This is a genomic window from Blautia sp. HCP3S3_C4 (assembly GCF_052064095.1).
Classification (GTDB): Bacteria; Bacillota; Clostridia; order Lachnospirales; family Lachnospiraceae; genus Blautia_A.
The window spans coordinates 1-115,343 of sequence record NZ_JBQHWF010000006.1 but is presented as its reverse complement, the minus strand read 5'-3'; the positions used below and the strand labels follow the sequence as shown (position 1 = coordinate 115,343).

General features: G+C 42.7%; 96 protein-coding genes, 1 tRNA gene, 1 other RNA gene, 3 pseudogenes and 2 other annotated features (1 of these 103 running past the window's edge). Of the genes and pseudogenes, 13 read left to right on the top strand and 88 right to left on the bottom strand.

Annotated elements, in window-relative coordinates:
- On the top strand, positions 1–447 hold the 3' portion of the coding sequence (locus ACTNC6_RS07570; protein ID WP_441043743.1) for an IS200/IS605 family accessory protein TnpB-related protein. The gene continues 882 nt to the left of window position 1, outside the view; the window shows 447 of its 1,329 coding nt (coding positions 883–1,329); its start codon lies off the left edge, out of view; it ends in the stop codon at positions 445–447.
- 170 nt (positions 448–617) lie between these two features.
- Here ACTNC6_RS07570 and ACTNC6_RS07565 read toward each other — a convergent pair whose 3' ends face one another.
- Entirely contained in the window at positions 618–743 is a 126-nt protein-coding gene (locus tag ACTNC6_RS07565; protein WP_441043741.1) for a hypothetical protein, read from the bottom strand.
- Positions 744–1,091: 348 nt separating this feature from the next.
- On the opposite strand from ACTNC6_RS07565, the gene ACTNC6_RS07560 reads away from it, so the two are divergent.
- Positions 1,092–1,265, top strand: coding sequence for a hypothetical protein (locus tag ACTNC6_RS07560; RefSeq protein WP_441043739.1), 174 nt, complete (start codon positions 1,092–1,094; stop codon positions 1,263–1,265).
- Between the two features lie 25 nt (positions 1,266–1,290).
- Here the strand turns inward: ACTNC6_RS07560 and ACTNC6_RS07555 are convergent, their stop codons facing one another.
- A complete protein-coding gene (locus ACTNC6_RS07555; RefSeq protein WP_441043737.1) occupies positions 1,291–3,774 on the bottom strand; it encodes a leucine-rich repeat protein in 2,484 nt (827 codons plus the stop codon).
- Positions 3,775–4,088: 314 nt separating this feature from the next.
- Here ACTNC6_RS07555 and ACTNC6_RS07550 point away from each other — a divergent pair, with 314 nt between their 5' ends.
- On the top strand, positions 4,089–5,462 hold the full coding sequence (locus tag ACTNC6_RS07550; RefSeq protein ID WP_441043735.1) for an IS4 family transposase: 1,374 nt from the start codon (positions 4,089–4,091) through the stop codon (positions 5,460–5,462).
- A gap of 858 nt (positions 5,463–6,320) precedes the next feature.
- Here ACTNC6_RS07550 and rhaD read toward each other — a convergent pair.
- The 4 genes from rhaD to ACTNC6_RS07530 form a co-directional block, all read right to left on the bottom strand.
- The gene (gene rhaD, locus ACTNC6_RS07545; RefSeq protein ID WP_441043733.1) at positions 6,321–7,169 is read right to left on the bottom strand and encodes a rhamnulose-1-phosphate aldolase; all 849 of its coding nucleotides are present in this window, start codon (positions 7,167–7,169) and stop codon (positions 6,321–6,323) included.
- Positions 7,170–7,380: 211 nt separating this feature from the next.
- Positions 7,381–8,181, bottom strand: coding sequence for a bifunctional hydroxymethylpyrimidine kinase/phosphomethylpyrimidine kinase (gene thiD, locus ACTNC6_RS07540; protein ID WP_441035655.1), 801 nt, complete (start codon positions 8,179–8,181; stop codon positions 7,381–7,383).
- Positions 8,182–8,198: 17 nt separating this feature from the next.
- Positions 8,199–8,876, bottom strand: a complete 678-nt coding sequence (thiE, locus tag ACTNC6_RS07535; RefSeq protein ID WP_173742385.1) for a thiamine phosphate synthase — start codon at positions 8,874–8,876, stop codon at positions 8,199–8,201.
- Positions 8,877–8,889: 13 nt separating this feature from the next.
- Positions 8,890–9,585, bottom strand: coding sequence for a DNA alkylation repair protein (locus ACTNC6_RS07530; protein WP_441043731.1), 696 nt, complete (start codon positions 9,583–9,585; stop codon positions 8,890–8,892).
- A gap of 206 nt (positions 9,586–9,791) precedes the next feature.
- On the opposite strand from ACTNC6_RS07530, the gene ACTNC6_RS07525 reads away from it, so the two are divergent.
- Complete coding sequence (locus ACTNC6_RS07525) at positions 9,792–10,379, top strand: AAA family ATPase (protein ID WP_441043729.1); 588 nt, start codon at positions 9,792–9,794, stop codon at positions 10,377–10,379.
- Positions 10,380–10,518: 139 nt separating this feature from the next.
- On the opposite strand, the gene ACTNC6_RS07520 is transcribed toward ACTNC6_RS07525, so the two are convergent.
- From ACTNC6_RS07520 to ACTNC6_RS07455, 14 genes are all read right to left on the bottom strand, one after another.
- Positions 10,519–11,274, bottom strand: a complete 756-nt coding sequence (locus tag ACTNC6_RS07520; protein ID WP_441043727.1) for a glucosaminidase domain-containing protein — start codon at positions 11,272–11,274, stop codon at positions 10,519–10,521.
- Position 11,275: 1 nt separating this feature from the next.
- A complete protein-coding gene (locus ACTNC6_RS07515) occupies positions 11,276–12,130 on the bottom strand; it encodes a bifunctional 5,10-methylenetetrahydrofolate dehydrogenase/5,10-methenyltetrahydrofolate cyclohydrolase (protein WP_008703871.1) in 855 nt (284 codons plus the stop codon).
- Positions 12,131–12,171: 41 nt separating this feature from the next.
- Positions 12,172–12,801, bottom strand: coding sequence for a cyclodeaminase/cyclohydrolase family protein (locus ACTNC6_RS07510; protein ID WP_019161830.1), 630 nt, complete (start codon positions 12,799–12,801; stop codon positions 12,172–12,174).
- Between the two features lie 76 nt (positions 12,802–12,877).
- Positions 12,878–13,543, bottom strand: coding sequence for a DUF3786 domain-containing protein (locus ACTNC6_RS07505; protein ID WP_441035651.1), 666 nt, complete (start codon positions 13,541–13,543; stop codon positions 12,878–12,880).
- 161 nt (positions 13,544–13,704) lie between these two features.
- Complete coding sequence (acsV, locus tag ACTNC6_RS07500) at positions 13,705–15,645, bottom strand: corrinoid activation/regeneration protein AcsV (protein ID WP_441035649.1); 1,941 nt, start codon at positions 15,643–15,645, stop codon at positions 13,705–13,707.
- A gap of 118 nt (positions 15,646–15,763) precedes the next feature.
- Complete coding sequence (gene acsE / locus ACTNC6_RS07495) at positions 15,764–16,549, bottom strand: carbon monoxide dehydrogenase/acetyl-CoA synthase methytransferase subunit (RefSeq protein ID WP_118331018.1); 786 nt, start codon at positions 16,547–16,549, stop codon at positions 15,764–15,766.
- Between the two features lie 100 nt (positions 16,550–16,649).
- Positions 16,650–18,008 carry an acetyl-CoA decarbonylase/synthase complex subunit gamma gene (gene acsC, locus ACTNC6_RS07490; protein ID WP_441035646.1) on the bottom strand — a complete coding sequence of 453 codons (1,359 nt, stop codon included), beginning with the start codon at positions 18,006–18,008 and terminating at the stop codon, positions 16,650–16,652.
- Positions 18,009–18,030: 22 nt separating this feature from the next.
- The gene (gene acsD / locus ACTNC6_RS07485; RefSeq protein WP_303242445.1) at positions 18,031–18,975 is read right to left on the bottom strand and encodes an acetyl-CoA decarbonylase/synthase complex subunit delta; all 945 of its coding nucleotides are present in this window, start codon (positions 18,973–18,975) and stop codon (positions 18,031–18,033) included.
- Positions 18,976–19,383: 408 nt separating this feature from the next.
- A complete protein-coding gene (gene acsB, locus ACTNC6_RS07480) occupies positions 19,384–21,510 on the bottom strand; it encodes an acetyl-CoA decarbonylase/synthase complex subunit alpha/beta (protein ID WP_441035644.1) in 2,127 nt (708 codons plus the stop codon).
- A 26-nt stretch (positions 21,511–21,536) separates the two neighbouring features.
- Positions 21,537–22,301, bottom strand: a complete 765-nt coding sequence (locus ACTNC6_RS07475; protein ID WP_441035642.1) for a nucleotide-binding protein — start codon at positions 22,299–22,301, stop codon at positions 21,537–21,539.
- A gap of 44 nt (positions 22,302–22,345) precedes the next feature.
- Positions 22,346–24,238: an anaerobic carbon-monoxide dehydrogenase catalytic subunit gene (gene cooS / locus ACTNC6_RS07470; protein ID WP_441035640.1), complete on the bottom strand. Its 1,893-nt coding sequence runs from the start codon at positions 24,236–24,238 to the stop codon at positions 22,346–22,348.
- A 176-nt stretch (positions 24,239–24,414) separates the two neighbouring features.
- Positions 24,415–25,185, bottom strand: a complete 771-nt coding sequence (locus ACTNC6_RS07465) for a nucleotide-binding protein (RefSeq protein WP_441035638.1) — start codon at positions 25,183–25,185, stop codon at positions 24,415–24,417.
- A gap of 117 nt (positions 25,186–25,302) precedes the next feature.
- Positions 25,303–25,485, bottom strand: a complete 183-nt coding sequence (locus tag ACTNC6_RS07460; RefSeq protein ID WP_441043724.1) for a CooT family nickel-binding protein — start codon at positions 25,483–25,485, stop codon at positions 25,303–25,305.
- 13 nt (positions 25,486–25,498) lie between these two features.
- Positions 25,499–25,894, bottom strand: a complete 396-nt coding sequence (locus ACTNC6_RS07455) for a hypothetical protein (protein ID WP_019161842.1) — start codon at positions 25,892–25,894, stop codon at positions 25,499–25,501.
- 337 nt (positions 25,895–26,231) lie between these two features.
- Between ACTNC6_RS07455 and ACTNC6_RS07450 the strand changes: the two genes are divergently transcribed.
- Positions 26,232–27,059 carry an aldo/keto reductase gene (locus ACTNC6_RS07450; protein ID WP_279589607.1) on the top strand — a complete coding sequence of 276 codons (828 nt, stop codon included), beginning with the start codon at positions 26,232–26,234 and terminating at the stop codon, positions 27,057–27,059.
- Positions 27,060–27,132: 73 nt separating this feature from the next.
- Here ACTNC6_RS07450 and ACTNC6_RS07445 read toward each other — a convergent pair whose 3' ends face one another.
- The 4 genes from ACTNC6_RS07445 to ACTNC6_RS07430 are packed head-to-tail and all read right to left on the bottom strand — an operon-like array spanning position 27,133 to position 31,513.
- Positions 27,133–28,155, bottom strand: coding sequence for an NAD(P)H-dependent glycerol-3-phosphate dehydrogenase (locus ACTNC6_RS07445; protein WP_441035633.1), 1,023 nt, complete (start codon positions 28,153–28,155; stop codon positions 27,133–27,135).
- 34 nt (positions 28,156–28,189) lie between these two features.
- Positions 28,190–28,840, bottom strand: a complete 651-nt coding sequence (gene plsY / locus ACTNC6_RS07440; RefSeq protein WP_441035630.1) for a glycerol-3-phosphate 1-O-acyltransferase PlsY — start codon at positions 28,838–28,840, stop codon at positions 28,190–28,192.
- 2 nt (positions 28,841–28,842) lie between these two features.
- The gene (gene der / locus ACTNC6_RS07435) at positions 28,843–30,168 is read right to left on the bottom strand and encodes a ribosome biogenesis GTPase Der (protein WP_441035627.1); all 1,326 of its coding nucleotides are present in this window, start codon (positions 30,166–30,168) and stop codon (positions 28,843–28,845) included.
- A complete protein-coding gene (locus tag ACTNC6_RS07430) occupies positions 30,131–31,513 on the bottom strand; it encodes a DUF512 domain-containing protein (protein WP_303242451.1) in 1,383 nt (460 codons plus the stop codon). Before ACTNC6_RS07430 ends, der begins: the two co-directional genes overlap by 38 nt.
- 176 nt (positions 31,514–31,689) lie before the next feature.
- Here ACTNC6_RS07430 and ACTNC6_RS07425 point away from each other — a divergent pair, with 176 nt between their 5' ends.
- Entirely contained in the window at positions 31,690–32,859 is a 1,170-nt protein-coding gene (locus ACTNC6_RS07425) for a ribose-phosphate pyrophosphokinase (protein ID WP_019161848.1), read from the top strand.
- 43 nt (positions 32,860–32,902) lie between these two features.
- On the opposite strand, the gene pgeF is transcribed toward ACTNC6_RS07425, so the two are convergent.
- From pgeF to ACTNC6_RS07310, 23 genes are all read right to left on the bottom strand, one after another.
- Positions 32,903–33,766, bottom strand: a complete 864-nt coding sequence (pgeF, locus tag ACTNC6_RS07420; RefSeq protein ID WP_441035622.1) for a peptidoglycan editing factor PgeF — start codon at positions 33,764–33,766, stop codon at positions 32,903–32,905.
- Positions 33,767–33,816: 50 nt separating this feature from the next.
- Positions 33,817–34,173, bottom strand: coding sequence for a YraN family protein (locus ACTNC6_RS07415; RefSeq protein ID WP_441043722.1), 357 nt, complete (start codon positions 34,171–34,173; stop codon positions 33,817–33,819).
- A 50-nt stretch (positions 34,174–34,223) separates the two neighbouring features.
- Positions 34,224–34,979, bottom strand: coding sequence for a ribonuclease HII (locus ACTNC6_RS07410; protein WP_441043720.1), 756 nt, complete (start codon positions 34,977–34,979; stop codon positions 34,224–34,226).
- The gene (ylqF, locus tag ACTNC6_RS07405; protein ID WP_019161852.1) at positions 34,963–35,820 is read right to left on the bottom strand and encodes a ribosome biogenesis GTPase YlqF; all 858 of its coding nucleotides are present in this window, start codon (positions 35,818–35,820) and stop codon (positions 34,963–34,965) included. The genes ACTNC6_RS07410 and ylqF overlap by 17 nt, the downstream gene beginning before the upstream one ends.
- 7 nt (positions 35,821–35,827) lie before the next feature.
- The gene (lepB, locus tag ACTNC6_RS07400) at positions 35,828–36,430 is read right to left on the bottom strand and encodes a signal peptidase I (protein ID WP_441035616.1); all 603 of its coding nucleotides are present in this window, start codon (positions 36,428–36,430) and stop codon (positions 35,828–35,830) included.
- A gap of 132 nt (positions 36,431–36,562) precedes the next feature.
- Positions 36,563–36,910, bottom strand: a complete 348-nt coding sequence (rplS, locus tag ACTNC6_RS07395; RefSeq protein ID WP_019161854.1) for a 50S ribosomal protein L19 — start codon at positions 36,908–36,910, stop codon at positions 36,563–36,565.
- A 334-nt stretch (positions 36,911–37,244) separates the two neighbouring features.
- Complete coding sequence (locus tag ACTNC6_RS07390) at positions 37,245–38,120, bottom strand: methionyl aminopeptidase (protein ID WP_019161855.1); 876 nt, start codon at positions 38,118–38,120, stop codon at positions 37,245–37,247.
- 22 nt (positions 38,121–38,142) lie between these two features.
- Positions 38,143–39,135 carry an OmpA family protein gene (locus tag ACTNC6_RS07385; protein ID WP_441035614.1) on the bottom strand — a complete coding sequence of 331 codons (993 nt, stop codon included), beginning with the start codon at positions 39,133–39,135 and terminating at the stop codon, positions 38,143–38,145.
- Between the two features lie 15 nt (positions 39,136–39,150).
- On the bottom strand, positions 39,151–40,803 hold the full coding sequence (locus ACTNC6_RS07380) for a MotA/TolQ/ExbB proton channel family protein (RefSeq protein ID WP_441043718.1): 1,653 nt from the start codon (positions 40,801–40,803) through the stop codon (positions 39,151–39,153).
- Between the two features lie 208 nt (positions 40,804–41,011).
- A complete protein-coding gene (locus tag ACTNC6_RS07375; RefSeq protein WP_441043716.1) occupies positions 41,012–41,620 on the bottom strand; it encodes a histidine phosphatase family protein in 609 nt (202 codons plus the stop codon).
- Positions 41,620–44,037, bottom strand: a complete 2,418-nt coding sequence (pheT, locus tag ACTNC6_RS07370; RefSeq protein ID WP_303242460.1) for a phenylalanine--tRNA ligase subunit beta — start codon at positions 44,035–44,037, stop codon at positions 41,620–41,622. Before pheT ends, ACTNC6_RS07375 begins: the two co-directional genes overlap by 1 nt.
- Before the next feature lie 99 nt (positions 44,038–44,136).
- Complete coding sequence (gene pheS, locus ACTNC6_RS07365) at positions 44,137–45,156, bottom strand: phenylalanine--tRNA ligase subunit alpha (RefSeq protein WP_441043788.1); 1,020 nt, start codon at positions 45,154–45,156, stop codon at positions 44,137–44,139.
- A 91-nt stretch (positions 45,157–45,247) separates the two neighbouring features.
- Positions 45,248–45,500: a binding site (T-box leader), on the bottom strand.
- A gap of 42 nt (positions 45,501–45,542) precedes the next feature.
- Entirely contained in the window at positions 45,543–46,484 is a 942-nt protein-coding gene (locus ACTNC6_RS07360) for a YihY/virulence factor BrkB family protein (protein WP_303242461.1), read from the bottom strand.
- Positions 46,485–46,550: 66 nt separating this feature from the next.
- Complete coding sequence (locus ACTNC6_RS07355) at positions 46,551–47,612, bottom strand: aldose epimerase family protein (RefSeq protein ID WP_441043714.1); 1,062 nt, start codon at positions 47,610–47,612, stop codon at positions 46,551–46,553.
- A 97-nt stretch (positions 47,613–47,709) separates the two neighbouring features.
- Positions 47,710–47,891, bottom strand: a non-coding RNA gene (gene ssrS / locus ACTNC6_RS07350) — 6S RNA.
- A 55-nt stretch (positions 47,892–47,946) separates the two neighbouring features.
- Positions 47,947–49,437 (bottom strand): threonine synthase, encoded by a 1,491-nt coding sequence (gene thrC / locus ACTNC6_RS07345; RefSeq protein ID WP_173742410.1) that lies wholly within the window; start codon positions 49,435–49,437, stop codon positions 47,947–47,949.
- Between the two features lie 182 nt (positions 49,438–49,619).
- Positions 49,620–50,528, bottom strand: a complete 909-nt coding sequence (locus ACTNC6_RS07340) for a cell wall hydrolase (protein ID WP_441035604.1) — start codon at positions 50,526–50,528, stop codon at positions 49,620–49,622.
- Positions 50,529–50,831: 303 nt separating this feature from the next.
- Entirely contained in the window at positions 50,832–53,282 is a 2,451-nt protein-coding gene (locus tag ACTNC6_RS07335; protein WP_441043712.1) for a methyltransferase domain-containing protein, read from the bottom strand.
- Between the two features lie 177 nt (positions 53,283–53,459).
- Complete coding sequence (locus tag ACTNC6_RS07330; RefSeq protein ID WP_441035601.1) at positions 53,460–54,623, bottom strand: RNA-guided endonuclease InsQ/TnpB family protein; 1,164 nt, start codon at positions 54,621–54,623, stop codon at positions 53,460–53,462.
- Positions 54,586–55,230 (bottom strand): IS607 family transposase, encoded by a 645-nt coding sequence (locus ACTNC6_RS07325; RefSeq protein WP_441043787.1) that lies wholly within the window; start codon positions 55,228–55,230, stop codon positions 54,586–54,588. Before ACTNC6_RS07325 ends, ACTNC6_RS07330 begins: the two co-directional genes overlap by 38 nt.
- Positions 55,231–55,464: 234 nt before the next feature.
- Positions 55,465–56,190 (bottom strand): pyruvate formate-lyase-activating protein, encoded by a 726-nt coding sequence (pflA, locus tag ACTNC6_RS07320; protein WP_173742413.1) that lies wholly within the window; start codon positions 56,188–56,190, stop codon positions 55,465–55,467.
- 5 nt (positions 56,191–56,195) lie between these two features.
- Positions 56,196–58,451 (bottom strand): formate C-acetyltransferase, encoded by a 2,256-nt coding sequence (gene pflB / locus ACTNC6_RS07315; RefSeq protein ID WP_441043710.1) that lies wholly within the window; start codon positions 58,449–58,451, stop codon positions 56,196–56,198.
- Positions 58,452–58,713: 262 nt separating this feature from the next.
- A complete protein-coding gene (locus tag ACTNC6_RS07310; RefSeq protein ID WP_441043708.1) occupies positions 58,714–60,369 on the bottom strand; it encodes a 2-isopropylmalate synthase in 1,656 nt (551 codons plus the stop codon).
- Positions 60,370–60,459: 90 nt separating this feature from the next.
- Positions 60,460–60,718 (bottom strand) — a binding site (T-box leader).
- Between the two features lie 146 nt (positions 60,719–60,864).
- On the opposite strand from ACTNC6_RS07310, the gene ACTNC6_RS07305 reads away from it, so the two are divergent.
- A tRNA-Pro gene (locus ACTNC6_RS07305) sits at positions 60,865–60,938 on the top strand.
- Positions 60,939–61,054: 116 nt separating this feature from the next.
- Here the strand turns inward: ACTNC6_RS07305 and ACTNC6_RS07300 are convergent.
- The 14 genes from ACTNC6_RS07300 to ACTNC6_RS07235 all read right to left on the bottom strand — a co-directional run bounded on the left by ACTNC6_RS07300 (position 61,055) and on the right by ACTNC6_RS07235 (position 76,512).
- Positions 61,055–62,299 (bottom strand): DUF1015 domain-containing protein, encoded by a 1,245-nt coding sequence (locus ACTNC6_RS07300; protein ID WP_441043706.1) that lies wholly within the window; start codon positions 62,297–62,299, stop codon positions 61,055–61,057.
- Between the two features lie 77 nt (positions 62,300–62,376).
- The gene (locus tag ACTNC6_RS07295; RefSeq protein WP_441035596.1) at positions 62,377–62,964 is read right to left on the bottom strand and encodes a nucleotidyltransferase family protein; all 588 of its coding nucleotides are present in this window, start codon (positions 62,962–62,964) and stop codon (positions 62,377–62,379) included.
- Positions 62,961–63,731: a selenium cofactor biosynthesis protein YqeC gene (gene yqeC, locus ACTNC6_RS07290; RefSeq protein ID WP_441043704.1), complete on the bottom strand. Its 771-nt coding sequence runs from the start codon at positions 63,729–63,731 to the stop codon at positions 62,961–62,963. Before yqeC ends, ACTNC6_RS07295 begins: the two co-directional genes overlap by 4 nt.
- Entirely contained in the window at positions 63,721–64,524 is an 804-nt protein-coding gene (gene yqeB, locus ACTNC6_RS07285; RefSeq protein WP_441043702.1) for a selenium-dependent molybdenum cofactor biosynthesis protein YqeB, read from the bottom strand. The genes yqeC and yqeB overlap by 11 nt, the downstream gene beginning before the upstream one ends.
- Position 64,525: 1 nt before the next feature.
- Entirely contained in the window at positions 64,526–65,125 is a 600-nt protein-coding gene (locus tag ACTNC6_RS07280; RefSeq protein ID WP_173742419.1) for a histidine phosphatase family protein, read from the bottom strand.
- Positions 65,118–65,498, bottom strand: coding sequence for a bifunctional adenosylcobinamide kinase/adenosylcobinamide-phosphate guanylyltransferase (locus ACTNC6_RS07275; RefSeq protein ID WP_303242473.1), 381 nt, complete (start codon positions 65,496–65,498; stop codon positions 65,118–65,120). The genes ACTNC6_RS07280 and ACTNC6_RS07275 overlap by 8 nt, the downstream gene beginning before the upstream one ends.
- A gap of 23 nt (positions 65,499–65,521) precedes the next feature.
- Entirely contained in the window at positions 65,522–66,295 is a 774-nt protein-coding gene (gene cobS / locus ACTNC6_RS07270) for an adenosylcobinamide-GDP ribazoletransferase (protein ID WP_441043699.1), read from the bottom strand.
- 21 nt (positions 66,296–66,316) lie between these two features.
- Complete coding sequence (locus ACTNC6_RS07265) at positions 66,317–66,847, bottom strand: bifunctional adenosylcobinamide kinase/adenosylcobinamide-phosphate guanylyltransferase (protein ID WP_441035587.1); 531 nt, start codon at positions 66,845–66,847, stop codon at positions 66,317–66,319.
- Entirely contained in the window at positions 66,847–67,911 is a 1,065-nt protein-coding gene (gene cobT, locus ACTNC6_RS07260; RefSeq protein ID WP_441043697.1) for a nicotinate-nucleotide--dimethylbenzimidazole phosphoribosyltransferase, read from the bottom strand. Before cobT ends, ACTNC6_RS07265 begins: the two co-directional genes overlap by 1 nt.
- A 4-nt stretch (positions 67,912–67,915) precedes the next feature.
- Positions 67,916–68,344, bottom strand: a complete 429-nt coding sequence (locus tag ACTNC6_RS07255) for a GtrA family protein (protein ID WP_441043695.1) — start codon at positions 68,342–68,344, stop codon at positions 67,916–67,918.
- The gene (locus ACTNC6_RS07250; protein ID WP_441043693.1) at positions 68,345–69,292 is read right to left on the bottom strand and encodes a glycosyltransferase family 2 protein; all 948 of its coding nucleotides are present in this window, start codon (positions 69,290–69,292) and stop codon (positions 68,345–68,347) included.
- Positions 69,293–69,352: 60 nt separating this feature from the next.
- A complete protein-coding gene (locus ACTNC6_RS07245) occupies positions 69,353–72,103 on the bottom strand; it encodes a YfhO family protein (protein ID WP_441043691.1) in 2,751 nt (916 codons plus the stop codon).
- Between the two features lie 264 nt (positions 72,104–72,367).
- Positions 72,368–75,904, bottom strand: a complete 3,537-nt coding sequence (gene nifJ, locus ACTNC6_RS07240) for a pyruvate:ferredoxin (flavodoxin) oxidoreductase (RefSeq protein WP_441043688.1) — start codon at positions 75,902–75,904, stop codon at positions 72,368–72,370.
- A gap of 200 nt (positions 75,905–76,104) precedes the next feature.
- Positions 76,105–76,512, bottom strand: coding sequence for an RrF2 family transcriptional regulator (locus ACTNC6_RS07235; RefSeq protein ID WP_173742428.1), 408 nt, complete (start codon positions 76,510–76,512; stop codon positions 76,105–76,107).
- A gap of 222 nt (positions 76,513–76,734) precedes the next feature.
- Here ACTNC6_RS07235 and ACTNC6_RS07230 point away from each other — a divergent pair, with 222 nt between their 5' ends.
- Positions 76,735–78,375, top strand: a complete 1,641-nt coding sequence (locus ACTNC6_RS07230; protein ID WP_441043686.1) for an ABC-F family ATP-binding cassette domain-containing protein — start codon at positions 76,735–76,737, stop codon at positions 78,373–78,375.
- A gap of 132 nt (positions 78,376–78,507) precedes the next feature.
- Here the strand turns inward: ACTNC6_RS07230 and ybaK are convergent, their stop codons facing one another.
- The 5 genes from ybaK to ACTNC6_RS07205 all read right to left on the bottom strand — a co-directional run bounded on the left by ybaK (position 78,508) and on the right by ACTNC6_RS07205 (position 85,728).
- Positions 78,508–78,996: a Cys-tRNA(Pro) deacylase gene (ybaK, locus tag ACTNC6_RS07225; protein ID WP_173742429.1), complete on the bottom strand. Its 489-nt coding sequence runs from the start codon at positions 78,994–78,996 to the stop codon at positions 78,508–78,510.
- 78 nt (positions 78,997–79,074) lie between these two features.
- Positions 79,075–82,116, bottom strand: coding sequence for a putative bifunctional diguanylate cyclase/phosphodiesterase (locus ACTNC6_RS07220; protein WP_441043684.1), 3,042 nt, complete (start codon positions 82,114–82,116; stop codon positions 79,075–79,077).
- 81 nt (positions 82,117–82,197) lie between these two features.
- Positions 82,198–82,932 carry a TM7S3/TM198-like domain-containing protein gene (locus ACTNC6_RS07215; RefSeq protein ID WP_441043682.1) on the bottom strand — a complete coding sequence of 245 codons (735 nt, stop codon included), beginning with the start codon at positions 82,930–82,932 and terminating at the stop codon, positions 82,198–82,200.
- Positions 82,933–83,015: 83 nt separating this feature from the next.
- Positions 83,016–84,194, bottom strand: coding sequence for a transglutaminase domain-containing protein (locus tag ACTNC6_RS07210; RefSeq protein WP_441043680.1), 1,179 nt, complete (start codon positions 84,192–84,194; stop codon positions 83,016–83,018).
- Positions 84,195–84,576: 382 nt separating this feature from the next.
- Positions 84,577–85,728: an AI-2E family transporter gene (locus ACTNC6_RS07205; protein WP_441043678.1), complete on the bottom strand. Its 1,152-nt coding sequence runs from the start codon at positions 85,726–85,728 to the stop codon at positions 84,577–84,579.
- Between the two features lie 484 nt (positions 85,729–86,212).
- On the opposite strand from ACTNC6_RS07205, the gene ACTNC6_RS07200 reads away from it, so the two are divergent.
- On the top strand, positions 86,213–87,112 hold the full coding sequence (locus ACTNC6_RS07200) for a type II secretion system protein (protein WP_441043676.1): 900 nt from the start codon (positions 86,213–86,215) through the stop codon (positions 87,110–87,112).
- A gap of 63 nt (positions 87,113–87,175) precedes the next feature.
- Here the strand turns inward: ACTNC6_RS07200 and ACTNC6_RS07195 are convergent, their stop codons facing one another.
- The 7 genes and pseudogenes from ACTNC6_RS07195 to ACTNC6_RS07165 all read right to left on the bottom strand — a co-directional run.
- Positions 87,176–88,600, bottom strand: a complete 1,425-nt coding sequence (locus ACTNC6_RS07195) for a GGDEF domain-containing protein (protein ID WP_441043674.1) — start codon at positions 88,598–88,600, stop codon at positions 87,176–87,178.
- Positions 88,601–88,754: 154 nt separating this feature from the next.
- Positions 88,755–89,810 carry a hypothetical protein gene (locus tag ACTNC6_RS07190; protein ID WP_441043672.1) on the bottom strand — a complete coding sequence of 352 codons (1,056 nt, stop codon included), beginning with the start codon at positions 89,808–89,810 and terminating at the stop codon, positions 88,755–88,757.
- A 198-nt stretch (positions 89,811–90,008) separates the two neighbouring features.
- Positions 90,009–91,022, bottom strand: coding sequence for a hypothetical protein (locus ACTNC6_RS07185; protein WP_441035555.1), 1,014 nt, complete (start codon positions 91,020–91,022; stop codon positions 90,009–90,011).
- A gap of 373 nt (positions 91,023–91,395) precedes the next feature.
- On the bottom strand, positions 91,396–91,518 hold the full coding sequence (locus ACTNC6_RS07180) for a hypothetical protein (protein WP_441035553.1): 123 nt from the start codon (positions 91,516–91,518) through the stop codon (positions 91,396–91,398).
- A 63-nt stretch (positions 91,519–91,581) separates the two neighbouring features.
- Positions 91,582–91,962: a type II toxin-antitoxin system death-on-curing family toxin gene (locus ACTNC6_RS07175; RefSeq protein ID WP_441035551.1), complete on the bottom strand. Its 381-nt coding sequence runs from the start codon at positions 91,960–91,962 to the stop codon at positions 91,582–91,584.
- The gene (locus ACTNC6_RS07170; protein WP_441035549.1) at positions 91,959–92,201 is read right to left on the bottom strand and encodes a type II toxin-antitoxin system Phd/YefM family antitoxin; all 243 of its coding nucleotides are present in this window, start codon (positions 92,199–92,201) and stop codon (positions 91,959–91,961) included. Before ACTNC6_RS07170 ends, ACTNC6_RS07175 begins: the two co-directional genes overlap by 4 nt.
- A gap of 181 nt (positions 92,202–92,382) precedes the next feature.
- Positions 92,383–92,803 (bottom strand): annotated as a pseudogene (locus tag ACTNC6_RS07165) (MATE family efflux transporter); the annotation flags it as partial.
- A gap of 339 nt (positions 92,804–93,142) precedes the next feature.
- Between ACTNC6_RS07165 and ACTNC6_RS07160 the strand changes: the two are divergent.
- Both ACTNC6_RS07160 and ACTNC6_RS07155 read left to right on the top strand, forming a co-directional pair.
- The gene (locus tag ACTNC6_RS07160) at positions 93,143–94,813 is read left to right on the top strand and encodes a flavodoxin family protein (protein ID WP_441043670.1); all 1,671 of its coding nucleotides are present in this window, start codon (positions 93,143–93,145) and stop codon (positions 94,811–94,813) included.
- Between the two features lie 328 nt (positions 94,814–95,141).
- Positions 95,142–95,807, top strand: a complete 666-nt coding sequence (locus ACTNC6_RS07155; protein ID WP_186994288.1) for an energy-coupled thiamine transporter ThiT — start codon at positions 95,142–95,144, stop codon at positions 95,805–95,807.
- A gap of 316 nt (positions 95,808–96,123) precedes the next feature.
- Here the strand turns inward: ACTNC6_RS07155 and ACTNC6_RS07150 are convergent.
- Together ACTNC6_RS07150 and ACTNC6_RS07145 are read right to left on the bottom strand one after the other, a co-directional pair.
- Positions 96,124–96,389: pseudogene (locus ACTNC6_RS07150) on the bottom strand (Txe/YoeB family addiction module toxin).
- Entirely contained in the window at positions 96,382–96,654 is a 273-nt protein-coding gene (locus ACTNC6_RS07145) for a type II toxin-antitoxin system RelB/DinJ family antitoxin (RefSeq protein ID WP_441035531.1), read from the bottom strand. Before ACTNC6_RS07145 ends, ACTNC6_RS07150 begins: the two are co-directional and overlap by 8 nt.
- A 617-nt stretch (positions 96,655–97,271) precedes the next feature.
- Between ACTNC6_RS07145 and ACTNC6_RS07140 the strand changes: the two genes are divergently transcribed.
- Positions 97,272–98,171, top strand: a complete 900-nt coding sequence (locus ACTNC6_RS07140) for a hypothetical protein (protein ID WP_441043668.1) — start codon at positions 97,272–97,274, stop codon at positions 98,169–98,171.
- A 200-nt stretch (positions 98,172–98,371) separates the two neighbouring features.
- Here ACTNC6_RS07140 and ACTNC6_RS07135 read toward each other — a convergent pair whose 3' ends face one another.
- Complete coding sequence (locus tag ACTNC6_RS07135; protein ID WP_441043666.1) at positions 98,372–99,316, bottom strand: Rpn family recombination-promoting nuclease/putative transposase; 945 nt, start codon at positions 99,314–99,316, stop codon at positions 98,372–98,374.
- A gap of 451 nt (positions 99,317–99,767) precedes the next feature.
- On the opposite strand from ACTNC6_RS07135, the pseudogene ACTNC6_RS07130 reads away from it, so the two are divergent.
- Positions 99,768–100,292 (top strand): annotated as a pseudogene (locus tag ACTNC6_RS07130) (IS66 family transposase); the annotation flags it as partial.
- Between the two features lie 307 nt (positions 100,293–100,599).
- Here ACTNC6_RS07130 and ACTNC6_RS07125 read toward each other — a convergent pair.
- The 12 genes from ACTNC6_RS07125 to ACTNC6_RS07070 form a co-directional block, all read right to left on the bottom strand.
- A complete protein-coding gene (locus ACTNC6_RS07125; RefSeq protein WP_441043665.1) occupies positions 100,600–101,502 on the bottom strand; it encodes an Rpn family recombination-promoting nuclease/putative transposase in 903 nt (300 codons plus the stop codon).
- 250 nt (positions 101,503–101,752) lie between these two features.
- A complete protein-coding gene (locus tag ACTNC6_RS07120; RefSeq protein ID WP_441043663.1) occupies positions 101,753–102,049 on the bottom strand; it encodes a hypothetical protein in 297 nt (98 codons plus the stop codon).
- 224 nt (positions 102,050–102,273) lie between these two features.
- The gene (locus ACTNC6_RS07115) at positions 102,274–102,474 is read right to left on the bottom strand and encodes a hypothetical protein (protein WP_441043661.1); all 201 of its coding nucleotides are present in this window, start codon (positions 102,472–102,474) and stop codon (positions 102,274–102,276) included.
- A gap of 292 nt (positions 102,475–102,766) precedes the next feature.
- The gene (locus ACTNC6_RS07110; protein ID WP_441043659.1) at positions 102,767–105,160 is read right to left on the bottom strand and encodes a pilus assembly FimT family protein; all 2,394 of its coding nucleotides are present in this window, start codon (positions 105,158–105,160) and stop codon (positions 102,767–102,769) included.
- 28 nt (positions 105,161–105,188) lie between these two features.
- Complete coding sequence (locus tag ACTNC6_RS07105) at positions 105,189–105,788, bottom strand: pilus assembly FimT family protein (RefSeq protein ID WP_441043657.1); 600 nt, start codon at positions 105,786–105,788, stop codon at positions 105,189–105,191.
- Positions 105,789–105,828: 40 nt separating this feature from the next.
- Positions 105,829–108,309 carry a type IV pilus modification PilV family protein gene (locus tag ACTNC6_RS07100; RefSeq protein ID WP_441043655.1) on the bottom strand — a complete coding sequence of 827 codons (2,481 nt, stop codon included), beginning with the start codon at positions 108,307–108,309 and terminating at the stop codon, positions 105,829–105,831.
- A 17-nt stretch (positions 108,310–108,326) separates the two neighbouring features.
- The gene (locus tag ACTNC6_RS07095; RefSeq protein ID WP_441043653.1) at positions 108,327–109,991 is read right to left on the bottom strand and encodes a type IV pilus modification PilV family protein; all 1,665 of its coding nucleotides are present in this window, start codon (positions 109,989–109,991) and stop codon (positions 108,327–108,329) included.
- Positions 109,992–110,083: 92 nt separating this feature from the next.
- Positions 110,084–111,034: a hypothetical protein gene (locus tag ACTNC6_RS07090; protein WP_441043651.1), complete on the bottom strand. Its 951-nt coding sequence runs from the start codon at positions 111,032–111,034 to the stop codon at positions 110,084–110,086.
- A 12-nt stretch (positions 111,035–111,046) separates the two neighbouring features.
- Entirely contained in the window at positions 111,047–112,675 is a 1,629-nt protein-coding gene (pilM, locus tag ACTNC6_RS07085; protein ID WP_441043649.1) for a pilus assembly protein PilM, read from the bottom strand.
- A 401-nt stretch (positions 112,676–113,076) separates the two neighbouring features.
- Positions 113,077–113,814, bottom strand: coding sequence for a prepilin peptidase (locus ACTNC6_RS07080; RefSeq protein ID WP_441043786.1), 738 nt, complete (start codon positions 113,812–113,814; stop codon positions 113,077–113,079).
- 72 nt (positions 113,815–113,886) lie between these two features.
- Positions 113,887–114,423: a type IV pilin protein gene (locus ACTNC6_RS07075; RefSeq protein ID WP_441043647.1), complete on the bottom strand. Its 537-nt coding sequence runs from the start codon at positions 114,421–114,423 to the stop codon at positions 113,887–113,889.
- Between the two features lie 94 nt (positions 114,424–114,517).
- The gene (locus ACTNC6_RS07070; RefSeq protein ID WP_441043646.1) at positions 114,518–115,024 is read right to left on the bottom strand and encodes a type IV pilin protein; all 507 of its coding nucleotides are present in this window, start codon (positions 115,022–115,024) and stop codon (positions 114,518–114,520) included.
- Positions 115,025–115,343: the final 319 nt, after the last annotated feature.

The following is a 115,343-nucleotide window of genomic DNA, read 5'->3' as shown; positions in this document are numbered from 1 at the left end:
GAGAACCATGCAGATGTGATCGTATTCGAGTATCTGGAAATGCAGGGAAAGATATCCGGAAAGAAAAAACAGAAACTGCATCTGTGGAGAAAACGGGATATCCAGAAACGCTGTGAGCATCAGGCACACAGAAAAGGAATGCGGGTATCCAGAGTCTGCGCATGGAATACGAGCAGGCTTGCATACGATGGCTCCGGAAGTGTGTCCCGTGACCCGAAAAATCACAGTCTTTGTGTATTCCAGACAGGAAAAAGATATAACTGTGACCTGTCGGCATCGTATAATATCGGAGCAAGATATTTTATCAGAGAACTTTTAAAACCCCTTCCGGTAACGGAAAGGTCTTTGCTGGAGGCAAAAGTCCCTTCGGTAAAGCGTAGAACCTCATGTGTTTATGCAGATCTGAAAGAACTTCATTTACAAATGGAAATCTTAAAGGCAGCATAAATGCAGGCAGATATACAGCGGACTACCTGCAATGTGGGAACCTGCCATATCTGGCATGGAAAAATGCGCATAACTGCGCTGGCCTAAGTTACAGGCGTATCCGCCGATATTTAGTCTGACGCCTAAAGCGTCTGGAAGCACGCGACTTCAGTCGTGTGAGGATAAAGTTTTTAATTCACATCCGCGGAAGTTAATCTATGTATTTCCCTTACCTCGTTTTCTATCCATGGAAGTTCGTGCTTCCCGACAGGCTGGATCAGAACAATGTCCGATTTTCCATATTCATAAGTTTTCATCCATGCCTCCATCATACTTTAATTGATATCTGTAGTATAGCATTTTGCAATACTGCAATCAATGTAGGAATCTCGTGCTTCCGTAAGTATTTTTTGTAAGTACTGTACAACGTTTACTTTGACGCGCAATCTGCAAAGTTTTTTTTCAAAATAACATATTGAATGCTATCCTACCGCCGATTCTGTTCCACTTTGGACGGCAATGTGAGGTATGCACCTATGTATATCCTAAGTTTCCGACTGATCGCCCCTCGCAAGTTACTGGAAGCACAGTTGTTCAATTAGCAGTATCAACATTACGAAGATATTCCGAATGTATCAGACAGGCTCCGCTGGTGCCGCCATCACATGGGACTGATGCAGAAGGAAGTTGCAGAACGAGGACTTGATGAACAGCCTACCATTCACGAAGGTGTAGTTGCCCTTGCATTCGGCTATATTCTTCCCACTACCGGGCGAATTCCGAACATGCACCGATTAGAAATGTGTGCTGCCAGGTACGCAATGCAACAGGCACAGTGATAACACTGTGCCTGAAATACATTCTCTATTTAACAATCACCTTAACTACATTGGAATAAGCTCCCGTCGTGGCATAATTTCCATTCTCGTCACGGACGATTCCACGCATTTTAAAATAATAGGTATTACCTTTCTTTAAAGCCTTTGTGATGAAGTTCTTCTCCCCGTCTGTAAACTTCATCAGACGCTGATAACCTTTATCTTTTGCATTACGATAATAAATCACATAACTGCATTCCCCATCCTTATATGCTGCAAAAGCGCCACTCCAGTCAAGTCTTACCTTATGGCCGGAAACAGCCTTTCCTTTCAAAGACGGTGTTCCAGGCGCAGTAAAGCAGATTACCTGACTTTCACTATAATCCGAATAATAATTCTTTCCGTTTACACGATTGTAAGCACGAACAATGATCTTATAACCCTGTCCTGCAGCCAGACCTTTCACTGTCATAGAAGTTAATGAATTCTTAACGTTTACACGTTTGATAATTTTTCCGGTTCTACTGTCCTGCACATAAACCACATAACCATCCGGACGAATTTTTTCTGACATCCATTTACAGGTAATGGATGAATCCGTTCTTCCTGTCACCTGTACTCCACTCACCATTGCAGGGAGAAAAACATTTACCTTTTTAATCTTTGATGGAATACTGTAATACTTCTTATTTCCATCTTTTGAATATCCCCGCACACTCAAATAGTAAGTACCCTTCTTTACATTTTTAAAAGTAACATTTATGGTACTCTTGTCTTTCAGTTCGTATTTTTTTATACTCGGAACAAACTGAGAAACCTTCAATCCATTCCTACCATAATCATCATAATAAAGAAATTCTTCTTCCGGTTTGATTCCAAGTATATAATCGTATGCATATGCGTGTTTATCCAGTTTTTTCAAAGTCACCGTTACTGTTGAACCCTTTACAATAACGTTGGTGATTTCCGGCAGCGCAGGTGTATTTACTTTAACCGTTGCTTTTTTCGGAGGACTCCATATTGTCCATGTTTTATCTTTTTTTAAGCCCCGGACTCTGATATAATAATCTCCTGCTTCCGAAAGATATGGAATTTCTACGACAGCATCCTTCATTTCAAAAGTTCGTATACTTTCTTCCCAAGTAGCAATCAAAGTACCAGGTATCAGTAACTCCACATCCTCTCCTTCATATGGCTCACCTTCTGCAACCTGATCCACTCTGTATTCATACTTCATAATATCAGTATTTTTTCCGGCGACAGATACATTGATTACATTTCCTGCCACAACTGGTTTATTCAATTTAAGCACGGAAGTTTCTGCTGTCTTCCCGTTACTTCTGAACTTAATTCCCATGGAAGAAGCATAAGCCTCTGCATAAGAACTCATCTCTCCAATAATCGTTATACTGTCTTCAATTCCCCAAAAAGCGGTTGCAGATATCTCCTTCACATTGGAAGGAATATAAAGTTCTTTCAAGCTGTAACAATTCTTAAATGCACCGTCATCAATTGCTTCAACACCTGTTCCTATTTCCACTTTCTTCAGATTCGGACAATCACTGTAATCACTGGCTTCTATGCGGCGATAGCCATTCCCTGTATGCACATATTCCAGATTTTTACAATCACTTGCTATAAACTCCCCATCAATCTTTGTAATATGATCCGGAATAATAAGTTCACGAAGCATGGTACAGCGGAACATGCACAGATCGAAGCTTCCTATTATCTGTATTGTATCCGGAAATTCTACTCTCTCAATATCTTTTTTTGCCGCTATAAACTCAGTTACCGGTGTACCGTACAGCCCTCTTTTTACAGAAACAGCCCCTCTTAGTCCTTCAGCAAAATAATAAGGTTTGGGCCACTTAAAACCAGCCCAATACGAAACATTATCGACCTCTACTTCCTCATCACCATCTTCATTTACGGGACGTTCTCTTACTACCAGATTTATTTTTTCATTATCCTTAAGGTCATTGTAAATATAGGTGTAGCGATAGCACTCAACGGTAAGCCCCTTACAGCCATCGAAGATATTTTTTCCCACCTCAAAGAAGGCTGATTCTACAGATACTTTTTTTAATTTCGTACAATTCTGAAAAGCTTTGTCTGCTACAGAGTATACAAACAAGTCTTTCGTTCCGTCACTGACGTATTCTTTCAGCGTAAGATCCTCAGGCACTTCCTCTGTGTAGCCTACAATTCCACAGGTATCCCTTCCGGTATCTTTGCGGTATATTACTCCTTCGTAAACAAACTGATTCGAAGACAACTCTGTTTCCGCTGAAACAACAGGCTCTGAAGTCATATCCGGCACTTCCGATACGGATTCTGTTCCTACTCCGTCATCAAAAACATTCTCCAGCAAATCTTCTTCCACAAACGAATCTGCACTCCCGTCTGCCTGTCCAACTTCACCGCCATCTGTAAATGCTTCACTTCCGAATGCAGAAACAGGTGTCAAAGACATTGTCATTGCAAGTACCGTTACAAGAAAGGTTCTTTCCCACTTTTTTCTCAACATACTTTTGCTCCTTTCTGAAAATTATTCAGGGATTTTCTAATTACCCACCTCTTAATATCAAATAGTTACAGATTACATCTTTTCCCTCCTCTACTCCTTTATCAATTCATATGTGTTATATAGATATTATATATATATATATCACCTTATGAGTATCATGTCAACATAGTATTTGTTTATTTATAATTATCTCAAACTTCGCACTTGAATAAGTGCTTGAAAATTCAATAAATACTGGCAATAAAATAGCATGAAACCATCTGGTTTGGTATAATTGAGTTGTCCAAAAACAATTAAAACCGGAGGCTCATGCTATGAATAAAAGTATAACACAAGCAAACCAAAATGATAAGCAGATTTCTAAATCTATCAAAAGATTTTTTATAAGATTCCATATTTCTTCAGCATTAAAAGCATCCAATGCATATAAGAAAAAAGGAATTCCTGTTGTCGAAGTTTTTCAGTATCTTTTTTTGCTGATTTTCTCTAACAGAAGTATGTACATGAGCCTGATTACCGGACGAAATACTCCTGGTTTTGCAAAGGATACTGTGTACCGCTTCATGAAGATGATCAAAATTAATTGGATTCGCTTTACGACTCTGTTAGCTTCCCGAATCATTAAGGATGCTATTTTACCTTTGGATTCTAAGGAACATACAAATGTACTGATTATTGATGATTCCATGTTCGAACGCAATCGTTCCAAGAAAGTAGAACTTCTTGCCAAGGCTTATGACCACGCAAATCACAGATACCGTTTCGGATTCCGTATGCTTACGCTTGGATGGTCAGACGGAAGCACATTTCTCCCCGTCAACAGCGTTCTTCTCTCATCTGAAAACAAAAAGAACAGAGTCAATGAAGCGGCAGATGTTGACAAACGGACCGTCGGATACAAACGAAGAATGCTTTCCATGCAAAAAGGAACACAGGCGATGCTTGAACTCTTAAAAATCGCTAAAAAAGTTGCTATTCCAGCCAAATACGTTCTTTTTGACAGTTGGTTTTCTTCTCCAAGTACGCTCCATGCTGTGAAATCAATCGGTTATGATGTCATTGGCATGGTAAAAAAGACACCCAAAATGTTCTTTCGGTACAATGGTAAAGATATGTCTCTTACCACAATCTACAACCAGAATAAAAAGAGGCGCGGTCGTTCCCGATACCTGCTTTCTGTGTTGGTTGATGTTGTAAAGGATGGGAAAGTCATTCCGGCTAAAGTTGTGTACGTCCGTAACAGGAATAAGCGAAAGGAATATTTATGCCTTATCTCTACAGATACAACCCTGGATGAAAATGAAATCATCCGTATTTATGGTAAGCGCTGGGATATCGAAGTTTTCTTCAAGATATGCAAAAGCTATCTGAACCTCAGCAGGGAATGTAACTCCTTATCTTACGATGCAATGACTGCTCACACAGCAGTTGTTTTTACTCGATATATGATACTTTCTCTGGAAAGCCGGGAATCCAACGACAACCGTTCATTGGGTGAACTTTTTTTATACTTTTCTGACGAAATGTCTGACATTACATGGATACAGGCATTTCAAATGCTGCTTCAAATGTTCCGAACCATGCTTAGCGACAACACTGAACTGTCTGAAGAAAAAATCAATGATCTGGTTGATACATTTATGAACACATTACCTGCATTATTGAAATCACAGCTTCAAGCAGCATAGCAGCGGAACTTTGACAACTGAATAACTGCCAGGTATTGAATTTTCAAGGTGCATAGGCAAAAAACATGTGCGAAGTTTGAGTAATTATTTTATAATTGTTTCGTAACATTTTATTTTTGCTTAATTAATATTATTCAATCAGAAGTAAGACAAATTCGCCAAAAACAAATTCTTCCTTTATCCGGCGGGTTTCCTATGATTCCTTTGCCCTTGTAGCTGACCCATCGTTGGAAGTCGGTTATCTGGTTGCCCTTCCGCGGATGCAGTATTATGAGAAGCTGTCTCGCCAGATCTATCAGGTACTTCTAAATATTTCTATAATGTATTTTTATGAAGAATTATAGAATAAATCCAAAGAGACCATTTGTCTCTTTTGGTCTCTTTTCTGTCTCTTTTTTAAACCTAGTACATCGTTTCGTAAATAACTATACCAATCTCGTAGGATGCGGATTCGAGTGTGCTGGTATAAAAACGCAGGCGCCGCGGGCTACGCTGAGGCTTTTAGACCTGTGCAATCGGATTCGCAGACAAGTGAGTGGTATAGTTATTTCGAAAACGATGTATTAGTATTTTCAGGGTTTCTGTACTATAATGAAGATCAGAAAAAGATTATTATATCAAAATACTATTATAGTTTTCTCCCGGAAAATCAAATCATCTTCCATGAACTGGGAAATTCAGGCAGGGACGTTCTGATAATATTATGAAAAAGATGATCGAAGCCCAGGAAAGACAGATGTCCAGTGGTTCTCAGGGTGGACAGTACTAATCAGATAAGAACCTCATAGTTGAGGAACTGACGAAAGAAAACCGATGGTGATGATTGAAAAACAACAGTCAAAGCCATCGGTTTTATTTTTAGGCATTTATTTTGTTTGTGTCTTTTTCATACAGAAATTCTTCCGGTAATGTAACCTTAAAGTCCCTGGCCAGTGCACGGAAATTATCAGGTGTGATAGTCTGGAGCTTTGTCGGTGACATGGACAGGATCTTTACCAGGATCTCCGCAGATTTCTCTACTGTATGAAGCAGACCGAAGGTAAGGTCAAAATCCTCGCCGGAACAGAACATTCCATGATGTGCCCAGATAACAACATCATATTTTTTCATTAACTCAGCCGTTTTTACTGCAATCTCCCGTCCGCCCGGAACCATCCATCCTACTACACCAACACCATCCGGAAATACTACCGGACACTCTGTGGCAGATTCCCATAGTTCTCTGGTAAATACTTTATCATCCAGAGGCAGCACAAAAGTCAGGGCAATGGTATTCGTTGTATGGGCATGATAAATAACACGATGCTTGCCATTTGTCAGTTTCTTTTTTACCTCATGATTCATCAGATGGGTAGGTAACTCACTGGTAGGTCTGCCGCCTTCTACCAGTCCCCAGCGTACTCTGTAATTAACACCCTTATCATCCAGTTCAATAATAGCCAGGCATACCTCCGGATCCTCAATAATATTTCGGAAATATTTACCACTTCCCGTTACCAGGAAAAACTCTCCTGCCAGTCCCGGTACTTCTGTTCCAATAGGTTTCCATTCTCCGTTCTCATTCAGACGGGGACGAATCATCTCAACTTCCTCAGGTTTCAGACGATAGCTCAGATTACCACCATTTCTCTCATGCCAGCCTTGCAGGTAGCCATCGTTTGCCATTTTGATAAATCCCCGTACAAATTTTGAATCCAAAATTTTCATGATCCTTTCCTCCGCTCTTCATCCATCATATAATAATTTACTTGTTTTGATGCTGTTGTTTTATACCGTTGTTCAAATGTGGGTTTATTTGGCTTTATTAAGTATAAATTGTTTTTTCTTGCTTACAAGCTTATTATATATGGTTTTATGTGGTTTGTAAAGCGTTTATTTTAAAAATACCTCATGATTCCACATTTATCACGGAAATTCATCACTGTACGTATTTACCTGTAATTGCAAAGCCATGATCCATAGGTCCGCTTCCGGCACCCAGATCCAGCATGGCAGACAGAGCACCTGAAATGTAGTCCTTTGCCCGTTCTACAGAGGTTGGCAGATCATAACCCTTAGCCAGATTAGCTGCAATAGCGGAGGAAAGGGTACATCCGGTTCCATGTGTATTGGGATTATCAATACGTTTTCCCTCAAACCAACGATAGCCGTCTTTAAAGTACAGCAGATCATTGGCATCATTTAGCTGATGCCCACCTTTACATAAAACAGCACACTGATACTGCTGTGCAATCTGCCTGGCTGCTTCAATCATATCTTCCCCAGTACAGATTTTCATGCCGGTAAGCACTTCTGCCTCCGGGATATTAGGAGTCAGAACAGCTGCCAGGGGAAATAGCTCCTGTTTCAGAGTATCAACCGCATCCTCACTGATCAGTCTTGCACCGCTGGTTGCTACCATAACAGGGTCTACTACAATATTCCGGGCCTGATACTCTTTCAGCTTCCGGGCTATTACAGAAATCAGTTCACGATCTGATACCATTCCGATTTTCACTGCATCAGGAAAGATATCTGTAAACACACTGTCCAGCTCCTGTGCCAGAAACTCCGGTGTTGCATTGAAAATAGCGGATACACCTGTGGTATTCTGAGCTGTCAGTGCAGTGATCGCACTCATGGCATAAACACCGTTTGCCATCATGGTCTTAATATCTGCCTGGATACCGGCACCTCCGCTGGAATCACTTCCTGCAATTGTTAAAGCTGTTTTTCTCATTTTCATCTTTCCTGCCTTTAATTATTCTTCTCTTCTGTTATCTCTGCTGCAAGCATCCTGCAGGTTTCATTTTTCAGGCTTTCTGCTGCCTTCTTTATATCACTCTGGGCGTAAATAGCACTGATCACTGCAATTCCGCAGATGCCGCTTCCAGCCAGTTCTCTTACATTTTCCTCAGTGATGCCGCCAATGGCAATAACCGGAATGGAAACTGCCCTGCAGATATCCTTCAATGTATCAAAAGATATTTCCTTGGCATCCGCCTTGGAATCTGTGTGAAATACAGCTCCTACTCCCAGGTAATCTGCGCCTCGCTCCTGGGCAAGAACTGCCTGCTCTACTGTCTTGGCTGTAACCCCGATAATTTTATCCGGCCCCAGCTTGGCCCGTACATCACCTGCCTCCATATCGCTCTGTCCCACGTGAACACCATCTGCGTTGATGGCAGCAGCAATATCCACATTATCATTTATTACAAAGGGAACCTGATATTCCCTGCAAAGCTTCTGCAGTTCTCTGGCTTCTTCCAGAAAATGTTCTTCATCCAGTTCTTTTTCCCGAAGCTGTAAAAAGGTTACACCGCCTTCCAGACTTTCTTTTACTACGGAATACAGGGTGCGTCCATTTAACCAGTGGCTGTCTGTAATAGCATACAGCTGCAGATTTTTTCTGTCTGCGTTTGTTTTTCTTTCCAAAATAATGATCTCCTTATGGTTTTATTTTCAGATTTCTCAGATACTCTTTTTTTTCAAGCGAAATTCTCCTGCTCTCCAGTGCTTTCTGGATTGCTTTATTATGGGTCCATGGCTCCAGGATCTGCTTTTGTATGTAAGGAAGCGTTACTTCATACTGCTTCACCAACGCAATGCTGAAATACCATGCAACTGCCATTTTCACATAAAATTTTTCAGACTCTGTGTTTGCAACAAGTGAAAGCATTTCCGGGTCAAAGGCATCATCCAGATAGAAGCCAAGTAAAGTTACGATTCCAAATCGGACGGTATATTCATGATCACTTTGAAGCCATTTTTTTATCCTTTCATATATATAAGGCAAATGTTTTCTGAAGATTTTAGGGGACAGCATATCACAGGTTGCCCAGTTATCTACATAGGGCAAAAAACGCTCCAACTCTGCCAAAAAAGTCTCTATATCTTCAGGATAAAGCAAAGACAACAAAGCACCATGAAGGTTATTTTCTTCATAATAATCATGAGGCAGTTTTTGTATAAATTCTTTTGCTTCCGGCATTTGAAATATTTTTTTGGCATAACTTCGCAGATCTGGGGTGCGTACGCCGATGATCCTGTCACAGGAAATATTGGGCATTAATTTTGCCTGGAATACCCGATAGCCCTCATCCTGTAATTCAAATAATCCACTGGTAATCATACTGTCATTCATATTTATTCCTGCCTTCACAAACATTTATTTCATATTACCTGATACATTATACCTTACTGTCATAAAAATAGCCAGTCCCATTTTTTGTGTATTATATACAAATATCCCGAAACAATTATTTGATATTTATATATTATACTGGAAATTTTCAGATAGTAGTGTTATAATATTCACATGCAAAAAACTTCACAAAGGAGGGGTTGACTATGAGTAAACGTGTGATTACCATCAACAGAATGCTTGGCAGTAACGGACGACTGATCGGCAGGGCTTTAGCAGATGAGCTGGGATTTGCTTTTTATGATAGAGAGCTGATCGATATTGCTGCAAAAAAAGAAAATATCCCCCATGACCTGCTTGAAAAGGTGGATGAAAAAAGAGGCAGCCAATGGCGTTTTCCTATTGACCATGAACTGCAGCTGGACAGTGAATTTCATTTTGTTCCCATGAATGATATACTCTTTGATCTGCAGCGTAAGATCATCCTGGAGGCAGCCCAGAAGGAGGATTGTGTCATTGTAGGCAGATGTGCCAATCATATCCTGCAGGATAATTGTCTCAGTGTATTTATTTATGCTCCTTATGATTACCGTGTCCAGACCGTAATAGAACGTACAGGCCGTGAAGAAAAAAGTGTTCAGAAGCTGGTCAAGAAAGTAGACAAGGAACGTCGCACCTACTATGAATATTTTACTGACAGAAAATGGACAGATTTGTCCCAGTATCATCTTTCCATTGACAGCAGTAAATTTGATCAGGATACTATTGTAAAAATGATCAAGCTTGGTCTGTAAATGCCAGCTGACAGCATTTTACATTCCATAGCCAAAATAAAACAGGCAGAAGGAATTTCCTTACCGGAAATTCTTTCTGCCTGTTTTTATACTTATAATCATTCTTCTGTTGTTTCTATTTATCATAGCATTATGCTTATCACATTTCACTTACAGAAGACAGTATTTTTCTTAATTTGCTGCCATAATCCTTTCCAGCTGCCCAGCCGCCGCCATAGGGATTTTCCTGGATACCCAGCCACTCCACATAAGGAGCAGTTTCTCTGGTTACATAGTCAAAGCGCTCATCTACGCATTCCTGATTCAAAGCTTCGGAGGATGCATAAGCCTTCAGATGCTGTACCTGTGCCCGCAGTCCTGTACGGACGTCAGGGAAAGAATTTCCCTTCACTCTGTTTCCGGTTGTTCCCAGTCCTGCAAAATTAAACTGGGTAATCTCAGAATCGCCACCATAAGACAGCCATCCGGTTTCCAGCATGGATTGTGCGAATACCACCTCTCCACGGACATTTTCAGCATTAGCTTCCTCAATGATAATATTACAGAAAGTCTCAATATCCGGTGCCCCACCTGCCCCCAGTGCCTCCTCAGGATAAGGAATACCCTGCTCATTATACAGAGAACACATGGCATCTGCTGTTACAGTGGTTCCACCCATAATCGTATAATACCCATAGGTGTTATCTGTGGGATCCTCATTGGAAATCACTGTATCTGAGGATTCCTCCAGATATTCAGGCTTTGATATCTGTCCTTCCCCTGAATGATCCGGTTCCTGACTGTTATCCGATAGTGTCTGATCCTGCCCGGCACTTACGAAAGCAGGTGCCCCGAACATCAGGGCACCTGTCATTGTCATAAGCAGCCAGAAATATTTTCCCAGCACTTTTTTCATCTTATGCGTTTACCTTTCTCATTGCAGCTTCTACTACATGACCAACCAGTACAGAAGTTGTAACACTTCCAACACCGCCAGGTACAGGTGTAATAGCATCTACAATAGGCTCTACTGCTGCGTAGTCAACATCACCACAGAGTTTGCCTTCTGCATTTACGTTAATACCTACATCGATAATTGTCTGGCCTTCTTTTACATATTCAGCACCAACAACACCTGCACGGCCTGCTGCTACAATAATGATATCTGCTTCACGTGCTACAGACGGCATATCTACAGTTCTTGTATGGCAGATTGTAACAGTTGCGTTTTTCTTAACCAGCATCATTGCTGCAGGTTTACCAACAACAAGGCTTCTTCCGATCACTACTGCCTTTTTGCCTGTGCAGTCAATTCCGTAGTGGTCAAGGATTTCCATACAAGCCTGTGGTGTACATGGCGGAAAACCGATCTTTTTGCCTGTGAATACACCGGACATGGAAAGGTCTGTCATACAGTCAACGTCTTTTTCAGGAGCAAGTGCATTCTCGATCACTGCCTGATCCAGATGTTTTGGAAGCGGACGAAATAATAATACGCCGTGAATGCTGTCATCTTTGTTTACTTTATCGATTGTTGCAAGAAGTTCTTCCTGGGAAACATCTTCCGGAAGTAAGATTTTCTCACATGCAACGCCTAAAGTTTCGCAGCGTTTTGTTGCTCCTCTTTCATAGGAGATATCGCTTGGGTTTTCACCAACACGGATGATGCAGAGGGTAGGATTTACTCCTTTTCCCTGAAGCTCTGCTACGTTTGCTTTGATTTTCTCGTTTAATGCTGCTGTTACTTCTTTACCTAATAACTGCTTAGCCATTGATTATTTCCTCCCAAATTGCACTCATTTTTCAAAAACTATTATTTCAGTCTGCCAAGTACGCTGTTAAATGTGTCATCTGCGATCTTTGTATATTTTTCAAGCATGGCATCTGCTTTTCTGTTTAATTCTTCTGCATACTCTCTGTCAGCCATGGATTTTGTGTTGATGTATACGTTCAGGCTGGCACCCTGTAATGCTGCCTTACAGAAAGCTGCACCAACACCTGCATCACTGATAGCAAGCTTGGAGCCCTTTGCGCCGAATTCTACGATCAGCTCGATTGCTTCACAGCATTTCTCCATGATTTCCATAGGAACGGAGCAGGCATCTTTTAATACGATCTCCATGACTCTTGCTTTCTCAGCTTTTTCTTCCTCTGTCTCTTTTGGCATTCCATATGCTTTGGATAATGGTTCGAATACTTCAGCATCACGTTCGATCAGACGAAGGAAATCCTTCTGAAGCTGATCACATTTTGCTTTTAATTCGTACATTTCTTCTTCAACATCCGCATATTTCTTTTTTCCTACAGTAAGGCTTCCTACCATATTGCCAAGAGCTGTTCCTACAGCACCAACCAGTGCAGATGCACCGCCGCCGCCCGGAACCGGAGCTTTGGAAGCTAATACTTCAACGAATTCTGTACATGTACTTGTTGAAAATCCCATCTTTTTTCTCCTGTTTCATATAAATTTTGGCTTTAAAAATTCTTGTTCTCCTGTATCATAATGCTGATACCACAGCTTATTTTAATACACCCAGATAAGCCTTGAGAGAACCGATGATCACATCTCCCATTACCGCCATATCCTCAGCCTGGAAGGATACAGGGAAATTATCTGAAAAAAGGATCTGTGAAGAAGGTGGAAATTCCTCATCCCCTTCCCAGAGGATCATCTGTATTTTATAATCCGGGAAAATTTCTACTTCATAGGCAATATCTCCATGTTTCACTGAAACAGCTTTGATATGCTCCATGATCGCCTTGAAATCTCCCAGACGATTTCCATAGGAAAATGCCAGACGTTTGATGCATCTGCCGTCAAACTGTCTTAAATATACTTCTCCCCATGGCATCTCACGGTATGTCTTAAATTTTCCGGAGCTCTCAGATTTCACACCGTTTAAAAGAAAACGGATAGTCAGGATTCTGGCATAGATCATGTTCTCCAGGGGATAAAAGCCCTTATCATCCGGAGTATGTGTTACTTCAAAATCCGGCCATGTAATCTGATACTGTGTTCCAAGAAAAGTTAAAGTAAGTTTTTTTGTTTCTTCATCGTAAGGAATAGACAGTCTGGAAGCAATTTCCTTCGGATCTGCAGCTGCAAACTCCTGAGTATAATGCTCCCATGGCATTCTTTCCTTACTGTCTTTTTCATAATTTAAGTCATTTAAGCTAAATGCCATATAAATCTCCATAAGCAGGGCAGATCAAAGGAATCTAAAGATCTGTCCTGTTATTTTTATTTCTCTAGATATTCATAATTTCTCATAGTCAAGCGGATATTCGCAATCCGCTTCGCTACTTGCTCATAACCGAATAACTGCTCCGCAGTTTATCAGAATCATCAGCGGTTCTGGATCTCTTCCATTACAGTTGGGAACATACCTGTATCTGTATGAGGAATGAAACATGCACCAACAAATTCATCCATATAGATCGGCACTGTAGAAAGTTCCATATATGTCATATTGGAAGCAAGTTCATAAGTCTTCTTCTCTGCCGGTGTTGACAGAAGCATCAGATAGGCACCTGTCAGAGAGGAGTTACCAATGTAGTGGAATTTCTCAATGGGGATATCCGGGAACATACCGATGTTGACTGCATTCTGCATGTTGATACCGCTTCCGATACCGCCTGCAACATACACATCATCGATCATGCTCACATCGAAGTCCAGAGAAGTAAGCATTGTACGGATTGCTGAGAAGATGGCACCTTTGGCACGGATGAAGTTATCAATATCAACTTCTGTGATCTCAACATCTTTTACAGAACCTGCCTCTTCCTCAAATGCCAGGACATAGCTGCCCATTCCGTATTTGTCATGTTTGATTCTCTTTCCTTCACGGATAAATTTACCTTTGGGGTTGATGATTCCGCAGATATAAAGTTCACTGATCACATCGATGATACCGGATCCGCATAAACCTACAGGTTTGGTTCCCGGATCACCTACGATCTTGTAGGTGGGCTCCATAGTCTCTTTGTCAATGGTACATGCTTCGATGGCTCCATCTGTGGCACGCATACCACAGCTAATGTCACCACCTTCAAAGGCAGGACCTGCAGAACATGCACAGCTCATCATAAAGTCTGAGTTTCCAAATACAAGCTCTCCGTTTGTACCAAGGTCGATAAACAGTGAAAACTCCGGCCTGTTCCAGATCTGGCTGACCAGGGTTCCGGCTGTAATATCGCCGCCTACATAGCTTCCGATATTCGGCGCCATAATAATATGAGCGTCTTTATTAATATCAATTCCCACATCAGAAGCAAAGAGAGAATTGGTCTTAAAGAATGCAGGGATATATGGTTCTGTACGTAATGGATCAGAATTAATTCCTGCAAACAGATGATTCATAGTTGTATTAGATGCCACGCACATTCTGTATATGCGGTTTTTAGGGAATTTGGCACTTTTGCACATCTCGTTGATCATCGGATTGATGGTTTCTTTGATCACAGCATCCTGCAGCTTTTGCTGGCCGCCCGGTTTCTGTGATTCTACAATTCGGTTAATAACGTCTGCACCAAAACGAATCTGCCCGTTTCCGGCAGAACTCTTTGCCAGAATTTCACCGTTTTCCATATTGATCAGTACAGCGGAAACAGTTGTTGTACCAATATCAATTGCCAGACCACCGATTACTACATCTTCGTCTTTACCGAAGATATCATACACAAACATATCGTCAGAAGTAGCGCGGATCACACATTTTACTGAAAAATTACTCTCTCTCAATACATCCGGAAGCTTTTTCAGAACTGCATAAGGGATTCTGACTCTGCTGATATTCAGATACTTCCGCAGTGCTCTTGTAAGTCTCTCGTTATCCGGCATTGTGTCGTCCAGAGACGGAGGATCCATTGTGACATCCACAACCTCCAGACTGTTTTTCAATTCGATGCCTGCAAGTTCTACATCTCTTTTGGCATTTTCAAAAATGGCTATTTCCTCTTTAGAGCTTAAATCAGCTACTTTCATTCTGCTCTTATAGGCAGATGCAATATCAGGTACCAGCACATCTACATCAGCACTGATTTTACTGCAGCAGGCAAGGCGCCATCCTTCCTGATATTCCTCATCAGAAATATGTAATGTCTTTTTGCTTTCCAGTTCTCCGCTCTTTAACTGGACACGGCATTTTCCACAGGCTCCGTTTCCGGAACAGGGTGCATCGATGGCCACATTGGCTCCACGAGCTACCTCAAGTAAATTATCCCCCGCATTGGCAAACGATTCTACCACACTGCCATTTTCGAATGAAAATGTTACCTTAAACATTCGGCAACCACCTTTCTCATAGTCGTTAATAGCCTGTAATAAAACAAGGGCTGAAGACCGAAGCCTTCAGCCCCCATAATTATGTATTCAATTAAATACGCTTTTCGGATAATACTGATTAGATTTCCAGATAGGAATCTGCATACAGTGTATTGCCTTTGAATACATCACAGGATTTAATAGTTTCCATCAGACGAAGGTCGTTAGGGTTAACGATCGCAGATGTAAGACCGTTCATCATAGCCATTGCTACAAGAGCAGAGTCCATGATCGGACGGATATGTTTTGGCATACCGTTACTGTTGTTAGAAAGACCACCTGTGGAGTTCAGTCCCATTTCAGAGAACATTTTGATTGCTTCAAGAACTTCCATCTGTTTGTCCTGCATTCCTTTTACAACCAGGAATAACGGGTCAAACCAGAGATCTTCAGCTTCCATACCAAGAGACATACCTCTTTCAAGCATGTTCTGGCAGTGCATCATACGTTCATCATTGTCTGCTGCTACCATACCGGAAGAGCAAAGTGCGATACAGATGGCATCGTTTGCTGCTGCAAGGTCGATATTTGTGATTCTGTCACCAGCATCAGCAGAGTTAACGATCGGTTTTCCTTTTGCTCTGTTATATACAGAGATACCAGCTTCAATAGCTTTCTTGTTTGTTGTATCCAGTGCAAGCGGAACATTGTCAAACTCTGACTGAAGGAGCTGTACTGCCCATTTCATCAGATCTTCTCCGTCGTTCTCAGCAGGTCCGATGTTTACATCAAGGTAAGTAGCACCAGCGTCAAGCTGCTGTTTTGCTCTTTTGATGATCGGCTCTGGATCTCTTTCTGTAAATGCTTTGTTTACTGCAGGTGCAGTAGTGGAAAGTCTTTCTCCGATTGTTACAAATTTTGCCATAACCGTGTTCTCCTTTTTATTTATTTACACAGGATATAACCTGTATGCTTCTTATTAAATGCCAGACCGGTTCCATGACCGGTCCGGCATCTCACACCGATTAGATCTGACCGTCTGCCTGCATATCCTTTAAGAATTTAACAAGCTGTACAGCTTCTCTTGGTCCAACGATGATTTCCCATCCAGGAAGTTTTGCTTCAAGATCACCCTTAAGAACTGCTACCTTACCTGGGATAATAAGCTTTCTGGATTTTACCTTAGGCTCAACATTTTCTTTGATGTAAGCGGAAATGCTGTTGCCGGAGAATTTACCAGCTGCCCAGGATGTCAGTACGGAAAGTCCGCCTGCATCATTGATTACCAGGTTAAGCGGAACACCGGAACGCTCCAGCTCGCCGGATACAACGAAATATGTAAGAGCAAAGTCTACAGTAGTAACTACTACAGAATTCTCATCAGCACCATTTAATGGATAGATGCCTGGCTCAACTTTCATTGGCTTCTGTGGGTCAGTATAAACGTTCTGACGCAGACCATATAACGGAAGAGCTTCTGCATATGTCATCTGCTCCATAACGATGATAGAACCATATTTCATTGTAAACATAGATGCTAAAGCTGCCTGTAAGTGAAGGTCACCTTTTGCAATCTTAACAAGGTTTACGATAGATGGATAACCAAATGTTCTGTCCTGATCTTTCAGAGCTGCACGACGAACCTGTACAGTGTTTGCAAAGGTTTCTTTGATGTCAGCACCTGTTGTATCAAGAACAAGGTTCTTGTTTCCAAGTTTTTCAAGAGCTGCTGTTGTATCATATAATTCATTTAAGTCTTTACCGGATACACCGAGAACAACACCTGCTTCTGTAGCAACTGCGTTCATTGCTTCATAGTTGGAAGCATCAGCACCGTTTAAGACCGGTTTGCTGTCTTTGCATACTGCAAGAGCTGCTTTTGCGATTTCAGGATCTTTACATCCAAGAACTAAAGTTCTTCCAAGACCTGCTGCTTTTTCTACAAGTGCAGTATATTTAGCTGCATCTGCGCCTTCGCCACAGTTTACATATACAAGTTCAGCGTACATTCTTTCACCGATACGGTCATAATCTACCTTCGGGATTTCTGCAAGCTTTGCCTCTACTGCAGCATCATCCATATCTGTGCACAGAGCTACTGCATATCTTGGCTTGCTTACAAATGTTTTTTCATGTCTGAATAATACTGTTTCTCCACCCAGAGTGTGCTCTTCTGCACCAGTACCAATTTTGATTGTCTTCATTGGCGGAGCAGTTGCCTCGGAAAGAGATGCTAAAGCTTCCTCAGACATATGCGGACATTGTTCGATTTTCATAGCGCCCTGAGCAACTTTCATAGAGAAAGCCATACATGTTGGGCATCCGCATTCCTTACAGTTTTTCTTTGGTGTTAATTTAAAGATCTGAATACCATTCAGTGCCATTTTATTTGTTCCTCCTATTCAATTACGCAAGTGCTTTGATCATTCTGGAAATAGTTGCAACAGCTTCAGGATGTCTTAAGATGACTGCATCAGATCCGGCTGCAAGGTCAGCAGCAGCTGTCATAACTTCCATATCGATTCCACGCTCTTCTTCCGGTCCCCATTCAGGCATGTCAGCTTCAGAAGCTGTAGCTTCTTTTACGCCCCATGTCTCAGCGGATACCGGTGTAATGATAGGCATCTGCAGCATGTTATCATTCTGAGATAAAGCTGCACCTTTGATACGGTCCATTGTAGATACAACGTACTCATATCCATATCCGGCAGCAGCACTGCCGATATTCATAACGATCTTCTGTGCGTTAACGCCTAACTGAGTAGTTACAACGTTAAGCTGTTTAGCAAGGTTGATATCTACGGCAGATTCTGCACCTACGATCTGATCGTAAGCAAGTCCTGCTGCAGCACCGATTGCTTTGTAGTTTTCTTCTTTTTCAGAAAGGATCAATACATTTCTTCCCTGAAGAGCTTCAGCTACTTTTGGAAGAAGTTCAGCGTCTTTTTCTACGTTCTTGCATCCTTCTACTACTAATGGTGTATCAATGGAATCTGCAACGTCTTTTACAACTGCAATAAGTTCATCAACAGATTTGTTTACACCGTTCGGATCTCCGCCTTCAAGGATAAGCGCTACAAAATCAGCACCTTCCATAGCTGCTGCTTTTTTAGCCATTTCTCCAATTGTGGAAGCTCCGTCATAGTATGCTTTGATACCTTCGGATACAACATTCTCAAGACCCATATCAGAAATTTCCACACCGATCTTAGGTGCGTTTTCTGATGGTGCATCAAAAGAATAAAATGGATAAGTAGAGTCTCCGCCGATTGTTACAGTCTTATCTCCGCTGCCAATGGTGACTGTATTAATCTTTGCATTGAATTTCTGAAGTTTCTGATTAAACGGCATTTTTTTGGCCTCCTTAAAAAAATTACTGTGTGTATGTATCTTTTCGCAGACTTACACATTCTGTCGAATGTAGTATACAACATTATCATACTTATTGACAAGAGCAGGATGTTATGTTTTGTTAAAAATGCGACAATCTTTATACTGTATCTATGAATATAGCAACTGATCCTACATTTATCGCTGACCGGCCATACACTCCGCACATATTACCGGGCAGCATATATTACATCCATACCTTATCTTTACGAAATATAAGTGCTGTACTTTCACACGATCACAATATTGTCCGTCTTTGAACATAATATACTATGGTTTTTATATATACGCTGTTTAGCGTTTAAACCCGGAGGCTTTCAATAAGCCTCCGCATGACTCACATAATACCTCCGGGAAAACCACCATGCTTTACATCATCGGATCAAGACCTAATGCCGGATGTCCTTTCTCTGTAAGGAAACCAACCAGTGTTTCTGGATCAGTTGCAATTGTCTCATCACCGATCATATCTGTAAAGTTTTCAATTCCGTAGAGTTCTTTTGCTGTGTTGTTAAGACGCTCAGCAACAAACTCTTTCAGTTCTTTTGGCATCCATACGATACGTTCGATACCGCCTTCTGCCTTCATGAACTTCTTGGAGCTGATGAAATGTTTACCATGTCCCATGAAACCAGGTGTCTGAACACCACCACCTGTCATGGATGCCATTTCTGAGAATGTCATTCCAAGAGGTGTCATGCCTGCATACTCACGGTTAGCGATAACAACACCATTGGAGAATGGCTCGATACCGCAGATACACTCGAAGCATCCGCATGATGTCATAGGATCCTGCATGATAGAGTACAGTGTAACGTGCTCTAATGCACCCTGTGAGAATTTCTTAACAGCTTCATCTACGTCTTCATAAGAACCAAGGTTCTCATCAATAGGTCTTTCTTTTGTAATTACCTGGCAAGGTCCGTTTGGATCCAGCTCGTTGGTAGCTTTTGCATCCAGCCATGAAACGGCACCGCAAAGTCCAAGTCTCTCAGGTGTAACAACACATACGTGAGACGGGGAGAATGCCTGGCAGAGGATACAGCTGTAATATACATCTACAGATTCGTCTGTCAGAGTATTCAGACGGTCATCACGTTTCTCGAAGATCGGGATAGCAACCTCATGACGGATTCTTGTACACTCAGCAGGATCTGTATAAATAGTAACTTCACATTTATCAACAACTGCGTCAAATTCGTTCTTAACCTGTGTATAGAGAACTTCACCGATATGTTTGATCTTGAAGCCTGCAGCAAATGCATCTTTGCTGATACGGATTCTCTGCATATCTCTCTGTCCTGTGTGGTATACACCTTCGATACAGTTGATGTAGTTATGGAACTTACGCTCGATAACAGGTTCAAAGTCAGGCTGCATGTTCTTGCCGGCAACTTTAACAACATATGCAATGCTGTTCTTGCTTCCTAATTCCATGTCGTCTACTTCAGGACCAACAACTGTGATCTTATGGTCTTCTACTTCGCTTGATTCGCATGTATGTACAAGCTCTGCACAGTCTACACGGGAACCGTCAAATTCAACCTGCATGTCTTTACGACGGATGATCTCACCTTCGAATGCAGATGCGAAAGCAACCGGGATATCAATGTTTGTAATTTTAATCTTGATGTCACGTGCTTCCAGAGAAGTTGCATTCCATTTGGAGATGTCTTTCTGGCAGATCAGGCTCTTCGGTACTCTTGCAACATCTTCCTGGTTTGTGATAACCGGGAATCCAAGAGCGATAGCGCCTGCACCACAAGCTACGATCACATCATTTAACGGTGCAAATGCATTAACAAATGCAGGTACACGTTTCATTGTGTAATCCATCAGAGTTGCAGCATCACCTGGTTTTACGTTACCGAAGATAAGAGCTGCACGAAGTGCTACAGATACTACATGGATAACTGCTGTAACGTCTTTTCCAAGCGGGATAACACGTACATTAGCACCTGTCTTGTATCCAACTTCCTCTAACTGGTCAATAACGTCACCAACCAGAGTGATCAGGATACCCTGAGACTGATAGGATTTAACAAGGTCTGCTGCTTCCTGAGCGGAAGGAGCTTTTCCAAGGATAACTGCTACACCTGGGATATCGCCTGTTACAAGCGGTACACCAAGTTCACGGATCACTGCATCTGCAAGATGTCCGTAGCAAGGAGCTTCATAAGGAACTGCTCCGTCAATATATTTCAGAACTTCGATAAATTCTGCGCAGAGAGCTGTAGCAACACCTGACATAAATACGTCATTTGTTCTTTTTTCTCTTGTCATAAGAGTTTTTACTACTGCAAGAGCATCTTTTAACTCTGCAAGAGTTCCAACCTTTGTTCCTGTTACTGCATAGTAGCATGGTAAGGAATATGCTGTATCAGGGAAGCTGACTGCTTTGTCAGCGCCGTATTTTTCAATTGCCTGGTTGATGGCACCTTCTGTAAGTCCATAAACCGCGTCATTTCCCGCAAAAACACTTTCAAATAAAGTCACTTTGTTTACCTCCTAAATATATGAGATTATTGACGATCTATCTTTTCTTTTATCTTAATGATCTCATCAGTAACTGTTTTGCTGAAGTCATAAGGGGACTTGCCCTGTCTGTCTGCATCAATTACTTCTGTGTTGTAATGGATCATTCCTAAAAGATCTTCCTGTGGAATCCGTTCTCTGATAAAGTTTTCGTCATCCTCGTTGCGTACTTTGTTTGCAACAACCTTTACCTGAGCTACTCCCAGATCCTTTGCCAGACGTTTTACATTCTTGTATGTCTGAACACTTCTTGCACCCGGTTCGATCACTACGATAAATGCGTCCATTCCTTCTGTGGTTCCTCTGCCGAGATGTTCCAGGCCGGCTTCCATATCAAGAATTACCACATCTTCTCTTCTCAGTACCAGATTATTAATAATACGTTTCAGCATTACATGCTCCGGACATACACATCCGCCGCCGCCTGTCTCGACAGTTCCCAGGACAAGGAGACGCACGCCATTGCAGACCTTACCATATTTCTCCGGGATATCGTCTACCTTCGGATTCAGATGATAGAACTGATTTCCCGCAGTGGCACCTGTACGTTCTTCCACAAGCTTACGCATTTTGGAAATTGGTACAATAGAATCCAGTGTTTCTTCATCAAAGCCTAATGCAAGACCAAGATTCGCATCCGGATCCACATCTGCTGCAAGTACCGGTCTTCCCTCTGCTGCATACAACCTGGCCAGCGTTGCTGCAAAAGTAGTTTTGCCTACGCCGCCTTTTCCTGTAACTGCTATTTTCATTTTACGTCATCCACCTTTTATTACATTTTTAAGATCACAGCAGATTAGATTCCTAATGCTGTTCTCTTCTCTTCGATTCTTTCGATCATCAGATCAACTAATTTCTCAATATCTGTTTCTACTGTATAAGCAGCTCCTGTCCATTTTCTTGTTCCCTCTGTAAGAAGCTCTCCCATTTCTGAAGAACCGGAAACATATGGATCAACACCAAGGAATGTATCAATACCGGTACCTACTACATAGTTACCGATGGATACAGCTTTTTCAGACATCCACTCAGGAGCACATCCAACTACAGGAAGCTGATTAATCTGAAGACCTGCATCTTTTGCAAGCTCAGCAGCAAGGATCATCATACGGGAAATATCTACGCATGATCCCATGTGGAGTACCGGTGGGATATCAGCCAGTTCACAGACACGTTTCAGACCTGCACCGCAGAGATCTTTTGCAGATTTGTCCATAAGACCTGCTTTTGCAGCTGCCTGTGCTGAACATCCGGAAGCAATGACAATGATATCATTGGCGATACATTTCTTCATCAGCTCGATATGTGCATAGTCAGGACGGATCTTAGGATTGTTACATCCAACCATAGCAACAGCACCACGGATAACACCAGAAGTAATGCACTCAAGTAATGGTTTTGTTGTTCCTGTCTCATCAACCTGAGAGTTTGTAACACCGTCAAGAACCTTAACGATTGCTTCTACGGAATAACCAACTGTAGCTTTCTGTTTCAGCTGTGGGATATGTACAAGTTCAGGTTTTCTGTTCTTGAAGTTGTCAATAGCCATCTTTACGATTGCTTTTGCATTCTCTCCTGCTGTCTCAGCATTGAATCTGATAAATTCAGCATCAGGCATCTGAGCGATCGGAGAAGTTGTGATAAATTTAGTATGGAAGCATTTGCTTAAAGGTCCTAATGCAGGGAAGATACACTGAACATCTACTACGATCGCTTCGCAGGCACCTGTCAGTACTACATTCTCCTGCTGCAGGAAGTTACCGGCCATCGGAACACCGCGACGCATAGCTACTTCGTTTGAAGTACAGCATACACCGGAAACAGTGATTCCTTTTGCTCCTACAGATTTTGCATAATCGATCATTTCTTTGCTGTCTGCATATTCACAGATCATCTCGGAAAGACTCGGATCATGTCCGTGTACAACGATGTTTACATTCTCTTCAACCATTACACCAAGGTTAGCTTCAGTGTCAATTGGCTTCGGAGTTCCGAATAATACGTCAGAGAACTCTGTTCCCATCATGGAACCGCCCCATCCATCGGCAAGACCGCAGCGGATAGACTGTTTTACAAGAGCTTCCGGAAGAGAAGAGCATCCCATATGAGCCATATGTAAAGAAGTGGAAACTTCACGGTCGATCGCACGTGGTGCAATTTCATTTTCAATCAGTTTCTCTTTCTGTCCTGCAGGCATTCTGTCAAGGAATCTCTGATATCCAAATGGTTTACCATATTCCATCAATCCTGTCTCAGCCATTTCATGAGCCAGATCATAGATATCTTTTCCTTCTGTCTCTACGCCCCATTCTTTTGCGATACGGATCAGTTTCTCAGGATCTTTTACCTGATAGTTTCCGCCGTCTTTTGCACAATATAATGTGTGGCAGATTTCACGACCGTGATCAGAGTGAGTAGCTGCACCACCTGCTGTAAATTTCAGGAAGTTTCTTCCTACGATACCATGGACGTCACATCCACAGATACCTCTTGGTGCTTTAGGGGTAATACGACATGGTCCCATAGCACAGATACGACAGCAGACACCCTGCTCACCGAATTTACAATGTGGAGTCTGGTTTTTTACACGAAGCTGCCATGCGTCAGCTCCAACCTTTGCACCTGTCTCCAAAAGTCTGGCAGTAGCCTCTTCAAACTCTTCCACTGTAGTTAATTTGAATTCACTCATTATAGACCTCCTTTAATTCTGGTTTGTGCATTTTATATGCACTTAATATATTTATAATAATCCCATTGGCAAGAACCCATCCCTACCCATGGGTTATTTTAACATAAAAAAACTCAAAGCAGTAATACGCTGACAGCCCCTGACTGTGCGGAAATGTACAGTCAGGAACATATTTCCTATAAATCCAGTTTGTCAACTATGGCTCTCAGTGCCTTCTTCACAGGATTATCTTCCGGAAGCCTGCTTGTAGGACGGCCTTCACAGTCATATTCATATACTGCTTCATCCTGAGGAACTACTCCAAGGAGTGTAAGTCCCTGTTTCTGGATTTCCTCTTTGATTCCCTCATTCAGTTCTCCCTTGGGAGCTCTGTTGATGATCAATCCTACAGTCTCCGGATGCATATCACATTCTTTGATCAGTTCTGCAATTCTGCCAACTGCCTGTACACCTCTCCGTGAACAGTCACTGACAAGGATTGCTGTCTGCATGCTGGGAAGGACACCTCTACTGATATGTTCCATTCCCGCCTCATTATCTACTACAAAGTAAGGATAATTATTCTGATATTTGGCCAGCTGGGTCTGTAAAAGGCCATTTACATAGCAATAGCAACCCTTTCCCTGAGTCCTGCCCATTACCAGAAGATCAAAATCATCATCCTCCACCAGGGCATCCTCGAAACGCATCTCCGCATAATCTGCCTTAGACATTCCCTTTGGGATCGGACTTTCCTTTGCAAGTTCTGCACGAGCGATTTCCTCACGTACATCGCCTAAAGTAGTTTCAACCTCTACTCCCAGAACCTCATTCAGATTTGAATTTGCATCAGCGTCCACTGCCAGAATCGGTCCCTTACCCATTTCACACAGATATTGGATCAGCATTCCGCATAATGTTGTTTTTCCTACGCCGCCTTTTCCTGCGACGGCAATAACATGTGCCATAAAACCAGGTGCCTCCTAAATTTTTCTTTCAAGCGGATAAAATCATCCGCTTCGCTACTTGCACATAACCGAATAACTGCTCCGCAGTTTATCAGATTCTATACTGTTCTCAAAAGCCTAGTCACATTTCAGCTTTACAATACTGTTTGCAAGATCAACCATAAGGATGCTTCCATCTACAACTCTCTCATCCCCCATAATATCACGGAGAATCAGTTTGTTTCCATCCACATCGATTCTTGCTACGTTTTTGAAAATAACAGAATCATCGCTTTCCTTAAATACTGTTGCCAAACACATGTGCTGTCGCCTCCTATTTCATCTCATCTTTAACAAGTGTCAGAGCAAGTCCAAGACGCATATTGCCTTTCTGGAAATCAGACACCGCTTCCTTGATTGTCTTACATGCAGCGTCCATTCCCATTTTTGCCAGATTATCAGCCATCTGATCCAGTTCCTGAGCATGATGCTCATTATGCTGAAGCATGTAAGTCAGCAGTGCAAGCGTTTCATTCTTGCAGTCTCCCTCCTGACAGCTTCCGCAATGTCCTGTCTCACAGCCATGATCTGTATGTGTATGTCCATGGTCATGTCCCTCTCCATGCGAATGCTCATGAGTATGGGTAGTTCCATCTGCATGAGTATGCTCATGGGTATGTCCGTGTCCATGCTGGACAAGATTACCATTCTCATCTTTGATTAAATGCATATAAATGCCCCTTTCTATACTGAAAACTCTCCTGTTCCTCTATTTACGGGCACTTCAGGGCAGTCTTCATGACAATAAATTATCAATTTAATGTCATTATACATCTTTCCGGTCGTTTTAGCAAGGTATTTGACGTAAATAATTACTAAAAAATTCTGAATTCAATGCCTATATATGGTCTATTTTACAAAGTGTGTTAACGCTTTAACCAATATGTTATCTTGTTAACAATGTAAAACATGAAAATATCATAAAAACAATGTACATATTCTATAAGTATATGGTATAATTAATCAGATTATTGTGTTAAGTATATAGAAGAATTGGAGGAATCATTTTGGAAAATACAGTTTTTCTGAATACCAACAGAGAAATGCCTTTATTAGGGCTTGGCGTATATAAGGCAACAGGAGAAAACGAAGCAGAAAATTCGATTATTTCTGCAGTAGAAAGCGGTTATCGATTGATTGATACTGCTTCGGCATACAAAAACGAAGAAAATGTAGGCCGCGGCATTGCCAGATGCGGAGTTTCCAGAGGAGAGCTTTTTGTAACCACCAAGGTCTGGAATACTGCCCAGCGCATCGGAGATATCCAGGGAGCCTTTGACAGAAGTCTGGAGCGGCTGAAGTTGGATTATGTTGATCTTTATCTGATACACTGGCCGGTTCCGGGCTGTTACCTGAGTACCTGGAAAGAGCTGGAGAAAATTCAGCAGTCCGGCAGGGCACTTTCCATCGGCGTCAGCAATTTTGAGATCCGTCACCTGGAGGAGCTGGCAAAAATTTCCAATGTTGTTCCTGCAGTAAACCAGATTGAATGTCACCCCTTATGCTATCCCAAAGAGCTGATTGATTACTGCCAGAGCAGAGGCATTCAGATTCAGGCATATGCTCCCCTTGCAAGAGGAGCTTATCTGGATAACGATGTCATGTGTGTATTGGGTACCAAGTACGGCAGAACTCCTGCGCAGATCGGACTTCGCTGGGCTGTACAGAAAGGTATCTCTGTTATCCCCAAATCCAGTCACCCTGACAGGATCCAAAGTAACAGCCAGATTTTTGATTTTACTATTGAACAGGAAGATATGGATATTCTTGACACTCTCAACCAGGATTTTCACAGCTCCCATATCCCGGAAGACCTTAGAGATGTAATCTTTTAATCTGAACAATTCTATTAAAAAAGTTCCTGAAATCTGTTTTGGATTTCAGGAACTCTTTTTAAACTCTTTTTAGTTATTCTGTTTCATTATTCCAGGGAAGCATAGGAGTCTCAACCTTTTTATCGCGGACCATCAGATCGATCACTGCCTCAGATGCGGATTTTCCTTCAAACAGTACTTTGTTCACCTCTGCAATAATAGGCATTTCCACTTCATATTTCTCTGCCAGTTCTTTACCGGCTTTTGCGGAATAAACACCCTCTACGATCATCTGTACCTCAGCCATGGCCGCTTCCATAGAATATCCCTTTCCCATCAGATACCCGGCTTTGCGGTTACGGCTGTGAACACTTGCACAGGTAACAATCAAATCACCGATTCCGGACAGACCATAGAAGGTCTCCATTCTGGCGCCCATTTTTACTCCAAGTCTTGCAATCTCTGCAATCCCTCTTGTGATCAGGGCTGCCTTCGTGTTATCTCCATATCCAAGTCCGTCTGCAGTACCTGCAGCAAGGGCAATTACATTTTTCAAGGCTGCTCCAAGCTCTACCCCAAGCATATCCGGTGTTGTATATACACGGAAGACCGGACTCATGAAAATACCCTGGAGATATTCAGCTGTCTCTCTTCTGCGAGAACTTACCACACAGGTAGTAGGAAGTCCTTTGCCCACTTCCTCCGCATGGCTGGGCCCGGAAAGCACAGATACCTCTGCACCGGGAAGCTCCTGTTCAATGATCTCGCTGAGAGTCATCAGTGTTTTCTCTTCCACACCCTTTGCAACATTTACAATTCTCTGGCCCTTTTTCATATAAGGAGCCATCCGTTTACAGGTGCTCCGGATATAAGGAGAGGGAACTGCAAGAACCGCTACATCTGCATCTCGCAGACTCCGTTCCAGATCTGTGGTAATATCAATTGCCTCTGGTATCTTTACTCCCGGAAGTTTGCTTACATTCTCCCGCTTTTCTCTCAGAACATCAATTTCCTCTCCCAGGGCAGACCATAAAATTACCTCATGCCCATTATTATGAAGAAGTAACGCCAGTGCTGTTCCCCAGCTTCCCGCACCTAATACACTGATCCTAGCCATAAATACACCTCTTTTTCCTTCCCTTACTCAGGAATTATTGATTCTTTTTCTTTTTTCCCAGATAAATCTGACTTTCTGTTCCGTCCAGAAGCCGTTGGATATTCTTTTTATGACGGAAAAGCGCCAGAACTGTCAAAAACGCCATTACCACATAAAGCTCCAGCATGTGGCTCTGATCCATGTGATAATCTCCTCTCTGCCCGAATACTACCATCAAAATAAAGGCAGTCACATAAGCACTGATAGAGCAGAGAGAAACATAATGTGTGGCAAAAAACAATGCAAAAAACACAACGGCACAAATCAGCAGAAGCCGCCAGTCAAAGGCAGCCAGCAGACCTACAGAGGCTGCAATTCCTTTTCCTCCTTTAAAATTAAGGTAAAAGGGAAAATTATGCCCCAGGATACATCCGGCTGCTGCATACAGGCTCAACAGAGGCAGAATATCAGCATATCTGTCCTCGAACAGTGCCCGGACAATAAGGATCGCAACCACACATTTCAGACAGTCACAAAGCAGATTCAGGGCTCCCGCCTTTTTGCCCAGAGTACGCATTACATTGGTAGATCCCAGATTACCGCTTCCCTGCTTGCGGATATCTGTATGATAGATTTTTCCCATAATATACGCTGTTTGAAAAAGTCCGCACGCATATCCAATCAGTAAACAGATTATACGTTCCATAACTATTCCTTTTCACCCCGTTCGCGGACAATAAATTTCAGCGATGTTCCTGCAAAACCAAAAGCGTCACGGATTTTATTCTCCAGATATCTTGTATATGAAAAATGCATCAGTTCTTTGTCATTGACAAAAATCACAAAGGTAGGCGGTTTGACAGCCACCTGGGTCATGTAGTAGATCTTCAGACGTTTCCCCTTGTCTGAAGGCGGCTGCTGCATAGCCACTGCCTCAGAAAGAATCTCATTGAGAACACCGGTCTGAATACGCAGGGTCTGATTTTCAATAACCGCATCAATGGTCTCAAACATTCTGGAAATTCTGAGCCCTGTTTTTGCAGAAATAAATACAAGCTCTGCATAAGGCATGTATGCCAGAACCTCCCGGATACGGTTGGTATGTTTATAAATGGTCTTGTCATTTTTCTCAATAGCATCCCACTTGTTTACTGCAATGATCACACCCTTGCCCCGCTCATGGGCAATTCCGGCGATTTTGGCATCCTGCTCGGTAACTCCCTCAGAAGCATCGATCATAACAATGACCACATCTGCCCGCTCCACTGCAGTAACTGTACGGATCACACTGTAACGTTCAATCTCCTCTTTTACCTTACCCTTACGGCGAAGTCCGGCAGTATCAATAAAGATATAATCCTTTCCCTGCCACTTCACTCTGGTATCTACCGCATCTCTGGTAGTACCGGCAATATCTGAAACGATTACCCTGTCCTCGCCCAACAGCTTGTTCACCAGCGATGATTTTCCTACATTTGGTTTTCCCACAATGGCAATTTTCGGAATATCCTCATCCTGCTCTGTATCCGCATCCTCCGGGAAATCCTTGATTACTTCATCCAGCATATCACCCAGGCCCATACGGTTTGCTGCAGAGATAGGGATGGGCTCTCCGATTCCCAGATTATAAAACTCGTATACATCCATCATAAATTTCTGTACACTGTCTACCTTATTTACCACAAGGACTACAGGCTTTCCGCTTCTGCGGAGCATATCCGCTACCTTGGCATCTGAATCCACCAGTCCCTGGTGCACATCTGTGATAAAAATAATTACATCTGCTGTATCAATGGCAATCTGTGCCTGCTCCCTCATCTGGGAGAGGATAATGTCACTGCTGTCCGGCTCAATACCACCTGTATCGATCATGGTAAAGGTTTTGTCCAGCCAGGTTACATCTGCATAAATCCTGTCTCTGGTTACACCCGGTGTATCCTTTACAATGGAAATCTTCTCACCTGCCAGTGCATTAAACAGGGTGGATTTACCTACATTAGGCCTTCCCACTATTGCTACTACTGGTTTGCTCATATATTTGTCTCCTTTTTATTTTTTTATGGTCGGGGGGATTGATCACGCAATCCACAAGATCTGCTCCCGGTTCATCTACTACCACCAGCTCTGTTCCCAAGGCTTCCCTTATGTCATCCACTGTCAGGTCATCCAGAAAAACATCCTCGCCGCTTCTGAGCATATTACAGGGGATCAGGATTTTCTCTCCCAGTTCTCTGTCCTTCAGCTGTTCTCTCAGATCTGCACCGGTGATCAACCCGGAAACTGTAATTCTTTCACCAAAAAAATCATTTCTGATAGTGTAAACATTTACTTTTATATTAGGAAATTTTTCCTGTATCAGTTTCATATATTGTTGAATAAAGGGAGCCGCAAGCTTTCCTGTTGCCACAGAAGCTGTAAACTCTCTGTTATCCCCCTCCAGTCCGGCCAGTCTCTCCTTCACTTCCGTTTCCAGGAGACGCATCATACCCACACCGTTTTCCAACTGCAGATATCCGTCATAGCGGGTCTCCTCAGGAAGTTTTTTCCCTGCCAGGATATACCACTCATCTGAAGCGTGGATAAAATGGATTCCATGGCGCTCCATCATGATCTTCTGCCAACGCTCTACCTGTTCGATCAGGTACTCTGCATCTTCTCTGTCAAAGGGCTCCAGCGGATAAAGGCCATCCCTGTATTTTGAAAGTCCCACAGGCACTACCGATACGCTCTGAAGAACCGGTGCATATTCAGAAAGCTTCTCCAGGCTGTATTCCAGTTCATCCCTGTCATTGACCCCCTTGCACAACACGATCTGTCCATTCATGATCACACCGCCCTGGTACAGCTTGTCTACCTTTTTCAGTGCATCTCCGGCAAAACGATTGTGGAGCATCTTACATCTCAGCTCCGGATTCATGGTCTGAAAAGACACATTGATAGGGGAAAGATGAAACTTTATAATACGATCCAGGTCATATTCGCTCATATTAGTAAGGGTCACATAATTCCCCTGCAAAAAAGAAAGTCTGGAATCATCATCCTTGAAATATAAAGTTTCCCGCATATTGGGCGGCATCTGATCGATAAAGCAGAAAATACAATGGTTGGAACAGGAGCGATAATCATCCATAAGACTGTTTTCAAATTCTACTCCCAGATCATCCTCATAATCCTTCTCAACCTCAAGCTCCCATTCCTCACCGTTTTTTTTGCGGATCAGAAGCTCTACTACCTCATCATTCATCAGATATCTATAATCAAAAACATCCTCCACCGGCTGGCCGTTAATGGATACCAGTACATCCCCTGGTTCCAGTTCCAGTTCCTCCCCGATACTTCCGGGCAGCACTCTGGAAATCACATGCATATTTTTTTTCATTAATATTACTCCAATACTACTTCATAAATATCAAAAATGATATATACGATTATACCGCTATCTTATCATAACAATTTTATAAGAAAAAATCAATAAATTCCTTGACTGGATTTAGGTCAAATGTTATAAACTATATTGGAATCAAATATTTTTTCAAACTACTTAGGAGGAATATTATGCCAAACATAGAATTATTGGAAAAATCCATGCCTGTAGCTCCTATTCGTATTGCTGCCCTTGGCTGCCCGGAGCTTGCCCAGGAGGTAGACAGAAAACTGGTGAAATTCCGTAAGGAACTGATTGCAAAAAAACAGCTCAGTATTATTCCCCAGGGCTACAGCGAGGAATCTTTCATGGTTGAATGTGAATGCCCACGTTTCGGAACCGGCGAGGGCAAAGGCTATATTAAGGAATCCGTTCGTGGTACCGACCTTTTTATTATGGTGGATGTTACCAATTACAGTGAAACCTATACTGTATGTGGCCATGAGAATCATATGTCACCGGATAATCATTTCCAGGACCTGAAGAGAATCATCTCTGCAGCCACAGGTAAAGCACACCGTATTAATGTTATTATGCCATTTCTCTATGAGGGACGCCAGCACAGACGTACCAAGAGAGAATCTCTGGATTGTGCGCTTGCACTGAAGGAATTAAGCGATATGGGTGTATCCAACATCATCACCTTTGATGCCCACGATCCCCGTGTACAGAACTCCATCCCTTTGAATGGATTTGATAATTTCTTCCCTACCTATCAGTTTCTGAAGGCTCTGATCAAAGGCGTGCCGGATCTGAAGGTAGACAATGATCATCTGATGATCATCAGCCCGGATGAGGGCGCTATGTCCCGTGCCGTATATTTTTCAAATATCCTGGGTGTGGATATGGGTATGTTCTACAAGAGAAGAGATTACTCCGTTATTGTTAACGGCAAGAACCCTATTGTTGCTCACGAATTCCTTGGTGACTCTGTTGAGGGCAAGGATGTGGTAGTCATCGATGATATGATTTCTTCCGGCGGAAGTATGCTGGATGTGGCCAAACAGTTAAAAGAGCGCCATGCAAAACGTGTTTTTGTGTGCACCACCTACGGTCTTTTTACTGACGGACTTGCAAAATTCGATGAATATTACGAAAAAGGCTGGATGGACCGTGTGATCACCACCAACCTGAATTACCGTATTCCGGAACTTCTGGATAGGCCTTACTACATTGAAGCAAATATGAGTAAATATCTGGCAAGTATTATGGATATCATCAATCATGATGTATCTGTAGAAAAAGTACGTTCCAGCAATGAGAAAATAATGTCTCTTATGGAAAAAATAAACGCAAAATAAAAATAACGGCAGCAAACATTTTTACGGTTTACTGCCGTTACTTTTATTTCTTCAGCCCCAAAAAGGCTCCCAGATTTCCTCTTTTTCCATGAGAGGCTCTGTGGGAAAAAAGCAGTTCCGGATTGCAGCAGGTACAAAGATTCGGCATGGATATATGCGCCGGCTGAATCCCGGACTCCAGAAAGACAATACGATTAGCCTCCCAGAGATTTAACTGGTATTTCCCATCTGTCTTTCCATAGAACAATATATCCCAGTATTTTCTGTCAAAAGCATCCTTCACATGTTCGATTACATCTTCACTTACCTCATAACACTCCTGACAGATGGAAGGCCCCACTGCCGCCAGGATGTCCCCGGGATCGCATCCATACTCCTCTGTCATTTTCCTGATTGTCACATTTCCGATTTTCTGGACAGTTCCTCTCCATCCGGAATGGGAAAGCCCCACTACTCTCCGTTTGGGATCCACAAAATATAAGGGAACACAGTCTGCATAAAAGGTGGCCAGTATCAATCCCGGCACATCTGTGATCATACCGTCCACATCTGTATAATCTCTGGGTCCGGTAATTCCCTTTCCTCTGTCTTCAGCTGTAACCTTTCGCACATTGGCTGTATGGGTCTGATCGGAAGTTACAACATCTTCTGCGCAAAAGCCTATGGCAGCAGCCAGTCTGTCATAATTTTCTCTGACTGCCTTTTCCTCATCTCCCCGGGTAAAGCTTAAATTCATGGAGGTGTAAATTCCCTGGCTTACCCCTCCCAATCTGGTACTGAATCCATGAATGATTTCCTCCTGAGAATCAAGAGCCGGATAGGTCAGATATACTACACCATTCTTATCATGTACCGTCATTTTCTGTGCATTTTTATCATGCCATTTTATCTCAACCATTTTATCCATCTGTTTTTCTCCTAAATTCCCGCCACAGCCGGAAACCAACAGTATTTCCTTCAACTCCAGCAGTCAAAAGCATTTTTGATCCAGGTAAGCTGGTCTCCGTCAATTCCTATCACATCAAAACGGCAGAGCAAATCCACGTTATGATATTCCACTGTAAGAAAGTACTCTGCCACCCTGCTGATCACCCGCTGTTTGGCAGGAGTCACAGCAGTCAGTGCGCTTCCCGAAACTGCGGTATTCCGATATTTTACCTCTATAAACACAAGATAACTGCCATCCCTGGCGATCAGATCAATTTCACCTGATCTGCAGCGATAATTCTTGCGCAGGATCACAAGTCCCTGCTTCTCCAGATAAGCAGCGGCTGCTGCCTCATAGCAGCCACCTGTCCTTCTCTTATTCTGCATGTAAAACTCCTGGTCTCTTTCTTTGTAGGCATCTTTTGTATCAGGCAATATTATACAAAATGAGTAATAAAGGTTCTTCTGTGGATGGGACAGGGACCATATTTTTTCAGAGCCTCAATGTGTATCTGCGCCCCATAGCCTTTGTTGGATGCAAATCCATACTCCGGAAAAGTTTTATCATATTCTTCCATCATCCGGTCCCTGGTCACCTTGGCCACAATGCTGGCCGCAGCGATAGACACACTTTTTGCATCCCCTTTAATAATCGACACCTGGGGAATCTGAATCTCCGGAATCGTAACGGCATCATTCAGCAACAGCTGAGGCATTACCGAAAGCTTTCCCACAGCTTCCCGCATAGCTTCATAGGTTGCCTGAAGGATGTTGATCTGGTCAATCCTTTCCGGATCAGCCATTCCAAGGCCTACTGCAACAGCCTCCCTCATGATCACCTCATACAGCTCCTCTCTTTTGGCTGCTGTAAGTTTTTTGGAATCATTCAGATAGAGAATCTGACTATCTGTGGGCAGGATCACCGCAGCAGCCACCACCGGACCTGCCAGAGGTCCTCTGCCCACTTCATCAATCCCGCAAAGCCAGCCCAGATGCTCATATTTATGCTCATAATACTTCATGGCTTCTGTCCGCTGTTTCTCAGCTTCCAAGGCTGCCTCTTTTTTATGGCACTGCTCTATCAGTTTTTTTACGCCGCTTCTGGAATCCTCTTCATACCTTTGGTATAAAGATGGATATTCGCTGATATCTGCCGCAGCAAACTCAGACTTTATTTCACTGATCGTTTTCATTTTTCACCCACTCCAAGGTAATCCGTCCCAGCTTACCGGAACGGAAATCGTCAAACAGAAGAAGTGCTGCTTTTGCATAATCCAGTTCTTCCTGCTTTTTCAGGCATCCTCTGGCTTTTGCAATCTGCTCCAGGACTTCCACAGAAGTTCCCTGCTCTGTGATCTGATATCTTTCTGTGAGAGTTCCCTGATAGTTTTCTCTCAGATGATCGATCAGCCAAAGGGAAAGTTCCTCCATATTCAAAATATCATCCTTGATAGAACCCACACAGGCAAGGCGCATTCCCACCTGCTGGTCTTCAAATTTTGGCCAAAGAATTCCCGGAGTATCCAGAAGCTCCACCCCCTTATTCAGGCGGATCCACTGTTTTCCTTTGGTAACTCCTGGTTTGTTTCCCGTTTTTGCACAGGCTTTTCCTGCAAAAGTATTAATAAAGGTAGATTTGCCTACATTTGGAATTCCTACCACCATGGCACGGATCGGACGGTTTTTAATCCCGCGTCTCCGGTCTCTCTCTGTTTTCTCTTTACACGCCTCCAGAATCACGTTCTGAATTGCCTTCATGCCGGAACCCTTTCTGGAGTCTATCTTTACCACAAAAAAGCCTTTGCTCTGAAAATAAGCCTTCCAGGCCTCATTCTGCCTTTCATCTGCCAGATCCGCTTTATTCAGCAAAATAAGTCGGGCTTTGTTTTTTCCAAGTTCATCAATATCCGGGTTTCTGCTGGAAAGAGGCACACGGGCATCAACCAGCTCAATGATCAGATCGATCAGCTTGATATCTTCCTGCATCTGCCTTTTAGCTTTGGTCATATGACCAGGATACCACTGTACGTTCATAACTTACCTAACCTTTCAAAAATCCAATTTTACTTCTGGGAGAAATGGTAAACCATAACTTTCCCACAATATATTTTTTCTTTACATTTCCGATATCAGCATACCGGCTGTCTTCACTGTTATTCCTGTTGTCACCCAGCACAAAATATTCACCGCTTTCCAGCGAAACCGCACTGGAAGCAAGTCCCCCATTGCTGATCTCAGGAAAATCACCGTCATTTTCATAGACAGCACCATTGATCAGGATTTTTCCTCCTGAAATATGTACTGTCTCGCCGGGAAGCCCGATCACACGGCTGATATGAAGAGCTGCATCGTCACTTCCATTGGTTTTAAAAACAATAATATCACCTCTTTGGGGAGAAGATATTTTATAAATCCCTTTATTAACTAAAAAACGTTCTCCTACAGACAGAGTTGGTTCCATGGCACTTTCCTGCATGGTCACAGACTGAAACATCATGATTCCCACTACAATGGCAAAAAACAAAGTTACCAGAATCTCAAATATCCATGTAACAATCCTGCGGGTTTTGGCATTTTCCAGCCTGACCTCCAGCTTATCCTCTGCCTTATCCTTAAATCTGGATTCTTTTTTCCAATTCTTCATATTTATTGAAATCTCCTGACCGTTCCCTTGTATTCACAACGATGCCACTCTCAGAGGGGCATATATGTTCAGCATCGAAAAAGAGGGACAATACACAAGTTATTGTCCCTTCTTTCAAATTAATTCATGAAATTATTTAACAAGCTCTTTAACCTTAGCAGCTTTACCTACACGGTCTCTTAAGTAGTTCAGTTTCGCACGACGTACTTTACCACGACGGATAACTTCTACTTTAACAACATGTGGGGAATGCAGTGGCCATGTTTTTTCAACGCCTACACCGTTAGAATTCTTTCTTACAGTGAAAGTAGCTCTGTTGCTTCCGCCCTGTTTCTTAAGAACTGTTCCTTCAAAAATCTGAACACGCTCACGGTTACCCTCTTTGATCAGCGCGTGTACTCTTACAGTATCACCAGTTTTGAATTCCGGTACTTCAGCCTTCAGCTGAGCAGCTTCAATGTTTTTGATAATTTCGTTCATTTTATTTTCTCCTATTCTTATATGGATGTTCTTAATACAATTTTTGTAACAGAGGACCATCTTTTTTCACAACATTTGTGATTATACTATAGGGCAATGCAGTTTGCAAGCCTTTTTTGCAATCTTTTGATAACCAGGGCCAAAAATTCAAAAAGTCGTTCGTGCTTGCACGATAAGACTTTTGAATTTGGGGCCCGCCAAACATGAGAAAGTAGCGATTTACGCAGTAAATCAGCGGATTTCGAATGTTTGAGAATTGCGGGAGCTGCTTCGCAGCGGAGCAATTCGTGGATATCAAGTTAGGGGCAAAATATTTTTTGCCCCTAACTTCCTTTTACCAGCAGATCACTTCGCAACCGGTTTCTGTGACCAGAACAGTAACCTCCCACTGTGCGGAGGGAAGTCCATCCTCTGTACGCACAGTCCATTCATCCAGCTCATCTGTCCAGATCTCATCGCTTCCCATATTAACCATAGGTTCGATTGTAAACATCATACCCGGCACCATGAGAACGCCGGTATTTTCTTCTGATACATAGCTTACCCATGGATCCTCATGGAACTCCACACCTACTCCATGGCCACCAATCTCCCGTACCACAGAAAAACCATTTTCTACTGCATGCTTATGTACTGCGCTTCCCATATTTCCGATAGGGGTCCATGGCTTTACCATGGAGATACCGATCTCCACGCATTCCTTTGTCACCTTTACCAGCTTTTCCTTTTCAGGGCTTACCTTGCCAATGCAGAACATTCTGGAGGAATCAGAATAATATCCGTTATAGATTGTGGACACATCCACATTGATAATATCCCCCTCTTTAAGGATCTCCTCCTCATTGGGAATTCCGTGGCACACTACATCATCAACAGAGGTACACACGCTTTTGGGGAAGCCTTCGTAATCAAGGGGTGCCGGGATTCCTCCATGGCGGACAGTCTCCTCATGAACCCATCTGTTAATCTCCGCCGTAGAAATTCCGGGACGGATATGCTCCTCAACATAATCAAGTACAGCAATGTTGATCTTACAGCTCTCTTTAATCTTTTCAATCTGCTCAGGGGTTTTGATCAGGCTGTGGTCGATCACTGCATACCCCTCCCGCTTCATTGCCTCCATTTTCTCATCAAACGCCTCATGGCATTTCTTGTATTTTTTCCCGCTTCCGCACCAGCACGGATCATTTCTGCCGATTTTTACAGACATATATTTTAACGCTCCTTAGTTTCTATTCATCCGCGGATTTCTTGTCTTTAGATGTTTCTTCTTTTGTTGTATTGCCCTCATCTGTTGTATTACTTTCATCTGAAGACATGATCTGATTCAGTTCATCGATCATCTCTTCATCTTTTAAGCGGAATTTTACCTCCACTCGTCTGGACGCATCCTTATTTACATTTCCCTGGGCATCCAGAACGGGATTTGCACTGGAATGTCCGTTTACAGTCAGATAGGTCTGAAGATCTGAAATCTGATTCTCATTCAGGAAATTCTCACGGATCTCAGTAAGGTACTCTGCCACTGCCAGGGAACGTCTCTGGGACAGCTCCAGGTTATAGGTATAGTCACCGTCTGTATCTGTATAGCCGTCAATAATAATCTCTGCCAGATATTTCTTGTACTCATCCTGCAAAAGAACTTTACAGTAAATGGGAAGAATATTGGAAAGCTCTGCCTTACCTTCGTCTGTCAGCTCTGCCTGGTCATAGTCAAACAGTACGCTGGCATTTAAAGTCAGGGCTCCTGTCTGGGAATCAATATTTACACTAACATTGTTTTTTTCAAATTCTTTCTGTAAAGCTTCGATAACGTCTGCTTTTACACCAATAATATTATCAATCTTCTGCTGCTGTTCGGACAGAAGGGTGGTCTTTTCATCCAGGGCGCTTTTTTGTTTCTTCAAAGTAGCCTGCTGCTTTTTCAGCTTGGCCGCAAGCTCTTCCAGCTGCTTTTTCTGTTTATCCAGCTGTTCATCCTGAGAACTTAGCTTGCTGTCTTTTTCATCCAGCTCATTCTGCTGAGCAAGGATTTCCGCAGTATACTGCTCCTGTAGGGCAATTTTGTCATCTCTTTCCTTGATGCTCTCATTATAGCTTTTCTGTGCCTGAAAAAGAGTGACGCACATAATCAGGACGAAAAGGAGCAATACACCGGCCATCATATCAGAATAGGAACGCCAGACATTAAATCCGCCTTCCTCTGATTTCTTTTTTTTGCGCATAGTCTTCTCCTTTTCTTATCTGAATAAACCGAATTTCCCTTTCTGAGGAGTTTTGGAAAGTTCCCCCAGGTTTCTGTTGATTTCTTCCAGGAGAGCTTCCTGTTTTTCTCCCTGCTCCTTCATAAGAGCATATAACCGATCCACAGACTGCCTGTCAGCCATTCTGGAAGCGTTCAGGTTCTGCTGTCCTCCTGTAAGAGAAATATTACCATTTTCCTTTGTAACTGAAATATCAGTCAGAAGTCTGCGCACCTCTTCCATGGTCTGTAAAGTCTTATCCTGGCAGGACGCAAAATCTGCCAGTCTTTTTTCCAGCTCTTCCATTACCTGCCGGTTTGCATTGAGCACATCTGTACCTGTCTGACTGGCAGCAGAAACCTTTTCCATTCCCTGGGAAGCTGTCTCCACATATCTCTGCATGGTCTGGTTGCAGGCTACCCAGAATTTAGCAGAGGTTTTCTCAGCCTCTTTGAGATAATCTGCCACTCTCTGATAATCCTGCTGCTGCATTTTCTGAATCTCCTGGTTCTCCTGGGCAATCCTGGAGGCAGTAGAAATATAACGTCCCTGGGCATTTCCAAGCTCATTGACCATGTCTTTCATAGTCTCACTCTGTTTCTCATAGGAAGAATTCAGCTGATCGCTCATAGTATGATACAGACTGGTGGTATAGTCTGTATTTTCCTTCTGAGCTTTCTTTAATTGTGCCAGAGCATCGTTAAAATCCTTAAACTGCAGCTTAAAGGAGCCGTTCATCTCCCGCAGGAAGGAACGGAGGATTTCCTGCATCACATCCTGCTGGCAGCTGGTTACAGATTCTGTCAGCACATCCAGGGATTCATTCATCTTCTGGAAAGTAGGATTAATGGCCTTTTCAAAGCTCTGTGCCATTTCTGCAGAAAGCTGCTCTGCCATCTGTTTCATAGCCTTTACCTGAAGCTTCTGACTGGCAACCATAAGATTTCTGGATTCATTCTCAGCTGTAGGCAGGACATAAATATGGAATTTCTCCAGAAATGCCTGAAGCTTCTCATTCATATCAGAGAAAACACTCTTCATCCCTGAGGTATAAATAATAGCAAAAGCAATTCCATAGATAGAGGTCAGGAAGGCAACCTTAATACCTGCCACCAGTGAAGACACAGAATTGGTCATTGTCTCGTAGCTGGAGGGTTCAAAGTTCTTAAGTCCCCATACCAGACCGATAAAGGTTCCCAGAATACCCAAACTTGTAAAAATATCCGGGATCATTTCCAGAATACGCTTATGTACATGAAGATCAATATCATCCTCATTGATATAGTCCTCAATCTCACCGATCCCTTCTTTTGCCTGATTCATTCCATCCACAAAGTCATCCAGTCTTCCGTCCAGATATTTGTGATCAAAAATTCCTTTCAGGTAGACAAGGCTTTCATTTTTTACCTTGCCGGGCGTTTTGAAAATGCCTGTCAGTTCCTCTTTTCCTCTGTGAAGGGCCTGTCCGATCCCTTCAACCCTGAACATTCCGCCCAACATTCCGGCCAGATAAAGCACTGTCATGATTGCCAGAAACGCAAAGTTATAGATCATGGTACTGACAGAACCCTTACCTGTAAAAACTGTCATTGCAATGCATCCTGCCAGCACCGCCAAAAATGCCAGCAGATTTAAAATCTTTTTACTCATGGTACACCTCCTGTAATCCTCAGTATTTTTTACCAGTAACTGTTCCGCATATACACAGTTACATTTATCATACACAACCGGCATGAAAAATCTGTAATCATCATATCACAACATCATATCAAGAACAAGTAAGACTGCGCAAAAAAGTCCTGGACAGCACCTGCCCAGAACTTCTTTTTCACCCAAAATCCCTCTGTAAATTTTCTGTTTATGCGTATACCTTATCTTCTTCCAGAAGGCAGGCTTTGCCGTCCTTTACTTCCACAAGATTAATACTGCAATTGGGCGGTACACAGCCATGCCAGAAATGTGCCTCATCCTGATAAACATTCTGAAGCAGAGCTCTCACAGCACAGCCATGGGAGGAAACCAGAATGGTTTTGTCCTGTAACGCCGGATCTGTTGTTTTTTCCATCCAGAAATCCCGGGTACGCTTCAGGATATCAGCAATATTCTCACCGTTTTCCGGCCTCTCAAAAGCCAGCGGCTTATTAAAAAAAATATCCATATCCGGACTGATAATATTTCCTCCGGCATCCTTAAACTGTGTTCCCTCCAGAATACCAAAATCAATCTCCTGAATTCTCTTATCAGGAATTACAGGGATTTTTCTGTCTCCCAGCACATAATGTGCGGTTTCTCTGGCTCTGGTCAGAGGACTGGTAAAACAGACATCAAAGGGAACATCCTTCAATGCCTCCCCGGTACGTTTTGCCAGTTCAATTCCTTCCGGTGCCAGGGGAATATCTACAGCCCCCTGCACCTTCTTTAATTTGTTCCACCGGGTAATTCCGTGTCTTAATACATAAATCAGCATTAGCTTCTCAACTCGATTCCAAGATCTGTCAGTCCATTCAGGATTTTCTTCATTGCTGCTGTGATCTCGCTCTCCTCCAGAGTTTTGTCATGATGACGGAATACCAGAGAATATGCCATGGATTTATATCCTTCTTTGATCTGATTACCTTCATAAATATCGAAGAGCTGGAAGCTTTCCAGGATCTTACCGCCTCTCTGTGTCAGTACATGCTCGATCTGGCCTGCCAGTACAGCCTTCGGAACAACCATACTTAAGTCACGGGTTACAGCAGGATATTTGGCAATTCCTGTATATTTGTGATTAAAGCTTGCAAATTCCAGAACTGTAAGGATGTCGATCACTGCCACATAGGCCTTGTCGCCGATTCCGTAAGCATCTGCAACCAGCGGATGAACCTCTCCCAGATAACCTACAACCTTACCACCATAAATCATATTTGCCTGTCTGCCCGGATGGAGATAGGATTTTTTGCTGTCAGGATCATAATCCACTCTTTCACGCATACCTACCTTTTCAAAGAATTCCTCGCAGACACCCTTCATGTCAAAGAAGTCACCGTTTCCATACATTCCCAGGGTAAAATGCATTCTTTCCTCCGGAAGCTCAGTAAGAGGCAATGCCTTTGGACGATATACATTTCCCAGTTCATAGAGACGTACATCTTTATTTCTTCTGTTATAGTTTGTTGCCAGAGAACTGAGCATACCATTTAAGGTAGTTGTTCTCATAACACTGTAGTCCTCACCCAGTGGATTGCTGATCACAATTCCTCTGCGGAGTTCACTGTCAGCCGGAAGTCTTAATTTATCAAATACCTTTGGGCTTTCAAAGGAATAAGTCATGCCTTCAGAAAAACCACAGTATTCTGCGATATCTCTTGCAACAGCTTCAATACGAAGCTTAAATGGCAGTTTACCTGTTGTAGCTTCTCCATTTGGCAATGTGGTAGGAATTTTGTCATATCCGAAGAATCTGGCAATCTCTTCCGCTACGTCAGCTACATAGTGAATATCCTGACGGAAGGTAGGTGCTACGATCTCATTGGTCTTCTCATCATAGGTAAGCTCAACCTTTGCCAGGAATCCAAGCATTTCTTCCGGAGTAAGGCTGGTTCCCAGAAGTGCATTGATCTTCTCCGGTTTAAAAGGTACTCTGGACGGCTCGCTGACTTTATTGCAGACATCCACCATTCCGCCGACAACCTCTCCTGCACCCAGTTCCTCCATGAGCTGGCAGGCTCTGTCAATGGCAGCCTGTGCATTGTTTGGATCCAGACCCTTCTCAAATTTACCGGAAGCATCTGTACGGAGGCCAATCCTTTTGGAAGAAAGACGGATATTAGTGCCGTCAAAGCAAGCAGCCTCAAAGAGAACTGTTTTCACCTGATCTGTGATCATAGAATTCTCTCCGCCCATGATTCCGGCAATTCCTACAGGCTTTTTGCCGTCACAGATCATTAACACCTGATCATCCATGGTACGTTCCTGACCATCCAGGGTAACAAATTTTTCATCTTTTTCTGCACAGCGTACAACGATCTCTCTGCCTTCAATAGTATCCAGATCATAGGCATGCATTGGCTGTCCAAATTCTTCCATAACATAATTGGTGATATCAACCAGATTATTGATAGGGCGGATTCCGTTGGAAGCCAGACATCTCTGCATCCATTTTGGGGACGGTCCGATCTTTACATTTTTTACAACTCTTGCACAGTAACGTGGGCAAAGCTCCGGATTCTTCACTGTAACCTTTACATAATCAGATGCCTTTTCTTCATTGCCCTTACAATCTACAACAGGAGGACAGAATTTTTTATCAAAGGTAGCCGCTGCCTCTCTGGCAATTCCAAGAACTCCATAGCAGTCCACACGGTTAGATGTGATCTCATATTCAAAGACAACATCATCCAGTCCAAGTGCCTTTACCGCACTTTCTCCTACTACTGCATCCTCCGGGAAAATATAAATTCCGTACTCCGGTGCATCCGGGTACATCTCTCTGGTACTTCCCAGTTCTTCAATAGAACACATCATACCATAAGAATCCACACCGCGGAGCTTGCCCTTTTTGATCTGGACTCCTCCCGGAGTTTTCTTGCCGTCATGTCCGCCTGCTACCCGTCCGCCGTCCAGAACAACGGGAACCTTATCTCCTTCTTTTACATTGGGTGCACCGGTTACGATCTGAACTGTCTCTGTTCCTACATCTACCTGGCAGATGATCAGCTTATCTGCATCCGGATGTTTTTCAATTTTTTTAATCTGTCCAATGACGATTTTGTCCAGGTCTGCATCCAGCTTCTCAAAGCCCTCTACCTTTGTACCTGTCAGGGTCATGGCATCTGTATATTCCTGTGCTGTCACATCAAGATCCGGCACATACATTTTAATCCAAGATAATGAAGTATTCATTTTTCCTAATCCTCTTTCCTATATAATAATAGCCGTTCGCTTCGCTCATACTTAAGGAGTTTCCACGACGCTTGTCGTGGAAGCCGTTCGCTTCGCTCACTAAAACTGTTTTATGAAGCGAATGTCGTTTTCGTAGAGCAGGCGCATGTCGTCGATTTCGTATTTAAGAAGAGCAATTCGCTCCAGGCCTACACCGAAGGCAAAGCCTGTATATTCCTCAGAATCAATTCCGCACATGCTTAATACATTTGGATGTACCATACCACAGCCGAGGATTTCAATCCATCCGGAGCCTTTACAGAAACGGCAGCCTTTACCGCCACACTTGAAGCAGGATACGTCTACCTCAGCACTTGGCTCAGTGAATGGGAAATGATGGGGCCTGAATTTGGTTTTTGTCTCAGGTCCGAAGAGCTCCTGGGCAAATTCCTGAAGAGTTCCCTTCAGATCCGCAAATGTAATATTCTTATCAATAACCAAACCTTCGATCTGATGGAAGGACGGAGAATGTGTAGCATCTACTTCATCAGAACGGAATACACGTCCCGGTGCGATCATACGGATAGGAAGCTTGCCTTTTTCCATAGTACGTGCCTGTACCGGGGAGGTCTGGGAACGAAGCAGGATGGAATCTGTGATAAAGAAAGTATCCTGTTCGTCACGTGCCGGATGGTTTTCCGGAATGTTAAGCTTTGTAAAGTTATAATCAGCATATTCAACTTCCGGACCTTCAACAACCTCATAGCCCATACCTACGAAAATACGCTCAACCTCTTCCAGTGCGATGGTATTGGGATGACGATGTCCGATTTTCGCTTTCTTTGCAGGAAGTGTTACGTCAATAACTTCCTGTTTCATTTTTTCCTCACGGACAGCTTCCTCCAGCTTTGCCTTTGACTCATCCAGGAGAGCTTCTATCTTTGTTCTGGTCTCATTTACCAGCTGTCCAACTTTTGGGCGTTCCTCCGGAGCAACATCCTTCATGCTTTTTAAAATAGCAGTCAATTCTCCTTTTTTGCCAAGGTATGCAACACGTACCTCGTTTAACTTATCCAGGCCCTCGGATTCATCAATCCGTTTTTTGGCAGCTTCAGCCAGTTCCTGAAGTTTTTCTTTCATATCCATGATTCTTTTCTCCTTTATAAAAATATTCGTAATTTCCTGATTAAGGGTCGCAGATCCGTAAATACAAAAAAGCCCCATCCCTCATATGAGGGACGGAGCATATCCGCGGTACCACCCTGTTTCCTGTTTTACACAGGCTCTCGGTCTGCTTAACGCGCAGCAACGTCATTCCCTACTAAACAATCATATCTGATCACATCATCAATCCTAACAGAACATTCAGGAATGCAGCTCCGGTGGGAAATTCAGGAAATATCTGAACCTGTGGAAGCTTTCAGCCGATGACCTCCACTCTCTGATGGAAAATAAATCCCTAAAAACACCTTCTGTGCCTTTTCATTTATTAACAGTATTTACTATGCCACAGTCCGAAAAATATGTCAAGAGTCATTTTCTACTTTCTCAGTTGATGCTTTCTCATCTGCCGCCTCTTTTGCCTGCTGTCTCCGCTCTCTCTCATGATCGATCATTCCTTTGACAGACCGATGGGCTTTACGGAAATCCTTTTCAAAATATGCATTGATCTCTGCTCCGTACAAAAACAGATTCATGCAGAAATATAGCCAGATCATTACCATGATAATCGTGGTCAAATTTCCGTACATATTGGAAAATCCCGGGAAAATTTCAAAATAAAGGGAAAATCCATAGGAAAATATAGACCAGGCCACCGCAATGATCAGAGCTCCGGGAACCTGACTTTTCAAGGTTGCCTTCCGGTTCGGAAGCACCTTATAAAGCAAAAGAAATACCAGAAAAAGCACTGCAAAAACCAGCTCTGTCCTAGCACCTAATATCCTGCCCAGAACCTTTCCCACAAAAGGAACATACATGGCCGCAAGCTCCTGGATCCGGTTACCAAGCACAAGCATAAGCAGACAGATGATCAGTGCCACCACCAGTGAAAAGGTATAAAAAACCGCATAAATCCTGGTAATCAGCCAGTTACGGGTTTCCTTTACATGATAAATGGTGTTCAGTCCATTGATCAGGGACTGCATACCTTTTCCCGCAGACCACAGTGCTACAAGGGCAGAAATAGGTACAATGGCCGTACTTCTCTTATAAACATCCACTACGATTCCAAGAACAAAGCTCTGGATATTCTCAGGAACAAATGCAACAATGGCATCACGCACCATATTATAAGTAATCGGTGTATATCTGACCAGTGTTGTCAGAAAAAGGATACAGGGAATAAAGGAAAGAATCAAAAAATAGGCAGCCTGTGTGGCATATGCTCCTACGTGATCCCCTGACACACGATCCATAAATCCAAGCAGAAGTGAAACCACTGATTTCTTCTCTTTCTCCTTCTTCATATATCTCTCCATTCTATTTATATTCAGGGAGATCCTTCTTGCCGTTTACCGGCAAATCACTTCTTATTATTCTTTTATGTAAAACCTGTAAGAAGTTTCAGAGTTGTAATGCTCTCCGGCTGCAAGAACAGGAGAATGGAAATCCTCTACATTTACAGCATTTGGCTCTACCTGTGTTTCCAGACAGAAGGCATCTCTCTGATTGTAAACATGTCCGTTTTTACCCGTTTCGTTCTCTACAAAATTAGCTGCATAGAACTGCACACAAGGACAGTCAGAAGTTACATCCATAGCAATTCCGGTTTCCTTGCTGTATGCAGTGGCAATGAGTCTGCGATTGCCCTTGGAATAATTGTCGGTTACATAATTATGGTCATATCCGCCGGTAAATTTCAGCTGTTCAAAATCTGCATTAATCCTCTCTCCCATCTGTCTGGAAGTTCTGAAATCCATAGGAGTACCCTCCACCGGTGCGTATTCTCCCGTAGGAATGGAATGGCTGTCAGCTACAGGTGTATAGTAATTTGCATGAATGGTCAGATACTGATCCATGGCTGAACCGCTTCCCTCTCCACTGAGATTAAAATAAGAATGGTTGGTCATATTTCCTACTGTAGGTTCATCACATACGCCCTGATAATGGATTTTCAATTCATTTTCTTCTGTAAATTCATACTTTACAGAAACATCAAATTCTCCTGGAAAACCATTTTCTCCGTCAGGGCTGATACGGTTAAATACAATGCTGTTTTTATCCTGGGAAATCTCAGTCACTTTCCACAGCTTCTTCTCAAACCCATCCGGACCGCTGTGAAGATTATTGTCATTTTCATTCTGTGCAAGTCTTACCTCTCTGTCTCCAAGCATAAATCTTGCACCGGCAATACGGTTGCCACTTCTGCCGATCACTGCTCCGAAAAAGCATCCGTTCACCTCATAAGATTCCAGATCATCATATCCCAGAACTACATCTGTCAGTTTTCCTTCTCTGTCCGGCACGCACAGCTTCACCAAAAGAGCCCCAAACTCTGTTACTTCCACAAATGCTCCGGATTCATTCTCCAGATGATAGATCTTAACTGTTTCTCCTGTGGGCAATACACCAAATTTTCTCTCGTTTACACTCATTGCCTGTAACCTCCCATTATAATATATAATCACGAAAAGCCTTTTCATTTGCTTTTTTACTGAAAAAAAGAGCCCGGTCACGGCTCTGTCTTTTCTTGAAACTCCCGAAATGTCGTTCCCTTCCCATTGACGCCTAGCCGTAGCTAGGTGGGTATCCTCAATAACATTTCTGTCTTCCGCTGCATAATGACGGCCTGACATCCATGGTACAATGTTGGATTCCCGTTAAAGTCGATGTAGGTTCAAAAAAAGAAGGGGCCTCGAACATTTCAGGATATTTAGATGGTTTTATTATACTCTAGTATATAGTTTTTTTCAACATAAAATGCACAAATTATAAGATTCCAAGAATTTCCTTTACAGCCTTTGGCATATCAGGAGCATCCACCACTTTGTCATGAAGAACAGGAGCTGTACGGATGGTCTCAACTGCCTGGGGAACTTTCACACCGGACAGGATACAAAGTTCATCAGCCAAGGCAAAATCATCCTTGCCCTCTGTATCAACTCCAAGAGCATCCATAACACTTCTGGTAAATTTATAAGGGCTGGCTGTGGAAGCGATCACTGCCGGAAGCTTATCTCCTGTTTCCTTTACATATTTGTCATATACACCGGCAGCAACTGCAGTATGGGTATCAATCACATAATGACTGTTTTTAAAAACTCCGGCGATGGTTGCAGCTGTTTCCTCTTCTGTGCAGAAATTTCCGTAGAAATCTCCCAGCTGGGATTTCATTTCCTCTGTGATCGTGTACTCTCCGCCTGCAGATAATGCCTGCATCAGCTCAGCACATTTCTTTGCGTCTGCACCTGCAATACGGTAAATAAGGCGCTCCAGATTGCTGGAGATCAGGATATCCATGGAAGGAGAGGTTGTCAGGATAAAGTCACGTTTTCTGTCATAGGTACCTGTACGGAAGAAATCATACAGTACTTTATTGTCATTGGATGCACAGATCAGCTTATGTACAGGAAGACCCATCTGCTTTGCATAATATGCAGCAAGGATATTTCCAAAGTTTCCTGTAGGAACTGTGATATTGATCTCCTGTCCATCCTTGATCTTTCCCTGGCGGACCAGGGATGCATATGCATATACATAATATACGATCTGCGGAACCAGACGTCCGATATTGATAGAGTTTGCCGAAGAGAACTGATAACCTGCCTGATCAAGCTCTGCTTCCAGCTTCTGGTCATTAAACATTTTCTTTACAGCAGTCTGAGCATCATCAAAATTGCCGGTAATTCCCACTACGTAGGTATTATTTCCCTTCTGGGTAACCATTTGCTTCTCCTGAATAGGGCTTACACCGTTCTTCGGATAAAAGACAATGATCTTTGTGCCCGGTACATCTGCAAAGCCTGCCATGGCAGCCTTTCCTGTATCCCCTGATGTTGCAGTGAGGATCACGATCTCATTTTTTACATTATTTTTCTTTGCTGCTGTAGTCATAAGATGTGGAAGAATTGATAAAGCCATATCCTTGAATGCAATGGTAGCTCCATGATACAGCTCCAGGAAATATACTCCGTCTGCCTCATGAAGTGGTGCAATTGTCTTTGTATCAAATTTATCGTCATAGGCTCTGCTGATGCAGTTTTTCAATTCCTCTTCTGTGAAATCTGTGAGGAAACGCTTCATTACCTCATATGCGGTCTCCTGATAACTCATCTGTGCCAGCTTATCCATAGGGACATCCAGCTTCGGAATCTCTGTAGGCACAAATAAACCGCCATCCTCAGAAAGTCCCTTTAAAATAGCCATGGAAGCTGTTACAGCCTCTTCTTTTCCTCGTGTGCTTTTGTATAATACCTGCATTGTATATCCTGCCTTTCCAAAGTTTTTCGTTTGTCAATTGAACCCATTATAGCATATGCTTTAACAAAATACCATCCTAAATTATATCTCATTTATATGCCATCCATTTCTGTACAGATAGTGATTTTTCACAGAAAAAAAGAAAGACAGCTCTCTCAACGGAAAGTCTGTCTTTTATATCATCAGTTTGTTTTTGCCATCTGGACAATATTGGAAGCTCCCGCCTGATCAACAAGCTTGGACTTGTCCCCTTCATCCGGATATGTATAAAATTCATGTACGCCATATTTGAAAAGCTTTTTCAGATCCTTTTCAAACCAGGTAACATTGTGGGATTCTGCCTCGGATTTCTGAATAAAGAAAAGTGCACCTTCAGAATAATCCTTACCCTCCAGTGCCTCACGCACTGCTTCTCTGGTATCATCCGTAACCTCAACCTCATTGATCCTGCCATCATAGGTAGGAGAAAACTGCGGAACACCATTTGTGGATTCCCACACTACTTCTGTAACATTATCAGGAAATTCTTCATTCTGCACACGATTCATGATCACATTTGCCACAAGCACCCGTCCCTTGATGTCCTCAGTTCCCGCTTCTGCCTCCACAATACGGAGCAGTGTATCGTAATCCTCATCGGACATAATTGCGGATTTCTGAGCAGAACTGATATATTTCTCATTAAGAGCATTGATCTTGCTCTCCATGGAAGCACTCACATCAAACTCTGCCACACTGTCATCAATTTTCTTTACACGCTGTCCTACCATAACCTGCTCACAGGAAGTACCAATCCGCTCTACAGACTTCTGTCTGGTAACTGTACTGTTTACCCCGGACATTACGCCTGCGATCCCTGTAGGAAGTATGTCTGATCCTGATTCAACTGACTGGGAGGAAAAAGTCTCATTTTCATTCCCGGAAGCTGCATATACCTGTTTCTTACTGTTATCTCCAATTCTTCCGCCGGCAGCCAGAACAACTGCAGCGCAGGTACACGCCGTAACCAGTATAAAGCTTTTAGCAGGATCTCCGGATTTTCTTCTTGTCACTGATCGTCCGGGCTGACCTTGTCTTTTTTGAACTTTCATACCTTTTCATTCCTCTTTTTTCTTAATTCCAAAGCGCAACATATGGTTGTAACATTTTTGTAATTTATAAGAAAATTATATTTAATAAAGGCATTTTTGTCAAGCTTTTTTTACATTTCTGTAATATTTGTGGCCTTTACACAAATGATTATAGCGCCCCTACATCTGTACAGTCAATCTTAATTGCCCTTGATTTTTCGCGTTTTTTCAAGATTTTCCATACTTTGTTCGAAAAAAAAGGAATCCTTTTTACAGAATTCCTTATAAAATATTCGAAATATTTTCGTAACTTTTTCCGGCAGTTCAACTGCGTTTTTCCCCGCACACCAGAAACATAGGAGTAGGATTATAAAATTCATCTTTCTTCTGATAAATCCTGCTGCTGATTCCAAGATCAATGGAGAATTTTTCCATTTCAAGCCTTCCCAGAGTCTCCAGATCCCAGGCCGGCCGGATATAAGAGCTGATAGGCAGCTGACGCTTGATTTCCTCACATTCCTGCATCATGGCATCTCCCACTGCATGATGGGCATGATCGGCAGGAAGTCCCGAGGTATCCGTAAAATTATCAGCGCCATAATTGGCATCTGCATTGAGAAGGATTCCACCCGGTCTCAATACCCGGATCCATTCCCTGTATGCACCTGCTGCATCCGGCAAAGTCCATGTGAGATTTCTGGAAATAACCACATCAAAACTACCACTTTTAAAGTCCAGTTTCTCCCCGTCCATAATCTTAAAGGTACAGGAAACCTTTTCCTCCTCAGCCAGCTCCCGGGAATGGCGGATCATATCAGGAGTCAGATCTATTCCTGTGACCTCATGTCCCAGTTTAGACAGAAGAATGGTAAAAAATCCGGCACCGCATCCCACATCCAGGATTCTGAGTTTCCCTTCCGGCAGATACTTAAGGATCTCTCTCATCCATTTATCTGCCATATCGCTGTGAAGCTCAGCCCTTCTCTGTTCCTTAAAGCTGTCACTGCGTTTGGTCCAGTAAGCCGTAATTTTCTCCTTGCGACTGTCCTCTTCCCTGCTAAAGGATCCATAAGTGATCATAGGCCCATCCTTGATCACCTGAAGGCTTCCGATCTGATAAAGGATCACGCCGTTCAGATCGGAATAGCTTTTCTCCAGGATCTTTCCTTCATAATCTTTGGTACAGCCCAGATATTCCCCGGTTTTCACCAGATCTCCCGGCTTTTTGGCAGGATACCACAGACCGGACACAGTTGCAGACTGATACCGTACATTTTCAATTTCCATAGGATAATAGGTACTGTAGCTTCTCAGTCCCTGATAGACTCCCAGGAAACAAAGAATATTCTGCACATCCTTTCCTGTAGATTTCACTTCCTCTGCAGTCCAGCCGCCCATCTGTCCCCGTTCGATCAGAACACTGGGAATCCCACAGGAAGCCGCATAATTATAAGCTCCTCCTGCGCCCACATTAGATTTGACCATATAAGGAACATCTGCCTGCTGTGCCATTTTCTGAGATATTTCCCTTACCTGCTGCACAGACTTTCCTGCATAATAAATATAAGGGGTCAGCTCTTCAAAGGAATCTCCGCTGTGCAGATCTATGTAATAATCCGCCACACTCTGCAGCTTTTCTACAACTGCATAAGCCAGACGGTCCATACGGGTCCCTTCCGGATTTCCCGGAAAAACACGGTTAAGATTTTTGTCATCCTCCGGACAGATACTGCCGCTTCGTTCTTCAAATTCCTTTCTGCAGACAGTTTTTACAAGGATCACCCTTCCATTCATTTTCTCTGGCTTCAGCTGATCCGCAAGCTCTATTGCTGCCTGGATTCCCACATACTCTCCGGCATGGACAGAGGCAGTGATCAGAACTGTTTTTCCGGGATTACTGCCGCAGATCACTGTATAGGGAAGGGCAAACTCTCCGCCTGCCAGCCTCAGAAAACCGCTCTTCTTTGTTCCAGGTTCTGTCCAAAGAGGGTCCTTTGCTTTCTCCAAATCTTCCTGTTGTTTTTCTGCGCAGATCATAAACATAGGAGTTGAATGATAATTCAGCTTCTCTTCCTGGCTCCATACTCTCTCCCAGATATTCAAATCTATGGAAACGGATTCAAATCCCATTTCTTTTAAAATATTTCTGTCCCAGACAGGCCGTTCAATGGCAGACAGAGGCATTTGCAGGGCAATTTTCTCCATTCTGTCAATATCCGTACAGAGATAATGATCGTCCAGATTTTCATTCTCTACAAGCTTTCTGTCCTCTTCATAGGACCGACGCTTCTCCTCGTCATAGAGATAGCCATACCAGTTTGCATCAAAATTCAGAAGCTTTCCACCGGGTTTTAATACCCGGTGCCACTCCCTGTATGCACCTTTTGGATCCTTCAAATTCCAGGTAAGATTTCTGGAAATAACCACATCAAAGGTATTATCTTCAAACTTCAGGTCCTGGGCATCCATTTTATGAAAAACAATCTTTTCGCAGAGCTTACCTGCATTCTTTTTTGCAGTGTCCAGCATTTCCTGTGTATAGTCTACAGCTGTAACCTTGTATCCCGCCTCTGCAAGAATTACGGGAAAGAATCCCGGACCTGTACCGATATCCAGGATTTTCAGCTCTTCTTTCTTTTTCTCAGGAAACTGTCTTTTCAGGGTTTTCAGCCACGCTTCCTTCTGTATTCCATTTAATTCTTTATGATTCACCTCAGAGTATCCCTCTGCACGGGTACTCCAGTAGCTTTCAATTTCTGACAGAAGCTTATCCAATTTCTGTATCCGTTACTGAAAACTTATAAAAAGTTATAAACTTCTATGTTTCATTCCTACTTCAACGAGTATGCTTTTGATGATATAAATATCTATCTACTCACAAGTTCTTGTACTCTCCATAGGCGTAAATTCCGGACTAACGTATCCGTACATATTTGCATTAACGTTTCAGTGTCAACCTGCAAATTTTTCTCCATAAGTCTTGAGATTTATAGATGCCTGGAAATCTCTGTCAATCATATTCCCACACGCACATCTATAAACTCTGTCAGATAACTTCAGATCTTTTTTGATGTTTCCACAACAGCTGCAAAGCTTTGATGATGGATAAAACCGATCAGCCACAATAAGCTGAATCCCTTTATCGCTGCACTTATATTCAAGCTGTTTTCTAAACCAAAAAAATCCCTGTTCCTGGACTGCTTTGGATAAATGTCTGTTTTTCATCATTCCGCTGACATTCAGATCTTCAATACATATAAATCTTGGTTTTCGATTTATGATCTCAGATATGGTCTGATTCAAATAGTTTTTACGGATATTTGTTAATCTGTGATCTCGTTTTAATAAAAGTTTTTCCTTTTTGATTACATTATTTGTTTTACAGTAACTTTCTCCTTTTTTATTTTTCTCGTAAGAACGAGAGATACTACGCTGTAATCTGCGTTTCTGTTTTTCTAATTTCTTTATTTTCTGACTCTTATTGATGTTCTTATACTTAGTCCCATCAGAGCAGACAGCCAGTTCTTTGATTCCCAAGTCTATACCGACTCCGTCATCATTAAGTATTTCCCTACAGTCAGGAAATTCTACACATACACTGATCCACCAGTTCAATCCGTCAAAGGATATTCGCGGATTCATATATTTAGCATTTGTCGGAATTCGTCCATGTTCTGCAAGTCTTACCCAATTCATTGTTTGTTTGTTGGTTTTCCTGCTGGAGGAAAATCCTTCAAATTTAACGTGTGTATTACTGAAGCGTATCTTAACGTTGTCCTGATAGAACTTCGGCATTGATCTCTTTTTTGACTTGAATCTCGGGAATTTCTGCAAACCCTTAAAAAAGTTCTTATACGCAGTACAGGCATCTTTGATTGCCTGTTTGGTTACATTATTTGAAATACTCAATAACCATGCATATCCATCAGAATGTCTAAGCTTTGTAAATTCTTTTCTGAGTTCTGCATCTGAAAGGAATTTTCCGCCTTTTTCATAGTTTTCTATTTCCCTTGCCAAAGCCCAGTTATAGGCAAATCTTGAAGCACCGGCGTACTGAAACAACTTAGTTTTCTGCACGTTATTTGGTATCAACATTACTTTTATGGCTTTTACCATCTGCTTCCTCCTGTATCAATTCCCGGATAAGTTTCTTAGCTTTGTTTGCTCGTTTTCCTTGTAATTTGCAACTGAATACAGTGATTATCTGAACCAGATCTTCAACAAGTTCCTGCTGTTCGGACTTTTCGGTATTATCAATAATCTCAATCTCACAATTATAAAATGAAGCGATGTATTCTATCAACTCAAAACCAAATCGCAGTAACCGATCTTTATACAAAACAACAACCTTTTCAACCTGATTTTGAGATATTCGCCTGATCAATTCCTGGAGCCCTTTTTTCTTATAATTAATTCCGGAACCGATATCACTTATTATCTCAAACGGCTGTCCTTTTGCCAGAAGATATGTTTTAACATTATCAATCTGTCGTTCCAGATCATCTTTTTGTTTATGACTGGAAACACGACAATATCCAATTGTAATGCGGTTTTTAAGCTTTACATTTATTACCTGGTTGAGTTGCTCATCAGAATAATATCTATAGCCACTTACTGTAGTATGATGCGGATGAAGTTTTCCATTGGCATCCCAATTTCGTAATGTCTGGGCAGATACGCCTATAATTTTTGAAAATTCATGTATAGAATAATATTTACTCAAAGCATCAACTCCTTTCAATGATATTCTACTCTAATATCTTATAAAACTCAACATGCGCTTATATAATTTTATAATTTATATTTAACTGCTAATAACCTCCGTTTGTAATGATGTCAGGCTGATATGTGTCAAAATTCCCACAACATAATATTCTAACAAATACAATCCTCCTCAACAAGCCCCCCGGGGGGACAAAAAAGGCTGTCCGAAGACAGCCTTTTGCATTATTATGCTTTATATTGCCCCTAAAATTTTGCGGGCATTATCGATTCTTTCCTGTGTGGGCGGTTTTACACCTTCAAGGGGATACGGAATTCCCAGTTTTTCCCACTTAAACGTTCCGAGAGTGTGATAAGGAAGTACCTCCACACGCTCTACATTTTTAAGTGTATGGATAAAATCTGCCAGTCTGTGGAGATATTCATCCTTGTCGCTTCCGCCCGGCACAAGCACATGTCTGATCCATACAGGTTTCCCCATATCAGATAATTCCTGTGCCATGGCAAGGATATTCCGGTTGGTATGTCCTGTAAGCTTTATGTGTTCCTTTTCATCGATCTGCTTGATGTCCAGAAGCACCAGATCTGTATATTTCATCAGCTCCAGCCATTTGGTATGCCAGGGCTCCTTTTCTGTGTAGGGATTGGCACTGGTATCCAGAGTTGTATGGATTCCTGCCTGCTTCGCTTTACGGAAAAGCTCTGTGAGAAAATCCATCTGCAGCAGTGGTTCTCCTCCGCTGACTGTGATCCCGCCTTTGTTTCCCCAATAGCCTTTGTAACGCAGTGCCTTATTCAGCAGTTCATCTGCTGTAGTGACCTGTCCCTCTTTCATATTCCAGGTATCCGGATTATGGCAAAACTGACAGCGCATGGCACAGCCGCTGAGAAAGATCACATACCGTACTCCAGGGCCGTCCACAGAACCAAAACTTTCCAGGGAATGTACATATCCTTCCATAAGTTTTACATCCTGTCGTGGCAGGTTCTTGCGATTACGTCAAGCTGCTGTTCTCTGGTCAGGTCAATAAACTTAACTGCATAACCGGAAACACGGATCGTGAAGTTTGCATACTCTTCTTTTTCCGGATGTTCCATAGCATCGATAAGCTTTTCTTTTCCAAATACGTTTACATTGAGGTGATGTGCACCCTGGTCAAAATATCCGTCCAGTACGTGTACAAGATTCTCTGCACGCTCTTCCTCAGTATGTCCCAGTGCATCAGGATTGATAGTCTGAGTATTGGAGATTCCGTCCAGTGCATCCTCATAGTCAAGCTTTGCAACAGAGTTCAGGGATGCCAGAAGGCCATTCTGCTCTGCACCGTAGGATGGGTTTGCGCCAGGTGCCAGAGGCTCTCCTGCTTTTCTTCCATCCGGAAGGGAACCTGTAGCTTTACCATAAACAACGTTAGAAGTAATGGTAAGGATAGAGGTGGTTGGTTTGGAATCACGATAGGTATGGATGTGTTTCAGCTTCTCAAGGAAGGTAGAAAGCAGAGTAGTAGCAATCTCATCTGCTCTGTCATCATCATTACCATAGCGTGGGAAGTCACCCTCTACCTGGAAGTCTGTGGTGATTCCGTCTTCATCACGGATCGCTTTTACCTTTGCATATTTGATAGCAGAAAGGGAATCAACCACATGAGAGAAGCCTGCAATACCGGTTGCAAAGGAACGGTCAACCTTTGTATCGATCAGAGCCATCTCTGCTGCCTCATAATAATATTTATCATGCATGTAATGGATCATATTCAGTGTTCCAACATACAGATGAGCCAGCCAGTCCATCATCTTATCATATTTTGCAACTACTTCGTCATAGTCAAGGTATTCGGAAGTAATAGGCTGATAGTTTGGTCCAACCTGCTGTTTAGTCTTCTCATCCACACCACCGTTGATCGCATAAAGAAGGCATTTTGCAAGGTTTGCACGAGCACCGAAGAACTGCATTTCTTTACCGGTCTCAGTGGCAGATACACAGCAGCAGATGCTGTAGTCATCTCCCCATACAGGGCGCATAACATCATCATTTTCATACTGGATAGAGCTTGTGAGAACAGAAATATCAGCTGCATATTTCTTGAAGTTCTCAGGCAGTCTTGAGGAATAAAGTACAGTAAGGTTTGGTTCCGGAGCAGGCCCCATATCCTCCAGTGTATGCAGGAAACGGAAGTCATTCTTTGTTACCATAGTACGTCCGTCCTGTCCCATACCTGCTACTTCCAGAGTTGCCCATACAGGGTCACCGGAGAATAACTGGTTGTAAGATGGGATACGTGCAAATTTAACCATACGGAATTTCATTACCATATGGTCTACAAGCTCCTGAGCTTCTTTTTCAGTAAGTGTACCGTTCTCCAGATCTCTCTCAATATAGATATCAAGGAAGGTAGAAATACGTCCAACACTCATTGCTGCACCGTTCTGAGTTTTGATTGCTGCCAGATATCCGAAATACAGCCACTGGAAAGCTTCTCTTGCATCCTTTGCAGGCTGGGAAATATCATAGCCGTAAGCTTCTGCCATAACCTTCATACCCTTCAGTGCACGGATCTGGTCTGCAATTTCTTCACGAAGCTGGAAATCATAGCGTCTCATACCCTGACGGTCGCAGGCTGCAAAATCTTTTTCCTTGCCTTCGATCAGAGCATCGATTCCATACAGAGCCACACGTCTGTAATCGCCTACAATACGTCCACGTCCGTAAGTATCCGGAAGACCTGTCAGGATCTTGTTATGACGTGCAAGCTTCATCTCTGGTGTGTAGATATCAAATACTCCCTGATTGTGAGTCTTGAATTCATAGTTATAGAAAACATCTTTGATCTTGTCACTTACGTGATAGCCATAGGTTTCGCATGCCTGTTCTGCCATTTTAATTCCGCCGTATGGCATAAAAGCACGTTTCAGAGGTTTGTCTGTCTGAAGACCAACAACCTTCTCCAGATCCTTTGTCTCCTCATCAATATATCCAGGTCCGTAAGCAGTCAGAGAAGTAACAACTTCTGTCTCCATATCCAGGACACCGCCCTTTGCACGCTCCTCTTTCTGAAGTGCCTGCAGCTTATCCCAGAGCTTATTGGTAGCTTCTGTAGGCTCTTCAAGGAAGGAAGCATCTCCTTCATATGGAGTATAGTTCATACTGATAAAGTTACGAACATCAATTTTCTCCTTCCAACGATTGCCCTTAAAGCCATTCCACTGTTCAAAGTTTCTCATCATCTTGCCTCTTTCTTTTAATATTTCCGCGCAATTCTCACGTCAAGTGAGATAATAAGATTTATTTTGTTTTGTGTTATCCACGCCGATAGTATACGTGACATTCTGGTCTTATGTCAATTGATTTGGCCTATGATTTTATTTTTATACAATTTACTGCAAAAAGCGGGAATGACTGTACTTTTATCTGTACAGTCATTCCCGTTTTTTAACTTTTCTATTATTGTGATATCCGCAAATTGCTCCGCAGTGAAGCAACTCCTTAGCGATTGTTGATAGCAGTTACCAGGGCGTCAATGGATGCACGGATGATATCAGGGTCCACTCCTGCTCCCCATGCCAGGGTTCCGTCCGGTTTCTTAATTCCCACATAGGCGATAGCCTTGGAACTGGAACTGCGCTCCAGTGCATGCTCCTGATAGGTTTCCAGAGAATACTCCAGATCATAGGCTTTCTTCAGGGCATTGCTTACTGCGTCCAGACGTCCGTTTCCGCAGGCTTCTGTAACAATGGTCTCACCCTGGAAGGTTGAGGTTACCTGTGTGGTAATTCCTCCATCCTTCTGCTGGAAATGTACCTCATTGATACTGTATGGCTCAACCACATTCTCAAAGGTTGACTTAAACAGACCAAAGATCTCATCAGGATGAAGCTCTTTGTGCTTATGATCAGATACTGCCTTGGTGGCATAGCCCATGGCCTCACGCATTTTCGGAGGAAGGTTCAGGCCATATTTGGTCTCCAGAATATAACCAACACCGCCCTTTCCGGACTGGCTGTTAATACGGATTACATCTGCATCGTAGTTTCTGCCTACATCTGTAGGATCAATCGGCAGATACGGTACATTCCAGTGATCTGGATCTTTATCATCTCTCCAGTGCATACCTTTGGCAATGGCATCCTGATGGGAACCTGAAAATGCTGCAAATACCAGGGCACCACTGTACGGGCTTCTCTCTGTAACCTTCATGCCGGTGCACTCCTCATATACTTCGCAGATATGAGGCATGTCAGAGAAATCAAGCTTAGGATTCACTCCCTGGGAATACATATTCATGCCAAGTGTTACAATATCCACGTTACCGGTACGCTCACCGTTTCCAAATAAAGTTCCCTCTATCCTGTCTGCGCCTGCCAGCAGTCCCATCTCAGAATCTGCTACGCCACATCCTCTGTCATTGTGCGGATGGAGAGATACGATCACGTTTTCACGATATTTCAGATTATCACACATATATTCCACCTGGCTGGCATATACATGGGGCATGGAATGCTCTACTGTAACAGGCAGGTTGATAATACATTTATTATCTGCTGTAGGCTGCCATACATCCAGAACTGCGTTACATACCTCCAGTGCATATTCCGGCTCTGTTCCGGTAAAGCTCTCCGGGCTGTATTCGAACTGGAAATTGCCTTCTGTCTCATCTGCCAGTTTTTTCAGAAGTGCAGCGCCATCCACTGCAATCTTTAAAATCTCTTCCTTTGTTTTCTTAAATACCTGTTCTCTCTGGGCAACAGAGGTGGAATTGTACACATGTACGATTGCTTTCGGAGCACCTTTGACTGCCTCGAAGGTTTTACGGATAATATGCTCTCTGGCCTGGGTCAATACCTGGATGGTCACATCCTCAGGAATGAGATTCTGCTCGATCAGAGTACGCAGAAATTCATATTCTGTCTCAGAGGCTGCCGGAAAACCAACCTCGATCTCTTTAAAACCAATTTTCACAAGAAGCTTAAAAAACTCTATTTTCTGTTCCAGGCTCATGGGAATGACCAGTGCCTGGTTACCATCACGCAGATCAACGGAACACCAGATAGGAGCTTTCTCCACATATTCCTTCTCTGCCCATTTCATGGATTTCACCGGGGGCATAAAATACTGTCTCTGATACTTGCTTGCTTTCATCATTTTCTTTATCCTCCACTTTCTTATGTACTTAAAAATAGCTACGCGGTCTGTTTCGCAGGAACTAAAAAAGCCTCCCGCCCTGCATGATCTGCAAGAGACGGAAGACATCAAAATCTTACGCGGTACCACTCTTTATTTATGAACTACGTCATCACTCACCGGATACAGAATCTGAGATCCTTATATCCTCTCCCTTTAACGGTGGACACCGTCTGCGCCTACTCTCCTGTATAAAGATTTCAGGCAGCTGCTCAAAGGCGAGTTCCACAATTTCCATCCGCTGCTTCTCACCGGCCAGCAGCTCTCTGGGCTCAGGTTACTGTGTACTATTCCTCATCTATGCATTTCGCTTATTTTTGCTGAGTAATACGTTAACATCAAAAAGAGTTTTTGTCAAGACCTCTTCCTGAATTTACCCGAATTTGCCAAAATTTTGCTCAAATTAAAAAAAGCACTTGCAATTTGTTTATACTTTTGTTACAATAGCAAATGTTGCGGGGTATGGCGTAGCTTGGTAGCGCGCACGGCTGGGGGCCGTGAGGTCGCAGGTTCAAATCCTGTTGCCCCGACTAAATACAGTAAGAAAAAGAGTTTCCAAAACCTGGAAGCTCTTTTTCTTTTGTCCTTATCAGACGTATTATTATTTCTTTTCTTACTGATATTCTGGTATATGCCAATCAGGAAATCAATATAACTTATGTATAAACAATCCGCTGCGAAGTTTTGGCTCGAACCAGGTGCTTTTTGGGGGCATAAGTCTGCTCTCGTCTGCAATCTTCATCAGATCCTCCATGGAGGTTGGATACATGACAAAGGCAACACCTCCGGTCTTATCTGCCATCTGTGCCAGCTCTACAGCCTTGTGGCTTCCGCCTACAAAGGAAATGCGCTGGTCTGTGCGCGGATCCTGAATGCCCAAAACCGGATTCAGTACTTTGTCCTGAAGTATAGAGACATCCAGCTGGGTCACTACATCCTTACCCTCATATACATCCGGCCATGCTTTCAGATGATACCACTGGCCATCCACATACATACCCATGCAGTGCTTTTCCACAGGCTTACATGGAAATCCCGGCATAAGCATTAATTCAAAATTAAATTTCAGGGCTGCCAGAAAAGCCTTAACTGTCAGTCCATTCAGGTCATGGACAACTCTGTTGTAAGGAAGGATACAAAGCTGGTCATAAGGAAATACTACTGACAGGAAATAATTAAATTCCTCTTCCCCTGTATATCCGGGATTCTGTTCTCTTCTCTTCAGTCCAACCTTCACTGCTGATGCAGCTCTGTGATGTCCGTCCGCAATGTACAGAGAATCAATCCCTGCAAATTCCTCATGGATTTTCCCGATCATCTCTGCATCATCAATTACCCATACTCTGTGGGTGATCTCATCCTCTTCTGTGAAATCACAGGCAGCCGGATGGCTCTTTTTCCAGTCTTCCATAAGCTCCAGCAGAGACTGGGGATATCTGCAAGCCAGAAAAATAGGACCTGTGTTGGCATTGCAGCTGTCTACGTGGTGGATTCTGTCCTGTTCCTTGTCCTCTCTGGTCAGCTCATGCTTTTTGACCACTCCGTTCATGTAATCGTCAATAGAACTGCAGCCTACAATTCCTGTCTGGGTTCTGCCTTTTCTTACCTGCTCATAAATATAATAGCAGGGATTCTCATCCTGGATCAGAATCCCTTCCTTCTCCAGGTTGTCCAGATTCTCTCTGGCTTTTGCATAAACCCTTTCATCATACAGATCAATGGATGGCTCCAGATCCATCTCCGGTCTGTCCACATGGAGAAAAGAAAGGGGATTTTTCTCCCCGATTGCCCTGGCTTCTTCTCTGTTTACCACATCGTATGGCAGGGCTGCCACTGCCCTGGCTTTGTCAGCTGCAGGGCGAAGGGCCTTAAATGATCGAAATACTGCCATAATACCTAACTCCTCTCTTGTACTTTCCTGAATCTTTGATTCATTCTCAGAAAGTTTTCTCTTTGTCCGTTATTTTATCATACTTTATAATCAATATCCAGTAATTCCTGGTCTGCTGCCACCTGATATATTTCCACATCATCCGAATGGGACAATACAACCTTTTTTCCGCCTTTGTCACCGTTCAGCAGTCCAAGCTCTCCAAAATATTTTTTCCTGAAAATGCAGGGATTGCCCATATGAGTTCCGTCAGAAACACAGACAATCCCTTTTTCTCCTCTTATACAGGCATGAATAAGCCCGCCTATAGTCCGTCCGGACAGCCAGGGCTGATCTGCCACACAAAACAGAGCTGCATCTGCCTCCTGATTTGCCTCCAGACCGATTCTTACCGAGGAAGAAATTCCCCTTTCAGGAGCCGGGTTATTATAAACTCTAAATCCATATTTTTCTGCCTGTTCAGCAACAAAATCATATTGGGTCACTACAGAGACTTCCAGACAGGATTCCGTTTCCCCGGGCAGCTGTTCCCAGTTTTTCTGCACATCATATAAAGTATCCAGAATATAGCAGAACATAGGCTTTCCCTGAATTTCATACAGCAGCTTATTAGAGCCGAAACGGCGGCTGTTTCCAGCCGCCAGCATAATGATCCCGATCTTCATATCTGCACTGTCCCTCCAAAGCTTCTCAGGCTTCCGGCTGAAGCAATCATCTTTTGTTCCCTGAATTTTCTCAGGAGATTTTCCGGGTTCCTGCCAGACTTCAGAGTGTCAGTTTTATTCAGATACACCCGGTACTCCCTGTTTCCCACATTTTTCTTCAGACCCTCAGCAGAAGACCCTATTCTTACAATGTCCTCTTCTGTAATCTCATCTGTCTCAGATTTTCCCAAAAAACCTGCAGTCAGTTCCTGGCGGAAAGCACACTGTTCTATACTTTTTCCCAGACAATCCAGACCAATGACACCGATTACCAGATCTGCACATTCCGGGATCACAGGTTCCCATTCTGCAGGAATCTTAACAGGTCTGTGTTTGGAACCGTCTGCCTCAACAAGTATCACATCACAAAAACGAGCCAGCTGCCTTATGGCAGCTTCCGATATGGCAGAATATTTTCCGGTTTCAGACTCATAACCTGCTGCGATCACATAATGATGGTTTGCCAGAAGCTCCCGGCATTTACTCTGCACCTTTGGATCCAAAGCTTCACCTCCTTTGCCTACCCTGACAAAGGGGCTGTCCGGTTCATATGCCATGTGTGTGGTGGTGGTGATCATAACCTTTTTCCCGGCTGTCACCAGTTCCTCTCTCAGACAATGGATCAGACTGGTCTTGCCGCCTCCGCCAACCACAGCAATCACAGAATGGTCTCTTAGATCAATCATAAGTAAATCCAGGAGTCCACCCTGAAGCTCTTTATTTTCCATAAGGAAGCACTCCCTCTGACAACAGGATTTCCAGCACACTGCCGGCAATACACCTTGCCTTGTCAGAAATGGTATAGCAGTTTTTCTTCTGCTCCTTACGGGGATCAATATCTGCGATCTTCATTCCTTCCGAAATCCTGGCACCATCCCGGATGATTCCTCTCAACACTCCGGTAAGGCTGGCTTTTACAGGTACCTCTCCGATCCATCCCAGGATCTGATCCTTTTCCACAATATCTGCAATCCGGGACTGACAGCGGATCACTCCCCCTGCAGGAGCATGGATCACTCTTTCCTTTCCATAACCTGCGATCACTCCCGGAATCCCGGTATTTGGCAGGGCACTTCCTTCCCGGATGATCCTGCCAAGATTATGGCCGCGCATGGTTTCTACCACATAGTCTACATCCTCTCCTGCAGAAAATCCCGGTCCCAGGGCAATGGTAAGGTCAGCCATGGATCTGTCCGTTCCCAGATTCTGTTTTGCAAGGATACCATCGATCAGAGCTGCAGGTCTGTATTCCCTGAGGATTTTTCCCTGGGGGTCGACCATAAGAGGGATTTCCCCTGCACTCCAGATCTCCTGGCATTCCCGGAAGGAATCCACCCTTCTGGCTGTCACACCTTCTACAGCAGCAGCTCCATCATACGCTGCCTCGCAGAAAGCCACCTCTCTCCGGATTGCCGTAGGTCTGTCACATTCCAGCACCAGAACTCTGTATCCGCTGGCAAAAAGCCTGTGAATTGTACCGCTGGCAAGGTCACCCCCACCTCTTACTGCCAGAAAATCCATATTAACCCTCCATAACCGATGATTTCAGTATCAGTTCTTTTCTGTTCTTCTGCCACAGATTCTCGTCCAGTTCTACCTCATATCCGCCGCCATTTTTCACATGCCACTCATAAAAGGATCTGGGAATCTGAGCATATTCCTCCATAATATTCATGATAGTACCGCCATGAATCACCAGCGCGGCCTGAGAAATTCCCCTGCGGATACATCTGGTAACAGCCTTATCAAAGCCTGTCAGATTTCTCCTTTTGGCTTCCTCTCTGCTCTCCCCTCCGGGAAAGGGCAGCATTCCCTTACTGTCCACCCATGCCTGATAATCAGCATTTCCGTCCAGTTCCTTATAATTTTTATTCTCAAATTCCCCGAAATCGCATTCGGACAGCTCTTCAATAATATGTACCGGCTCTCCCGGAAAAAGAATCGCCGCAGTCTGCACACAGCGTTTCAGAGGGCTGACGTAAACGGCGTCCGGCCCTGGATAATCCATTTTGCGGAGAACCTCTATTCCCTCCGGACAAAGAGGTTCATCTGTTACACCAATATATCTGGCTTTCTTATTTCCCTCTGTCATTCCATGACGGATCAGCCATAATTTAATCATTCTTAATCACCATTCCAATCCCGCAGGCCACCCGCGTAACCTTGTGGCTGTAGGCAGCCAGCCTGGTACAGACCCGGCCTACTGCTTCTCTGTATTTTCTGTCAAAGGCATCTATGGGAACGACTCCATATCCTACCTCCTGAGAAACCAGAACCACCTTCGGATTTTCACGGATCAGGACTTCTGCCAGATCAGACACTTCCCTGCCTGCTTTTATCTCTCTGCGGATAAACTCATGAAAATTCAGGACGCCTTCTGCAGCAAACAATTCCTCTCTGGACAGACTGCTGCCCTCTTCCCAGATCAAATCCGGATATTCTTTTTTGGCATATTCTGTTTTTCCCTGATATGCACCACCTATAATCATTTCCATACTCTATGTACCCCACGTCCTCTTTAGAAATTAGAAATCACAGCCAGTACCACAGCCATTCCCACCTCACAGAGGCAAAGGAAAAAGCCTGACAGATCTCCTGTAGTTCCTCCGAAATATTTCATTGCCATATGATGATAATACCAGAATACCAGCAAAGCTGCCACAAAGGCTGCCAGTCCCCATACAGGGTGGATCCACATCATCCCTGCCAGAAGAAGTACCAGATAAAAGATCAATACATTTCTGGATACCACATCCGAAGAATTTCTGGAAAACTGCGCTACTGTGCCATCTGCCTTTGCCTTGGGAAAGGTGATCACACCAATTCCTGACAGACACCTGGAAACCATAAATCCAAGACTGAGGATTCCTATGGCATGAAGATTTCCCCTTCCATAGAGCTGACTGAAAGCACCCAGCCAGGTAAGAAAATACACGGCTGCAGTGATCACTGCAAAAGCCCCTGCATGAGAGTCCTTCAGGATCTCCAGTCTCCGGCTCCGTTCCTGCCAGGAGCTGAGGGCATCAGAGGTATCCAGAAGTCCATCTACATGGATCCCACCGGTCACCAGTACCGGTATCAGCACCAGCACTACAGTTACAAATCCCGGTTCATATCCAAACCGCAGTCCCAGCAAGGCCACCGCCATTGTCAATATACCGATCACAGTACCGATAAAAGGGAAGAAACAAAACATATATTTCATATTTTCCTTTGTCCAGTCAGCTCTGGGCATGGGAATTTTGGAAAACATGGCAAATGCCACCTTAAAATTATTCCACAGGGATTTCATATATAAAAAACTCCTCAATTATTATTTATTATTATCCGTCTTCTTCAGGTATATCGGAATCCCGTATACCACTTCTACTGCCTCATCTGCCATTTTTGCCACAGCCTGATTGATCTCACCCAGATATCTCAGATAAGTATTCATCTCTTCATCAAATGTAACCCCATCCGAAAAAATCTCATTGGTCACGATCACCATATGCCTGACCCTCTCCTTCAGCTTCTGTACACCAGCCAGAATCTCTTCTACCGTATTCTGATGAGCACCATTTTCCTCAAACATTTCATTTGCCGTAAGGTTGGACATACATTCCAGCAATACCACACTGTCCCCGGAAATCGGTACATCCTTCAGCCCTGTATAGCATTCTATTGTATCAAAGCCCTTGCCTGCCCGCATTTTCCGATGGCGTTCAATCCTTTTAAAGCTCTCCTGGTCAAAAGGGTGCATGGTAGCAATATAGATCCGCTTTGCCTCCCCCAGAGAAAGCACACGGTCTTCTGCAAAGGCAGACTTCCCACTGCCGCTGCCCCCTGTAACAAGAATCAACATTATTTTAACTCCTCATACTGCTCCACATGAATATCCTCAAAGGTACTCATTGAGTGATAAACTGCTGCAGCCATATCCAATACCGGGAACAGGGTTACTGCACCGGTTCCCTCTCCCAGGCACATATCTGCGTGGAGGATTGCTTCCTTTCCCATATGCTCCAGAATCAGATGGGCTGCCGGCTCCTTTGATACATGGGAAGCCAGAATATAATCTCCTGCTGTAGGGCAAAGCTTCATAGCAATCAGAGCTGCCACACAGGAAATAAATCCATCCATCAGCACCGGCATATGAAGGGCAGCACCACCCAGGAACACACCTGCCATTCCTGCAATATCCAGTCCACCTACCTTGGCCAGTACATCCACAGGATCTGCAGGATCCGGGCGGTTCAGCTCAATGGCTTTTTTAATGGCGGCTACCTTTCGGTTCAGACCTTCACTGGTAAGACCTGCCCCTCTGCCTGTCATGGTTTCTACAGGCTGATCCAGGAGCACAGAAGCCACAGCACTGCTGGTAGTGGTATTTCCGATTCCCATTTCACCGGTAGCCAGGATCTGATATCCCTCAGCTTTCAGTTCTGTCGCTGCCGTTACACCGGCCATGATCCCCCGGATTGCTTCCTCTCTGGTCATAGCCGGACCCTTGGTCATATTATGGGTTCCCTTCATAACCTTCAGGTCTGTACGGACCTTTGTATCTGTCACCATTCCTGTATCCACAGGATAAACCAGAACATTACACTGCCTGCACATGGCACAGACACTGGTATCACCCTTAAGAAAGTTTTCAGCCACAATCGCCGTAACCTCCTGGCCTGTCTGGGTCACTCCCTCTTCCACAACTCCATTATCCGCACACATGGCAACCAGTGCCCTTCTGGAAAAATCAATATCCGGATTTCCTGTAATTCCTGCGATCTGGATGAGAAGTGTCTCCAGCTTTCCCAGAGAATGGAGGGGTTTTGCAATACTGTCCCAGCGTTTCTGGGCAGTCTCCATTGCCTTCTTATCAAGAGGTGTGATCGCTGCAAGCGTTTCCTCCAGTGTACTATATTTTTTCATATCCTTAATTCTCCTTAGAATTCTTTTTTCCTGTGGTAAAAACAAAGAATTTGCTGAACACATAATTCAGGATCAGAACAATAAACTGTGTGGCAAATTTGCCCACCATATCATTCATTCCCAGCTTTGCCACCAGCAGCCAGACACCTCCTACCTCGATGACCATGGTCATAAGACGGGCACTGATAAACTTGCAGAAGGGCCGGATGTGGTCTGCCAGAGTTTGGCATTTATCCTGGAAAACAAACCTGGAATTTACCACATAGGCAAAAAGGATGGCCAGTATAATGGAAATCACATTGGCCATGTTCAGCCCAACCCTTAGCTTTCTCAAAACATAAAAACTGATCAGATTTACCAGTGTGGTGCATCCGCCAAAAAACACATAGCGCACCACAGAGCTTGCATATAATTTTTTTATCAGCTGTTTCATTTATTTTCTACGCTCCAAATCTTCTTCACTTCCGTGGATGATCTTTGACACAATATAGCGGGGACGATGCTTCACTTCCTCATAAATCTTGGCAATATAGTATCCGATGATTCCAAGACTGATCATGATAGCACTTCCTATAAGCAAAAGCACCAGAAGCAGGGTGGTATATCCCTCTACTGCCCGTCCTCCAAAATATTGAATCAGAGAATAGATCATCAAAGCCAGGGAACACAGAAAGCAGATCAGTCCGCCTACTGTGACAAACTGCAGGGGAACTGTAGTAAATGCCACAATATTGGTAAATGCATATTTCACCAAAGACCAGGGAGACCATTTGGAGACTCCTGCCTCTCTCTCCTGTACCTCAAACCTGACACTGGTAGTCTTAAATCCTACCCAGGAGGAGGTAGCCCTGAAAAACATATTTCTCTCAGGCATAGACAAAATGCTGTCCACCGCCTTTCGATCCATCATCTTAAAATCCGAGGCATCCTTCATATTCACCTTTGTTGCCTTAGTCATAATGCCATAGAAAAATTCTGCACACTTTTTGTGGACAGCGCCCTCTTTTCCTCTGTCTGATTTGACGCCCTCGATCACTTCATATCCATCCTGCCACAGGCGGTACATTTGTACCAGCGTTGCCGGGGGATGCTGTAAATCACAGTCCATCACAGCGATCACATCACCGGAGGCCTGGGCCAGTCCTGCAAAAACAGCTGCCTCTTTGCCAAAGTTCCTGGAGAAATGAACTCCTGTTACATTTGGATCCTTTTTCCCTGCCTTTTCAATCTCCGCCCAGGTACCATCTGCAGAACCGTCATTTACTACCACCAGCTCGTAAGGGATCTCTGCCTCTGTGAGAACCTCCCTCAATACCCGGCAGGTCTTTCCCACCATCAGTTCCTCATTATATGCCGGAAGTACTACTGATAATCTTTTCATCTTATCTCCTCGTCTGTCTTTCAAAAATTATTATACACCAAATCTGTTAGCTGTCTATTCTTACCTACAGGTTTTCTTTCTGCGGCTTCTATATACCAATATAAAATATAAAAGGAGCCCCGCCAGAGTAAGTACTGCTCCGGTTTTTATGTAGGGAGTGCAATAAATAAGCTGTATTGTATGATGTCCCTCTTCCAGTTCCACTGCCATATACATGGTATTGGCCTTCTTAAGCTCTGTCTTTTCCCCGTCCACATAAGCAGTAAAGCCTTTGCTGTAAGGAATTGCCAGAACCAATGCCCTTTTGCCTGAAACCGTAATCTCTCCAGTAATCTGGTTCTCTTCCTGGTTTATATTCTGAAGAGTTTCTGCCTCAAGCTCCTGTGTCTTTTCCTGGATTCCCTGTACAGGCTGGCATACAACACGAAGCTTATCATAAGTATAAACGCCTGTATTTTCAAAGGTAATTGTGATCACCTTTCTGCAGGTTCTGGAATATCCCAGATTGCACAGGAAATTATGGCGTCCACTGTATGCATTGTATTTATCCGTAAAAATCTTAATACTTTTCTGTACATCACCGGAGGCCACTGACATTGCCGCCTCCTTTGTCTCTTTCCAGTAACGCCACATACTGTCCTTATTCCAGACTTTATTTTTCTCATAATCAGACAGGCTGTTCCACTGTTTTTTGCCGATCAGCTGTCTGGGAGAAAGGCTGTCATAATCCAGGTCATCTGCAATAAGATAAGTCTCACATTCCGCCAGTCCGTTAAAGGCCAGCTTCAGGCTGGCACCCTCACGGGTTACATAAATTTTGCCGTCAGATACCGTACATCCCTCTCCCGGTTCTATTCTGTAATCCATAGATTCATCGTCAAAATAAGTAGAAGCTTTTGGCAGGGAACTATCCTCCAGCACAACTCCGTCCAGAAGAGCCTGCTGCTTTTTCACAACGTCCATTTTTTCATATTCAGACCTGGGAATGTAACTGTCATAGGTATACCCCAGAGGCAGTGTGCTGTCTCCTGTATATGCCCTGCATTCCTTGTTTCCCTTACCTGCTGAACCTTTTTCCCGGTTATATCCATAGGGCAGATATTTGTAATTATTGCCGCTGATCACAAAATATTTCACTGCAGCCAGACGGTCAAGGATGGTCCTGCTGTCCAGATTCTCATAATGCTGCTCCCAGGGCGTATTCAGATACATTTCATTAAAAAACTGACTGATACTTCCGTTAGCCAGGCTGAAATAATAGGCTGTACTGTTGGTACCCATATACATGGACGTATTATCATAAGGAAGAGCACCATACTGATCGTATCTGTACACCCCTTGGTCTCCGGTATTCAATACTGCCTTATCTGTATTAGATTCCAGCTTGTCTATTACATCCTCTGCTTCTGCAAACTCAGACAGATAATCCTTTTCATAGGAATACTGATAGGATACGTTCAGTAAAATACTGACCACCAAAAGTCCGGAAAGCATGCCGCACATATATTTTCCCTGAAGGAAAATATTGCCAAAGGAGGTAACTGTAAACACAGCCAGGACCAAGACGATCACTGCTGCCATATTTCTCTGCGTCCGGGCTGACTGCGCAAATAAAGCCAGCACACAGTACGCCACCGTCATGACAAAAATCTTCTTCTTTTCCCTCACAGTCAGAGTAAACAGCTCAGGATATGCCTTCACGAAAATATACGCAATCATCATCCCATAAGCCCAGATCCACCTGTTGGACACATAAGAGAAACCATTGAGCGCATGCCCTGCGAAAGGCACCAGCAAGAACAGATTCAACAACCCAAATCCCAATTTCAGATCCAGGTACTTCTTCTTTCTGGAAAAAAGCACAAACACACCTGCCATAGCAACAGCAGAATACCCGGCAACCCCCCACTGGATCATATTCTCCCCGATCAGATCGCCCAGATACTTCTCATAATAAATCTTATCATATAAAAGAGGCACATAATTCTCAGCCTGAAACCTGTCCGTACCAAAAAGCGTCATGATCACCGGCAGAAAAATAACCGCCGCAATCATCAAAGCCACCGCATAATACCCGATAAACTTCACCAGCCATCCCAGAACATCCTTCACACTTCTCTCACTGAAAATCCCAAAATACCGGAAAGCCGCATAAATAAACATAAAAATACAGATCATATAAAAGAAATAGAAATTCGACATAGCTGAAACCGCAGTCGCCCAGATAAACAGCCATGGCTTCTCCCTTTTATAAATCTTATCAATCCCCATCAGCACCAGGGGCAGATAAATCATAGGATTGGAAAAGTAAGGGTGCTTCATGGCTGCATAAATGGTCCATCCTGCAAATATATAGATCAAAGTCCCCATAAACGTCGCCTGCTTTGGGTTCTTATGATAAAAGCAGTAAATACTGAAGGAAATCCCGGCCAGATAAATTCTCAGAAAGATCAGCACCTCATACAGAATCTCCGTCTTATCCGCAGGTACAAACACAGACAGCAGGGTCAGCGGATCGCCGATCACATAATAATGTAAAGTAGTAAGAATATCCGAGCCATAACCGATATTCATATCCCACATAGGGACAGACAGCTTATGCTCTATAAAAATCCTGTGCAGGATTTCCCTCAGATACCTGCCATAATAGGCCAGGGAATTCAGATGCTGAGGAATCCCGTCATGACTCCACACCAGAGATTTCCCATTGTGGGAAAACTGATAAAAAATAAACCCGGAAATCAGCGCAAAAGCAAGGGTGTATAAAATATAAAAATCCTTCTTACTGTCCTTCGTGACAAACCTTCTCATAACAGCTCCTCTAATTTTATTTTCTCTGTATCAATTATAATCATCTGTAACTTTACAGCTATAAACCAAAATCATAATAAAACCGTTACTGATTATAGACAAATATACAGCAGTTGTCAAATTGTCGTCAACAGGCAGACAAAAATAAGCAAAAAAGAGCCGCGATACAAAAGTACCGCGGCCCATATATCGTCTGGACACTATAAATAGCTCTATCTATTTATTTTATATTATTGTTTATCAATCGTTCAAAAAGCGGAAAGATTATTCAGCGCTGTGAAGAGCGATCAGCTTCTGCAGATATTCAAATCTAGCCTTAGCCTCAGCCTCATTCTTAGCAAACAGTCTTGCAGCCTTCTCAGGATTCTGACGTTTCAGAGAGTTGTAACGAACCTCACCGTCAAGGAATGCCTGATATTCTTCCATACTTGGAGCCTTGGAATCAAGTGAGAACTTGTTTCCTTCTGCTGCAGGATTGAATCTGAAGTTGTGCCAGTATCCAACCTTAACTGCTAATTCTTCCTCTGTCTGAGCTTTTGACATACCTTTCTTAATACCATGGTTGATACATGGAGCATAAGCGATGATCAGAGATGGTCCCGGATAAGCCTCAGCCTCTGCAATTGCTTTTACAGTCTGGTTGAAGTCAGCACCCATGGAAATCTGAGCAACATATACATAGCCATAGCTCATAGCGATGGAAGCCATATCTTTCTTCTTAGTCTCTTTACCGCCTGCAGCGAACTGAGCGATAGCACCTGTAGGTGTAGACTTAGAAGACTGTCCGCCTGTGTTAGAATAAACCTCTGTATCGAATACCATAACGTTGATGTCACGTCCACTTGCGAGAACATGGTCAACACCACCGAATCCGATATCGTAAGCCCATCCGTCACCACCGAAGATCCACTGGGATTTCTTAGCCAGGAAGTCTTTCTGAGCAAGGATTTCTTTCGCTTTGTCACATCCGCAAGCTTCAAGAGCTGCAACAAGTTTGTCTGTAGCAGCGCCGTTTGTAGCACCTACAGAGAATGTATCCAGCCATTCCTGACCAGCTGCCTTAACGTCTTCGTTTGTTCCGTTAGCAACAACATCTTCTACTTTTGCTTTTAAGCCATCACGGATAGCTCTCTGAGCAAGAAGCATACCATAACCAAACTCAGCGTTATCTTCGAACAGAGAGTTAGACCATGCAGGACCCTGTCCTTTAGCGTTTACTGTGTATGGTGTAGATGGTGAGGAGTTACCCCAGATAGAGGAGCATCCTGTTGCGTTTGCGATATACATTCTGTCACCGAACAGCTGAGTGATCAGTTTAGCGTATGGTGTTTCACCACATCCTGCACAAGCTCCTGAGAACTCAAGCAGAGGCTGTTTGAACTGGCTGCCTTTAACAGTTGCTTCTTTAAATTTAGCGATAACATCTTCTTTGACCGGCAGTTTCACTGTGTAGTCAAAGTATTTCTGCTCGTCTGCGCATGCTTCAAGGTTTTCCATAGCAAGTGCTTTCGCACCCTTCTTACCTGGGCAAACGTTTACACAAGAACCACATCCTGTACAGTCAAGTGCGGATACGGACATTGTGAATTTGTATTCTTTCATACCTGTCAGAGGTAATGTCTTCATTCCTTCTGGAGCGTTAGCAGCTTCTTCTTCTGTAAGAGCTACCGGACGGATAACTGCATGTGGGCAGACATAAGAACATCTGTTACACTGGATACAGTTCTCTGGGTTCCATACTGGAACGTTTACAGCGATACCACGTTTCTCATATGCAGCTGCACCTGATGGTGTAGTACCGTCTACATAATCCTTGAATGCAGATACAGGTAAGGAGTTACCTTCCTGAGCATTAACTTTAGCCTGAATATTGTTAACAAAATCAACAACGTCCTGACGTCCTTCTGTTGCATGAGTCATATGAAGACCTTCGTCTTCAGCATCTTTCCAGCTTTCCGGAACCTGGATCTCAACAACCTGTTTAGCACCAGCATCGATAGCTGCCCAGTTCTTCTGTACCACATCATCACCCTTACGTCCGTATGTTGCCTTAGCAGCAGCTTTCATAAGGTCGATTGCCTGATCTTCAGGAATGATTCCTGTAAGTTTGAAGAATGCAGACTGAAGGATTGTGTTGATACGTGTTGGTCCCATGCCAGTTTCAATACCGATCTTAACACCGTCGATTGTGTAGAATTTGATATTGTGGTTAGCGATAAATGCTTTAACCTGTCCTGGTAAATGTTTCTCAAGACCTTCCATATCCCATGCACAGTTAAGAAGGAATGTACCGCCATCAACAAGTTCCTGAACCATGTTGTATTTGTTTACGTAGGATGGATTGTGGCATGCTACGAAGTTTGCCTTGTGGATCAGGTATGTGGATTTAATCGGTTTTTTACCGAAACGTAAGTGGGACATTGTAACACCACCGGACTTCTTGGAGTCATAATCAAAGTAAGCCTGTGCGTACATGTCTGTGTTATCACCGATGATCTTGATGGAGTTCTTGTTGGCACCTACAGTACCATCAGCTCCCAGACCCCAGAATTTACAGTTTGTTGTTCCTTCAGGAGTTGTTACGATCGGAGCACCTGTCTCAAGGGAAAGGTTAGTAACATCATCAACGATACCGATTGTGAATTTCTCTTTAGCAGTGTTTTCATAAACAGCTACGATCTGTGCAGGTGTAGTATCCTTGGAACCTAAACCATAACGTCCGGAGAATACTTTTACACCGTCGAATTTGCTGCCTTTTAATGCTGCTACAACGTCAAGGTACAGAGGCTCGCCAAGTGCACCTGGCTCTTTAGTTCTGTCAAGAACTGTGATCTGTTTTACAGAATCCGGAATTGCATCGATAAGTGCCTGTGCACAGAATGGTCTGTAAAGACGAACTTTAACAACACCGACTTTCTTTCCTGCTGCTGCAAGGTAGTCGATTGTTTCTTCGATTGTATCGTTTACAGATCCCATAGCAACGATTACGTGATCTGCATCAGCAGCTCCGTAGTAGTTGAATAATTTGTAATCTGTACCGATCTTAGCGTTAACTTTGTCCATGTATTCCTGTACTACTGCCGGAAGAGCATCGTAGTATGGGTTACATGCTTCTCTTGCCTGGAAGAAGATGTCAGGGTTCTGAGCAGAACCTCTCTGACATGGGTGATTTGGATTAAGAGCATGGTTACGGAATGCAGCGATTGCATCCATATCTGCCATATCCTTCAGATCTTCATAATCCCATGTCTCGATCTTCTGGATCTCGTGAGATGTACGGAATCCATCGAAGAAGTTGATGAACGGAACTTTACCTTTGATTGCTGCAAGGTGAGCAACAGGTGTTAAGTCCATAACTTCCTGTACAGAAGATTCGCAGAGCATTGCGCATCCGGTCTGACGACAGGCCATAACGTCGGAGTGATCACCGAAGATTGAAAGTGCGTGGGAAGCAAGTGCACGTGCAGATACGTTGAATACTGCAGGTAACTGCTCACCAGCGATTTTGTAAAGGTTCGGGATCATAAGTAACAGACCCTGAGATGCTGTATAAGTTGTTGTTAAAGCACCTGCTGCCAGAGATCCGTGTACAGCACCTGCTGCACCAGCCTCAGACTGCATTTCAGTTACCTGAACTTCCTGTCCGAAAATGTTCTTTCTTCCCTGGGTTGCCCATTCATCTGTTGCTTCCGCCATAACAGATGAAGGAGTGATCGGGTAAATAGCGGCTACATCTGAGAATGCATATGAAGCATGAGCAGCTGCATGGTTACCATCCATGGTTTTCATCTTTCTTGCCATAGTTTGTTTTTCCTCCTTAAAGGTATGATGAAAATTGTATTATTTTTAAGGCAATATAATTTATGCCCTAAATTTCACTGTAAATTATAACATAATCTTTACGAAATGTGCAATTGGTTTTGGAAGTTTTTGTATCTTATGAGATACAATTGTGTTACTGTTCACACAACACTATCCCATAAAACAAAAAAAGAAGAGGCTTACGCCTCCTCCAGAATCTGCAGTAAGGTTTTTCTCTTAAGCATGGCAAACAGCTGAGACTGGATGTCTGCCAGCTCTCTGTGCACCAGACAGGGAATTCCGTCCTGTCCGTCACGCACGCAGCCAAACTGAGGATCCAGGCATTCAATAATAAACATTCCCGGATCTATGGCCTCATATACATCATATAAGGTCAGTTCATCTGCACCTCTGTCCAGGGAATAGCCTCCATGAACACCGCGGTAGCCTTTCACAATCTTCGCTTTCTGTAATTTCTTAAGTATTTTATAAGCAAAGGGGGCTGTAATTGCTTCCTTCTCACAGATCTCAGGCACACTGAGCCTGCTCTCCCCCTGCAGTGCACGGATCACACGTACTGCATAATCACATTCTCTGGTAATAAACATTCCTTATATATCCTCTCTGCTCACAGCATTTCATTATTTTCAAACCTTATTATACCAATGCAGATTTTTTTTGTAAATAAAAGAAAACAAAAAATCAAAAAACTGTTGCAAATTTCCTATTTTAATGTAAAATGGTAAGCGGCTGTGCTGGTAAAACAGGTGCAGGCATTTTTATTATATAAAAGAACACAATCACAGTATTTCATGAAAAAGAGGTAAACTATGATTTCAGCAAACAATATTACTTTACGTGTGGGCAAGAAAGCCCTTTTTGAAGACGTAAATATCAAATTTACAGAAGGAAACTGCTACGGTCTCATCGGAGCCAACGGAGCAGGTAAATCTACTTTCCTTAAAATCCTCTCCGGACAGCTGGAGCCTACCAAGGGTGATATCGTAATCACACCGGGACAGCGTCTCTCCTTCCTGCAGCAGGACCACTTCAAATATGATTCTTATACAGTACTGGACACCGTTATCATGGGTAACCAGAGACTTTATGAGATCATGAAGGAAAAGGATGCCATCTATGCAAAAGAAGACTTTACAGACGAGGACGGTATCCGTGCCAGTGAGCTGGAAGGCGAATTCGCAGAGATGAACGGATGGGAAGCAGAATCCGATGCAGCTACTCTCCTGAATGGTCTTGGTATTGAGACAGAATTTCATTATTCACAGATGGCTGACCTGACAGGAAGCCAGAAGGTAAAGGTACTTCTTGCCCAGGCACTTTTCGGTAACCCGGATATCCTGCTTCTGGATGAGCCTACCAACCACCTGGATCTGCCTGCTATTGAATGGCTTGAGGAATTCCTGATCAACTTTGACAATACAGTCATCGTAGTTTCCCATGACCGCTATTTCCTGAATAAAGTCTGTACCCATACTGCTGACATTGACTATGGCAAGATCCAGCTCTATGCAGGTAACTATGACTTCTGGTTTGAGTCCAGCCAGCTGCTGGTAAAACAGATGAAGGAAGCCAACAAGAAAAAGGAAGAAAAGATCAAGGAGCTCCAGGAGTTCATCTCCCGTTTCAGCGCCAACGCTTCCAAATCCAAACAGGCTACCTCCCGTAAGCGTGCGCTGGAGAAAATCCAGCTGGATGATATGCGTCCGTCCAACCGTAAATATCCATATATCGACTTCCGTCCAAACCGCGAGATCGGTAACGAAGTACTTATGGTAGAGGGACTTTCCAAAACCATCGACGGAGTAAAAGTTCTGGACAATATCTCCTTCACACTGGGCCGTGAGGATAAGGTTGCTTTTGTAGGTGCCAACGAACAGGCTATCACAACCTTCTTCAAGATCATTACCGGCGAAATGGAACCGGATGAAGGTAATTATAAATGGGGTGTAACCACAACACAGGCTTATTTCCCCAAAGACAACACTGCAGAGTTTGATAACGACCTGACTATCACAGACTGGCTGACTCAGTACTCCGAGATCAAGGATGCCACCTATGTACGAGGCTTCCTAGGACGTATGCTTTTCCCGGGCGAGGACGGCGTGAAACGTGTCCGCGTACTTTCCGGTGGCGAGAAGGTTCGCTGCCTCCTCTCCAAAATGATGATCTCCGGTGCTAACATCCTGATTCTGGATGAGCCAACCAACCATCTGGATATGGAGAGCATTACCGCACTGAACAACGGACTGATCAAATTCCCGGGCGTGATCCTTTTCACCTCCCATGACCACCAGTTTGTACAGACCACAGCCAACCGTATTATGGAGATCCTTCCAAACGGAACCATGATCGACAAGATCACAACCTACGATGAATATCTGGCAAGTGATGAGATGGCTAAGAAACGTCACGTATTCGAAATCAATGAGGAAGATGCTTCCGATAACTAAAAGTACTAACATCACAAAAAAGGTTCGCACCGGAGTTATGAGCTCTTCTGCGAACCTTTTCTTATATTATATATATATCTTCTGTTTTCACCGTTTCCGTCAGAAACCCGCTCTGCTGTCAGCCTCCGGCACTCAGTCCTCCTGCTTCATGGTAATATCTGCCAGTTTTCCTCCTGTAACCTTCAGAAGATCCTCCAGAGGCACCTTCAGGGTAAGTCCGATCCGGCCGCCGCTGACATAAATCTCACTGAAATTACCTGCTGATGCATCAAATACCACAGGATATGGCTTCTTCATTCCCAGAGGGCTGCAGCCTCCTCTTACATAGCCTGTAATCTTGGTGATGTCCTTTACATGGATCATGTCCACTGTCTTCTCACCTACAGCTCTGGCAGCAGCCTTTCTGTCCACTTCTTTCTCAATGGGGACTACGAACACAAAATAACCGCCGCTTTTGCCCTCCATCACCAGGGTTTTAAAAGACTGGTCATAAGGTGCCCCAATCTTATCTGCACTGTGAAGTCCATCTATAAATTCATCACATTCATAAGTAAAGGTCTCATACCTCACCTTCTGTCTGTCCAGCATTCTCATTGCATTTGTCTTAGCTTCCTTTGCCATTCTCTGTCATTCCTTTCTGTTGTCATACGTGCTCTGCCGCTTACCTATATGGCAAAACGCATCCGGTGCTTCCCTGTCTTATTGAGTTGTGTACCCGGAATCCGGCACAGCCTTCATCTGCTGCAAGTCATCGATCAGACGATGATACCCCTCAATGGTAATAATCCTATCTGTCTCAGAGGTTTTAACTCCCACACATCGTACATTTACCCAGCCTCTCTCCGAATGCCTCCATGGATAGGAAGCCTCCACAGTTTGGCCTGTGGTAATAATCGTATCCATTACATTATGAATATAATGGATATAATCCGGATGAATATTCTCAAACCAGTTCCTGTAGCACTGTGCAGGTGATGCATCCTTGTCTGCCTCAATAAGGAGGTGCATATTGTCATCTGCCAGCATAACAACCTGGCCGGAATCCTTATTGATCTTGATGCTCCACAAGCCTATAAGGGTAGCGGAAAGAATATTATGATCCAGCGTTTTCTCTACATACCTGTGAAGTCTCTCTGTCATATCTGTTTTTTCATTCTGGCAGAATAAAACATTCTCCAAAAGCCTTCCTGCTTTTTTCAGCAGAAACAGATCATCCCGGCAGTAATCTGCATTATCCACAGAGACCAGCCCTACAACCTTATGATTCTGATCACAGATACTGCAGAGCATACAATTATAAATATCCTGAAGCATAAATCCATTCCAGAGGATCTGATCCTTTTCCTTCAGTTCCTCTGCACTTCTGATAAACACAGCATGCTTTTCCTCCAGAAGCTTCGCCCAGGGACGCATACTATCCCCTGCTGTCAGCTTAAGAAAACGCTTTTTGTCCATTACACCCTTTTCAAGATAAGAATAAACATCCTGCCAGATATCCATTCTGGAATCATATAAAAACAGACAAACCCGGCTGCTCTGATAATAATGTCCCGTAAAGTCCAGAATTTCCTGGATCAGTTCCGGCTGGTGTTTCTTTCTGAAAGCCAGCTCATAAAGCTCCAAAGTCTGGTTCAGGCCGTACAGCTCATCCCTCACTCTGCGGTCCTGCTGCCGGCTTTCCCCTTCTACAGGCCAGGCAACTACCATAACTGCCGGTCTGCCGTTATAAGTCATCGCCCTTTCACGCACACGGAGGAGACGGCCGTATTTCTCATACAGCATTTTCTCGGTCAGATAACTGCCGTTTTCCTCTTTCTCCATACTGTTGCCTGAAATTTCCCTTACATCTCCTGCAAATATCTGACTGTATTTACTTCCAAAATAATTATAAACGCCGGTCAGCTTCTTTGCTGCAGAATTCATGAAATATATTTCCTGACTTTCCGTATCCACCAGATACACAATTTCCTCCAGCTGATCCAGGATTTTGCGGTACTCAAACTGTTCTGAAATTGCAGTCTGGCCTGTACACTCTTTATGCAGTCTTTCCTTTTCATTATACTCTGTCAGGCGTCGGATCAGCTGCATATAAGCATCGTTGGGAACCAGACAGGTATATTCAAACTCCTGTGCGGGCATAGGTCTGCCAAAAAGGAAGCCCTGGATCAGTTCCGGAAAGAGCGTATCCAGACAATGAAGCTCCTCCTCGTCCTCTACACCTTCACAGCAGACCCGGATCCGGGCACTGTGGGTCAGCTCCAGCATATTGCTGAGAAGCCGGTAATTATAAGCGCTCTTCTGGATCTGGCGGATAAAGCAGCGGTCAATCTTGACCTCATCCACCTCCAGACCCTTGAGATAGCTCAGGGAAGAATAGCCGGTTCCAAAATCATCAATAGAAACATGAATTTCCTTATTACGCCAATTAGAGAATATATTATTAAAATAATTATAATCCTGCAGCTGCATGCTCTCCGTAACTTCCACTGTAATATTTCTGCCCGGAAGCCCTGCCTCTCTGGCAGCTTCCACCACATCATTTACAATAGAAGCCTCTCTCAGCTGCACATAGGAAGCATTGATACTGATGCTGAAATCCTCCTGCAGCTTCCTCCATCTGGCACACTGGGCAAATGCCTGCTGCATTACCCACTTCCCTACAGGAACGATCATGCCGCTCTTCTCCAGAATGGGGATAAACACAACCGGAGACATAAATCCAAACTTTCTGGAATGATAGCGCAACAATGCCTCCGCACCATGAAGCTTATATTCATTGGAGGTTACCTGGGGCTGATAATAAAGCTCAAAGCCCTCAAAATTGTTTCGGATGCTCTCCTTCATCTCCTGCTGAAGCTCAATCCTGGACAAGGTCTTGTTATAATTCTCCGAAGAAAAATACTCCATACGGTTCCTGCCAGCCTCTTTGGCACGACCCAGAGCATTTTCCGCATAGCTGATCAATATATTTACATCTTTTTCCTTTTCAAAAGGATAGCTGACAATTCCTGCTGAAAAGCTGCACAGCGCCGCTGTCTTCTCCTTCACCAGAGCATAGAAATCCTCTGCATCCTTCTTGTTGTAGCCCACAAGATCCACTGCAAAATGATCCCCGTCCAGTCTGTAAACTGTGTTTTTCTCACCCTTCAGGCCTTCCAGAATCTCCGCACTCCGGATCAGAACATGATTACCATACTCACGACCCATCCGCTGATTCACATCCCTGAATCCGTCAATCCCCAAAACTATCAGATGTCCACGGTGTCCCCGGGCAATCTTGCTGTTCAGATTATCCAGCATTTTATTGTAATTCAGCAGTCCGGTAAGCATGTCAACCTTTTCGGCCAGGACACGTCTGGACAGACAGCCCATCACTACAAAGGGCTGATGCTTATGGTTCTTCAGCACCTTACCTCTGGCATTGATCCAATTCTTTTTGCCATAGCTGTCCAGATAGCGGAAATCAAAATCCATAGTCTCTTCATTGCCATCTGCAACATTTCCCAGCTGGCGCAGGATCATCTTGCAGTCATCGGGATAAGCCACAGCCTGCAGATCATCCATGGTATATGTACAAACATCATCTCCAGTGCTCTCACGGGCAATGTTCAGTTCCCGTGCAAAATGAAATTTCTTCTCCCTGATATCCCACAGAAAGAAAAAATCACTTGTAGACTCATTCAGGAACAACAGCATTTTATAATAATCCTGTATCTGTTTCCTGTCGTTTGCATTTGTCATCTAAAATAACGTACGGATTATGCCCCCCAATAATCCGCATCCTCCTTCTTCAAAACTCATCTCTACGATAGTGGGCTGTGACTATCTGTCACTCGTACTTTTTCTTTTGCGTCTCTGACTGTACACTTTTTCTCCTTCATTTTCCACAGAATCTCCGGTTTCTTCCGGATATTCTGATTCCACCCTGTTCTCTGGTTCTGCATCCTCTTCCTCGTTATGTGGTTTATTGATGGCAAACTGAATCAGCATTCCCAGAAGAGCAAAGCCTGCACTGAGTCCGATCCCATATGGAAACTCAGCCAGACCTCCCAGCCTGCTCAGGGAGACCCCTGCGATCAGACCACCGATCAGACTTGTGGCAACGATCAGCACCTCCCTGCAGTACTTCACTGCCAGGGTGCCAAGTGCGATCCCGATGAGAATACAGGCAAAAAACGCTGCCGAGCTGGTAGGATGAATAAAATAAATACTCAGTGCCCAGCCAATACCGGCTGCCAGCAGGAATACACCTGCTTTATAAATCAAAAATGCAATGACTGCAAATATGATTCCTGTTATCAAAACTGCCACTCCCCAGACAGTCTTATCCTGAATTTCCATAGACCGGACACAGATAAAGGCCAGTACAGCTCCCACAAAGAAGCCTCCCACCATCATCCAGAACCGGATCAGGCGGTAGCCAAACACACAGTTCAGAATTCCCAATACCAGAAGTACTCCGAAAATTATGGTATAAAACTGTGTAAACATATCAGAACCCATCAGCCCTTCGCCAAGCTGGGGCATATTGCCGAAAATATCTGTAAAATAACTCATATTCTGTCACTCCTTTTCAGTCATCTCCGGAAACTGCCAATAAACTTTTGATCTGCATGTCCCGGGCTTTCTCAAAACATCTGTCAGAACATATAATACATGGTATACATTCCGTCTATGACACCGTAATGATAGGAAACCTCCTGCAGACCATGTACTGTCATATAATACCTGGCAATCTCCTGTATCTTCTCCTCTGTGATCAGATCCTCATAAGCTGCTTCATAGGCATCTGCATTGCTGAACTTAAATCTGACCACAGCTGCATTGTTGTCTATCCTGAGACTGCACAAAGCATATACAGATTCTCTGTCATAGCTGTCAAAGCAGGCACCGTTCATCACATAGAAATTTTTGTCCCAGGCTGTACAGGCCGGAACCTGAAATTCCTCCGATGGTGTATAATTCTTCTCATATTCCTGAGGAAAAGGACAGAGATAATCATAAATCGTAGTCTTGTGCTCAGCCAGTGAAACCGCATCCCCTTCCAGAAATTCCGGCTGGTCTCCATTGGTGGCATCCACATAATAGTACTGACCGTCCAGCTCTACAATATTCCAGGCATGTCCCTGGGTGCTGCCTGCTGCATCCCCCTCCACATAGATACAGGGGATATCCAGACGCTCCAGCAGATACTGGACTGCACCTGCATAACCGGCACACACTGCCTTTTTCTTCCAGAAAACTCCGGCAATGCTCTGGTCATCATCAGAAATCTCATAAGCTGTATGATCAATAATATAAGTATAAGCTGTCATTACCTTCTGGTAATCATCCGCCCCCTCCGGGATCTGGGCAGCCATTTCCTGATAAGCAGCCTCCATTGCCTGGGCGATCTCCCGGCACTGCTCCTCTGTATAAGTATAGCCCGGGGAAAATCTGCAGTAATCCCTGCCATCGTAAGTGGTCTTGAATACCTTTTCCCTGTTATGTATCCAGAAAATCTCCGGATGATCCTTCAGCACTGCGTGATAAACTCTGTCGATCTGGCCATCTCCGCCCAGAGACAGGTAGAAATTCTCCTCATGGGCCCGGACCCCCTTCAGGATCTCACGATAGCCCCGCTTCTCATCATCGTCCAGCAGATTAAAATAATATTCCTGGTGTCCCTGGTCTGTGGTCTCCACCTCCTGCTTCTTCAGCGTACGCACCTCCACAGGATCACGCACAGCCCTCTCCCAGGTCATTACAGCACCGACGGCAAAAACCGCCACAATTACCGCCAGAAACAGACGAAACACCGGAAAATGACGTTTCTTCATTTCGTTTATCCCTTCTCACAGCTTTCCTAAAGCTTAACACAGAATCCATTAATTTACAATAAAATATCTTCATTCGAAATTATCTACGGAACCTGGAGCTGATTTTTGGTGAAATCAGCCATTCTTTAATTGTTTTTTCCGTTTCACCAAGGATTCTGCACTGCTCCATCAATTTCCTGTTGCAGTCCCTGTTGATATTGATCGTAACTACCTTTAACTCCAGATTAGGCTCTCCCTATTGGTTTTCATAGGATTCTGACAGGCAGTTCGTCCATCTGTCCGGCATTTTCCGCTTTCCATTATAGAATACAATAAAATTCGGTGCCGGTAATTTCAGCAATATGGATGAATACAGGGACTTCCTATCCACTAATTGTAAACGTTATAAGGTTACCATATGCTTCTTGTCCAGGCGGGCATACACCCACTCCCTGAAAAGGGTATAGATCACGGACACTGTCGGGATAAAGATCAGCATACCCACAAGTCCCATCAGGCTGCCGCCCAGGGTAACAGCCACCAGCACCCATATGGACGGAAGTCCCACAGAGCCTCCCACCACATGAGGATAGATCAGATTTCCCTCAATCTGCTGAAGGATCAGGAAAAGTCCCAGGAACAGCACCGCCTGCATGGGGCTTACCATAAGGATCAGGAAAAAGGAAATCCAGCATCCGATAATTCCTCCAAACAATGGGATCAAGGCTGTGAAACCGATCAGCACTCCCACCAGCATGGCATAAGGGAACCGGAGAATGGACATAGAAACAAAAAACATGCTTCCCAGGATCACAGCCTCAATACACTGTCCTGTAATAAAGCTGGAGAAAATCCGGTTGGACAGATTCCATACATGTGCCAGGTAGCGCACCGGCTTTTCAGGCAAAAGAGCATACAGAGCCTTTTTCACCTGACCAAGAAGCTTTTCCTTGGAAAGAAGTACATAGCAGGCAAACACAAAGCCAATGGATATATTCATAGCTGTGCTCAGCAGTCCTATAGTAATGGATACTGTAGAGGAAACAAAATTATCGACACCGCTTTTCAGTACTCCAAGCATAGAATTAATAATCTTACCCGGCTCAATATCCAGCGACTGGGTCCACTTTATGATTTCCGGATTGTTTCCAAAGGTAGTATCGATCCACTTCTGGACCACCGGTATATTCTCCTCTATCTTTTTGGCAACATTCACCAGAGTTGCACCCAGCTCCGGCACTACCACCAGCATAACAATGATAAGCACACAGACCAGGAAACAGATGGAAAGCACCAGACTTACCGGTCTGGCAAGCTTCATGGCTGCCTTTTTCTGCTGCTTTACAGCCTTGCCAAAGAGATGCTTTTCAATAAATTTCATAGGCACATTCAGAATAAAGGCGATTCCGCATCCCAGAATAAACGGAAAGAGGAAGCCCAGAAGCACCTTAGCTGTGCCGATCACAATATCCAGATGCTGGACACCCAGATACAAAAGTACGGCAAAGGCAATGAGATAACGTATTTTTTTCATGTTTTCCTTGTCTAACTGCATTTTATGTTTTTCCCTCTCTATTACGCAATGATATGTTTTTCTTTCTTATGATCCGTGCCTCTCTGAGTTCTCATACAGCTCCCATAACTTCCTTATAAAAAAAGTACAGGAGCTTCTGTCTTTTAGAAAACTCCTGCTTAAAATGAATAATGAAAATAAAAGCATGACTTTTCCGAAAGAACAGATCTTGAATCTGTATAGAAAATAAAGGATTGGATTTGAAGAAATAAGAAAATATGCTTTTGCTTATATTAACACGGTTTGTCAGGCGTTACAAGGAATTTTTTCGGAAATATTGGTCAAGTAGATCTTCGCAAGCAGGGGACTTACTTGAGTCGGTTAAAAAAATTTCAATTGCACAGGGATTTATTCTGTGTTATCATTTCAACATAATTGCAAAAAATGTTTGCAGCTAACTTGATATTCACGAATTACTCCGCTGCGAGACAGTTTCGGTAATTCTCAAAATTAATAAGGTGAATTTATGCATAATAAAAATAAAGGCTTTACCCTGGTAGAGCTGATTGTAGTGATTTCGGTTCTGGCAGTTCTCGTTGGAATCCTGGCACCGGCTTATACGAAATATGTGGAACGAAGCCGTGAGTCTGTGGATCTGACCAATGTTCGCACAGCATATGATGAAATGATGGCTGAAGTTACTCTGGAGGGAAAAAGTACCACTACAATAACGAAATCCGTACCACTGAAACAGAAAATCGAAGACTGGCAGTCCTCCAAAACTGTCTCTATCGCAGGATATTCCCAGACTGTAAACAATCCGGACACAGTAAACTGGAAAGGCGTTCCCAAAGCGGGCGGAACCTGTGGAATCTACTTTGATGAGAATGGAAATGTTGTGTTTAACTGGGATTGGAAGAAGTATCCCTTTAACACTGGCGTAACAGATTTAATGGGACCACTCAACGCTTCTGGACTTTTAAAAACTACGTTAGATAAGAATACGAACTTTGAAATTGATTCCAGTTGCACTACTTCAACGATGGTTCCTGTAATCAGAAATTACATAGGAAATGACAGCTTGCTGAACAATGGTACCTGGGCTTATTATGGTGACGCAACTAATCCAGAACATCAATACCTTTTCTGGACTTCTGTAAAAACCACTGCAATTGGTAACGGCAAAAAAATTCCAGTTATAGTCAGCACAAATGATGGAAAATTTTATATTTCCGAAACAACAACCGCAAAAAGGACAGCCACCTCAAATTATGTGGTAATTGCCCCAAGGGAACTAAAGGGACGTAATTATGCTAAATATCTTTCTGCCGATAAAAAATACGACTCTTTAGAAGCCGCCTACGATGCATACGAAAAGGTAATTGCCGATAATTTTCCAACCTACCAAGACACACTCCCCAAATAGCAACTCAACTACAAAAGCCACAGACCGGTTTTGACACCAGTCTGTGACTTTTTTGTTCTCTGCCTATCTTCTGTCTACACCGCTTTCCGTATAGTAGCGTTCCTTACTCTGATACATTCTTGCATCTGCAGCTTTTGAAATTTCATATGCACTATCCCAGTTTCTCTCTGTGCTGAAAACCCATCCGTATGACACAGTCATTGAATCAACAAACTTTCCATGCCAGTTTGCCACATTGGAATCGAAGTTATGTATCAGCGCTTCCACCTGGCTTGGATTCTCTGTAATGATCACTGCAAATTCATCTCCACCGATTCTGTATACCTTTCCATACTCATGAAAGCTGTCTCTCATGCAATCTGCCGCTGCGCATATAAGCTCATCTCCTGCCATATGGCCATAAGTATCATTTGCCCCTTTTAATCCGTTCAGATCTACAGAAATGTATACCCATTCCTCACTAAGATTAAGCTTTTTCATATCATTTTCATATGCATGCCTGTTTAAACATCTGGTAAGCTCATCCGTATTTGAGGTGTATATCAGTTTTTCTTTTTCCAGTCTTTCTTTCATCACTTTGGAAAACATATAGGTTATACAGCAGGATGCCAGTACCAAATATGCGCCTACTATAAAAATAGCAATCATGCCGCCCTGCTGGTAAAACGAATCCTCTACAGTTACAATAACAATATAGTTATCATTCTGGCGCACCATGCATCTGCAGCGCTTTCCATCCATTCTGATCTGTATTACAGTCGCATCGTCATCACTGACATAATCCGATGATATCCCCACATCTTCCAGTTTTTTTCCTAATTTGCTACTGTCCGTAGCTCCTTCTATTATCTGTCTATCCCCATCTGCAACTATAATTTCAATGCCTTTATATACCGGCATTCCGGCAACTACATTGGAAATGTTATTCTGCTTTATTTCATTGAGAAGTCTCTTTGGCTCAATTCCCACCTGGATCATCTTGGTTCCGTCTTCATTCCAGGTGATGGCATACATCATTTTCATTCCCCCTGCAGTGTTTGGAGTAACATCCTGGCACATGGTCAGCGATTTATTCTTAAGTATGGGCTTAAAATACTCCATCTGCGCACCGGAATCAAAATTATAGCCAAAATACTTGGGTGCAGAACCACTGTAAATGGTTCCCTGATCATCAAACAGATGTATCTCATCAACAGCCATTAGTTTTGCTATTTTCTGCAGCTCATCCACATCATATTCTACCGCCGGATAGGCATCAATCATATATGACACTGCTTTAGCCCTTACAATATAATCGTCCTTTAACGATTCGATCAGCTCATTCCTGCTCTCATCATTTTTATCAAGCACGGTAATCACACGATCAAGAAGCACCTTTGAGGTTCTCTGGGCATTTCTGTCATTAACATATTTCAGAATACTCGCTTCAAGGAGTAAGGCAACCACAATTATCATAATAGATAAAATTATAATTTTTTTCTTCTTCATACTTCCCATTCCTTTGTCAGATATGTGGTTTTAGTGTAGCAAACGACAGACGGGATGTCAACCTGAGAAGATGAAGAAGCCACAGACTGGTGATTTCCAGTCTGTGGCCTGATTAGATTTATCAAACGGATATTCTCAAAATGCTTTAAGATCTTTAATAGTTTTCAAAGGCTTCTACAATTTTCTGCATATCGTCCGTGTTAAAACGCTCATCACAGCTGACAGACATGATATGGGAATAAATATATTGGGCTCCCGGATAGTCTTCAACCTTTACAAAAGGTGGTACAGGCCAGTAAACCTTAGGCGGAATGTGCCTGTCTGCCAGATGCCTGATCAGGTTGTCCCGGTTTTCCACAAAGAAAGGGAAAAACATAGGACAGATATCATCTGAGAGATAAGGAAATACCGGTCGGATATCGGAGCGTTCCGGCAGGTGTTCCAGAAGGTAACGGTAATTTTCCTGGCGTTTACGGATGGCATCCCGGAATGGATAATGAAGAATCGTTTTAAGGGAAGCTTCATCCCCCTCCTGGATATCGAAAATTTCACGAAGCATAAATTCCGCTTTCCAGAAAACATCATTGCCTTCTTTATTATAGTCCTCATTTCCCGTATGCTCGTAGGTCTCTCGGGATTGAAGAGCCTGATCTCTAAGGGAAAACTGTTCTTTATTGATTGGAATAGGCTTTATGCCAAAGGTGCCCTTTCGCTTGATGGCAAGACCACCGGAGGCAACACCCATCCATTTTCGGAGACTGACGGCAATATAGTCAGCATCCGGACAGGCCGGCAGCGGAGAAAATGCTGTATGGGTGGTATCCACTATTACAGAAACGCCACTGGCTTTACATTTTTTGACAAAATCCTCATTATAGGTAGGATAGCCATAGTATCCACAGACAAGGAGAACACTGATCTGAGGAATCATCTCTTCCTCAAATACAGGGGAAAGATTTTTGTCAAAATCATAATAATGAATTTCATATCCTGCTTTTACAAAGCAGCCCAGAACTGTTTCGCAGTCATAGGAAGGCAGATATGCTACACGCTTTTGATCTGTTAACATCAGATCCCTCAGACAGTAATAAATGGCACAACGGCCGGACATTAGATGAGCGGTGTCCCCGGGATCAGGGCAGGTATGCTCCACATAGTTGTTTGGCTCAGAGCCAACAGGTTGATAGGGGAAAAAACCTCCAATTTCCATAGTAAAAACCTCCTTTAATTAAATTTATATATTATACTTAATATTTCGAAATATTTAACAAAAATGGAAGTAATAACTTTACAAATCTATTATAACATGAATATTATAAAATATAAAGTAAAGTATATACTTTACTTTATGATATTTTTACTGAGGAACAAAAAAAGAGGCTGCCTATTCAGACAGCCCCTTTGGGGATTATGAAACCCAGCCGGTAGCTTTTACAATATAATCATAGATCTTGCGGTAAGTAGCCGTATTATAGTGTTGTCCGTCAGCAGCATAATAGCCTACTTTCTGTAAATGGCTAAAGCAGTCCAGATAATTATCCGGAAAATTATTTCTCAGTGCATCATTAAAGGGACGGATCGTAGCATTACTTACGTTGTAAGCACCCACACCGATTACCGGATTGATGGACATAAGATAAATATTTGCTCTGGGATGGCTGGCAATAAAGGAACGATAGTATGTCAGATAGTTTGCCTGCTGATACAGATAATCGTTCAGTCCGAAGCCAAATACAACCGTTGATTCCGGGTAAGAGGCCAGATAAGATTCCAGCATTGGTCCGGCAGTGGATCTGAGCCAGTTGTATCCCATGGATACTTTTCCGATATAAATAGCATTTCCGATTCTGCAGTCACGCATAGAAGCTACACGACAGTCCCCCAGGATGATCAGGCGGGATTTCGAAGTCTGTTTTACCTTGGTGACAGAGCCGTCAGCAGATACATAGCGGCTTCCAATCCATTTCTTCTTACTCATAGCTCCGGTTTTCTTTCCGAAGTAGTAACGTTTTCCATTAATCATCTGCCAGCCGTGCAATAGCTGTCCACTGGTTTTGGAAAGGTAGTAGGTTTTACCTTTAACCTTCTGTAAGCCTGTGAGAAGCTGACCTTCTTTTCCCTTCACTTCGGAAAGATAATATCTTTCGCCTTTGTAGTCTTTCCAGCCTGTTTCTACATAGCCATGGGCGTCAAAGCTGTAACATTTGCCTTTTACTTTTAACCAGCGGGATTTTGGATGGCGGCCGTCAGTATAGACATATTTGCGTCCTTGGGTATCCCTCTTCCAGGTTCCTTCTTTTGCCTGTTTTACAGAGGTCAGCAGATTGGTGGCAGCAGATACTGTCACACTGGCAGACATGATGAAAAGGCACAGGAGTAAAAGTGCGAACAGACCTTTTTTTCTGAATTTTTTCTTTTTCATTAGTTTGTCCTCCTTTTGATACAAGCAAGTTACCGCCCACTGCTTATTGCTTTTCACAACGGAAGTGAGGACTTACTTGATTCGCTTAAATACAAGTTTACTTTATCACAAACAAAAGGTCACAGCAACCCAAATAAAAAAGCAAAAGTGATTCATTCCGCTTCGCTACTTGCTCATAACCGAATAACTACTCCGCAGTTTATTCGGTTAAAATTCTTTACAGATAAGTTTCCGCAGCGCTCATCTTTGTTATTATTCTAACAATGTAAATTTAAAAAGAAAGTTACACTTTCGCTCAAATGTAACTTTCTCACTAATTTTGTGCAATAAATACGAAAATAATCAGATAAAATTGTGCACTAATCTGTTATGTTTATGACAATATTTCCAGTTTTTCAAACAACTGAGAGAGTTTCCCAGGCATCCCCTCAACTAAAATTTTTGCCAGTCCCTCCGGTGCACATTCCAACTCTCCCAGCACCCATTTTATAGTCATATAAATAGAACTCTGGCAGTACATTTCCAGAATACAATGTATGGTCTCATCCGGAATATTTCATCATTCTTTCTGATGTAAGATAATCCATTGTAAAATATCATCCACATTCTTCTTACCTGCTGCCAATTCTAAAATAATATCAACCAATTCTTCCTGAATATAAATTAGCTCATATCCATTCAGCATCAAAAATACAAGCATTACATGCGCACCTAATCTCTTGTTTCCGTCAATCATTGCATGATTTTTCACTAATCCAAAGCATAATTGTGCCGCCTTAGCCTGAATACTTGGATAAAGTTCTTCTCCTCCAAATGACTGAAAAGGATTCAGCAATGCAGAATCCAGCATTCCTTCATCTCTAATTCCATCACTTCCACCAGTCACAGATATTAGCTGTCTATGCATCATTAGTACTTGTTCTTTGCTGAGAATTATCATTTAGCCAGCTCCTTATATGCTTCCATATTCTGTTTTATTAATCGTTCCGAAATTGTTGCCACATCTTCTACATCTGCTATTTTCTGTGCTTCTGCTTTACTAAAATCAATTACAAGATATCTGGGAACATTGTTCTTTAGGATTACTGCTGTTCCATGTTTATCAACAACTCTTGTGACCTTTGAAAAATTCTGGTTAGCTTCTGTAATTGATACCATTGTATTTGTATCTATTGTCATAATCTACACCTCTTTCTAAACATTATATGATTTTATCTAAAGCTTCTATCTATAGAATACTCTTATTCTAGCTAGAATACAACCTATTTTATTAAAATTTTCCGTCTGTCCTGTTGACGATCTGTTTCATTATACTGTTCAAAACGGCCCTCAATTTCTACCAGCATATTGGCATATTCTCTCAATTCATCACGAAGCTGTTCTTTATCCCGACACCTACTGCTACTGCTGTTATATATTCACAGATCCAGAACGCATTCCACACAGCACCTGCCCCGGCAAAATAGCACAGCAGATAAGCTACCGGAAGAATCACGATAATATATCTTAACAGTGAAATCACCAGGGACTGAGTACCTTTGCCCAGTCCTTCTAATGCACCTGAAGCTGTAACAGAGATGGCAGATGGGATGAATCCAATACTGATAACCTGCAATGCAGCAGTGCCAAGTCTTATAGTTTCCGGGTTCTCAGTAAACATTCCCATCAATGTCTCTGATGCTGTAAAGCAGATATAAAAAAGTCTGAAGCTTATAATAGATTCCCAGAACCACTACATAGCTTCCGGAGAAAACAGCCAATATCTGATTCAGGAAAGAAATTTTATTTCCTGCTGTCAAGGCTTTTATCCATTTTACTGTAAAAAGCCACAGGCTGGGTGGGTTCCAGTCTGTGACTCCAATGTGCACGACCCCAATGTGCAAACCGTGCTATTTTCCAACTATATAAATATATATTATTATACCACTTACTCATCATACAGTACAATAATAATATTTGTTGCTGTGACCTTCGTTCGCAAAAAACACCTCGCGGGATATTACCAGTGAACAGTAACTAATATTTTTTCTTTATTTCATACCCCCTCTGGTTTTGTTGACAATCCACATATGAAAGGGTACACTTTCATTATCAGAAATAAAGGAATGGAGGACGTAGCGATGAAGATACTTCTGATCAACGGAAGCCCAAAAGGCAAAAGAAGTAATTCATTAAAGCTTGCATACAGCTTTATTAAGGGATTAGAAAACGGATGTACGAGTAATAAAGAAGAGTTATCTGTTGATGAACTGCATATAACTTCAATGAATATAGGTGCGTGTAAGGGATGCTTTGCATGCTGGCAGAAAACACCCGGGAGATGCTGTATAAATGATGATATGCAAACAGTCATTAAAAAACTGATCAGTGCTGATCTAATTTTATGGTCTTTTCCACTGTACTATTTTAATGTTCCCGGTATGTTAAAGAATTTGATCGATCGTCAGCTTCCTATGAGTCTTCCTTTTATGAGTTCAAGGCAGGACGGATACGGAAGCGGCAGTCATGATGCCAGATATGATATGGAAGGCAAGAGGCACGTATTAATCTCTACCTGTGGATTTTATTCTGCCGACGAAAATTATGACAGTGTATTGCGGATGTTTGACCATTTCCTTGGCAAGGGAAATTATACGACCATTTTTTGCGGTCAGGGAGAATTGTTTCGTGTAAAGGAATTGTCAGTGAGAACAAATGAATATCTTGCTGCAGTAAAATGTGCAGGCACTGAATATGCAATGACAGGAGCAATATCGAAAGAAACAGATGCTGTGCTCCATACACTTTTATATCCCAGGGATGTATTTGAAAAAATGGCAGATGCCAGCTGGGGTATTAACAAAACGACCGGCGAGAAAGAACCTGAGGATCTTGTATTTACCCGGCAAATGGCTGCCCTTTACAATAAAGATGCCTATGACGGAAAAGAACGCGTACTTGAGATACATTTTACCGATTTGGATCATACGTATCAGATTCGACTTAACCAGACTGGAAGCCAGATTTTTACAGATGGAAGCCTTTCTCCAACTACTCGCATCGATACACCTTTTTCTGTATGGTCAGCTATTTCTCGTGGAGAAATTGGTGGCGCAGAAGCATTGGGAAAACAGATGTATGCGGTATCCGGCGATTTCTCCTTAATGATCAATTGGGATAAATTCTTTGGAAACACATCTGCGGTTAAAAATCCTGAGAAAAAATCCCCAAACATGATTGAGAAGAAAAATCCTTCTATGATGACAATGCTTATACCATGGATTGCCTTTTGGACTGCTGTTTCTATCACTCCTAAAGTGGGGGCTTTGATAGCTCTTATCGTAGTGGCAGCCATACCGTTTATTATGAGAAATCATGAATTTGAGATCTGGGATCAACTCTCTATGATAGCCGTTGCTGTACTTTCCGCAGCAGCAAATGTAACCGGGAATGGAGATATTCCTACAAATATAGGATATCTTGTGTTTGGATTGTTCTGGCTGCTTTCATGCCTGACAAAAGAACCTTTATGCGCTGCTTATGTAAAATACAATTATGGTGGTGAAAGTGCACATCAAAACCCTCTCTTCATGAAGACAAATTATATTCTTGCAGCGGCATGGGGATTGTTATATGTACTGACAGCAGTCTGGACCTTTCTGCTTAGAGGAGCCGGGTTTGGAAATCTGCTTATCATTGTAAACAATTTAATTCCAATTTTGATGGGATTTTTTACAATATGGTTTGAAAAATGGTATCCCGCAAAGATAGCAAGAGGCAAGAGAAAAGAAGAAAACTCTTATATAACATAATCGCTGTTGCAGTCAACCAGAAAGATGATTCAGTTTGACTATATATAATGAAAATACAATCTAACAGAAAGTCACAGGCTGGGTAGGCTCCAGTCTATGACTTTATTAGAGAAATTTTATTTAGTCTCAGTCGGTTTACATTGCAGAAGCGCTTCCAGTTCAGTATTTTCCCGACAGAGGGTGCGACCCCGCCAGGGTCCCGGTTCCCCGTGCTGAGATGAGAACAGGAACAATTGACGAAAAATGAAAAAATCTTTATAATAAATTAGTATCTGAACAACAGATAAAATCAATTACACAAACTTAATAAAAAGAGGGAGGTCATTTTATGTTTGGTTTTATGGTAACTGCTGATGGCGGACTTACAACTGCCGGATATGTAATTACAATTATTGCCGGAATTATTTTGTTTTTCCTAGCGATTTATTTTGCAGGGAAGAATTCAGACAAGAAAAAGCTTACCACAAGACAACTGGTATTCTGTGCCGTAGCTATTGCACTTGCTTTTATTACGTCTTATCTGAAAATCTTCAAACTGCCGTGGGGAGGAAGTGTCACTCTTTGCAGTATGCTTTTTATTGTTCTGATCGCAAACTGGTATGGAGTCGGAACAGGTATTATGGCTGGGTTTGCTTACGGAATCCTGCAGTTTATTCAGGAGCCTTATATACTTTCATTTTTTCAGGTATGCTGTGATTACATACTTGCATTTGCAGCACTTGGACTGGCAGGATTATTTGCAAAACAGAGTCATGGACTTCTGAAAGGATACATAATAGCTGTAATTGCCAGAGGAGCTTTTCATTCTCTGGGCGGTTATCTTTATTGGATGAGCTATATGCCGGACAATTTCCCGAAATCGTTGACAGCCGTATATCCGATCTTATACAATTACAGCTATCTGCTGGCAGAGGGCATTATCACGGTGATCATCATTTCAATACCTGCAGTGTCGAAGGCACTGACACAGATAAAGCGGACCGCATTGCAGTAGATTGTTTTGCCTGGCAACGAGAATGTATTGTTGCCTGAATCTGGCATTAGATCATCCGGACACTTTCCCAACGGGAGGCGCCCCTGATCGGTCTTTTACTGCAAAAAAGCCACAGGCTGGGTGGTGCCAGTCTGTGACTTAGTTGGATTTTATACTTTCTTTAGAAAACTTTCAAAACAAATTTCGTTTCTTTATTTTCCCGACAGAGGATGCGACCCCGCCAGGCTTCCCCTGTATTGGAATGTAATATTCTCTCGACAAGGGGTGCAACCCCGACTGGCCGTCTTAGCAAGCCTCTTCACAGCTGGTGCAGCCCTTATTTATCACTGTAATGCCCTTTACATTGGATTACAATAATTGTTTCATCTGTTATTTCGTAAACTAAACGGTCTTTAAGGTTAATTCGTCTACTCCATTTTCCATTTAAATCACCACGAAGTTTTTCTGGTTCACCTTTTCCTGAGAATGGTGTTCGTTGTATTTCTTTTAACAATGCATTAATCTTCTTTAGTATTTTTTATCTTGAAGTTGCCAGTAAAGATAATCTTCCCAAGCATCTTCTGAAAATGAAATATTACTCACCTGCCATTGCCTCCAACTCTTCCATTGTTTTTGTTACGATTTTCCCTTCCTTTATCTGCTGTACAGACTTGTGAAGCTGTGTCATATTCTGTTCGGAATAAAATGGATCTGCCGGAGCTTCAATGTCAAATGGTATTCTACGATCTCTCAGAGCTTTTTTAGTATAAATCATGTAGAAAGTAGAAATATTCATTCCCATTGCTTCACACATCTCATCAAGCTCTTTTTTCATTTGATCGTCCATACGTAAACTAATGGTGGTCATGATATCACTCCTTTTCTATTCTATTTTTAATATATTTTACTGCAAATAAAATATATTTGCAATCATATAATATAAAATATATTCAAAAAAGTCTCCCCATATTCGCAGCATTAGGGACTTTAGTATAACAAGCTGTCAAACCTCCAGCAGAAAGGAGGTGGATTCCATGGAAGAAATTCTCACCACATTTCTTGTCTCTGTTATAGCAGGCGTAGTTAGCTACTACATATGCAAATGGCTGGACAGCAGACGATAGACAGCAACAGTCTAAACGGAATAGCTCACCGCAACGAGCAAGAAAGCCCTCAGAGCTGGCACTCTGAGGGCTTTTGCTTTGCTTCACGGAATCTCACCACATTCCTTAGCTACTGTTAGTATATGCGCAATGTGCCAAAAAGTCAACTCAAAAATAATGGGTGTATTATAACCAGAAAAAAACGTTCCAGTCTGTGACTCAGTTAGATTTTTATACTTTCTTTAGAAAACTTTTAAAACAAATTTCGTTTCTTTATTTTCCCGACAGGGGGTGCGACCCCAAGCATCCCCTAGATGCCAGCTGGGGTATTAACAAAACGACCGGCGAGAAAGAACCTGAGGATCTTGTATTTACCCGGCAAATGGCTGCCCTTTACAATAAAGATGCCTATGACGGAAAAGAACGCGTACTTGAGATACATTTTACCGATTTGGATCATACGTATCAGATTCGACTTAACCAGACTGGAAGCCAGATTTTTACAGATGGAAGCCTTTCTCCAACTACTCGCATCGATACACCTTTTTCTGTATGGTCAGCTATTTCTCGTGGAGAAATTGGTGGCGCAGAAGCATTGGGAAAACAGATGTATGCGGTATCCGGCGATTTCTCCTTAATGATCAATTGGGATAAATTCTTTGGAAACACATCTGCGGTTAAAAATCCTGAGAAAAAATCCCCAAACATGATTGAGAAGAAAAATCCTTCTATGATGACAATGCTTATACCATGGATTGCCTTTTGGACTGCTGTTTCTATCACTCCTAAAGTGGGGGCTTTGATAGCTCTTATCGTAGTGGCAGCCATACCGTTTATTATGAGAAATCATGAATTTGAGATCTGGGATCAACTCTCTATGATAGCCGTTGCTGTACTTTCCGCAGCAGCAAATGTAACCGGGAATGGAGATATTCCTACAAATATAGGATATCTTGTGTTTGGATTGTTCTGGCTGCTTTCATGCCTGACAAAAGAACCTTTATGCGCTGCTTATGTAAAATACAATTATGGTGGTGAAAGTGCACATCAAAACCCTCTCTTCATGAAGACAAATTATATTCTTGCAGCGGCATGGGGATTGTTATATGTACTGACAGCAGTCTGGACCTTTCTGCTTAGAGGAGCCGGGTTTGGAAATCTGCTTATCATTGTAAACAATTTAATTCCAATTTTGATGGGATTTTTTACAATATGGTTCGAAAAATGGTATCCCGCAAAGATGGCAAGAGGCAAGAGAAAAGAAGAAAACTCTGCCTTATAAACATGATCCCGATTGACCTCATATAGCATAGGTTCTATTACAGTCATCTATAGCCATGATTCGACTTGATTTTATATAACATAATCGCTGTTGCAGTCAACCAGAAAGATGATTCAATTTGACTATATATAATGAAAGTACAATCTAACAGAAAGTCACAGGCTGGGTAGGCTCCAGTCTGTGACTTTATTAGAGAAATTTTATTTAGTCTCAGTCGGTTTACATTGCAGAAGCGCTTCCAGTTCAGCAACTCTTTTAAGTGCTTCTGCCGTCTCATTCTGGGCTTTTATTTTTTCTTCTTCAGCAATCATCCTTGCTTTTTCAGCTTCGTCCCTTACATTTTCAGCTTCATCCCTTGCTTTTTCAGCAGAATCTGCTCTCTGGCGTTCTCTTTCTGTATTTTTGCGTTCAGCTGCCTGACCTTTTTCATACATGATCGTATCTCTCTCAAATCCCTTCATATAACTCAAAGACACCTCCCCGTCCCGCTTCACGATATCCACCATCTTCTGGATATCCTTCAGTGTATCATTTACGGCATTTGTCTGGGTTGTGTTCTCCATATACTTTAAAAACTGCCGGAGCTCTTCGGATATGTCATCACCTTTTGTTCCCTTAGTATACAATACGGTTGTCTGAGCACCATCATCGTATGGCATTTCCGGTTCTTCCACACACATATTTCGTATTGTATATTTCACTCTGTCGTAACCAAAAGGATCGTAATTACAGATAAAGATCACGTATACTCTCTTTAACTTTCCAAAATCCTCTCCCGATTTCAGGCTGCGGCTGTCTATGATAGCATGATAAAAGCGGATTCTCTGTGGAAATGCGGCAATATACTTTGCCTTATCATTCTTATCCGGCTCCAGGTCATAAATAGATGCATCCTCTGACGCATCTATCTCGGCGCTGTCATCGCTTTCTACATAAACATCCAGCCGGGCTCCCCGCAAATCCGTATTCAATCCCCCATAGGATTTCTGTGCGATCACTTTCAGATTTCGAAACTCCTTGTTAAACAGAAGTTTCAGGATCTTTCGTGTAAACTTCTCTCCCATTTCAGGATATGTCATCATGGCATTGAAGAGAAAATCATCCAGCAGGTTCAACTCTTCCAGTTTTTTTCTTTCATTCTGCATCTGCATGCTCCTTTCCTTATGATGGAGGAAACAGCATCGTTTCTACAGAATTTATATGTGCCGTTGTACTGTTTCCACCATATTTATTTCAGTTTCATATGTGGAATCAGATTGACCGAACGGCCTTAGAACTTTCCCAGATATGTAATTTTAGTGTAGCAAATGATGACTGGCGTGTCAACCACAGAATAAAGAAAGCCACAGGCTGAGTGGGTGCCAGTCTGTGACTCAGTTAGATTTTTATACTTTCTTTAGAAAACTTTTAAAGCAAATTTCGTTTCTTTATTTTCCCGACAGGGGGTGCGACCCCAATGTCGGATTATTTTCCCGACAGAGGGTGCGACCCCAACTGGTACTTTAGGAAGCCACAGGCTGAGTGGGTCCAGTCTGTGGCTCAGTTAGATTTTTATACTTTCTTTAGAAAACTTTTAAAACAAATTTCGTTTCTTTATTTTCCCGACAGGGGGTGCGACCCCGTCAGGGCTGTAACCGCCTGTTCGCCATAGAGGATTCCATTAACAAAAAATATCCCGGTGATTATGAAAAGCGTAAGCAGCTGCGTCTCGAGAAGGAAAAATCTGTTCTGGAGGCTTTCTGGTCGTGGCTTGAGCAGCAAAAGCCAGTCCGGAATACCCGCATGGATAAAGCAGTGAATTATGTCCTTAACCGTCGGGAAACAGCAGAGACATATCTGGAGGATGGCCGCTGCAGCTTCACAAACAATCTCAGCGAGAACGCGATCCGTCCATTTGCAGTCGGCCGGAAGAACTGGCTGTTCAGTGATTCTGTAGAAGGAGCCAATGCCAGTGCTGTAGTTTATACAATGGTTGAGATGGCAAAGGCGCATGACCTGAATGTTTACAGATATCTGAAATTTCTGCTGGACCATCGGCCAACGAAAGAGATGACCGATAATCAGCTCGCAGAGCTTGCACCTTGGAGTGAAAAACTCCAATCTATCAAAAATCGCATGTGAATTATAGTGAATTACTCCAACTCGCAAAGGGCTGGGGTAATTTTATATCTGACCGCATTATTATTTGGCGGTTACGTAGCAAATGATGGCTGGCGTGTCAACCACAGAATAAAGAAAGCCACAGGCTGAGTGGGTGCCAGTCTGTGACTCAGTTAGATTTTTATACTTTCTTTAGAAAACTTTTAAAGCAAATTTCGTTTCTTTATTTTCCCGACAGGGGGTGCGACCCCGCCAGGTCCCCCGGCTCATTTACTGCAAAAAGCCACAGGCTGGGTGGGTGCCAGTCTGTGGCTTTATTGGAGAAATTCTATTTAGTCTCAGTCGGTTTACATTGCAGAAGTTTCTCCAGTTCAGCTACTCTTTTAAGTGCTTCTGTGGTTTCTTTTTGTGCTTTCATTTTTTCTTTTTCGGCTTCATCCCTTGCTTTTTCAGCAGAATCTGCTCTCTGGCGTTCTCTTTCTGTATTTTTGCGTTCAGCTGCCTGACCTTTTTCATACATGATCGTATCTCTCTCAAATCCCTTCATATAGCTTAACGACACCTCCCCGTCCCGCTTCACGATATCCACCATTTTCTGGATATCCTTCAGTGTATCATTTACGGCATTTGTCTGGGTTGTATTCTCCATATACTTTAAAAACTGCCGGAGCTCTTCGGATATGTCATCACCCTTTGTACCCTTAGTATACAATACGGTTGTCTGAGCACCATCATCGTATGGCATTTCCGGTTCTTCCACACACATATTTCGTATTGTATATTTCACTCTGTCGTAACCAAAAGGATCGTAATTACAAATAAAGATTACGTATACTCTCTTTAACTTTCCAAAATCCTCTCCCGATTTCAGGCTGCGGCTGTCTATGATGGCATGATAAAAACGGATTCTCTGTGGAAATGCGGCAATATACTTTGCTCTATCGTTTTTATCCGGCTCCAGGTCATAAATAGATGCATCCTCTGACGCATCTATCTCAGCGCTGTCATCACTTTCTACATAAACATCCAGCCGGGCTCCACGCAGATCCGTATTCAATCCCCCATAGGATTTCTGTGCAATCACTTTCAGATTTCGAAATTCCTTATTAAACAAAAGTTTCAGAATCTTTCGTGTAAACTTCTCTCCCATTTCAGGATATGTCATCATGGCATTGAAGAGAAAATCATCCAGCAGGTTTAGCTCTTCCAGTTTTTTTCTTTCATTCTGCATCTGCATGCTCCTTTCCTTATGATGGAGGAAGCAGCATCGTTTCTACAGAATTTATATGTGCCGTTGTACTGTTTCCACCATATTTATTTTCGCTTCATATGTGGAATCAGATTGACCGAACGGCCTTAGAACTTTCCCAGATATGTAATTTTAGTGTAGCAAATGATGGCCGGTGTGTCAACCAGGGAATGAAGAAAGCCACAGACTGGGTGGTACCAGTCTGTGACTCAGTTAGATTTTTATACTTTCTTTAGAGAACTTTTAAAATAAATTTCGTTTCTTTATTTTCCCGACAGAGGGTGCGACCCCGCCAGGGTCCCCTGAAATGATCTTCTCGGAGTAGCATCGTCAGCAGAGCGCAGCAGAGGTCATAATCTGATCCGGGAAGACGTTCCAATTCTATATTACAGTTGATTGGTTCGGTGATGAGGTAATCACCGTAGCTTGATTTTATATCTCCGATTCTTTCCAGTGCCTTGTAGTATTCGGATACGGAAGAAGTGGACGTAAGTTGCCGAAGAATCATACATTTTTCTGAGTTTTTCATGAAGTTCCCCTCTTGTCTGTAAGTAATTTTATAATATGCATTATATCATAAAAAATATGTAAAAGGTAAAATAACCAGTCTGTAGCCCGACAAGGGGTGCGACCCCGCCAGGTCCCTAAATCAACAAATGCAGCAAATGATGGCCTGTGTGTCAAGCACGGAATGAAGAAAGCCACAGGCTGGGTGGTGCCAGTCTGTGGCTCAGTTAGATTTTTATACTTTCTTTAGAAAACTTTTAAAACAAATTTCGTTTCTTTATTTTCCCGACAGGGGGTGCGACCCCGCCAGATCGTTTTTAACGATGGAGATTCTGATCTATAGTTTTGTCTACCGATTTCATATATAAGTGCCGTCTCCATTTTATCGCCATCAACAACAGAATAACATATCTCATTTTTTTTAATTGCAATACCTAAACATCTCATTTTCTTCCTCCCTCAAAAATCACAGTTCTCCGACGCAGAATCGTACCTCAATGTCAGATACTGTAACCATTTTTCTATACCAATAACCAACAGAATCAATAGCTTTTAGTAGACAGATTCCCGGTCTGTTTGCCATGCCTAAATCCTTCAATCTAAGCCACAATACGAGAACTGGCTATTAACTTCTATTACTTATCGGTAATAATAAGTATAACACGCTTCTTATCTTAACGCTATCTTACTGACATTAGGGTGCGCCCCCACCAGGCTCGCGACATCCAACCGGCTTTTATTAATTTTCAGATGACACTTCCATAGAAGTCACATAATTTGGATTAAGCATTTTTACCAGAAATGGCATTTGCGCTAATTCTGCAACAATTTTCAGATTATCATTATCCGGTAATAATGATTTTAAAGTAAATGCAGTCAACCACTGATCATATGTTTCTTTTTCAAAATAATTTGAATGCGATTCCAATATTCCTTTCCAATGTATCCAAGTGTTCTTATCTCCGTTCATAATGTTAGGTATAACTTCTGCTCTCGAAGTATATGTCCCATTACTATTTTTTTGTGGACTTTTTATATTCACATTTATTGCCGGAATATACCGTTCACCTACTTTAAGTGTCGGCGGAATTGTTGAAATGCTAATCCCTGTTATTACGCTTACCGTTTTTTCTGCATACGCCTCCAACTCAATCGGAGACGCATGGTCCCAAGTAGTATGTTTAGTGTATTTAGCCCATATCACAAAACCTTCTGAATTTTCTCCTACTGTAAAAGTATACTTCATTGATAACGCTCCTGCCGAACTATTATTCATCGGTTCTAGTTTAATACTATCATCACCTTTAATCCCCCACTCTATAGTTTCATATGATTGGTAAAAACCAACTCCTTCAATTTTAAACTGAAAATCCTGGTACTCATCTACTCCACATTGATATTTTAGTCCTGGCGCAACCACATAAGCTAAATCTCCACCACTACTCTGAGGAGTATGTATTTCCCCACCTCCCTCACTTTCATCTACCGAAAAAGAAGTTACATCTTGTACTTGACCAATACCATTTCTGATTGTTAAATTAACAACAGCAGTTATTTTCCAACTTCCAACATCCGACTTTGCAAATGTTCCCTGTACTTGTTCACCTTGAATAAAATAATTAGCAGCATTTGTTGGTTTTGTTGTTACATTAATTGTTCGAGTTGTTTCGGTTTTCATTCCTCCTTCTTTATAAATACACTTCCACTCCTTATTCTGTCCAACTTCATATTCTCCTGACGGTTTCTCAATATCAATTCTCGCAATAGTAATTTCAATTGACGCATTCAATCCTGTTACAGTATCAGTTGCTGTTAATGTAACTTTTCCTGATGCAGTATCTTTTCCAGCGTTTGAATCTACAGTAAGTGTTTCACCATCAACTGTAATCAGTCCTGGTGTGGATGTCCATGTTAACGTGTATCCATCGGTTTTAACAGAGTTATCATCATATACCATTTCTGATTGAACTACTTGACTTAATTGATAACTTTGTCCTGCCCCCAATAGAGCGTATTGCGGTTTAAGTATTAACTGTCTCGGTACAGGTATTGGCGTTGGTGTAGGTGATGGCGTTTCTTTCGCATTAATCTTTATCGTCACAATCTGCGATTTTACCAACTGTCCTGCCGTACTTACTGCGCTTACCTGCACTTTGATGGAACCACTTCCATTATCACTGATTGTTAAACGACCGTTGGTGTGATCGTAAGATGGAAAGCTTCCGTTATCGCTGCTTTCAACTATTGTCCATGTTACGGTAGTTGGGTCAATGGTTCCGTTTCCGGTTAGACCGTAAGCCAGCATTATGGATTCTCCTGGATCCATGGATTCCGGGGCATTGATGATTTTAATTCCTACATCTGTTGCCTCTGCATTGTTAAATGCATCTGCCGGTTTTTTCAGATCTACATTATTTCTGAGACTTACGCTGTGTAATGTCTGAATCTGTTTATTTCCATTTTTTGTACTGAGCTGGAATCTTACAATTTTATCTGATTTTACCTTAGATACATCAGCACGAAAATCCAAAATTCCGGACGCTAAAACAGAACGTTCCACCAATATTTTTGCGTTTTTTCCTTTTACCGGTGTATCGCTTCCATCTGATATTGCATTTTCCTCAGACTCATCTGATAAAGCTTGAATATCAGTATCATTCTGATCCTCATTTTCCGAATTATCACTACTGCTTTGAGCCGTATACTCTCTGCGGCTGTAATAAATTTTTCCATCAGATGCCTGCCAGTCCAAAACATCATAGATATATTGACTGGTTCCATCATTGTTTTCATATTCATTACATGAAATGAAGGTTTTACTTCCGGTACTGTTTGTACCGCCTTTTTCCTTAATATCATTTTGGATTTCAGTTCCTATATTACTTCCGGAGCCATTCGCATAATAAAGGCTTCTGTTTGCATCAATAATCAGATCTTCAATTTTATCAAAAGTCTCCTGTGTTTCCATTTGAACTTTAGAATTACTGAAAGTATTTCTGTACACACCGGAACCAGTGCTAATAAACGTCAGTACTACTCCGGAAAAAATTGCAATGATGGCAACTGTCACAATCATTTCAATCAAAGTAAATCCTTTATTCTTTAATTTCCATGCTCTTCCTTTTGTTTTCATCGAATGCCTTCCTTCTTCCACTTCATTATTATGAAGCCCACCCTGATGTGATTTCATATTTTCCAGTGTGAATATCCATCTTGATCGTCTTAACTTTTCTGCCGCCCTGTACGATAATAGAAGTACAGTAGTTTCCCACTCTTGTAAGCGGAATATCGTTACCTTTATCCAATTCTGTCAAAATTGCTTTTTGAGTCCAGGTAGTTTCCTGCAGAGGAAGAAAGCCGCCTGTAGCACGGTCGTATGTAATTACAATACTGTCACCCGTGTTATCCATCTGATGAGTTACATTGTCATTCGTTACATAACTGATTAAAGTTCTGGCAGGTGCTATTTTCTCTGGCTGATCCTGTTTTACATTTGACTCATCGCCAACTTTGCCACGGTCAAGATAATAACTGATATAATATCCATCATCTAATTTCTCCAGCTTCATTTCACCTACCAGGCGGTTAGATGCTTCTATTTTGGTTTTATCCAGTGCGCTGGCAATGGAGTTTGCCGCTCTTTGCGCACGGAAACCCAAAATAGAATTAAGTGACGGAACCATGATTCCGAGAAGTATGGCAAATATCGTAACTGTAATAACCATTTCTACCAAGGTAAATCCTTTATTCTTCTGTCTCATTTCTGGTCTGCCTCCTTTTCGGGATACTAACTGATATTCGTTATTCTTTGTTCCATCTGTCATAAACAACACAATCTGCCAGATCATAAACATCAGATATATTTGCATTAGTACCTGCACTTGTGGATGAAGAATTTCCAAGAACATATTTGTCACCATCCCAGAAGAAATCCTGAGCCTTGGCACTCTCCCCATCCTCAAGAGAACTGATCTGAGCCTGGAAAACTTTTGCAGCCTCAAGAGGAGAAGATTCCAAAGTTGCACCATTACCAAGTGTCAGTGTTCCCTTTGACATTATAATCCCCTTGAAATGAACTCCATCTTCAATCTTAACATTTCCAGTACATACTACCAGTCGCAGTTTTTCTTCATCATTTTTAGTAATGTTTAAAGTCTGATTTGCTCCTGAAACAGTTACTTCCTTATCCACGCCATTTTCCTTTACTGTAAATGTGCTATTTTTACCGTTATGGTACATGATTGCCTTTAAACCACCATTATTCTCATCAGCAGTATACACATATTCTTTTGAACCATCATTAACGTTTGCCTCTATAAACTGAACCATCTTCTTCTCATTTACCAAATTATCAAACACACTTCTATTTGCATCTGTTTCATCGTGTGTCTTCTCATCGTCCTCTTTTACCTCGGTGTTAAGCAGATCACAGCTGGTGATCATTTTTCGGTTCAGAGCATACCAGGTATTCTGATAACCAATCTGATCCTGAAGCACTTTTGCATCCGGGCTCCCGGCACTGGTTGCCACTTCCATATTTCCAGTCTGTTTACTGCTGTCATAAGAAAGCACATTTCCATTCGTAACATAGCGTAAATATGCCTGTGGATCCATAATGTTAATTCCAGAACCATCACTTCCAAAATAGAACGACAGATACTGATCCATCTTTTCTTTTGTACCATTCAGATAAAAATACTGCATAAAGTCAGAAGCTTTCTGGCTATCTGTAAAGTTCAGATAAAAATATACAAATCCACCAGAATCATTATTATAAAATACTGTTTTTACAGGCTCATCAGGATTAACTCCGATTTCTCTAAGGGTCTTATTATTCCAGGATTCCACAGAAGTATCCCATTGAACAGACACCTGATCTTTTCCATTTTCTGCCAGATTCTTTCCTGTCAGATATGTAGTGTACTCGTCAAAAGTCATAGGGTTCGTCATGGCATTTCTGTCGTCAGTGGTCATATTGTCATTTCCAAGAATTTCTGTAGGCGCAAGATAAGCAAGTTGTGTTCCCTTCACAGTCAGACTTTCACCAGTCATAATATCCTGTGTATTTGTCTTCATAGTTCCTGACGGTACCTTTGAACTAGCGATATAGTTCTTTCCAGCCAGCATTAATTTCTTTAGTCCTGATAGATCAAGTGTGGTATTTTTTCCATTAATAGAAATAGCACTACTGAGATCAGCCGTTTTTACACCTTCCTGTCTATAAATAGGGCTAAATCTACAGGAATTATCCATAGCAGATTCATAAGAACCATATCCAAAATAACTACCGGAAAGTGTCACATTATTATTTTTGCCTGAAATTGTAAGGTCATCTGCAAAATAAGTAGAACCAGTTAAACTTACATTGTTCACTGAATCTGCATTTAATCCCTTTGCCCAGAAATTTACACCGGCACCAGTTGTAAACGTTGAATTCACTCCTACATCTACCGTACCTTTAGCTACCAATTTGTCTCCCAAACTGACATTAAGGCTTGCACTCGGACTTACAAGAATACTTGTGCCATTCCGATCCGAAAGCAGACCAGCATAAATGCTTCCTTCAATTGTTGACGCAGATCCCGCTGCCCCTTCACACACAATTCCCTGATTTGCCACAACAATCATATTCATAAGATCTGGCAATGTCGATGGCGTTGGAAACTGTACATCCGGAATTTTTAGCCGGATATCCGTCTCAATGATAGAAGCTCTTCCTTTGGGATCTACATAAATCACTTTCAAATTCTTAAGTGATACTCCGGATTTCTTACTGCTCTTCATTACCGGCTCTGTACCTGCAGGATTTGTAATAATCAATGATTCTGTAGAATCATCAATCTGCAGATCCACATAATTTCTCAGATACTGCAAACTATATCTGTTTTCGTTACCTGTAACATCGCCTTCACTGACAGTAATTTTAAGTTTCTTGACAAGCTCTTTGATAAATAAATCTTCGAAGTCACTCTGACGCTGTTTATCCAGAGAGATGTCTTCAAGTTTTGTATTCTTGTTATAAGTTTCCAAAACCTGTGTATATGCCTTGGACATGGCATCTCCCACATCCTGCTGCAGACCAGTTCTGATTTCTTCTATTGCCCTCTCTGCTGTGTAAAAGCTGTCTTTACCTTTCAGGTCCGTAACTTTCATATTAAAGTTCGAAAGAGCTATATACAAGACAAGCAATCCCAAAATTCCCACAAATGAAACTGCTATCAGAACTGTAAACAGCGAAAAACCTTTATTATGCTGTTTTTTTCTGTTGTTATTGTTACTCATCCATTCCTCCCGAAAGATTAATTTTCTTTTGATCCATCCAAAGTCGCTATTGGTTTTTCACCCTGAAAATTCTTAGCTGCAGCTCCTGCTTTATATACTTCTACTTTCACTGTATAAATCCTGTCTTCCTCTTCTCTGTCATCCAGACCATTATATTCCAGGATCTTTTTAGCTGCATTGTTGCTTACCTTTGCACCATTGTTTCCACTATCGTTCACTGCCTGATAGGTCAGGGACATCTGAGAAATTTTCGGTCGTTTCAATATCTCATCCATATCGCTGATGTTATAATCCAAGTTTGTACGAAGTTTTGTTACTGCACGGTAAAGACTGGGGTTGGTGTTCCAGTTTGATTTACCACGTGCCGCCGGATTTTCCAGAATTGTAAGAGACATGCGGTACATAGTTTCCTGTGCATAAGAAGGAATCTGGTTTGCCTCGTCTCGCTGCTTTGTTACATAGAAGTTTACTTCATAATTTGTTGTATTATCCAATACAATTTTATCATATGGATTCGTTGAACTCTTAGAATTGTAATTAGGATAATAAAACACAAACAGGTTCTTCAGACTCTCACCTGTTTCAGAACTGTAGAAAGGCACATAAGCACTTTTATATGTACAGAAGCATCCCTCTTTTATATTATCACTTTCTTCACCAGTTCCATTGCAGGGGCAAAAACTCATAGTTTCATAAGTACTTCCCCCCTCTTTTTTATAATTATAGGCACAAAGTGTATACTTTGCTTTTGCTTTTATTGTTCCATTATTTTCTTCAATTTTTATGTAAAGAGTTCTCCTCGTATTTTTATATACATCTTTCCAATCAAGCCGCTGTGGCTGTGGATGAGAGGCTTCGTACTCCGCTTTTCTCTGCTCATAGTCTTCCTTTGATTCCTCTGCGCCCTGAACAATATCCTGCTTTTCCTGCTCTTCCCACTTAGCTTTAGCATTCACCTCCTGAGCATTTACAAGCTGCTGCATAGCATTTTCATCCCATGTCTGAGGCATAATTAGAAATGCATTAGATTTTGTATCCAGCTTAGAAATATTCGGTGTCAGGTAATCATTCTTTCCCTCTTCACTGTTAGTAGTCGTTTTCTTTTTATATCCTGAACTCTGACTTCCATCAAAGGTTACCAATGCATCAAATGTCTCATGGTTATTGTTTACATTTGTAAGTTCAAAATAATATTTCGATTCATTATCTCCTGTGTTTCTTGGATTAAATTTATAGGTTTTACCGTTATCTGTGGAAATTACAGAGGCCGTTACATTTGATTTATCCACACCATCTGTGTATTTTCGCACAGAATTATAAACGACTGAATTGCTGTTATCTTTAGCTGCCAATACTTCTCTTATTCCCAGTTCATCGGCAGTGCCGCTGTTAATTCTGTTTTTCTGAGTATCAAGAAAAGTCAATCTAGATGAACCATAACTGTCTAAAGGATAATTAAATGCCAGAGATACTTCAGCAAATTTCTTTGCTTTAATTTCTTCCATAATGTTTTGCGCTACAGTAGTTGCTTCCAGGTAAAGGTTTGATTTCTTATTAATTCTGCTGGAAGTAACAAAGCTCTGCAGGAGTACGATTGCGGTGATGGAGAAGATACTGACTGCCACGATCACTTCCAGCAGGGTCATTCCTGTGTTGTCCTTGTGTAGTTTTTTTCTGTCCATTCTGCATGTACTCCTTTCCTGTTTTTCTATTCCTGTATATACAGCTTTAGAGGGGTTTTCTTTTCCCCTCTAAAGTGCTCTTATCTATGATATTACTGAGCTGCAGCTTCTGCACTCTGGGTAGAATCTGTTGTCTCGTCTGTTGGTGTCTGGGCCGCTTCCTGGTTCTGCTGTGCTTCGGTATCTGCAGCTACGGTCTCTGCCGCCTTTTTCTTACTCTTCTTGCTCTTTTTGGTGTTCTCTATGGTTCCGAAAATATTGTCGGTTCCGTAGACTGTGCTTCCTGCATCCGGTGCGGAGTAGCTGGTGCTGCCGCCGGTCATGGAGAAGATATTGATGGTCATGGTTCCTGTAAGATTTCCTGTGGAGGAATCAAAGGAAGCATTCACATTGTCCAGTGTCATCCTGCCGCTTTGGTCTGCCAGATATTTAACAGCCTCCTTCAGGCTTTTGTAGGTACCGCTGAACTGCACCGTATCCTGGGTGCGGTACAGTGCGGGAGTTCCTGTAGAATCGCCCTGAATGGTGGACTGTACGGAATTACTGGAATCTATGGTTGAATAGCCATCATTTCCCAGAGAGGAATCAGTGCCCTCGATCTGGTCAATCTGATCCTGGGTTTGTTGATTGCCCTGCTCCATCATGGTTTCCTGAGGAGCTTCTGTGCCATCTGCATTGGAGCCCCCATCCATAGAATATACAAAGGTTCTTTCTCCCAGGCTCACATTGGAAATGGTCATGTCCAGGGAATTCTCCATATTCATAGCCAGGACAATTCCGTCCTCTGAACGGACAGTATATGGAAACTGCTTGCAGTACTCATCGATCTCTGCCTGCATGGTCTCTGTGTCATTTACATACTGCTCCCGGTTCTGGGCCAGTTCCAGAAGCTGGCTCAGTCTCTCCTGGAGACTGTCATTATTTGCGGAAATCTGGGCAGCCTCTTCCATCTGCGGCTTATACACGAAAAGGAAAGATAAGACAAAAAGCAACACTCCCAGAAACATCAGTAATATTTTTTTATCGCGCATTGAAAGATTCATAAATTCTGTCTCCTATTCTGCATCATCAAGCAATGCCGGATTTCTGTATGTACAGGTTACAGACATGGTTACTGTTCCATCTTCACCTTCATCAATTCCCGTAGTAGTTACAGAGGAAAGACTGTCAAAGGTCCGCAGCTGGATCAGTGTATTGGCAGCCTCCGACTTGCTGGCCACTCTCATGGAAAAGCTTACCTGACTGCCTGTAGAGCTAAAGGTCTCCACCGTAATGCTGGAAGGCATTTTTTCCTCCATCTCCTGGATAAAAGCCTCCAGTCCCTCATTTGGGGTATTGGTATAAGCATACATGCTCTGGAAATTATCATACTGGGATTTAGCATTATTATAAGCTGCATACACATCCTCAATGCTCTGTTCCTCGGCAATTCTCTGGTTCAGCCTTTCCTGCTCATGGGTCTGGTAAATCCTTGCCCCCACTCCTGCCACTGCCAGAGCCACAGCCGCCAAAGCACCTACGCCAAAAACTACCCAGGCACCGCTTAAGGTTTCCTTCACTTCCTTCTGCTTCCGTCCGGTTTTCTCCATCAGGTTCAGTCCGGATTTCACAGGGTCCATCACTGCAATATAAAGGAAAAGTCCTTCATGCTTGTTTGTATCAGGCACGGAATATCTGGTAATCTTTGTGAGAAGCTCCACCTTCTGCCCCAGTTCCTGAGTCAGAAGCTCTGCCAGCCCCTGCACCTGACCGCCCATGCCACACAGAACAATACTTTCAAAATTCACATCCCCATTTCTGGAAATATAATAATCCATAATACGGGAAATATTTCCCACCAGATACCGAAGGCTCTCTGTCACTTCACTTTTTACAGTATCAGGCTCCTCCCCGATCTGGCCGTCCAGGGAAGGATAGATCCATTTTTTCTCTGACAGAAGCTGCAGCGCATCCTGAACCTCAAGCCTGTCACCAAACTGAGGAAAGCTGCGGATCGTTTCCACCGCACTCTCCATACCATAATTAATATTTCTCTGGAAACTAAGCTTACCATCCCTAATAATACTGATACCTGTATTCTCCAGCTCCACCTTGATCAGAATATGGGCACCGGAAGTATATTCCTCCTGTACTGTCTGATACACCGTATTTCCTGTAAAAGTAATTCCCGACAAAGTCAGTCCTGCGCTCTGGGCAAACTCATAATAGGCAGTGGAAATTGCCTTGGGAGATGCATACACCATCAGCCTGTACTGTCTCTCTTGGTCAGCAGCCTTTTTCTGCTCAGTCTCCTCGCCCTTTTTGCCTTTCTCTCCGGTGATCCCCAGAATTATATAGGACATAACATATTTGGTCACATCAATGGGAAAATAATCTGTTGCATTTGCTTCAATAATACTCTGGATCCGGCTTTTCTTTACCAGCGGAATCTGTACCTCCCTGCTGGCAATTCTGGTAGAACCGGTAACAAACCAAGCCTTCTTTGTGCGGATCCCCCGCTCATTCAGCTGCTGCCTCAAAAGCTCCCCCAGACCTTTGGTATCTCGGATCTGTCCATCCTCCACAGACCCCTGGGGAACAGGTACGCAAAAACACTGAAGCATCCGTCCCTTACGTCCGGAAATCTCCACCTCTCCCACTCTGATCTGTGTACTCTCAGCCTCAATACTCAACAAACGTGCCATCCTAAGTTCCTCCATCCAAGTACTCACTTCAAGAATGCCGTCGACATTCTTGCTACGAGATACGCATCATACATCCCATGACATGATGTTAGGGTCAAAAGGCATTTTGCCCCTAACTTGATATCTACGAATTGCTCCGCTGCAAAGCAGCTCCCGCAATTCTCAAACATTCGAAATCCGCTGATTTACTACGTAAATCGCTACTTTCTCATGTTTGGCGGGTCCCAAGTTCAAAAGTCTTATCGTGCAAGCACGAACGACTTTTTGACCTTTTGACCCTGATATCATGACATCTTTCTATTGCGCATCTCTGCAATCCTGCCGGAAGCAATAATATATTTTCAAATGCAAAAATACACTTCATCTAACGGAAATGTATTTTTGCAACTGAAAACACTGTGTCAAAGTCCCAGCAAGCCCAGATACCAGCCAATCCAGCTATTTCCCCACAAAGCCGCCAGCATCACGCCCACAGCCAGGTAAGGTCCCATAGCCAAAACCCGTCCGGCTCCCTGCACTTTAATACGGATCATATGAACCACCGAACCCACAATACAACCAACCAGAAAAGCCAGCAAAATCCGCTGCCATCCCAGAATCAGCCCACAGGCAAACATCATCTTCACATCACCGCCGCCAATAGCCGCACCGCCACTGACCAGATAAATCATCCCCAGCACCCCACTGACACAAACCATGCCAATCAAATGCCCAGCCAGACCACTCATCCCATCCAGCCCGGTAGCCACAACGCCCAGCACAAACAAAAAAACATTGATCCCAAAAGGAATCTCAAAAGTCCTCCAGTCAATCACACTCAACACAATCAGAGCAGACCCCATCAGACAATAAACAAAACTCACAACATTCAGCCCATTCACAACACAAATCACTACATAGAGGATGCCATTGACACCCTCTATGATAGGATATTGCGCCGAAATCTTAGCCTTACAAAACCGGCACTTCCCGCCCAACACGATCCAGGAAACCACCGGAACCATATCAAACCACCGCAGCTTCCCACCACAAACCATGCAGTGCGAAGGCGCCACCACCACCGACTCCCCAAGAGGAAGCCGGTAAATGCAGACATTTAAGAAACTGCCGATGACAATTCCGAATATAAAAACAATCATGTATGGAACGAGTTCCAGGAAAGTTAGCATAGGGTTTTCCTCTTTCAATAATTTAACAAATACTTAGAAATTCTATTTCGTACCATCTTTAACAGATTTAGGATCATAGTCAACAGTAACAGAGCCATCTGATTTTATACTTACTTTGGCTGCAATAGTACCAGTTGGCTTTTCTGTAAGAACCGTACCATCAGTTTTCCACTTTTTAGATTTAAGCTTAATTTCTGTAACACCACCAGTAGCAGAGAAATCATATCCTGTATATTCTTTAATGGCATCTTTCCAAGCGTTATTTTTATTTGTATCTGCAGCAGGAGCATTGGTAGCCGCAATAGTAGTTCCAGTTGCAGTCATTGTAATTGTATATGTTGCAACAGCATCTCCTGCTGGAATAACATTATAATCAGTATCTGCTGCTGCTACTTTAAATCCTTTAACAATATTCTCGAGATTACTTACATCTGCAGACTGTCTTGATTTTTCAACATATTTTGTATACTGAGGTGCAAGAATACCGACTAAAATTGCCAGAATAGCAACTACAATTACAAGTTCAACTAATGTGAAACCTTTGTTATCTTTTTTCTTTTTGTTAAATGACTTTAACATATTACTATCTCCTTACTTCATAGTTCATCGAGATAGTAACTTTCATTAAGCAAACAAAGAATCATTATGTACTCATCGAAAAGCTAAATTCCAATTAGTTTCCGCCACCAGTTGTGTTTCCGCCACCAGTTGCGTTTCCGCCAGCATCTGCAGGATTTGTTTCCTTTCCACCAATATATTCAGCAAATTCTTTTGGTTCATATGTAACTGTAACAGCCCCATCAGAGGTGATATTAATTGTTGCAGTAGGATTTTTCGTCCATTTTGCAGACTTTAACTTCATATTCGCATAATCTGGGCAATACTCCTCTAACGCAGGTTTCAATTGATTGTCAACAGTTACTTTGTCTTTTTCAAGCACAATTGTCTTTTTAGTAACTTCAGGAACTTCTTTTGTTCCATCAGCTGCATATACCTGAACTGCCTTCACCATTTCATCCATATTTGAAGCATCTGCAGACTTTCTAGACTTCTCAACATACTTCGTATACTGCGGTGCAAGTAAACCAACCAGGATAGCAAGAATGGCAATTACGATTACCAACTCAACCAGTGTAAATCCCTTATTATCTTTCTTCTTTTCTTTCAGAAATTTAAACATAACTCAATCTCCTTCAAAATTCATTCATTTCTATCGGATAGAGCCATGTCATGAGAAAGACCTGGGACGGTCTGGCAGACCTATAAATGACAGGTGACTGCAGACACAGAGCAACTCACATATTCAACTTTTCGATGAATACATAACTCTCCTGTTGCTTTCACCACGAATGTCACTATCCGATGATTGATTCAACGAGCGAGAACCCCATAGGGCTCTCCACCCCCCCAGTCTGTCCGAAAACCTTATTTTTAGGCATAAATTTAGCCCCTTTCCTTCATCTGTGACATTGAAAACTGAATAAAATACACAGGATGAA

Excerpts from the sequence above, each read along its gene's own strand:
- ACTNC6_RS07565 (WP_441043741.1), bottom strand. The coding sequence starts at position 743 with ATGAAAACTTATGAATATGGAAAATCGGACATTGTTCTGATCCAGCCT.
- ACTNC6_RS07560 (WP_441043739.1), top strand. The coding sequence starts at position 1,092 with ATGGGACTGATGCAGAAGGAAGTTGCAGAACGAGGACTTGATGAACAG.
- ACTNC6_RS07555 (WP_441043737.1), bottom strand. The coding sequence starts at position 3,774 with ATGTTGAGAAAAAAGTGGGAAAGAACCTTTCTTGTAACGGTACTTGCA.
- ACTNC6_RS07550 (WP_441043735.1), top strand. The coding sequence starts at position 4,089 with ATGAATAAAAGTATAACACAAGCAAACCAAAATGATAAGCAGATTTCT.
- rhaD (WP_441043733.1), bottom strand. The coding sequence starts at position 7,169 with ATGAAAATTTTGGATTCAAAATTTGTACGGGGATTTATCAAAATGGCA.
- thiD (WP_441035655.1), bottom strand. The coding sequence starts at position 8,181 with ATGAGAAAAACAGCTTTAACAATTGCAGGAAGTGATTCCAGCGGAGGT.
- ACTNC6_RS07530 (WP_441043731.1), bottom strand. The coding sequence starts at position 9,585 with ATGAATGACAGTATGATTACCAGTGGATTATTTGAATTACAGGATGAG.
- ACTNC6_RS07525 (WP_441043729.1), top strand. The coding sequence starts at position 9,792 with ATGAGTAAACGTGTGATTACCATCAACAGAATGCTTGGCAGTAACGGA.
- ACTNC6_RS07520 (WP_441043727.1), bottom strand. The coding sequence starts at position 11,274 with ATGAAAAAAGTGCTGGGAAAATATTTCTGGCTGCTTATGACAATGACA.
- ACTNC6_RS07515 (WP_008703871.1), bottom strand. The coding sequence starts at position 12,130 with ATGGCTAAGCAGTTATTAGGTAAAGAAGTAACAGCAGCATTAAACGAG.
- ACTNC6_RS07510 (WP_019161830.1), bottom strand. The coding sequence starts at position 12,801 with ATGGGATTTTCAACAAGTACATGTACAGAATTCGTTGAAGTATTAGCT.
- ACTNC6_RS07505 (WP_441035651.1), bottom strand. The coding sequence starts at position 13,543 with ATGGCATTTAGCTTAAATGACTTAAATTATGAAAAAGACAGTAAGGAA.
- acsV (WP_441035649.1), bottom strand. The coding sequence starts at position 15,645 with ATGTTTAAGGTAACATTTTCATTCGAAAATGGCAGTGTGGTAGAATCG.
- acsE (WP_118331018.1), bottom strand. The coding sequence starts at position 16,549 with ATGGCAAAATTTGTAACAATCGGAGAAAGACTTTCCACTACTGCACCT.
- acsC (WP_441035646.1), bottom strand. The coding sequence starts at position 18,008 with ATGGCACTGAATGGTATTCAGATCTTTAAATTAACACCAAAGAAAAAC.
- acsD (WP_303242445.1), bottom strand. The coding sequence starts at position 18,975 with ATGCCGTTTAATCAGAAACTTCAGAAATTCAATGCAAAGATTAATACA.
- ACTNC6_RS07475 (WP_441035642.1), bottom strand. The coding sequence starts at position 22,301 with ATGAAAATAGCAGTTACAGGAAAAGGCGGCGTAGGCAAAACTACTTTT.
- cooS (WP_441035640.1), bottom strand. The coding sequence starts at position 24,238 with ATGAGTGAATTCAAATTAACTACAGTGGAAGAGTTTGAAGAGGCTACT.
- ACTNC6_RS07465 (WP_441035638.1), bottom strand. The coding sequence starts at position 25,185 with ATGGCACATGTTATTGCCGTCGCAGGAAAAGGCGGCGTAGGAAAAACA.
- ACTNC6_RS07460 (WP_441043724.1), bottom strand. The coding sequence starts at position 25,485 with ATGTGTTTGGCAACAGTATTTAAGGAAAGCGATGATTCTGTTATTTTC.
- ACTNC6_RS07455 (WP_019161842.1), bottom strand. The coding sequence starts at position 25,894 with ATGCATTTAATCAAAGATGAGAATGGTAATCTTGTCCAGCATGGACAC.
- ACTNC6_RS07445 (WP_441035633.1), bottom strand. The coding sequence starts at position 28,155 with ATGGCTAGGATCAGTGTATTAGGTGCGGGAAGCTGGGGAACAGCACTG.
- plsY (WP_441035630.1), bottom strand. The coding sequence starts at position 28,840 with ATGGAACGTATAATCTGTTTACTGATTGGATATGCGTGCGGACTTTTT.
- der (WP_441035627.1), bottom strand. The coding sequence starts at position 30,168 with ATGAGCAAACCAGTAGTAGCAATAGTGGGAAGGCCTAATGTAGGTAAA.
- ACTNC6_RS07430 (WP_303242451.1), bottom strand. The coding sequence starts at position 31,513 with ATGAAAAAAAATATGCATGTGATTTCCAGAGTGCTGCCCGGAAGTATC.
- ACTNC6_RS07425 (WP_019161848.1), top strand. The coding sequence starts at position 31,690 with ATGCCAAACATAGAATTATTGGAAAAATCCATGCCTGTAGCTCCTATT.
- pgeF (WP_441035622.1), bottom strand. The coding sequence starts at position 33,766 with ATGGATAAAATGGTTGAGATAAAATGGCATGATAAAAATGCACAGAAA.
- ACTNC6_RS07415 (WP_441043722.1), bottom strand. The coding sequence starts at position 34,173 with ATGCAGAATAAGAGAAGGACAGGTGGCTGCTATGAGGCAGCAGCCGCT.
- ACTNC6_RS07410 (WP_441043720.1), bottom strand. The coding sequence starts at position 34,979 with ATGAAAACGATCAGTGAAATAAAGTCTGAGTTTGCTGCGGCAGATATC.
- ylqF (WP_019161852.1), bottom strand. The coding sequence starts at position 35,820 with ATGAACGTACAGTGGTATCCTGGTCATATGACCAAAGCTAAAAGGCAG.
- lepB (WP_441035616.1), bottom strand. The coding sequence starts at position 36,430 with ATGAAGAATTGGAAAAAAGAATCCAGATTTAAGGATAAGGCAGAGGAT.
- rplS (WP_019161854.1), bottom strand. The coding sequence starts at position 36,910 with ATGAACGAAATTATCAAAAACATTGAAGCTGCTCAGCTGAAGGCTGAA.
- ACTNC6_RS07390 (WP_019161855.1), bottom strand. The coding sequence starts at position 38,120 with ATGTCTGTAAAAATCGGCAGAAATGATCCGTGCTGGTGCGGAAGCGGG.
- ACTNC6_RS07385 (WP_441035614.1), bottom strand. The coding sequence starts at position 39,135 with ATGCGCAAAAAAAAGAAATCAGAGGAAGGCGGATTTAATGTCTGGCGT.
- ACTNC6_RS07380 (WP_441043718.1), bottom strand. The coding sequence starts at position 40,803 with ATGAGTAAAAAGATTTTAAATCTGCTGGCATTTTTGGCGGTGCTGGCA.
- ACTNC6_RS07375 (WP_441043716.1), bottom strand. The coding sequence starts at position 41,620 with ATGCTGATTTATGTATTAAGACACGGAATTACCCGGTGGAACAAATTA.
- pheT (WP_303242460.1), bottom strand. The coding sequence starts at position 44,037 with ATGAATACTTCATTATCTTGGATTAAAATGTATGTGCCGGATCTTGAT.
- pheS (WP_441043788.1), bottom strand. The coding sequence starts at position 45,156 with ATGAAAGAAAAACTTCAGGAACTGGCTGAAGCTGCCAAAAAACGGATT.
- ACTNC6_RS07360 (WP_303242461.1), bottom strand. The coding sequence starts at position 46,484 with ATGAAGAAGGAGAAAGAGAAGAAATCAGTGGTTTCACTTCTGCTTGGA.
- ACTNC6_RS07355 (WP_441043714.1), bottom strand. The coding sequence starts at position 47,612 with ATGAGTGTAAACGAGAGAAAATTTGGTGTATTGCCCACAGGAGAAACA.
- thrC (WP_173742410.1), bottom strand. The coding sequence starts at position 49,437 with ATGCAGGTATTATACAAAAGCACACGAGGAAAAGAAGAGGCTGTAACA.
- ACTNC6_RS07340 (WP_441035604.1), bottom strand. The coding sequence starts at position 50,528 with ATGAAAGTTCAAAAAAGACAAGGTCAGCCCGGACGATCAGTGACAAGA.
- ACTNC6_RS07330 (WP_441035601.1), bottom strand. The coding sequence starts at position 54,623 with ATGGTAAAAGCCATAAAAGTAATGTTGATACCAAATAACGTGCAGAAA.
- pflA (WP_173742413.1), bottom strand. The coding sequence starts at position 56,190 with ATGGAAGGATATGTACATTCCCTGGAAAGTTTTGGTTCTGTGGACGGC.
- pflB (WP_441043710.1), bottom strand. The coding sequence starts at position 58,451 with ATGAGAAACTTTGAACAGTGGAATGGCTTTAAGGGCAATCGTTGGAAG.
- ACTNC6_RS07310 (WP_441043708.1), bottom strand. The coding sequence starts at position 60,369 with ATGATGAAAGCAAGCAAGTATCAGAGACAGTATTTTATGCCCCCGGTG.
- ACTNC6_RS07300 (WP_441043706.1), bottom strand. The coding sequence starts at position 62,299 with ATGGCAGTATTTCGATCATTTAAGGCCCTTCGCCCTGCAGCTGACAAA.
- ACTNC6_RS07295 (WP_441035596.1), bottom strand. The coding sequence starts at position 62,964 with ATGAAGATCGGGATCATTATGCTGGCGGCTGGAAACAGCCGCCGTTTC.
- yqeC (WP_441043704.1), bottom strand. The coding sequence starts at position 63,731 with ATGGAAAATAAAGAGCTTCAGGGTGGACTCCTGGATTTACTTATGATT.
- yqeB (WP_441043702.1), bottom strand. The coding sequence starts at position 64,524 with ATGGATTTTCTGGCAGTAAGAGGTGGGGGTGACCTTGCCAGCGGTACA.
- ACTNC6_RS07280 (WP_173742419.1), bottom strand. The coding sequence starts at position 65,125 with ATGATTAAATTATGGCTGATCCGTCATGGAATGACAGAGGGAAATAAG.
- ACTNC6_RS07275 (WP_303242473.1), bottom strand. The coding sequence starts at position 65,498 with ATGGAAATGATTATAGGTGGTGCATATCAGGGAAAAACAGAATATGCC.
- cobS (WP_441043699.1), bottom strand. The coding sequence starts at position 66,295 with ATGAAATCCCTGTGGAATAATTTTAAGGTGGCATTTGCCATGTTTTCC.
- ACTNC6_RS07265 (WP_441035587.1), bottom strand. The coding sequence starts at position 66,847 with ATGTTGATTCTTGTTACAGGGGGCAGCGGCAGTGGGAAGTCTGCCTTT.
- cobT (WP_441043697.1), bottom strand. The coding sequence starts at position 67,911 with ATGAAAAAATATAGTACACTGGAGGAAACGCTTGCAGCGATCACACCT.
- ACTNC6_RS07255 (WP_441043695.1), bottom strand. The coding sequence starts at position 68,344 with ATGAAACAGCTGATAAAAAAATTATATGCAAGCTCTGTGGTGCGCTAT.
- ACTNC6_RS07250 (WP_441043693.1), bottom strand. The coding sequence starts at position 69,292 with ATGAAAAGATTATCAGTAGTACTTCCGGCATATAATGAGGAACTGATG.
- ACTNC6_RS07245 (WP_441043691.1), bottom strand. The coding sequence starts at position 72,103 with ATGAGAAGGTTTGTCACGAAGGACAGTAAGAAGGATTTTTATATTTTA.
- nifJ (WP_441043688.1), bottom strand. The coding sequence starts at position 75,904 with ATGGCAAGAAAGATGAAAACCATGGATGGTAACCATGCAGCTGCTCAT.
- ACTNC6_RS07235 (WP_173742428.1), bottom strand. The coding sequence starts at position 76,512 with ATGTTTATTACCAGAGAATGTGATTATGCAGTACGTGTGATCCGTGCA.
- ACTNC6_RS07230 (WP_441043686.1), top strand. The coding sequence starts at position 76,735 with ATGATTTCAGCAAACAATATTACTTTACGTGTGGGCAAGAAAGCCCTT.
- ybaK (WP_173742429.1), bottom strand. The coding sequence starts at position 78,996 with ATGGCAAAGGAAGCTAAGACAAATGCAATGAGAATGCTGGACAGACAG.
- ACTNC6_RS07220 (WP_441043684.1), bottom strand. The coding sequence starts at position 82,116 with ATGACAAATGCAAACGACAGGAAACAGATACAGGATTATTATAAAATG.
- ACTNC6_RS07215 (WP_441043682.1), bottom strand. The coding sequence starts at position 82,932 with ATGAGTTATTTTACAGATATTTTCGGCAATATGCCCCAGCTTGGCGAA.
- ACTNC6_RS07210 (WP_441043680.1), bottom strand. The coding sequence starts at position 84,194 with ATGAAGAAACGTCATTTTCCGGTGTTTCGTCTGTTTCTGGCGGTAATT.
- ACTNC6_RS07205 (WP_441043678.1), bottom strand. The coding sequence starts at position 85,728 with ATGCAGTTAGACAAGGAAAACATGAAAAAAATACGTTATCTCATTGCC.
- ACTNC6_RS07200 (WP_441043676.1), top strand. The coding sequence starts at position 86,213 with ATGCATAATAAAAATAAAGGCTTTACCCTGGTAGAGCTGATTGTAGTG.
- ACTNC6_RS07195 (WP_441043674.1), bottom strand. The coding sequence starts at position 88,600 with ATGAAGAAGAAAAAAATTATAATTTTATCTATTATGATAATTGTGGTT.
- ACTNC6_RS07190 (WP_441043672.1), bottom strand. The coding sequence starts at position 89,810 with ATGGAAATTGGAGGTTTTTTCCCCTATCAACCTGTTGGCTCTGAGCCA.
- ACTNC6_RS07185 (WP_441035555.1), bottom strand. The coding sequence starts at position 91,022 with ATGAAAAAGAAAAAATTCAGAAAAAAAGGTCTGTTCGCACTTTTACTC.
- ACTNC6_RS07180 (WP_441035553.1), bottom strand. The coding sequence starts at position 91,518 with ATGACTATAAAATGGGTGCTGGGAGAGTTGGAATGTGCACCGGAGGGA.
- ACTNC6_RS07175 (WP_441035551.1), bottom strand. The coding sequence starts at position 91,962 with ATGATAATTCTCAGCAAAGAACAAGTACTAATGATGCATAGACAGCTA.
- ACTNC6_RS07170 (WP_441035549.1), bottom strand. The coding sequence starts at position 92,201 with ATGACAATAGATACAAATACAATGGTATCAATTACAGAAGCTAACCAG.
- ACTNC6_RS07160 (WP_441043670.1), top strand. The coding sequence starts at position 93,143 with ATGAAGATACTTCTGATCAACGGAAGCCCAAAAGGCAAAAGAAGTAAT.
- ACTNC6_RS07155 (WP_186994288.1), top strand. The coding sequence starts at position 95,142 with ATGTTTGGTTTTATGGTAACTGCTGATGGCGGACTTACAACTGCCGGA.
- ACTNC6_RS07145 (WP_441035531.1), bottom strand. The coding sequence starts at position 96,654 with ATGACCACCATTAGTTTACGTATGGACGATCAAATGAAAAAAGAGCTT.
- ACTNC6_RS07140 (WP_441043668.1), top strand. The coding sequence starts at position 97,272 with ATGGCTGCCCTTTACAATAAAGATGCCTATGACGGAAAAGAACGCGTA.
- ACTNC6_RS07135 (WP_441043666.1), bottom strand. The coding sequence starts at position 99,316 with ATGCAGAATGAAAGAAAAAAACTGGAAGAGTTGAACCTGCTGGATGAT.
- ACTNC6_RS07125 (WP_441043665.1), bottom strand. The coding sequence starts at position 101,502 with ATGCAGAATGAAAGAAAAAAACTGGAAGAGCTAAACCTGCTGGATGAT.
- ACTNC6_RS07120 (WP_441043663.1), bottom strand. The coding sequence starts at position 102,049 with ATGAAAAACTCAGAAAAATGTATGATTCTTCGGCAACTTACGTCCACT.
- ACTNC6_RS07115 (WP_441043661.1), bottom strand. The coding sequence starts at position 102,474 with ATGAGATGTTTAGGTATTGCAATTAAAAAAAATGAGATATGTTATTCT.
- ACTNC6_RS07110 (WP_441043659.1), bottom strand. The coding sequence starts at position 105,160 with ATGAAAACAAAAGGAAGAGCATGGAAATTAAAGAATAAAGGATTTACT.
- ACTNC6_RS07105 (WP_441043657.1), bottom strand. The coding sequence starts at position 105,788 with ATGAGACAGAAGAATAAAGGATTTACCTTGGTAGAAATGGTTATTACA.
- ACTNC6_RS07100 (WP_441043655.1), bottom strand. The coding sequence starts at position 108,309 with ATGAGTAACAATAACAACAGAAAAAAACAGCATAATAAAGGTTTTTCG.
- ACTNC6_RS07095 (WP_441043653.1), bottom strand. The coding sequence starts at position 109,991 with ATGGACAGAAAAAAACTACACAAGGACAACACAGGAATGACCCTGCTG.
- ACTNC6_RS07090 (WP_441043651.1), bottom strand. The coding sequence starts at position 111,034 with ATGAATCTTTCAATGCGCGATAAAAAAATATTACTGATGTTTCTGGGA.
- pilM (WP_441043649.1), bottom strand. The coding sequence starts at position 112,675 with ATGGCACGTTTGTTGAGTATTGAGGCTGAGAGTACACAGATCAGAGTG.
- ACTNC6_RS07080 (WP_441043786.1), bottom strand. The coding sequence starts at position 113,814 with ATGATTGTTTTTATATTCGGAATTGTCATCGGCAGTTTCTTAAATGTC.
- ACTNC6_RS07075 (WP_441043647.1), bottom strand. The coding sequence starts at position 114,423 with ATGTTAAAGTCATTTAACAAAAAGAAAAAAGATAACAAAGGTTTCACA.
- ACTNC6_RS07070 (WP_441043646.1), bottom strand. The coding sequence starts at position 115,024 with ATGTTTAAATTTCTGAAAGAAAAGAAGAAAGATAATAAGGGATTTACA.